This window comes from Micromonospora sp. NPDC007230, assembly GCF_042869115.1.
Lineage (GTDB): Bacteria > Actinomycetota > Actinomycetes > Mycobacteriales > Micromonosporaceae > Micromonospora.
Genome location: NZ_JBIAFE010000003.1, coordinates 55001 through 145448 on the forward strand (window position 1 = coordinate 55001; position 90448 = coordinate 145448).

The 90448-nt window shown below is 73.4% G+C and carries 78 protein-coding genes and 1 riboswitch (1 of these 79 only partly in view); of the genes, 10 read left to right on the forward strand and 68 right to left on the reverse strand.

The features are described 5' to 3' along the window. The 3 genes from ribD to rpe all read right to left on the reverse strand — a co-directional run. Positions 1-436, reverse strand: the start of a protein-coding gene (gene ribD, locus ACFYML_RS05480; protein ID WP_387419447.1) for a bifunctional diaminohydroxyphosphoribosylaminopyrimidine deaminase/5-amino-6-(5-phosphoribosylamino)uracil reductase RibD. The gene continues 626 nt to the left of window position 1, outside the view; the window shows 436 of its 1062 coding nt (coding positions 1-436); the start codon lies at positions 434-436; the stop codon falls past the left edge of the window. Positions 437-602: 166 nt separating this feature from the next. Further along, positions 603-774, reverse strand: a riboswitch (FMN riboswitch). 81 nt (positions 775-855) lie between these two features. Beyond that, entirely contained in the window at positions 856-1812 is a 957-nt protein-coding gene (locus ACFYML_RS05485) for a response regulator (RefSeq protein WP_387419448.1), read from the reverse strand. A gap of 1 nt (position 1813) precedes the next feature. Continuing rightward, entirely contained in the window at positions 1814-2494 is a 681-nt protein-coding gene (rpe, locus tag ACFYML_RS05490) for a ribulose-phosphate 3-epimerase (protein WP_387419449.1), read from the reverse strand. A gap of 335 nt (positions 2495-2829) precedes the next feature. Here rpe and ACFYML_RS05495 point away from each other — a divergent pair, with 335 nt between their 5' ends. Further along, positions 2830-3720 (forward strand): septum formation family protein, encoded by an 891-nt coding sequence (locus ACFYML_RS05495; RefSeq protein ID WP_387419450.1) that lies wholly within the window; start codon positions 2830-2832, stop codon positions 3718-3720. Between the two features lie 47 nt (positions 3721-3767). Here ACFYML_RS05495 and ACFYML_RS05500 read toward each other — a convergent pair whose 3' ends face one another. From ACFYML_RS05500 to pyrR, 19 genes are all read right to left on the reverse strand, one after another. Continuing rightward, on the reverse strand, positions 3768-5519 hold the full coding sequence (locus ACFYML_RS05500) for a M28 family peptidase (protein WP_387419451.1): 1752 nt from the start codon (positions 5517-5519) through the stop codon (positions 3768-3770). A gap of 540 nt (positions 5520-6059) precedes the next feature. After that, positions 6060-7739, reverse strand: a complete 1680-nt coding sequence (locus ACFYML_RS05505; RefSeq protein WP_387419452.1) for an RsmB/NOP family class I SAM-dependent RNA methyltransferase — start codon at positions 7737-7739, stop codon at positions 6060-6062. Beyond that, on the reverse strand, positions 7736-8662 hold the full coding sequence (fmt, locus tag ACFYML_RS05510; RefSeq protein WP_387419453.1) for a methionyl-tRNA formyltransferase: 927 nt from the start codon (positions 8660-8662) through the stop codon (positions 7736-7738). The genes ACFYML_RS05505 and fmt overlap by 4 nt, the downstream gene beginning before the upstream one ends. 4 nt (positions 8663-8666) lie before the next feature. Then, a complete protein-coding gene (gene def / locus ACFYML_RS05515) occupies positions 8667-9227 on the reverse strand; it encodes a peptide deformylase (RefSeq protein ID WP_073835274.1) in 561 nt (186 codons plus the stop codon). 202 nt (positions 9228-9429) lie between these two features. Further along, the gene (locus ACFYML_RS05520) at positions 9430-10413 is read right to left on the reverse strand and encodes an AAA family ATPase (RefSeq protein WP_357442671.1); all 984 of its coding nucleotides are present in this window, start codon (positions 10411-10413) and stop codon (positions 9430-9432) included. A 354-nt stretch (positions 10414-10767) separates the two neighbouring features. Continuing rightward, the gene (locus tag ACFYML_RS05525; RefSeq protein ID WP_387419722.1) at positions 10768-13131 is read right to left on the reverse strand and encodes a primosomal protein N'; all 2364 of its coding nucleotides are present in this window, start codon (positions 13129-13131) and stop codon (positions 10768-10770) included. Next, positions 13128-14333, reverse strand: a complete 1206-nt coding sequence (metK, locus tag ACFYML_RS05530; RefSeq protein WP_387419454.1) for a methionine adenosyltransferase — start codon at positions 14331-14333, stop codon at positions 13128-13130. The genes ACFYML_RS05525 and metK overlap by 4 nt, the downstream gene beginning before the upstream one ends. An 85-nt stretch (positions 14334-14418) precedes the next feature. Continuing rightward, positions 14419-15627, reverse strand: coding sequence for a bifunctional phosphopantothenoylcysteine decarboxylase/phosphopantothenate--cysteine ligase CoaBC (gene coaBC, locus ACFYML_RS05535; protein WP_387419455.1), 1209 nt, complete (start codon positions 15625-15627; stop codon positions 14419-14421). Between the two features lie 15 nt (positions 15628-15642). Further along, a complete protein-coding gene (rpoZ, locus tag ACFYML_RS05540; RefSeq protein ID WP_013285517.1) occupies positions 15643-15909 on the reverse strand; it encodes a DNA-directed RNA polymerase subunit omega in 267 nt (88 codons plus the stop codon). Between the two features lie 46 nt (positions 15910-15955). Then, entirely contained in the window at positions 15956-16489 is a 534-nt protein-coding gene (locus ACFYML_RS05545) for a guanylate kinase (protein ID WP_387419456.1), read from the reverse strand. A 26-nt stretch (positions 16490-16515) separates the two neighbouring features. Next, positions 16516-16833 (reverse strand): integration host factor, actinobacterial type, encoded by a 318-nt coding sequence (gene mihF / locus ACFYML_RS05550; protein ID WP_357442661.1) that lies wholly within the window; start codon positions 16831-16833, stop codon positions 16516-16518. Between the two features lie 179 nt (positions 16834-17012). Beyond that, positions 17013-17849, reverse strand: a complete 837-nt coding sequence (pyrF, locus tag ACFYML_RS05555; RefSeq protein ID WP_387419457.1) for an orotidine-5'-phosphate decarboxylase — start codon at positions 17847-17849, stop codon at positions 17013-17015. 193 nt (positions 17850-18042) lie between these two features. Next, on the reverse strand, positions 18043-19317 hold the full coding sequence (locus ACFYML_RS05560; RefSeq protein WP_387419458.1) for an adenosylmethionine--8-amino-7-oxononanoate transaminase: 1275 nt from the start codon (positions 19315-19317) through the stop codon (positions 18043-18045). A gap of 73 nt (positions 19318-19390) precedes the next feature. Then, positions 19391-20428 (reverse strand): quinone-dependent dihydroorotate dehydrogenase, encoded by a 1038-nt coding sequence (locus ACFYML_RS05565; RefSeq protein WP_387419459.1) that lies wholly within the window; start codon positions 20426-20428, stop codon positions 19391-19393. Between the two features lie 103 nt (positions 20429-20531). Beyond that, positions 20532-23924 (reverse strand): carbamoyl-phosphate synthase large subunit, encoded by a 3393-nt coding sequence (gene carB / locus ACFYML_RS05570; protein ID WP_387419460.1) that lies wholly within the window; start codon positions 23922-23924, stop codon positions 20532-20534. Continuing rightward, a complete protein-coding gene (gene carA / locus ACFYML_RS05575) occupies positions 23917-25092 on the reverse strand; it encodes a glutamine-hydrolyzing carbamoyl-phosphate synthase small subunit (RefSeq protein WP_387419461.1) in 1176 nt (391 codons plus the stop codon). Before carA ends, carB begins: the two co-directional genes overlap by 8 nt. A gap of 55 nt (positions 25093-25147) precedes the next feature. Next, on the reverse strand, positions 25148-26479 hold the full coding sequence (locus tag ACFYML_RS05580; protein ID WP_357442649.1) for a dihydroorotase: 1332 nt from the start codon (positions 26477-26479) through the stop codon (positions 25148-25150). Further along, entirely contained in the window at positions 26476-27402 is a 927-nt protein-coding gene (locus ACFYML_RS05585) for an aspartate carbamoyltransferase catalytic subunit (RefSeq protein WP_357442647.1), read from the reverse strand. Before ACFYML_RS05585 ends, ACFYML_RS05580 begins: the two co-directional genes overlap by 4 nt. Next, entirely contained in the window at positions 27399-27983 is a 585-nt protein-coding gene (pyrR, locus tag ACFYML_RS05590; RefSeq protein ID WP_387419462.1) for a bifunctional pyr operon transcriptional regulator/uracil phosphoribosyltransferase PyrR, read from the reverse strand. Before pyrR ends, ACFYML_RS05585 begins: the two co-directional genes overlap by 4 nt. 283 nt (positions 27984-28266) lie before the next feature. On the opposite strand from pyrR, the gene ACFYML_RS05595 reads away from it, so the two are divergent. Further along, a complete protein-coding gene (locus ACFYML_RS05595) occupies positions 28267-28755 on the forward strand; it encodes a transcriptional regulator (RefSeq protein WP_013285505.1) in 489 nt (162 codons plus the stop codon). 72 nt (positions 28756-28827) lie between these two features. On the opposite strand, the gene nusB is transcribed toward ACFYML_RS05595, so the two are convergent. The 26 genes from nusB to ACFYML_RS05725 form a co-directional block, all read right to left on the reverse strand. Further along, on the reverse strand, positions 28828-29238 hold the full coding sequence (nusB, locus tag ACFYML_RS05600; protein WP_187413655.1) for a transcription antitermination factor NusB: 411 nt from the start codon (positions 29236-29238) through the stop codon (positions 28828-28830). Between the two features lie 23 nt (positions 29239-29261). Beyond that, a complete protein-coding gene (gene efp, locus ACFYML_RS05605) occupies positions 29262-29819 on the reverse strand; it encodes an elongation factor P (protein ID WP_387419463.1) in 558 nt (185 codons plus the stop codon). A 474-nt stretch (positions 29820-30293) separates the two neighbouring features. Further along, positions 30294-30734 carry a type II 3-dehydroquinate dehydratase gene (aroQ, locus tag ACFYML_RS05610; RefSeq protein ID WP_387419464.1) on the reverse strand — a complete coding sequence of 147 codons (441 nt, stop codon included), beginning with the start codon at positions 30732-30734 and terminating at the stop codon, positions 30294-30296. After that, positions 30731-31810: a 3-dehydroquinate synthase gene (gene aroB, locus ACFYML_RS05615; RefSeq protein ID WP_387419465.1), complete on the reverse strand. Its 1080-nt coding sequence runs from the start codon at positions 31808-31810 to the stop codon at positions 30731-30733. The genes aroQ and aroB overlap by 4 nt, the downstream gene beginning before the upstream one ends. Next, the gene (locus ACFYML_RS05620; protein ID WP_387419723.1) at positions 31807-32328 is read right to left on the reverse strand and encodes a shikimate kinase; all 522 of its coding nucleotides are present in this window, start codon (positions 32326-32328) and stop codon (positions 31807-31809) included. The genes aroB and ACFYML_RS05620 overlap by 4 nt, the downstream gene beginning before the upstream one ends. Next, a complete protein-coding gene (gene aroC, locus ACFYML_RS05625; protein WP_387280681.1) occupies positions 32328-33506 on the reverse strand; it encodes a chorismate synthase in 1179 nt (392 codons plus the stop codon). Before aroC ends, ACFYML_RS05620 begins: the two co-directional genes overlap by 1 nt. 68 nt (positions 33507-33574) lie before the next feature. Next, on the reverse strand, positions 33575-34468 hold the full coding sequence (locus tag ACFYML_RS05630; RefSeq protein WP_387419466.1) for a sulfotransferase domain-containing protein: 894 nt from the start codon (positions 34466-34468) through the stop codon (positions 33575-33577). Between the two features lie 13 nt (positions 34469-34481). Further along, positions 34482-36020: a lipopolysaccharide biosynthesis protein gene (locus tag ACFYML_RS05635; protein WP_387419467.1), complete on the reverse strand. Its 1539-nt coding sequence runs from the start codon at positions 36018-36020 to the stop codon at positions 34482-34484. Continuing rightward, the gene (locus ACFYML_RS05640; RefSeq protein ID WP_387419468.1) at positions 36017-37606 is read right to left on the reverse strand and encodes an O-antigen ligase family protein; all 1590 of its coding nucleotides are present in this window, start codon (positions 37604-37606) and stop codon (positions 36017-36019) included. Before ACFYML_RS05640 ends, ACFYML_RS05635 begins: the two co-directional genes overlap by 4 nt. A gap of 25 nt (positions 37607-37631) precedes the next feature. Then, positions 37632-38579 (reverse strand): glycosyltransferase family 2 protein, encoded by a 948-nt coding sequence (locus ACFYML_RS05645; RefSeq protein ID WP_387419469.1) that lies wholly within the window; start codon positions 38577-38579, stop codon positions 37632-37634. Beyond that, entirely contained in the window at positions 38572-40200 is a 1629-nt protein-coding gene (locus tag ACFYML_RS05650; RefSeq protein ID WP_387419470.1) for a Wzz/FepE/Etk N-terminal domain-containing protein, read from the reverse strand. Before ACFYML_RS05650 ends, ACFYML_RS05645 begins: the two co-directional genes overlap by 8 nt. 166 nt (positions 40201-40366) lie before the next feature. After that, on the reverse strand, positions 40367-42262 hold the full coding sequence (locus ACFYML_RS05655) for a delta-60 repeat domain-containing protein (protein ID WP_387419724.1): 1896 nt from the start codon (positions 42260-42262) through the stop codon (positions 40367-40369). A gap of 238 nt (positions 42263-42500) precedes the next feature. Beyond that, positions 42501-43448: a glycosyltransferase gene (locus tag ACFYML_RS05660; protein WP_387419471.1), complete on the reverse strand. Its 948-nt coding sequence runs from the start codon at positions 43446-43448 to the stop codon at positions 42501-42503. Between the two features lie 85 nt (positions 43449-43533). Next, a complete protein-coding gene (locus ACFYML_RS05665; protein ID WP_387419472.1) occupies positions 43534-44367 on the reverse strand; it encodes a phosphatase PAP2 family protein in 834 nt (277 codons plus the stop codon). A gap of 299 nt (positions 44368-44666) precedes the next feature. After that, complete coding sequence (locus ACFYML_RS05670) at positions 44667-45902, reverse strand: hypothetical protein (protein WP_387419473.1); 1236 nt, start codon at positions 45900-45902, stop codon at positions 44667-44669. A 107-nt stretch (positions 45903-46009) separates the two neighbouring features. Beyond that, positions 46010-46909 (reverse strand): family 16 glycosylhydrolase, encoded by a 900-nt coding sequence (locus ACFYML_RS05675; RefSeq protein ID WP_387419474.1) that lies wholly within the window; start codon positions 46907-46909, stop codon positions 46010-46012. A gap of 87 nt (positions 46910-46996) precedes the next feature. Continuing rightward, positions 46997-47806, reverse strand: coding sequence for a shikimate dehydrogenase (locus ACFYML_RS05680; protein ID WP_387419475.1), 810 nt, complete (start codon positions 47804-47806; stop codon positions 46997-46999). After that, positions 47803-49026, reverse strand: coding sequence for an endolytic transglycosylase MltG (mltG, locus tag ACFYML_RS05685; protein WP_387419476.1), 1224 nt, complete (start codon positions 49024-49026; stop codon positions 47803-47805). The genes ACFYML_RS05680 and mltG overlap by 4 nt, the downstream gene beginning before the upstream one ends. Then, positions 49023-49484, reverse strand: coding sequence for a Holliday junction resolvase RuvX (gene ruvX, locus ACFYML_RS05690; protein ID WP_387419477.1), 462 nt, complete (start codon positions 49482-49484; stop codon positions 49023-49025). The genes mltG and ruvX overlap by 4 nt, the downstream gene beginning before the upstream one ends. 74 nt (positions 49485-49558) lie before the next feature. Further along, entirely contained in the window at positions 49559-52237 is a 2679-nt protein-coding gene (gene alaS / locus ACFYML_RS05695) for an alanine--tRNA ligase (protein ID WP_387419478.1), read from the reverse strand. Further along, entirely contained in the window at positions 52234-52539 is a 306-nt protein-coding gene (locus tag ACFYML_RS05700) for a hypothetical protein (RefSeq protein ID WP_073835241.1), read from the reverse strand. Before ACFYML_RS05700 ends, alaS begins: the two co-directional genes overlap by 4 nt. 24 nt (positions 52540-52563) lie before the next feature. Beyond that, entirely contained in the window at positions 52564-53025 is a 462-nt protein-coding gene (locus tag ACFYML_RS05705; RefSeq protein ID WP_073835240.1) for a DUF948 domain-containing protein, read from the reverse strand. Between the two features lie 147 nt (positions 53026-53172). Further along, on the reverse strand, positions 53173-53802 hold the full coding sequence (locus ACFYML_RS05710) for a hypothetical protein (RefSeq protein WP_387419725.1): 630 nt from the start codon (positions 53800-53802) through the stop codon (positions 53173-53175). Positions 53803-56312: 2510 nt separating this feature from the next. Continuing rightward, entirely contained in the window at positions 56313-57803 is a 1491-nt protein-coding gene (locus ACFYML_RS05715) for a replication-associated recombination protein A (protein ID WP_387419479.1), read from the reverse strand. Between the two features lie 75 nt (positions 57804-57878). Beyond that, positions 57879-58082 (reverse strand): hypothetical protein, encoded by a 204-nt coding sequence (locus ACFYML_RS05720; protein ID WP_387419480.1) that lies wholly within the window; start codon positions 58080-58082, stop codon positions 57879-57881. A 90-nt stretch (positions 58083-58172) separates the two neighbouring features. Next, positions 58173-58739, reverse strand: coding sequence for a GNAT family N-acetyltransferase (locus tag ACFYML_RS05725; RefSeq protein ID WP_387419481.1), 567 nt, complete (start codon positions 58737-58739; stop codon positions 58173-58175). Between the two features lie 26 nt (positions 58740-58765). Between ACFYML_RS05725 and ACFYML_RS05730 the strand changes: the two genes are divergently transcribed. Further along, the gene (locus ACFYML_RS05730; protein WP_387419482.1) at positions 58766-59506 is read left to right on the forward strand and encodes a GNAT family N-acetyltransferase; all 741 of its coding nucleotides are present in this window, start codon (positions 58766-58768) and stop codon (positions 59504-59506) included. 271 nt (positions 59507-59777) lie between these two features. On the opposite strand, the gene ACFYML_RS05735 is transcribed toward ACFYML_RS05730, so the two are convergent. From ACFYML_RS05735 to ACFYML_RS05755, 5 genes are all read right to left on the reverse strand, one after another. After that, positions 59778-61175, reverse strand: a complete 1398-nt coding sequence (locus ACFYML_RS05735) for an MFS transporter (protein ID WP_387419484.1) — start codon at positions 61173-61175, stop codon at positions 59778-59780. Beyond that, positions 61172-61792, reverse strand: coding sequence for an ArsR/SmtB family transcription factor (locus tag ACFYML_RS05740; protein WP_387419485.1), 621 nt, complete (start codon positions 61790-61792; stop codon positions 61172-61174). Before ACFYML_RS05740 ends, ACFYML_RS05735 begins: the two co-directional genes overlap by 4 nt. A gap of 86 nt (positions 61793-61878) precedes the next feature. Continuing rightward, positions 61879-62688: a sugar nucleotide-binding protein gene (locus ACFYML_RS05745; protein ID WP_387419486.1), complete on the reverse strand. Its 810-nt coding sequence runs from the start codon at positions 62686-62688 to the stop codon at positions 61879-61881. 98 nt (positions 62689-62786) lie between these two features. Continuing rightward, positions 62787-64592, reverse strand: a complete 1806-nt coding sequence (gene aspS / locus ACFYML_RS05750; protein WP_387419487.1) for an aspartate--tRNA ligase — start codon at positions 64590-64592, stop codon at positions 62787-62789. 201 nt (positions 64593-64793) lie between these two features. After that, on the reverse strand, positions 64794-65846 hold the full coding sequence (locus tag ACFYML_RS05755) for a S1 family peptidase (RefSeq protein ID WP_387419488.1): 1053 nt from the start codon (positions 65844-65846) through the stop codon (positions 64794-64796). 246 nt (positions 65847-66092) lie between these two features. On the opposite strand from ACFYML_RS05755, the gene ACFYML_RS05760 reads away from it, so the two are divergent. Then, positions 66093-66920 carry a GDSL-type esterase/lipase family protein gene (locus ACFYML_RS05760; protein WP_387419489.1) on the forward strand — a complete coding sequence of 276 codons (828 nt, stop codon included), beginning with the start codon at positions 66093-66095 and terminating at the stop codon, positions 66918-66920. Positions 66921-66976: 56 nt separating this feature from the next. Here ACFYML_RS05760 and ACFYML_RS05765 read toward each other — a convergent pair whose 3' ends face one another. Beyond that, positions 66977-67450, reverse strand: coding sequence for a winged helix-turn-helix transcriptional regulator (locus tag ACFYML_RS05765; RefSeq protein ID WP_387419490.1), 474 nt, complete (start codon positions 67448-67450; stop codon positions 66977-66979). A 56-nt stretch (positions 67451-67506) separates the two neighbouring features. Here ACFYML_RS05765 and ACFYML_RS05770 point away from each other — a divergent pair, with 56 nt between their 5' ends. After that, positions 67507-68016, forward strand: a complete 510-nt coding sequence (locus tag ACFYML_RS05770) for a PaaI family thioesterase (protein WP_387419491.1) — start codon at positions 67507-67509, stop codon at positions 68014-68016. A gap of 185 nt (positions 68017-68201) precedes the next feature. Here the strand turns inward: ACFYML_RS05770 and ACFYML_RS05775 are convergent, their stop codons facing one another. The 3 genes from ACFYML_RS05775 to ACFYML_RS05785 are packed head-to-tail and all read right to left on the reverse strand — an operon-like array spanning position 68202 to position 71306. Beyond that, positions 68202-69137, reverse strand: a complete 936-nt coding sequence (locus ACFYML_RS05775) for an acyl-ACP desaturase (RefSeq protein WP_387419492.1) — start codon at positions 69135-69137, stop codon at positions 68202-68204. Between the two features lie 51 nt (positions 69138-69188). After that, the gene (gene hisS / locus ACFYML_RS05780) at positions 69189-70529 is read right to left on the reverse strand and encodes a histidine--tRNA ligase (protein WP_387419493.1); all 1341 of its coding nucleotides are present in this window, start codon (positions 70527-70529) and stop codon (positions 69189-69191) included. 57 nt (positions 70530-70586) lie between these two features. Continuing rightward, a complete protein-coding gene (locus tag ACFYML_RS05785; protein WP_387419494.1) occupies positions 70587-71306 on the reverse strand; it encodes an MBL fold metallo-hydrolase in 720 nt (239 codons plus the stop codon). A 261-nt stretch (positions 71307-71567) separates the two neighbouring features. Between ACFYML_RS05785 and ACFYML_RS05790 the strand changes: the two genes are divergently transcribed. Then, entirely contained in the window at positions 71568-72419 is an 852-nt protein-coding gene (locus tag ACFYML_RS05790) for a peptidylprolyl isomerase (RefSeq protein WP_387419495.1), read from the forward strand. Positions 72420-72480: 61 nt separating this feature from the next. Then, positions 72481-73320 carry a peptidylprolyl isomerase gene (locus ACFYML_RS05795; protein WP_387419496.1) on the forward strand — a complete coding sequence of 280 codons (840 nt, stop codon included), beginning with the start codon at positions 72481-72483 and terminating at the stop codon, positions 73318-73320. Positions 73321-73386: 66 nt separating this feature from the next. Here the strand turns inward: ACFYML_RS05795 and ACFYML_RS05800 are convergent, their stop codons facing one another. The 9 genes from ACFYML_RS05800 to ACFYML_RS05840 form a co-directional block, all read right to left on the reverse strand. Beyond that, positions 73387-75840, reverse strand: coding sequence for a RelA/SpoT family protein (locus ACFYML_RS05800; protein WP_387419726.1), 2454 nt, complete (start codon positions 75838-75840; stop codon positions 73387-73389). A gap of 217 nt (positions 75841-76057) precedes the next feature. Continuing rightward, entirely contained in the window at positions 76058-76624 is a 567-nt protein-coding gene (locus ACFYML_RS05805; RefSeq protein WP_073835843.1) for an adenine phosphoribosyltransferase, read from the reverse strand. 141 nt (positions 76625-76765) lie between these two features. Further along, complete coding sequence (secF, locus tag ACFYML_RS05810) at positions 76766-77956, reverse strand: protein translocase subunit SecF (RefSeq protein ID WP_387419497.1); 1191 nt, start codon at positions 77954-77956, stop codon at positions 76766-76768. 1 nt (position 77957) lies between these two features. After that, on the reverse strand, positions 77958-79880 hold the full coding sequence (gene secD / locus ACFYML_RS05815) for a protein translocase subunit SecD (RefSeq protein ID WP_387419498.1): 1923 nt from the start codon (positions 79878-79880) through the stop codon (positions 77958-77960). 223 nt (positions 79881-80103) lie between these two features. Next, positions 80104-80451 (reverse strand): preprotein translocase subunit YajC, encoded by a 348-nt coding sequence (yajC, locus tag ACFYML_RS05820; RefSeq protein ID WP_357447685.1) that lies wholly within the window; start codon positions 80449-80451, stop codon positions 80104-80106. Positions 80452-80588: 137 nt separating this feature from the next. Next, the gene (gene ruvB / locus ACFYML_RS05825; protein WP_387419499.1) at positions 80589-81653 is read right to left on the reverse strand and encodes a Holliday junction branch migration DNA helicase RuvB; all 1065 of its coding nucleotides are present in this window, start codon (positions 81651-81653) and stop codon (positions 80589-80591) included. A 58-nt stretch (positions 81654-81711) separates the two neighbouring features. Further along, positions 81712-82314 (reverse strand): Holliday junction branch migration protein RuvA, encoded by a 603-nt coding sequence (gene ruvA / locus ACFYML_RS05830; RefSeq protein WP_073835740.1) that lies wholly within the window; start codon positions 82312-82314, stop codon positions 81712-81714. Then, a complete protein-coding gene (gene ruvC, locus ACFYML_RS05835; RefSeq protein ID WP_387419500.1) occupies positions 82311-82838 on the reverse strand; it encodes a crossover junction endodeoxyribonuclease RuvC in 528 nt (175 codons plus the stop codon). Before ruvC ends, ruvA begins: the two co-directional genes overlap by 4 nt. Positions 82839-82954: 116 nt before the next feature. Then, entirely contained in the window at positions 82955-83272 is a 318-nt protein-coding gene (locus ACFYML_RS05840) for a DUF1905 domain-containing protein (RefSeq protein WP_387419501.1), read from the reverse strand. A gap of 217 nt (positions 83273-83489) precedes the next feature. Here ACFYML_RS05840 and ACFYML_RS05845 point away from each other — a divergent pair, with 217 nt between their 5' ends. Both ACFYML_RS05845 and ACFYML_RS05850 read left to right on the forward strand, forming a co-directional pair. Further along, positions 83490-84272 (forward strand): 3-hydroxybutyrate dehydrogenase, encoded by a 783-nt coding sequence (locus tag ACFYML_RS05845; RefSeq protein ID WP_387419502.1) that lies wholly within the window; start codon positions 83490-83492, stop codon positions 84270-84272. A gap of 14 nt (positions 84273-84286) precedes the next feature. Beyond that, positions 84287-86206, forward strand: coding sequence for a helix-turn-helix domain-containing protein (locus ACFYML_RS05850; protein WP_387419503.1), 1920 nt, complete (start codon positions 84287-84289; stop codon positions 86204-86206). A gap of 115 nt (positions 86207-86321) precedes the next feature. On the opposite strand, the gene ACFYML_RS05855 is transcribed toward ACFYML_RS05850, so the two are convergent. Both ACFYML_RS05855 and ACFYML_RS05860 read right to left on the reverse strand, forming a co-directional pair. Next, positions 86322-86930: a TetR/AcrR family transcriptional regulator gene (locus tag ACFYML_RS05855; RefSeq protein WP_387280734.1), complete on the reverse strand. Its 609-nt coding sequence runs from the start codon at positions 86928-86930 to the stop codon at positions 86322-86324. Positions 86931-86941: 11 nt separating this feature from the next. Continuing rightward, positions 86942-88510 (reverse strand): MFS transporter, encoded by a 1569-nt coding sequence (locus ACFYML_RS05860; RefSeq protein WP_387419504.1) that lies wholly within the window; start codon positions 88508-88510, stop codon positions 86942-86944. 1019 nt (positions 88511-89529) lie between these two features. On the opposite strand from ACFYML_RS05860, the gene ACFYML_RS05865 reads away from it, so the two are divergent. Next, on the forward strand, positions 89530-90117 hold the full coding sequence (locus tag ACFYML_RS05865; protein WP_387419506.1) for a hypothetical protein: 588 nt from the start codon (positions 89530-89532) through the stop codon (positions 90115-90117). Positions 90118-90448 lie beyond the last annotated feature (331 nt).

Consider the following 90448-nt stretch of genomic DNA (forward strand, 5'->3'; position numbering starts at 1 on the left):
GCATCGAGGTGAGCCAGGCGACGTTGCCGGCCTCGGCCTCCTCGGCGCGTACCCCCAGCTCGACCTGGATCCCGGCGGCGCGCAGGGTGGCCGCGCCGCCGGAGGCGACCGGGTTGGGGTCCGGGACGGCGACCACCACCCGGGCGACCCCGGCGGCGATGAGCGCGTGGCTGCAGGGGCCGGTACGGCCGGTGTGGTCGCAGGGTTCCAGGGTGACCACGGCGGTGCCGCCGCGGGCCCGCGAGCCGGCCTGGGCGAGGGCGACGATCTCGGCGTGCGGGCCGCCCGCGTACGCGTGGAATCCCTCGCCGACGATCTCACCGGCCGCGTCGAGGAGCACGCAGCCGACCACCGGGTTGGGGCTGGTGGTGCCGAGACCGCGGGCGGCCAGCACGATCGCACGACGCATCGCCTCGTCGACGGAGACGCTCGCCATCGCCTGCCCCTGCCCTCTCGCTCGCCGGTCGCGCGCGGGCGGGGCTGGGAGTCGGCACGGATGCCGCGGACACGCGGCGGCGGAGACCCGGGGACGGCAGCGCCGACCCCGGGAAGCCCACGCGGCGGCTGAGGGTGTCAGCGGCCGGCAGGGGCCTCCCCGTCCCGCGCGCTGTCTCCCATCCGGACTGTCTGGGGGCGGACGAGCCGCGCCCCAACCGTCGGCCCCGGATTCTCACCAGGTCCACCGGGCGGCACAGCCGTCCGGGTCGCGGGCTTACCACGGTCGGACCGTGGATCACCGCCGGTTCGGAATTTCACCGAGCCCCGCCAGCGCGTGGTGGGTACATCGGAAGTCTTACACGCCGGGTGGGGGGCCGCGCCACATAGGCGAGGTACCTCACAGGGAAGACCGCACGATCACGTAACGCCGCGCCTGCGGTCGACCGCGACGTACGACCCGGGTTGGCTCTTGGCGACCGTCTTCATCTCGGAGGCGACGGCGATCGCCTCCAGGGGGTTGGTGAAGCGCTTCCCGGGATCGGAGACGGAGACCCCGATGGAGAGGGTGACCAGGGCGGCCCGGCGGATGTTGCCCCGCCGGTCCTTCAGCTCGACGAAGCCGCGCTCCCGGTCGATCGGGTCGTAGAGGGCGTCGGCGGCCTTCTCGAAGTCCTCCACCGCCCGGAAGGTCAGCGGGCGGACCTGCTCGGGGGTGCAGACGATGACGAAGTCGTCACCGCCGACGTGGCCGAGGAAGGCCGGCGGCAGGCCGATCGACACCACCGCCCGGTGCAGGCTGCGGGCCAGCGCCGAGATGAACTCGTCGCCGCGGACGAAGCCGTACCGGTCGTTGACGCTCTTGAACCGGTCGATGTCGATGTACCCGACGGCGTAGTCGGCGCCGTTGCGCACCCGGTCGCTGATCTCCCGCCGGATCCGGCTGTTGCCGGGCAGCCCGGTCAGCGGGGAGACCTCGCGGAACTCCTTGTTGCGGCGCAGCGTGGAGCTCACCCGGGCGACCAGTTCGGCGGTGTCGAAGGGTTTGACCAGGTAGTCGTCGGCGCCCGCGCTGAGGCCGTTGACCTTGTCGGAGGTCATCCCCTTGGCGGTCAGCATGATCACCGGGAGGGCCGAGGTCATCGGGTCGGCGCGTAGCCGCCGGGTCAGCTCCAGGCCGTCGATCCGGGGCATCATGAGATCCACCACGGCCAGGTCGGGCCGCTGCCGCTCGATGACGTCCAGGGCCTCCTGGCCGTCACTGGCGTGCAGCACCTCGAAACCGTGCAGGCGCAGGTTGAACTCGACGAAACGGGCGATGTCCTCGTCGTCGTCAACGACCAGGATGACGTCGGGTCGCTCGCCGGCCGGGTCCACGTCAGGCCCCGTGGGCCGCGCGTTCCGCCAGGGCGCGCAGGCGGCGTACCGCCTCCGCGGGATCGTCGGCGCCGTAGACCGCGGTGCCCGCGACGAAGGCGTCGGCACCCGCCGCGGCGGCCTGCTCGATGGTGTCGGCGGCGATCCCGCCGTCGACCTCGATCCGCAACTCCAGGTGGCCGCTGTCGATGTGCTCCCGGGCGGTGCGCACCTTGTCGAGCAGTTGCGGGATGAACCGCTGGCCGCCGAAGCCGGCCTTGATCGTCATGATCAGCAACGTGTCGAAGCTGGGCAGCAGCTCCAGGTACGGCTCGATCGGGGTGTCCCGGTCGATGGCCAGCCCCGCCTTCGCGCCGGCCGAGCGGAGGTCCTTGGCCAGCGCCACCGGGTCGTCGCACGCCTCCGCGTGGAAGGTGACGTTGTACGCGCCGGCGTCGGCGTACCCGGGGGCCCAGCGGCGCGGGTCCTCGATCATCAGGTGCACGTCGAAGGGCAGCTCGGTCACCGCGCGCAGGCTCTGCACCACCGGCAGTCCGATGGTCAGGTTCGGCACGAAGTGGTTGTCCATCACGTCCACGTGCAACCAGTCGGCGGCGTGCTCGACGGCGCGGACCTCGTCGGCGAGGCGGGCGAAATCGGCGGCCAGGATGCTGGGCGCGACGATCGGCGGCGGTACGGTCACCGGGCCAGTGTACGAACGCGGTCACCCGCCGTCCGCAGCGCGGCACCGACGGAGACTCCCTGTGATCCAGACGTGACCCCCGGTGCGGCACCAATCCGTCGAATGCCGGAACTTGGCACGAAAAGCCATCCGCCACTGGCCGGACGACCGGAAGACGGCAACACTCCAACAGGGACGGTCACGACAGCCGGCCCGGAGGGACACCCCGTAATCTGAGCGCCGGTGCCGTATGCTGCAGCGCCGTGGCAGTCGACCGTTCCGGGGTCGCGGCGCGGCGCGCGCCGAGCCGGAAACGGTCGAAAGCAGGCGGTCGGCGACGGGGAGGTCGGTGCGCGATGCGGCGATGGGGGACGGCGCTCGCCGTCGGCATGACGGTGGCGCTGGCGCTCGCCGGATGCGGCGCGCCGGCGGGGGTGGACCGGGACCTGACCGACGACTGGCCCGCAGTTCCGGCGGCCAAGGCCTTCCTGCCGGAGGCCGGGATCTGTCATCCCACGATCCAGGACATCGGCTACCTCAGCGGCTACAACCCGGTCGACTGCACCGCGTCGCACCGCAGCGAGACGCTGCACGTGGGCACGCTGACCGGCCCGGACGCCGACCGGGGGACGCCCCCGCGCGCCGGGTCCACCGGGATGCGGACCGCGCACGAGGAGTGTGACGGGCGGGTCAGCAAGGCGGTCGGGGCCGACTGGCGGTCGGGACGGCTGCAACTCTCCGTCGTCTTCCCGTCGCCGCCGGCCTGGGCCGGCGGGGCCCGCTGGTTCCGCTGCGACCTCTCCGAGGTGGCCAGCCTGGACGACCGCAGCGTGACCGCCCGGACCGCCAGCCTGCGCGGCGCCCTGGCGCCGGGATCCCCGCTGACCCTGGGCTGCTACAACCCGAAGCTCAAGAAGGACGACATCGAGCAGATGCAGCCGGTCGCCTGCACGGCCAAGCACCACGCCGAGTTCGTCGGGGTCTACCAGTTCCCCGACATCACGTACGCCGAGTTCAAGCGCACCTCGCTGCGGGCGCACAAGGCGTGCCAGGGGCTGATCGCGAAGTACGTCAAGGTGCCGAACAACAGCGACATGCAGTACCGGTCCGGCACGATCATCTACCACCCCTTCGAGGAGGAGTGGACGAACGGCGACCGGGGCGTGCAGTGCTTCCTCTGGGTGTCGGACCGCACGCTGACGAAATCGCTGAAGGGTGCCGGCAGCAAGGCCCTGCCGGTCCGCTGAGCCGCGCGGGGCGGGGCCGACCCCGTCGGCCCCGCCCCGTCGACCGGTCAGCCGACCTGCAGCGTCACGTCGTCCAGGACGAAGCTGGTCTGCAGGGAGGCGTCCTCCACACCGGTCCACTTCAGCGTCACCGTCTGACCGGCGTATCCGGCCAGGTTGACGGTGCGCTGCTGGTAGCCGGCGGCGGCGTTCAGGTTCGAGTATGTCGCCAGCGTGGTCGTGCCGACCTGCACGGTCAGCTTGTCGTACGCCGTGGTCGTGGTGGTCTCGGCGGTGTCGATGTGCAGCCAGAAGGCCAGCGTGTAGCTGGCGCAGCCGGTCGGGAGGGTCACCGACTGCGAGAGCGTGTCGGTGTGGCTGGTGCCGTACCCGTCCAGCCACGCCTTGTACGACCCGGTGCGGGCCGGCTGGTTCAACGAGCTGGTGATCACGCCCGAGCTGGCGGTCCACGGGGTGGTGCCGGACTCGAAGCTGCTGTTGCCGATGAGCTGCCCGCCGGCGCAGCCGCCGGTGCCGGTCACGGTGAGGGTGTAGCTGGTGCTGTGGGTGACCGATCCGGTGCCGGTCACCGTGATGGTCCAGGTGCCGGTGGCGGCGGTCGACGAGGCGGAGACGGTCATCGTGGCCGAGCCGCCCGAGGTGACCGAGGACGGGCTGAACGAGACGGTGACCCCGCTCGGGGCGCCGGTGGCGGAGAGGCTGACCGGCTGGGCGCTGCCGCTGGTGGTGGCGGTGCTGACGGTCGCGGTGGTGGTGCCGCCCCGGGCCACGCTGCCCGAGGTCGGGCTCACCGCGACGGAGAAGTCGTTGGTCGGGGTGCCGCCGACCGCGAGCTGCCAGATCGCGTACGCGACCCCGTCCGCGGCGCGGTTGAGGATGGTCGCGTTGATGTTGCTCGTGGTGTCGCAGGAGCGGTGATAGCAGCCGTCGTACGCCGCCCCCGCGGTGCCGCCCCACTTGCTGGCCTGCGCCGCGGTCTTGGTGTAGCTGGCACCCGCCGCGTAGCCGGAAGTGGGAATGCCGGCGTTGGCGAACGAGTAGTCGTCGGACCGGCCCTGCCCCTCGGTGTTCTCCTCCGGCTGGAGGTTGAGCGAGTCCCAGTACGCCTTCAGCGGGGCGGCCGTGGTGGAGGTGACCCGGTTGATGAAGTAGCCGCCGTTGGGCGAGGCGACCATGTCGAAGTTGTAGTAGCCCTTGATGTAGCCCCGCTGGGTGGTGGTCAGCTGGTTGACGTAGTGCTTCGAGCCCTGCAGGCCCTGCTCCTCGCCGTTCCACCAGGCGAACCGGACCCGCTTGGTCACGGTCGGGTTCTGCGCGGCGAGCACCAGCGCGTTCTCCAGCAGGGTCGCCGAGCCGGAGCCGTTGTCGTTGATCCCCGGGCCGGCGGAGACGCTGTCCAGGTGAGCGCCGAACATGACCACCTGGTCGGCGGGGCCCTGCGGCCACTCGGCGATCAGGTTGCTGCCGGGGTAGGTGCAGGTGGTGCAGGTCTGCTCGGTGACGGTGTAGCCGGCGGCCTGGAGCTTGCCCTTCACGTAGGCGACCGAGGCGGTGTAGCCGGCCGAGCCGGCCCGCCGGTTGCCCCCGTTGCTGGTGGCGATGGTGTTGAACTGGGTGAGGTGGGCCTGCACGTTGGTCACCGAGATGTCCGGGGCCGCGAGGGCGCGGGCCGGCACGGCGGCCACCGGCGCAGCGGCCACCGGCGCGGGGACGGCGGAGGCGGGGGCACCGGTCAGGGCCGCCGTCACGGCGGCGAAGAGGGCGAGCGTGAGGCCCGCGGTCGGGGTGCGGCGTCTCATGTGGACTCCTCGTGGGGGTCGGCGGGGCGGAGTGGAGCGGGAGTGGCACGACCGGTGGGCTCCGATGGGAGCCTCGACGTCGACTGACCGGCGACCGGAACAGTGACATACATCGATCTGGCAGTCAACGGGGTGTCACATCCCGCGTGCTTCGCCAGGGCGCGCCCCGCGCCCCGCGCCATAACCGAAGTCCGCCTGTGGAGCTGACATCACGAACGACTCACCGGCCGGGCCCTTCCCAGGCACCGGGCGAACCGGTTGAGCCGTTGGCGACATCAGCTCCAAAAGCCCGTCAAGGGTCTGCCGCCGGCGGCACGGCCAGCTGACGCCACAGTGCCGACGAACTTGATGACGCAGACGACTCAGGTCAGCCGCCAGCCCGCACCACGCCGCCCACCACGACCTGATTCGTTCACGTCGTCAAGTCCCGGGCGCAGAAGAGACACGCGACCCCCGGGCCGCGGAGGCTACCCGGGGGAAGGCGTGGGGCCCAGGAAAGGTCGGTCAGGGCCTGCTCCAGGCGGCACCGGACGTGGCTGTTCAACCCCTCCGCAGCACCGCCAGGAACATCGCGTCGGTGCCGTGCCGCTGCGGCCACAGCTGCACGGTCGGCCCGTCCCCGAGCCCCGGCATACCCGCTGGCAGCAGCGGCCGGGCGTCGACGAAGTCGACCGGGAACCCCGCCCGGCGGGACGCCTCGGTCACCGTCACGTGCGTCTCCACGATGTGCGGCGAGCAGGTCACGTACGCGACCAGCCCGCCCGGACGGACCGCGCGCAGCGCCGCGGTGAGCAGTTCCCGCTGCAGGCGGGTCAGCGGCGGCAGGTCGGACGGCTGCCGGCGCCAGCGGGACTCGGGCCGCCGGCGCAGCGAGCCGAGCCCGGTGCACGGGGCGTCGACCAGCACCCGGTCGAAGTGGTCCTCGGGCAGCTTCGGATCCGAGCCGACCGTCCGCCCGTCGGTGTTCAGCACGTTCACCGGCAGACCCCGGGTGGCCTGCACGACCAGCCGCGCCCGGTGCTCGGCCACTTCGACCGCGGTGAGCCGGGCGCCGCGCTGCGCGGCGAGGGCGCCGAGCAGGCCGGCCTTGCCGCCGGGCCCGGCGCACAGGTCCAGCCAGCGGCCGTCCGGGCCGTCCAGCGGCGCGACCGCCAGGGCGTTCGCCACCAGCTGGGAGCCCTCGTCCTGGACGTGGGCGCGTCCCTCGGCCACCGCCGGCAGCTCTCCCGGCGCACCGCCGGGCAGATAGACGGCGTACGGCGAGAAGGCACCCGGCGCCCCGCCGACCTCGTCGGCCAGCTCGATCGGGTCGACCAGGCCGGGCCGGGCGCACAGGTGCACCGGCGGGCGCTCGTTGTCCTCGATGAGCAGCCGCCTCGTCTCACCCAGGTCACCGCCGAGCGCCTCGGCGAAGGCCCGGACGATCCACTGCGGATGGCTGTACGCCAGTGCCAGGTGCCCGATCGGGTCGGTCTGCTCCGACGGGGCGAGCTTCGCCACCCAGCCGTCGAGGTCGCGGGTGGCCACCTCGCGGAGCACCGCGTTGGCGAAGCCGGTGGCGCCCGGGCCGACCGCCCGGACCAGGTCCACGGTCGAGGAGACCGCCGCGTGCGCCGGGACCCGGGTGTGCAGCAGCTGGTACGCCCCGAGCCGCAGCGCGTCCCGCACCGGCGGGTCGATCCGCTGCACGTCCCGGCCGGCGGCGTCGGTGATGATCGCGTCCAGGGTGCCGGTGTGCCGCAGCGTGCCGTAGGTCAGCTCGGTGGCGAAGGCGGCGTCCCGGCCGGTCAGCCCCTCGTCGCGCAGCATGGCCGGCAGCACCAGGTTGGCGTACGCGTCGTCCCGGTGCACCGCCGCGATCGCCTGGTACGCCACGTGCCGCGGCAGGTCGACGGCCGGCCGGCCGGGCCGGCGGCCGGCGCCGAAGCGCCCCTCGCGCGGCGACCGCTCCCCCGGCCGGGCCGGGCGCTCGGCCCGCTCGCCGCCGACGGGCCGGCGGCCCTCTCGGGAGCGCTCGGGACCGGCGTACCGCCCCGCGCCGCGCCCACCGCCGGAGCGGCCGGCGTCGTCGGGCGCGTACCGCGGACCGCGCTCGCCACCGCCGGAGCGCTCGGCGTCGCGGGGCCGTCCCGCGCGGTCACCGGCGGGCGGCCGGGCCGACCCGCCGCGCGGCCCGCCCGCGGAGAAGCGCTCGTCCCGGGGCTCGGAGGGCCCCGTCACGCGAACTCCTCGCCGGCGACGACCCGGGCGCCGCGCGCCCAGTCGCTCGCCGACATGGCCTTCTTGCCGGCCGCCCGCACCTCATCGAGCCGCACCGGGACGGTGGCCGTGCCGGCCAGCACGCGGGACTTCTCGACCAGCAGTTCGCCGGGCTTCAGCTCCGGGCCGCCGGCCACCGGGGTGACCGGGCCGAGCTTCACCCGCTCGCCGCGGAAGGTCGTCCACGGGCCAGGGGCCGGGGTGCAGGCGCGGATCCGCCGGTCCACGGCGAACGCCGGGTCGGCCCAGCGGACCCGGGCGTCCTCGACGGTCAGCTTCGGCGCGAGGGACACCCCGTCGGCGGGCTGCGGCTCGGCCCGGGCGGTCCCGTGCTCGAGCGCGTCGAGGACGGCCACCAGCAGGCCCGCGCCGGCGTGGGCGAGCCGCTCCAGCAGATCTCCGGAGGTGTCGGTGGGGCGGATCTCGTCGGTGAGCGTGCCGTACACCGGGCCGGTGTCCAGCCCCGCCTCCAACTGGAAGACGCTGGCGCCGGTCACCTCGTCGCCGTGCAGCACCGCGTGCTGCACGGGAGCCGCGCCCCGCCAGGCGGGGAGCAGCGAGAAGTGCAGGTTGATCCAGCCGTGCCGGGGGATCTCCAGCGCCACCGGCGGCACCAGCGCCCCGTACGCGACCACCGGCACGCAGTCCGGGGCCAGCTCGCGGAGCCGGTCCAGGAACTCGGGCTCGCGCGGCTTCGTCGGGGTGAGCACCTCGACGCCGTGCGCGTCGGCCCAGGCGCCGACCGGCGAGCGGACCAGGCCGCGGCCACGGCCGGCGGGCGCGTCGGGACGGGTCACCACGGCCAGCAGCTCGTGGCGGGACGCGGCGACGGCGTCCAGGGCGGGAACGGCGACGGCCGGCGTGCCGGCGAAGATCAGACGCACCCGGTCACCGCCCCAGGCCGAACGGGTTGCCGGCGGCATGCGGGCTGAGCTTGACGGTCGGCGGGGCGCCCGCGTCATACCACTCGGCCTGGCGGATCGCCTTCATGGCCGCCTTCCGGCCGGCCGGGTCGAGGCGGTCGACGAAGAGCACCCCGTCGAGGTGGTCGGTCTCGTGCTGCACGCACCGGGCCATCAGGCCGGTGCCGACGATCTGCAGCGGATCCCCGTAGCCGTTGAAGCCCTTGGCGATGACGTTCTGCCGGCGCTTCGTGTCGAAGTAGAGCCCGGGGATGGACAGGCAGCCCTCCGGGCCGTCCTGCTCCTCCTCGTCGGGGAACTCCAGCACCGGGTTCACCAGGTGCCCGAGGACGTCGTCGACGTCGAAGGTGAACACCCGCAGGCCCACCCCGAGCTGCGGCGCGGCCAGGCCGGCACCGTTCTGCTCGCGCATCGTGTCGGTCAGGTCGGCGATCAGCTTGCGCAGCTCGGCGTCGAAGTCGACGACCCGGTCGGCCGGCGTGCGCAGCACCGGATCCCCGAACAGACGGATGGGCTGAACGGTCACGCGGAGTGGCTCCTTGTCTGAAACGAGTGGTGCCGTACCAGTCTACGGAGTCGCCCCTGCCGCCTCGGCCGGCGTACCGCGATCGGCGCCCGGCGACCCGTCACCCTCGGTGACGCCGTCACCGAGGGTGACGGGCAGCGTGGCGTAGCCGCGCGAAGCCGGACCCGGCGCTCGGGCGGCCCGGCCAGGACGCCGCCCCTGCTCAGGCGCCGGCGCCCGGCTCCCCGGCCAACACCGCGTCCCCGCCGAGCAGGGCGTGCTCGGGCAGCGGCAGCGCGATCCCGTGGGCGGCCGCCCAGTCGTGGATCAGGCTGGGGTTGACCTGGGCGGCGAAGTAGTCGACCGCACTCATCCCGCCGACGACCGGCTCGTCGACCTCGGCGACCAGCTTGGCGGGCACCAGCGGAAAGCCGTTCTGCAGGGCGGCGCTGAGCCGGCGGTGTCCGTCGACCACGAAGAAGTACTCCCCGGTGTAGCCGATGGTGAGCGGCTCCAGGGCCTCGTCGCCGGCCTCGGCCACGTCACCGACGAACTCGGAGTCCCAGAGGCCCCGCAGGGTGGCGATGTCCTCGGTCGGGTAGACCCGGGCCGGGTCCAGCAGCAGCAACGGCTGGCCCTCACGCAGCACGTCCTCGCCGAGCCGTCCCTCGAACACGTCGATGACGTGCTGGATCACCTGCTCTGGGGTGGCCCGGGTGGTGTCGCAGATCAGGTCGTAGTTGCGCAGCCGCGCCTTGTCGACGCCGTACCGGACCAGGAACCGGCCGCGCTCGCTCTCGCTGCGCTCCCGGAGCTTGGCCCGGGCCTCCTCCAGCGAGGTATAGCTCTCGGCCGGGCCGGACGGGCGGGCCAGCACCCGCCGGGCCGCCTCGGTCGGCTCGGTGATCATGTGCACCTTGAGCGCGTCGGTGAAGAAGTGCCAGGCCAGCCGGGAGTCCATCACCAGGCGCTCGCCGGAGGCGGCGATGTCCCGCTGGAGCTGGTCGACGTACCCGTCGACGGCCTGGTCCAGCTCGGCGTGCAGGTTGAGCTGGAGGGCGGTCATCTGCCGCTCCTGGGCCATCTGCCGGTAGAGGTCACCGACGCTGACCCGGCGCAGCCCCAGCCGCTTGGCGATCTCGACGGAGACGGTGCTCTTGCCGCTGCCGAGGTCACCGTTGAAGACGATCGATTGACGGACGGTCACGACTGGTCCACCCCTGCTCACCGGCTGATTGACATCATCGATTTGGCGTCGCCCCCGACAACCCCAGCTCGGCGCGCCTGACGCCGCGCCACGACCTGGCGCCGTCGTCACCGCGCTCTCGCCTGCGTCGCGCCCCCGGGCATGACGGGCGATGCTATCACGCAGTCTCTACCCATTTGCCGGACGAGGTGTGCGGCACGCCTCTGCGGACCTGCCGAAACACCCGAAGATTCCCGGAAATCGTGGCCATCCGACGCCGGACGGCCACGCTTCCCGAGCGTGCCTCGGTCTGCCCTCGTGGCGAGCGGCGCGGCCGGCGGAGCGCGGGGCGGTGGGAGGCGGGGTGCGGGGTGATCAGAAGAGGCTGAGGGGGTCGACCTGGAGGCGGACCGGGTCGGCGGCCTTCCGGGCGCTGCGTTGTCCGGCCGCCTCGTGCAGCGCATCGGCGAGCGCGGCCGCCCGGGCCCGGGGCACCCGGACCAGCATCCGCTCCCGCCCCTCGTCGGCGGGGACCGGACCGAGCACCTCCGCGCCGTCCGGCAGCCGGGCCCCGGCGAGCAGGTCCGCCACCGCGTCCGCCACACCGGTGACGCTGGCCATCCGTACCGCCGGGGGGAAACCCAGCTCACGGCGCTCGGCCAGTTCCCGGACGGCGAACCAGGCCGCGTCCCAGCGCAGCAGGGCCTGCACCGGGGCGAGGGCGCCGTCGGCGACCACCACCACCCGGCCGCCCGTCGCGCCCGGTCGGGCCAGCGCGGCCGCGGCCAGCCAGCGGCGCAGCGCCTCCTCCCCGGCCCGCAGGTCGGCCCGGGTGAGCAGCGCCCACGAGTCGAGCAGCAGCACCGCCCCGTAGCCACCCTCGGCGACCGGCTCCGCGCCCGGCGTGGCGACCACCAGGCCCGCCCCGCCCGGCACCGTGCTCAGCACCTCCTCCCGCCCGGAGGTGCGGACCGGCACCCCCGGGAAGGCGCGCCCCAACTCCTCGGCGGTCCGCCGGGCGCCAGTGACCGCGGCGCGCAGCCGCCGTCCACCGCACTCCGGGCAGGCGTACGCGGCGGCGACCCGGCCGCACCAGCGGCAGGCGGGCACCCCGTCGGCGGCCGGCAACGCGAGCGGCCCGGCGCAGTGCGGGCAGCGGGCCGGCGTCCGGCAGTCGGCACAGGCGACCGAGGGCAGGTAGCCCCGGCGGGGCACCTGGACCAGCACCGGCAGGTCGGCGCGGAGCGCGTCCCGGGCGCTGGTCCAGGCCAGGCTGGGCAGCCGGGCGGAGGCCGCGCCGGGATCCCGGGCCAGCTGCGGGTCGTCCCCGGTCGGCGCGATCGCCGGCACCCGGGCCCGTACGGTCGCCCGGTCGGCGACCACCTCACGGGCCCAGCCGGTCTCCACCAGCAGCTGCGCCTCCGCGGTGCGCGCGTACCCGCCGACCAGCGCCGCCGCCGCGCCGAGCTGGGCCCGGGTGAGCAGCACCTCCCGGGCGTGCGGGTACGGCGCCCGGGGCTCGGCGTGCAGGTCGTCGCCGTCGTCCCAGATCGCCACGAGGCCGAGCCGCCCGGCCGGGGCGAACATCGCCGCCCGGGTGCCGATCACCACGGGCACGTCGCCCCGCAGGGCGGCGAGGAAGGCCCGGTAGCGCCGGGCCGGGCCGAGCGCGGCGGAGAGGCAGACGTGCCGTCCCGGCCCGAGGGTGCCGGTCAGGGCGGCGTCGAGGCGGTCCAGGTCCCGGGCGTCGGCCACCACGACCAGCGCGCCCCGGCCACCGGCCACGGTGGCGGCGACCGCGTCCGCGTACCGGGCCGCCCAGTCCTCCCCGGGCAGTGCGGACCAGACCGCGCGCGCCGCCCGCCCGTCGGTGAGCGCCCGCAGGAAGGCCGGCCCGGCCGGATAGTCCCGCCACCCGCGCGGGTCCACGCTGGTCCGGTCGCCGCCGGCCGGCGCGGACGGTCGGGCGACCGCCTGCGACGACGGCCCGGCGACCATCTCGGCGGCCGGCGGACCGGCCCCGGTCGCCGCCGCGGTGGCGCCTCCCGCGCCCGTACCGTCGGCGTCGCCGGTCGGTGCCGCGGCGGCCGGGTCGTCGGCATCGCCGGGCGGCGTAGCCACGGCGGACAGGTCGCCGGCATCGCCGGTCGTCACAGCCACGGCGGCCGGGTCGTCGGCATCGCCGGTCGTCGCAGCCACGGCGGACAGGTCGCCGGCATCACCGGTCGTCACAGCCACGGCGGACAGGTCGCCGGCATCGCCGGTCGTCGCAGCCACGGCGGCCGGGTCGTCGGCATCGCCGGTCGTCGCAGCCGCGGCGGACAGGTCGTCGGCGTCGCCGGGCGGCGCGGCTGCGGTGACGTCCTTCTCGACCCGGGCGTGCCGGGGCGGCACGGCGAGCCGGAGCACGTCGGCGAGGCTGCCGGCGTACCGGTCGGCGACCGCGCGGGCCAGCCGGGCGACCTCCGGCGCCAGCACCGGCACCGGCGAGACCACCTTCTCCAGGTACGCCAGCCGGGGGTGGTCGGACTCCGCCACCCGGTCCAGCAGCCAGCCGTTGACGAGCTGGCCGGCGAAGCGCACCTTCACCCGCACCCCGGGCCGCGCCTGGGCGTCCAGCTCGGCGGGGACCAGGTAGTCGAACGGCCGGTCGAGGTGGGCCAGGGGCAGGTCCACGCAGACGCGAGCGACCGGCGACCCGTCGGCGGGTCGCCGGTCGCTGCGCCTGGTCGCGGTCAGGCTCCCGCAGCCGACTTGAGGTCGGCGGCCCGGTCGGTGCTCTCCCAGGTCAGGTCTGGCAGCTCGCGGCCGAAGTGGCCGTACGCGGCGGTCTGCTGGTAGATCGGGCGGAGCAGGTTGAGGTCCCGGATGATCGCGGCCGGGCGCAGGTCGAACACCTCGGCGACGGCCTTCTCGATCGAGGCGACCGGCACGGTCTCGGTGCCGAAGGTCTCGATGAAGAGGCTGACCGGGTGGGCCTTGCCGATCGCGTACGCGACCTGCGCCTCGCAGCGCTCGGCGAGGCCGGCGGCGACCACGTTCTTGGCCACCCAGCGCATCGCGTACGCGGCCGAGCGGTCCACCTTGGACGGGTCCTTGCCGGAAAAGGCGCCGCCACCGTGCCGGGCGTAGCCGCCGTACGTGTCGACGATGATCTTGCGGCCGGTGAGGCCGGCGTCACCCATCGGGCCGCCGATCTCGAAGCGCCCGGTCGGGTTGACCAGCAGCCGGTAGCCGTCGATGTCGAGACCCAGGCCCTCCAGCTCGGGAGTGATCACGTGGTCCCGGATGTCCGGGGTGAGCAGCGAGTCGAGCGAGATGTCGGCCGCGTGCTGGCTGGAGACCACGACGGTGTCGAGCCGGACCGGGCGCAGCCCGTCGTACTCGATGGTCACCTGGGTCTTGCCGTCCGGCCGCAGGTACGGGATCGTGCCGTCCTTGCGCGCCGCGGCGAGGCGGCGGGCCAGCCGGTGGGCGAGCGCGATCGGCAGCGGCATCAGCTCGGGCGTCTCCGAGCAGGCGAAGCCGAACATCATGCCCTGGTCGCCGGCGCCCTGCGCGTCGAGCGCGCTCTCCGACGAGCCGGTACGCAGCTCGAACGCGTTGTCCACGCCCTGGGCGATGTCCGGCGACTGGGCGCCGATGGAGACGCTGACACCGCAGGAGGCGCCGTCGAAGCCCTTCTTCGACGAGTCGTACCCGATCTCCAGGATGGTGTCCCGGACGATGGTCGGGATGTCCGCGTACGCCTTGGTGGTCACCTCACCGGCGACGTGGACCTGACCCGTGGTGATCAGGGTCTCGACCGCGACCCGGCTGTGCGGGTCCTGGGCGAGCAGCGCGTCGAGGATGCCGTCACTGATCTGGTCGGCGATCTTGTCCGGGTGGCCTTCCGTGACCGATTCGGACGTGAAGAGACGTGTCACGGCACTCCTAAGCATGTGAAAAGTCTTTGAAAAGGTCGCTCGGCGGCAGTTTAGTCACCTGTCTCCCAGGGTGACCCCTGGAATGCGCGGTGACCAACCGTCAGGATTGCTCAAACAGCCGGGCGACCACGAGGTCCCAGACCGCGTCGGCCAGGTCCTCCTTGGGCTGCTCGGGCAGTCGGTGCACCGCACCGTCCGCCCCGATCACCGTGGCGGCGTTGGTCTCGGCGCCGAAGACCTTGTCCACGCCCACCTCGTTGATGACGATCAGGTCGGCCCGCTTGCGGGCGAGCTTGGCCCGGCCGTTCGCCTCGGCGTCGCCGGTCTCGGCGGCGAAGACGACCAGCACCTGCTCCGGCCGGCGGCGCCGGCCCAGCTCCGCCGCGATGTCGGGGTTGGTGACCAGCTCGATGGTGGGGGCGCTGCCGTCGTCCGCCTTCTTGATCTTTCCGGGCGCGTAGGTCGCCGGCCGGAAGTCGGCGGGCGCGGCGGCCATCACCACGGCGTCCGCGTCCGCGGCCGCCTCGAGGGTCGCCTTGCGCAGCTCCTCGGTGGTGCCGACCCGGACCAGGTCCACGCCGGCCGGCTCGGCGAGCGTGACGTTGGCGGAGACCAGGGTGACCCGGGCGCCCCGGGCGACGGCGGCGCGGGCGAACGCGTAGCCCTGCTTGCCGGAGGAGCGGTTGCCGAGGAAGCGGACCGGGTCGAGCGGCTCGCGGGTGCCGCCGGCGGTGACCACCACATGCCGGCCGGCCAGGTCGGCCGGGGCGGAGACGCCCCGGGCGAGGGCCCGCCGGGCGACCGCGAAAATCTCCGCCGGGTCGGGCAGCCGACCCTTGCCGGTGTCCTTGCCGGTCAGCCGGCCGACCGCCGGCTCGATCACCCGCACGCCCCGCGACCGCAGGGTCGCCACGTTGGCGACGGTGGCCGGGTGCTCCCACATCTCGGTGTGCATGGCCGGGGCGAGCACCACCGGGCAGCGGGCGGTCAGCAGGGTGTTGGTGAGCAGGTCGTCGGCGAGCCCGTGGGCGGCCTTGGCGAGCAGGTCGGCGGTGGCGGGAGCCACCACGACCAGATCGGCGTGCTGACCGAGGCGCACGTGCGGCACCTCGTGCACGTCCGACCAGACGTCGTCGGCGACCGGCTGGCCGGAGAGCGCGGCCCAGGTCGGCGCCCCGACGAACCGGAGCGCCGACGCGGTCGGCACGACGCGGACCCGGTGACCCGACTCGGTGAAGAGCCGGAGCAGCTCACACGCCTTGTAGGCGGCAATGCCGCCGCCGACCCCGAGGACGATCTCGGCGGACATCGACGCGGGCGGGTGCTACGGCTGGTCGGTCGGCTCGGCGGTGAGCAGACCCGCGTTGATCTCGCGCATGGCGATGGAGAGCGGCTTCTCCTGGGGGGTGGTCTCCACGAGCGGGCCGACGTACTCCAGCAGGCCCTCACCGAGCTGGCTGTAGTAGGCGTTGACCTGGCGCGCGCGCTTGGCGGCGAAGATCACCAGCGCGTACTTCGAGGTCGTCTTCTCGAGGAGCTCGTCGATCGGCGGGTTGGTGATGCCCTCGGGGTTGGTGGCGATGGATCCCACGAATAAACCTCTGCGTCTTGATGCACCGCCCGGAGGCGGTGGCCTCTCAACCGCTCGGGCGCGGTTGGGCCGGAGCCAGGAAGGAAGAACCGAGCAAGCCTACCAGCTCGTCCGCCGCACGCTCGGTCCGGTCGTGCGCCACGGCGTGTGTGAGGGCGGCGGCCACGGCCGGGTCCGGCCGGTGTCCGGGCGGGGCGAGGAGCACCAGCTGCGGGTCCGGCACGGCGGCCCGGACGGCGAGCGCACCGGGCAGGTCCAGCGGGAGCAGCACCGGCCGGCCCTCGGCGAGCCGGGACCGGACACCCTCCCGCGGCACGCCCCGCCGGTACGGCCCGATCCGGCTCCACTCCAGCAGCTCGTCCGCGGCGATCATCCGGTCGAACCGGGCGGGGTCGAGGAAGAGCCGGTCGACGCCGTCCACCTCACCGGGGCACGGGGGTCGGGTGGTGGCGACCACCGGCACCCACACCAACGGAAAGCGCGCCCGGACCTGCTCGACGACACTGCACCGCCCGGCCCCCGAAGGTCCGGTCAGGACAGTGAGCCGAGCCGCCGGGCGCGCCTCGTCATCCGTGCTCACCGCTTGTTTCTACACGCCTACGGCGTTCAGTTGGCGGCGAACTCTCCAAGCAGAGCCTTGCGCTGCTGCTCGCCGAGGCCGCGCAGGCGACGGCTGTCGGCGATCTTGAGCTTCTCCATGATCTGGGTGGCCCGGATCTTGCCGATGCCCGGCATCGCCTGGAGGACGGCCGACACCTTCAGCTTGCCGACGACGTCGTCAGCCTCGGCCTGCTCGAGGACGGTGGCAAGGCTGGTCTTGCCCTGCTTGAGGTCCTCCTTCAGCTTCGCACGGGCCTTGCGGATCTCCGCGGCCTTCTCCAGCGCGGCAGCGCGCTGCTCGGGGGTCAGTGACGGGAGCGGCACCAGTTCTCCTCAGGTCCCTAGCGCGACGGGCGGAGCGCACCGTCGCTTCTGTGAAACGTGGTGTCGCTGGCAACCAAAGGGGTCCGTGGTTCCCAGCGCGGGGAAAACTAGCGGGCAACGGAGTTTTCGGCAACGTGGACGCGCGAAGATCAACGTAAAGTGACCGAGCCGTCAGTCAGTCATGAAGTGGCGAGGGTCGTCCGGCACTCCGCCAGCACCCGCTCGGCGGCGGCCCGCAGGGCGGCCACCTCGGGCCCGGCGTGCAGCACCTCACGGGAGTACGACGGCAGCACCGACGGCAGGCTGGACCCGAACACGGTGCGCAGGTCGGCCGCCGTGGCACCCTGCGCGCCGAGCCCCGGGGCGAGCAGCGGACCGTGCACGGCGGAGAGGTCGTGACCGGTGTCCCCGATGGTCGCGCCGACCACCAGCCCGAGGCTGCCTAGCGGCTCGGCACCCCGGTTGAGCTGGGAAATCTCGTCGATCACGGTCTGCGCCACGGTGCGCCCGTCGGCCGCGACGGCCCGCTGCACGGCGGCGCCCTCGGGATTCGAGGTGAGCGCCAGGACGAAGACGCCGCCACCGTGCGCGGCGGCCAGCTCGAACATCGGCGCGAGTGACCCCACCCCCAGGTACGGGCTCGCCGTGACCGCATCGACATACATCGGGCTGGATGGATCGAGGTACGCCGCGGCGTACGCGCTGACCGTGGAACCGATGTCGCCCCGCTTGACGTCGAGGAGAACGAGCGCGCCCGCCTCCCGCAACTGTCGGATAGTTGACTCAAGCACGGCGATCCCGCGGGACCCGAAACGCTCGAAGAAGGCCGACTGCGGCTTAACCACCGCGACCCGGTCACCGATCGCCTCCACCACCGTCCGGCTGAACCGGTCGAGGCCCGCGACGTCGTCAGCCAGCCCCCAGCGGGCCAGCAGCCCGGGGTGCGGGTCGATACCCACGCAGAGCGGTCCCCGCTCCGCCACGGCCCGGTACAGGCGGGCGCCGAAGGTCTCCATCGCGTCTCTCCCTCTCCGTCGCGCGGCGTCGCGCCGCGGCGTGCGTCGGTGTCACCCTGTCGCCGCCCGTCCCCGGGTCGGCCGTCCGTGCTGTGCGCCGCCGCCGGCCGCCCACGCGTCCCGTCGAGGGCCGCCGCCGAGGTGTGCCGGCGCGGGTCCCTGGCGGGCCGCCGGGGGCGGCCAGCGGGCCGGCTCAGCCCGCCTTGACCGCCGCCTCGATGCCGGCCACGATCCGCGCCACGTCCGCGTCGTCGGTGACGTACGGCGGCATGGTGTAGACGAGGTCCCGGAACGGCCGCAGCCACACGCCCTGCGCCACCGCGGCGGCGGTCGCCCGGGGGAGGTCCACCTCGTGGTCGAGCTGGACCACGCCGATCGCGCCGAGCACCCGGACGTCGGCCACGCCCGGGGCGTCGCGCAGCGGCGCCAGGCCGGCCCGCAGCCCGGCGGAGATCCTCGCCACCTGCCCGGCCCAGTCCCCGGCCGCCAGCAGGCCCAGGGAGGCGTTGGCGACCGCGCAGGCGAGCGGGTTGCCCATGAAGGTCGGACCGTGCGCCAGCACCCCGTCGGCCGAGATGCCGTGGGCCACCTCGGCGGTGCAGAGCGCGGCGGCCAGGGTGAGGTAGCCGCCGGTGAGCGCCTTGCCGACGCAGAGCACGTCCGGGGCGACCCCGGCGTGCTCGGCGGCGAACGTCGTCCCGGTCCGGCCGAAGCCGGTGGCGATCTCGTCGAAGACCAGCAGGATGCCGTGCGCCCGGGTCACCTCGCGCAGCACCCGCAGGTAGTGCGGGTGGTGGAACCGCATCCCGCCGGCCCCCTGCACCACCGGCTCCACGATCACCGCGGCCAGCTCGTCGGCGTGGCGTTCCACCGCGTCGACCAGGGCCGCCTCGTACGCCGGGTCGGGCGGGGTGTCGAAGCCGCCCGGCGGCACCGGCGCGAAGACCTGCCGGGGCAGCACGTCCCCCCAGAGGTGGTGCATGCCGCCCTCCGGGTCGCAGACGCTCATCGGGTGGAATGTGTCGCCGTGGTAGCCGCCCCGCCAGGTGCCCAGCCGGCGGCGCTGCGGCCGCCCGGTGGCCCGCTGGTACTGGAGGCACATCTTCACCGCCACCTCCACGCTGACCGAGCCGGAATCGGCCAGGAAGACGTGCTCCAGGCCGTCCGGGGCCAGCTCGACCAGGGTCCGCGCGAGGCGTACCGCGGGCTCGTGGGTGAGGCCGCCGAACATCACGTGGCTCATCCGGCCGAGCTGGTCGGTGACGGCCGCGTCCAGCACCGGGTGCCGGTAGCCGTGGATCGCCGCCCACCAGGACGACATCCCGTCCACCAACTCCCGGCCGTCGGCCAGCCGCAGCCGTACGCCCCGGGCGCTCTCCACCACGTAGGGCGGGCTGGCCGGCGGCAGCGCCGCGTACGGGTGCCAGACGTGCCTGCGGTCGGTGGCGAGGATCTCCTCGGGCGTCATCGGGCTCTCCTTCGTCTCCTCGCGGCCGGGCCGCGCGTCGGGCCGGGCGCAGCTTCCCCGCCCGGCCCTCGCCTCACCGGTGGCCGGCCGGCACCGTCGCCGGCGCGGCTGCCCGGGCGACCGACCGGACCAGGGCCGGACCCCGGTAGATGAAACCGGTGTAGAGCTGGACCAGGCTCGCGCCGGCGTCGAACATCCGGGTCGCGTCGTCCGGGTCGAGGATGCCGCCGACCCCGATCACCGGCAGCCGGCCGCCGGTCTCCCGGTGCACGAAGGCGACCACCTCGCGGGCCCGCGCGGCCAGTGGCCGGCCGGACAGGCCGCCGGTCTCCGCACCCCGCGTCCGGTCGGCCGGGGCGAGCCCGTCGCGGGCCAGGGTGGTGTTGGTGGCGATCACCCCGGCCGCGCCCCGGTCGAGACAGACCGCCAGCAACTCGGCGATGGCCGGCTCGGTCAGGTCGGGCGCGATCTTCACCAGCACCGGCTTCTCCCCCACCAGCGCCGCCAGCAGCGCGTCCAGGTGGGACCGGTCCTGCAGGGACCGCAGGCCGGGGGTGTTCGGCGAGGACACGTTGACCGCGAAGTAGTCGCCGTGCTCCCGCAGCGCCCGGTAGGACGCCAGGTAGTCCTCGACCGCCTCGTCCAGCGGGGTCACCTTGGACTTCCCGAGCGAGATCCCCAGGGGTACGCCGATCGGGCGTGGCAGCGCCGTCAGCCGGGCCGCGAGGGCCTCCGCGCCGGCGTTGTTGAAGCCCATCCGGTTGACCACGGCCTCGCTGTCCCGCAGCCGGAACAGCCGGGGCCGGGGGTTGCCCGGCTGAGCGTGCGCGGTGACGGTGCCGACCTCGACGAAGCCGAAGCCGAGCGCCGGCCAGGCCGGCAACGCGACCCCGTTCTTGTCCATTCCGGCCGCGAGCCCGACCGGGTTCGGGAAGTCCACTCCGAACACGGTGCGCGGCGCGGACCAGAGGTAGCGGGCCCGCAGCGCCGCCAGCACGGCCGGCCGCCCCGACACGGAGGCCAGCCGGTCCAACGTCCACTCGTGCGCCCGCTCGGCGTCCCCACCCCCGATCCGGAACAACTGCGGCCGCACCACCCGCTCGAAGATCACCCCGCGCCTCCTCGGCCCCGGGCCCCGTCGATCATGAGGTGGACGACGATGTCGATCTCCTCGACCGCCGCCAACCTCATGATCACCGCGAGGGTGCCGGCGGTCACTGGGCGGCTCGCAGGGTGGCGTGGAGGTCCTGCAGGGGGCGGACGCGCATGTCGCCTCGGATGCGGGCCTCGATGCCCATCACCGCGGCCGCGGCGCCGGGGACCGTGGTGATGCAGGGGATGTCCGCGGTCACCGCGGCGCTGCGGATCTCGTACCCGTCGGAGCGGGCGCTCGCGCCCGAGCCCTGCGGGGTGTTCACCACCAGAGCCACGTCGCCGCCGAGGATCAGCGACACCGCATCCTCGCCCGCACCGGCCTCGAAATGCTTGCGGATCTGCTCGCAGGCGATCCCGTGCCGGCGCAGCACCTCGGCGGTGCCGGTGGTGGCGACGATCTCGAAGCCCAGGTCGGCCAGGCGCTTGATCGGAAAGACCATCCCGCGCTTGTCCCGGTTCGCCACCGAGACGAAGATCTTGCCGGCGGTCGGCAGCGACCCGTACGCGGCGGACTGCGACTTGGCGAAGGCGTGCCCGAAGTTGGTGTCGATGCCCATCACCTCCCCGGTGGACTTCATCTCCGGGCCGAGCAGCACGTCGATCCCCTTGCCGGCCGGCGTACGGAACCGCTTGAACGGCAGCACCGCCTCCTTGACCGCGATCGGGGCGTCGGCCGGCATGGTGCCCCCGTCCCCGGTCGGCGGGAGCATCCCCTCGGCGCGCAGCTCGGCGATGGTGGCGCCGAGCGCGATCCGGGCCGCCGCCTTGGCCAGCGGCACCGCGGTCGCCTTGGAGACGAACGGGACCGTCCGGGACGCCCGCGGGTTCGCCTCCAGCACGTAGAGCATGTCGCCCTGCAGGGCGTACTGGACGTTCAGCAGGCCGCGCACGCCGACCCCGCGGGCGATCGCCTCGGTGTAGCGGCGTACCTGGGCCAGGTGCGAGCCGGCCAGGGTGATCGGCGGCAGCGCGCAGGACGAGTCGCCGGAGTGGATGCCGGCCTCCTCGATGTGCTCCATCACGCCGCCCAGGTAGACCTCGCCGTCGGCGTCGCAGAGCGCGTCCACGTCGATCTCGATGGCGTCGTCGAGGAAGCGGTCCACCAGCACCGGGTGGTCGGGCGAGATGTCGGTGGCCCGGCCGATGTAGTCGCGCAGGGTGGCGTCGTCGTAGACGATCTCCATGCCCCGCCCGCCGAGCACGTACGACGGGCGGACCAGCACCGGATAGCCGATCTCGTCGGCGATCGCCTTCGCCTCGTCGTAGGAGGTGGCCGTGCCGTGCGCCGGAGCGCGCAGCCCGGCCCGGGCCAGCACCGCGCCGAACGCGCCCCGCTCCTCGGCCAGGTGGATCGACTCCGGCGAGGTGCCGACCACCGGGACCCCGGCGTTCTTGAGCCGCCGGGCCAGGCCGAGCGGGGTCTGCCCGCCGAGCTGCACGATCACGCCGACCACGCCCGGGCCGCCGGCCGCCCGGCCGGAGGAGTCCTCGGCGTGCCAGACCTCCAGGACGTCCTCGAAGGTCAGCGGCTCGAAGTAGAGCCGGTCGGCGGTGTCGTAGTCGGTGGAGACGGTCTCCGGGTTGCAGTTGACCATCACGGTCTCGTAGCCGGCGCCTTCGGCGCCGGAACCGGATGCGGGGGCGGTGCCGATGGGCGCGCTGCGCAGCGCCTGGACGGCGTGCACGCAGGAGTAGTCGAACTCGATGCCCTGCCCGATCCGGTTCGGCCCGGAGCCCAGGATGATCACCTTGGGCCGGTCCGAGGGCGCGACCTCGGTCTCCTGGTCGTACGTCGAGTAGTGGTAGGGCGTGGTCGCCTCGAACTCGGCGGCGCAGGTGTCGACCGTCTTGTAGACCGGGCGTACCCCCAGCCGGTGGCGCAGGGCCCGGACGCCGTCCTCGCCGGCCAGCTCGGGGCGGAGCGCGGCGAGCTGCCGGTCGGACAGCCCGGCCCGCTTGGCCCGGCGCAGCAGGTCGGCGTCGAGCACCGGGGTGTCGACGATCTCGGCGCGCAGCTCGACCAGCGCCGCGATCTGGTCCAGGAACCAGGGGTCCATCCCGCCGGACGCCTCGGCGACCTCCGCGATCGAGGCGCCGAGCCGCAGCGCCCGCTCCACCGTGTAGAGCCGGCCGTCGTGCGGCATGCGCAGCGCGGCGAGGGTGTTCTCCTTCGTCGCGCCCTCGGGGTCCGGCCGGGTCCAGAACCCGCCGGCCTTGGTCTCCATCGAGCGCATCGCCTTGTTCAGCGCCTCGGTGAAGTTGCGGCCAAGGCTCATCGCCTCGCCGACCGACTTCATGGTGGTGGTCAGCTCCTGGTCCGCGCCGGGGAACTTCTCGAACGCGAACCGGGGGATCTTCACCACCACGTAGTCCAGCGTCGGCTCGAACGCCGCCGGGGTCTTCAGGGTGATGTCGTTGGGGATCTCGTCCAGGGTGTAGCCGATGGCCAGCTTCGCCGCGATCTTGGCGATCGGGAAGCCGGTGGCCTTCGAGGCCAGCGCCGAGGAGCGGGACACCCGGGGGTTCATCTCGATCACGACGATCCGGCCGTCGGCCGGGTTCACCGCGAACTGGATGTTGCAGCCGCCGGTGTCCACCCCGACCTCGCGCAGCACCGCGATGCCGAGGTCGCGCAGCCGCTGGTACTCCCGGTCGGTCAGGGTCATCGCCGGGGCCACGGTGACGCTGTCGCCGGTGTGCACACCCATCGGGTCGACGTTCTCGATCGAGCAGACCACCACCACGTTGTCGTGACGGTCGCGCATCAGCTCGAGCTCGTACTCCTTCCAGCCGAGCACGCTCTCCTCGATGAGCACCTCGTGCACCGGGCTGGCGGCCAGGCCGGCCCCGGCGATCCGCCGGAGGTCCTCGTCGGTGTGCGCCATGCCGGAGCCGAGGCCGCCCATGGTGAACGACGGCCGGATCACCACCGGCAGGCCCAGCTCGGCGGCGGTCTCCTCGACCTCGGCCATCGAGTGGCAGACCCGGGAACGGGGCACCAGCGAGGACGGGTCGTCGAGGCCGATCCGGACGCCGGCCTTGGCGACGATGTCCTTGAACAGCTGCCGGTCCTCACCGCGCCGGATCGCCTCGATGTCGGCGCCGATCAGCTCGACGCCGTACTTCTCCAGGACCCCGGCCTCGTGCAGGGCGACCGCGGTGTTCAGCGCGGTCTGGCCGCCCAGGGTGGGCAGCAGCGCGTCGGGACGCTCCTTGGCGATGACCAGCTCGACGAACTCCGGGGTGATCGGCTCGACGTATGTGGCGTCGGCGAACTCGGGGTCCGTCATGATCGTCGCCGGGTTGGAGTTGACCAGGCTGACCCGGATCCCCTCGCTGCGCAGCACCTGGCAGGCCTGGGTGCCGGAGTAGTCGAACTCGCAGGCCTGCCCGATCACGATCGGCCCGGAGCCGATCACCAGGACGTGCTTGAGGTCGGTCCGCTTAGGCATTCTTTCCGCCTTCACTGTGATTCAGGTCGAGGCCGCGGCCCTCGATCAGCTCGGCGAAGCGGTCGAAGAGGTAGTCCGCGTCGTGCGGGCCGGCCGCCGCCTCCGGGTGGTACTGGACGGTGAAGGCGGGCACATCCTTGGCCCGCAGCCCCTCGACCACGTTGTCATTGAGGCAGACGTGCGACACCTGGACGCCGCCGAACGCGGTGTCGATCACCTGGTCGGGGACCACCGCCCCGGCCTGCGCACCGGGCACCTCCACGGCGAAGCCGTGGTTGTGGCTGGTCACCTCGACCTTGCCGGTGGCCCGGTCGAGCACCGGCTGGTTGATGCCGCGGTGCCCGTAGCCCAGCTTGTAGGTGCCGAAGCCGAGTGCCCGACCCAGGATCTGGCTGCCGAAGCAGATGCCGAAGAGCGGGATCCGCCGGGTCAGCACCTCCCGGGCCAGCGCCACCGGACCGTCGGCGGTGGCCGGGTCGCCCGGGCCCGGCGAGAAGAACACCGCGTCCGCCCCGGTGGCGAGCAGGTCCTCGATGCTGGCGGTGGCGGGCAGCACGTGGGTGGTCACCCCGCGCGCCGCCAGCCGGCGGGGCACGTTGCGCTTGATGCCCAGGTCCAGCGCGGCGACGGTGAACCGGTGCGGGCCCTGCGCCTCGATCACGTACGGCTCGACGGTGGTCACCTCGGCGGAGAGGTCCGCGCCGACCATCTGCGGCGACCGGCGCACCCGGTCGAGGAGGGCGGCCGGGTCGTCGTCGACGCTGGAGATGCCCACCCGCATGGCACCCCGCTCGCGCAGGTGCCGGGTGAGCGCCCGGGTGTCCACGCCGCTGATGCCGACCACGCCCTCGGCGGCGAGCCGGTCCTCCAGGCCACCGGTGGCCCGCCAGTTGGAGCCGATCCGAGCCGGATCCCGCACCACGTACCCGGCGACCCAGATCCGGCCGGACTCGTCGTCCTCGTCGTTGACGCCGGTGTTACCGATGTGCGGCGCGGTCTGCACCACCACCTGCCGGTGGTACGAGGGGTCGGTCAGGGTCTCCTGATAGCCGGTCATGCCGGTGTTGAAGACCGCCTCACCGAAGGTCTCCCCGACGCTGCCGTACGCCTCGCCGTGGAAGGTGCGCCCGTCCTCGAGGACGAGGATCGCGGGCCTGCGCTTGGTCACTGTGCCGGCCTTTCGTTCGCGACTGCGGGACTCCGCTTCGCTGCATTCCTCGCGCTCACTTGACTGCCTTTCCGTCCAGGACCGTCGGCTCGCCGCGCAGGAAGGTCGCCACGATGCGACCTGGCAGCGTCATGCGGGCGTACGGGGTGTTGCGACTGCGACTGGCCAGCTCCGCCGGTTCGATGACGCGGCGGACGGCCGGGTCGACCAGGGTCAGGTTGGCCGGCACGCCGGGGGCCGGGTCGAGGCCGTGCCCGTCCAGCCCGGCGATCCGGGCCGGGGCGCGGGACATCCGCTCGGCGATCAGGTCCCACTGCGGGCCGACCACGTCGAGGGCGATCGACAGCGCCGTCTCCAGGCCGAGCATGCCCGGCCGGGCGTACGCCCACTCGCACTCCTTGTCCTCCACCGCGTGCGGGGCGTGGTCGGTGGCGATGATGTCGATCACGCCCTCGGCCAGCGCGGCCCGCAGCGCGGCGACGTCGGCCGCGGTCCGCAGCGGCGGGTTGACCTTGTAGACCGGGTCGTAGGGAGCCACCGGGCTCCAGTTGTTCGCGAGTGCGGGGCTCGCAAGCTCACTCCGCCCGCTCACGACCTCGTCGGTGAGCAGCAGGTGGTGCGGGGTCACCTCGGCGGTCACCTTCACCCCGCGCGCCTTGGCGTGCCGCAGCACCTCCACGCTGCCGGCCGTGGAGACGTGGCAGACGTGCAGCCGGCTGCCGACGTGCTCGGCCAGCAGCACGTCCCGGGCGATGATCGCCTCCTCGGCGACCGCGGGCCAGCCGGTCAGCCCGAGCCGGGTGGAGACCTCGCCCTCGTGCATCTGCGCGCCCTCGGTGAGCCGCGGCTCCTCGGCGTGCTGGGCGATCACCCCGTCGAACGCCTTGACGTACTCCAGGGCCCGGCGCATCAGCTTCGGGTCGGCGACGCAGTGCCCGTCGTCGGAGAAGATCCGCACCCGGGCCGCCGAGTCGGCCATCGCGCCCAGCTCGGCCAGGCGCTCGCCGGCCAGGCCGACGGTGACCGCGCCGATCGGCTGCACGTCGACCAGACCGGCCTCCCGGCCGAGCCGCCAGACCTGCTCGACCACGCCGGCCGTGTCGGCGACCGGCGAGGTGTTGGCCATCGCGCAGACCGCGGTGTAGCCGCCGAGGGCCGCGGCCCGGGAGCCGGACTCGACGGTCTCGGCGTCCTCCCGGCCGGGCTCGCGCAGGTGGGTGTGCAGGTCGACCAGGCCGGGCAGGGCGACCAGGCCGGTGGCGTCGACCACCGTGGCGTCCGGCGCGGTCAGCCCCGCGCCGGTCTCCGCCACGACGCCATCGCGGATCAGCAGGTCGGTCGGCGCGCCGCCGACCACACTCACGTTCCGGATCAGGTACGCGGTCACCGGTTGTTCCCTCCGAGCAGCAGGTAGAGGACGGCCATCCGCACGGAGACCCCGTTGGCGACCTGTTCGACGATGGTGGAGCGGGGTGAGTCGGCGACCTCGGGCGTGATCTCCATGCCCCGGTTCATCGGGCCGGGGTGCATGACGATCGCGTGCTCGGGCAGCCGGCGCAGGCGCGGCCCGTCGAGCCCGTAACGGCGGGCGTACTCGCGGGCCGAGGGGAAGTAGGAGTCGTTCATCCGCTCCCGCTGCACCCGCAGCATCATCACCACGTCCACACCGGGTAGAACGGCGTCGAGGTCGTAGGAGACGTCGGTGCCCGGCGCGAGTGCCGGCGAGATGTCGACCGGGATGAGGGTGGGCGGGCCGACCAGGGTGACCTTGGCGCCGAGGGTGGAGAGCAGCAGCACGTTGGAGCGGGCCACCCGGGAGTGCAGCACGTCGCCGACGATCGCCACGTGCAGGCCGGCGAGCCGGCCCAGCCGGGCGCGCATCGTGTACGCGTCGAGCAGCGCCTGGGTGGGGTGCTCGTGGGTCCCGTCGCCGGCGTTGACCACCGACCCGTCCACCCAGTTCGCCAGCCGGTGCGGGGCGCCGGAGGCCGGGTGCCGGACGACCACCGCGTCGGCCCCCATGGCCTGCAGGGTGAGGGCGGTGTCCTTCAGGCTCTCGCCCTTGGTGACGCTGGAACCCTTCGCGGAAAAGTTGATCACATCGGCGCTGAGCCGCTTGGCGGCCGCCTCGAACGAGATCCGGGTCCGGGTGGAGTCCTCGTAGAAGAGGTTCACCACGGTCCGGCCGCGCAGCGCGGGCAGCTTCTTGACCTCGCGACCGGCGACGGTGGCCATCTCGGCCGCGGTGTCCAGGATCTGGGTGGCGGTGGCCGCGTCCAGGTCGCCGCCGGAGAGCAGGTGGCGGATCATGACGGGTTACCCCCGTAGAGCTTGACCTCGTCGGCGCCGTCGGTCTCGGCGAGGGTGACCTTGACGCTCTCGGCGAGCGCGGTCGGGATGTTCTTGCCGACGTAGTCGGCGCGGATGGGTAGTTGCCGGTGGCCGCGGTCGACCAGGACGGCGAGCTGCACGGAGGCCGGGCGGCCGACGTCGCTCAGCGCGTCGAGGGCGGCCCGCACGGTACGGCCGGAGAAGAGCACGTCGTCGACGAGGATCACCCGCCTGCCGTCGATCCCGCCCGGGGGCAGGTCGGTCGGGCCGACCGCGCGGGTGGCATGCCGGCGCAGGTCGTCGCGGTAGAGCGTGATGTCGAGCACGCCGACCGGAACGGTCACGTCCTCGAAGGTGCTGATCCGGGCGGCGAGGCGCCTCGCCAGCGGGACGCCGCGGGTGGGAATGCCGAGCAGCACGGTCTCGGCGGCGCCCTGGGTCTTCTCGAGGATCTGGTGGGCGATGCGGTCGACCACCCGCGACACGTCGGCGGCGGTGAGGATGACCTTCACCGAGGGTTGTCGTGGCGGCGACGTACGGGCAGCCGGTGGGTAGGCCACGGCGGACCTCCTTCCCCGCCTCACGGGACGGGTCGTTAAAGGATGTCTGGTCTTCCGGCGGGCCGCAGGCGGCCCGGACCGGGGCTTCACGCCACGTTACCAGCGGTCACCGGGCCGACCGTCGGCGGTACTGACCCCCGGGTCAGGTCGGCGAAACCGGGACAAGTCCCCCGCCTGCCCCAACGGTAACGTCACGAGCACTTGACCCGGTGTCCCAATCCCCGTACCGTCACGCTCCGTAGCGATAGCTGGGAGAACCCCGAGCAGCACTGGGAGTGTCCGAATGCCCTCTGAATACGCCAAGTCGCTGGGCGCCCGCCTGCGCTCCATCCGCCAGCAGCAGGGTCTGTCCCTGCAGGGGGTGGAGGAGAAGTCGAACGGGCGGTGGAAGGCTGTGGTGGTCGGCTCGTACGAGCGTGGCGACCGGGCCGTCACCGTGTCCCGCCTGGCGGAGCTGGCCGACTTCTACCGCGTTCCCGTCTCGGAGCTGCTGCCCGACGGCAGCGGGGTGCGCCACGAACCCACCAGCAAGATCGTCCTGGACCTGGAGCGGCTCTACGACGAGGCCTCCGAGGACCTCGCGTATGTCGCCCGGTACGCCCGCGCCATCCAGCAGCAGCGCGGCGACTACAACGGCCGGGTGCTCTCCATCCGCGCCGACGACCTGCGGGCCCTGGCGATCGTCTACGACGCCTCGCCGTCGGGTCTGATCGAGCGGCTGACCGAGCACGGCGTGCTGGTCGCCGACCCGCGCGCGTTCTTCGCGTCCTGACCCGCTGTCGCCACGACGAGGGCCCGTGCCGGACGGCACGGGCCCTTTCGTCGTCGGTGGCGGCGCCGCCGGTCAGCGGGTGGCGTACTCGGCGATCCGGCCGAGGATGCCGTTGAGGAAGCGCGGCGAGTCGTCAGTCGACATCTGCCGGGCCAGCTCGACGGCCTCGCTGATCGCCACCGCGTCGTCGATCTCGTCGACGTAGAGCAGCTCGTAGACCGCGATCCGGGCCAGGTTACGGTCGACCACCGGCATCCGGTCGAGCGTCCAGCCCTCGGCGTAGCTGGCGATCAGCTCGTCGATCCGGTCGAGGTGCGCCGCGACGCCCTCGACCAGGCCCACCGCGTAGCCCAGGTGCTCGGGGCGGGGCTTCTCGATCCGCTCGATGTACCCGGCCAGCACCTCGACCGGCGGACGGTCCCGCAGGTCGGCCTCGAAGAGCACGTCCAGCGCCCGCTTGCGCGCCTTGCGGCGCGCCGGCATCTGCTGCTTGGGAGCCTCAGCCATCAGGCGCGGCCGAGGTAACGGCCGTCGCGGGTGTCGACCTTGATCTTCTCGCCGGTGGTGATGAAGAGCGGCACCTGGACGGTCGCGCCGGTCTCGACGGTGGCCGGCTTGTTGCCGCCGGTCGACCGGTCGCCCTGCAGACCCGGCTCGGTGTAGGTGACCTCGAGCACGACCGAGGTCGGCAGCTCGATGTACAGCGGCACACCCTCGTGGGTGGCGACGGTCGCCTCGGCCTCGGGGAGGAGGTAGTTGGCGGCCTCGCCGACGGTGCCGCCGGGGACGCTGATCTGGTCGAACGTCTCCAGGTCCATGAAGACGTAGTCCTCGCCGTCGGCGTACAGGTACTGCATGGTGCGCTTGTCGACGGTGGCGGTGTCGACCTTGGTGCCCGCGTTGAAGGTCTTGTCGACCACCTTGCCGGACAGCACGTTCTTCAGCGTGGTACGCACGAACGCACCGCCCTTACCGGGCTTGACGTGCTGGAACTCGACGACGGCCCACAGCTCGCCGTCGAGGTTGAGTACCAGGCCGTTCTTGAGGTCGTTGGTGGTGGCCATTTCCTGCCTTGATCATCAATTGGCGGACAGACCCAAGAAGTCTACAAGCTGTGTCGAACCGGGTCCGCCGCGCTGCGCGCGGGGCCGGCCGGGTGCCCGCCCGACGGCCGGCCGAACGTGCCGGACATCACCCAGAGCGACAGTCGTGTCCACCGGAGGCACCGACCGCACCCGCCTTTGCTCTGCAGCCATCGGCGCAACACACACGCTCCGTGACGAACCCGGGCGACGATCCGGGCGGGGCCGGAGCCGGTCGTTGCAGCTCAACCGAGTGATGCGTGGATGGCTGCAGAGCAAAGGACGGTGACCACCCCGCAGCGGTGCGGCAGACCCGGCAACGGAACGTGACGAAGATGACGAACACGGAGAGCCACTGCCGGCGGCACGGGTGCGGGGCCGATCGTGCTCGGGGCGGGCGGACCGCGCGGACGGGCGAGCCGGCGCGGGCGGCAGGGGGCGAGCCGCCGGGACGGGTCAGGCGTCGCCGGCCAGCCGGGCGGCCAGGTGGCGCAGGGCGAGCCGGTAGCCGTCCACGCCCAGGCCGCAGATCACCCCGGTCGCCACCGCGGAGACCACCGAGTGGTGCCGGAACTCCTCGCGGGCGTGGATGTTGGAGATGTGCACCTCGACCAGAGGGCCGCGGAGCATGGCGCAGGCGTCCCGGACCGCGATGGAGTAGTGCGACCAGGCGGCCGGGTTGAGCACCACCGCCGCCCCCTCGTCGGCCGCCGCGTGCAGCCAGCCCAGCAGCTCGTGCTCGGCGTCGGTCTGCCGGACGACCACGTCCAGCCCCAACTCCCGGCCGGTGTCCACGCACAGGGCCACCAGGTCGGCGTAGCTGGTGACGCCGTACACGTCGACCTGACGGGTGCCGAGCCGCCCCAGGTTCGGCCCGTTGAGCACGTACACCCTCATGAGCTGATCTCCCGGTAGGCGGCGTGCAGCAGCTCGTCGTCCGGGCCCTCCAGGATCGCCGGGCGGGCCAGCCCGTCCAGCACCACGAAGCGCAGCGTGTTCCCGCGGGCCTTCTTGTCCACCCGCATGGTGGCCAGCAGGCGCTGCCAGGCGTCGGCCCGGTAGCTGGTGGGCAGGCCGAGCAGGCCCAGCACCACGCGGTGCCGCTCGGCGGTGGCCGGGTCCAGCCGGCCGGCGAGCCGGGCCAGGGTGGCCGCGTAGACCAGGCCCACCGCGACGGCGTGACCGTGCCGCCAGCGGTAGCCCTCGACCTTCTCGATCGCGTGGGCCAGGGTGTGCCCGTAGTTGAGCACCTCGCGTACCCCGGACTCGCGCAGGTCCCCGGAGACCACGTCGGCCTTGACCCGGATCGCCCGTTCGATCAGCTCACGGGCCACCGGTCCGGCCGGGTCGACGGCGGCGGCCGGGTCCCGCTCGACCAGGTCGAGGATCACCGGGTCGGCGATGAAACCGCACTTGACCACCTCGGCCATCCCGGCGGCCAGGTCGACCGGGGGCAGGGTGTCCAGGGTCGCCAGATCGCAGATCACCCCGGCGGGCGGATGGAAGGCGCCGACCAGATTCTTGCCGGCCGCGGTGTTGATCCCGGTCTTGCCGCCCACCGCGGCGTCGACCATGCCCAGCAGCGAGGTCGCCACGGGCACCCAGCGCACCCCGCGCAGCCAGCAGGCCGCCACGAAACCGGCCAGGTCGGTGACGGCGCCGCCGCCCACCCCCACCACGGCGTCGGTACGGGTGAAGCCGGCCGCGCCGAGCCGGTCCCAGCAGGCGGCGGCCACGTCGATGTGCTTGCCCGCCTCGGCGTCCGGCACCTCGATCAGCAGCGGCGCGACGCCAGCCGCCCGCACCTGTTCCGCGATCCCCTCGGCCAGGCCCTTCAACGCCGGCGCGTGCAGGAAGGCCACCCGTTCCGCGCCGGGCAGCAGCCGCGGCGGCGGGGTGAGCAGGTCACGACCCACGAGCACCTCGTACGGCCGCTCGCCGCCGACCGGGATCCGGGTCACCTCGTCGGTCATCGCGCCGCCCGCTTGTCGGCCGTGAGCAGGGCGGCGATTTCGCCGGCGAGCTCCTCCGGGGTGCGCCCGTCGGTGACCACGGTGGCGGTCGCCACCTCGGCGTAGAGCGGCCGGCGCTGCTCCATCAGGTGCTTCAGGGTGGCCCGGGGGTTGAGCGCCAGCAGTGGCCGGCCGGCGCCCAGGCCGACCCGCTTCACCGCGTCGGGCAGCTCCACCGACAGGTGCACGACGGTGTGACCGATCAGCGCGGCGCGGTTTTCCTCGGCGAGGACCGCGCCCCCGCCGAGGGCGAGCACCCCGGGGTGCGACGCCAGCGCCGCCGCCACCGCCGCCCGTTCGAGGGTACGGAAGTGGTCCTCCCCCTCGTCGACGAAGATCTCCGGGATCGGCTTGCCGGCGAGCTGCTCGATGTCGGTGTCGGTGTCCCGGAACGCCACGCCGAGCGCGGCGGCGAGCGCCAGCCCCACCGTGGTCTTGCCGGACCCGGGCGCCCCGACCAGCACGCAGACCGGCCGGATCACCGGATCACCAGGGCGTCGAGGTAGCCGGCCAGGTTGCGGCGCATCTCGGCGACCGAGTCGCCGCCGAACTTCTCCACCGCGGCCTCGGCGAGCACCAGGGCCACCATCGCCTCGGCCACCACCGCCGCGGCCGGCACCGCGCAGACGTCGGAGCGCTGGTTGATCGCGGTGGCCGGCTCCCCGGTGGCGACATCGACCGTGGACAGGGCCCGGTTCAGCGAGGAGATCGGCTTCATCGCGGCCTTCACCCGCAGCGGTTCACCGGTGGTGATGCCGCCCTCCAGGCCGCCGGCCCGGTCGGTCACCCGGCGCACCCCGGCGGCCGTGGGCAGGATCTCGTCGTGCGCCTCCGAGCCGCGCGAGCGGGCCTGCTGCCAGCCGTCGCCGATCTCCACGCCCTTGATGGCCTGGATGGACATCAGCGCGGTGGCCAGCCGGGCGTCGAGCTTCCGGTCCCACTGCACGTGGCTACCCAGGCCCGGCGGCACCCCGTACGCGAGCACCTCGACCACGCCGCCCAGGGTGTCGGCGTCCTTCTTCGCGGCGTCGACCTCGGCGACCATCCGGGCGCTGGCCTCCGGGTCGAGGCAGCGCAGCGGGTCGGCGTCGATCCGCGCGGCATCCTCCGGGGCCGGACGCAGGCCGGGCTTCACGGCGACCGGGCCGAGCTCCACCACGTGGGAGACGATCTCCACGCCGAGCGCCTGCTTCACCAGGGCCTTGGCGACCGTGCCCACGGCGACCCGGGCGGCGGTCTCCCGGGCGCTGGCCCGCTCCAGGATCGGCCGGGCGTCGACGTGGCCGTACTTCTGCATCCCGGCCAGGTCGGCGTGGCCCGGTCGGGGACGGGTGAGCGGAGCGTTGCGGGCCTGCCCGGCGAGCTCCACCGGGTCCACCGGGTCGGCGGCCATCACGGTGCGCCATTTCGGCCACTCGGAGTTGCCGACCCGGATCGCCACCGGGCTACCCAGCGTCACGCCGTGCCGCAGGCCGCCGATGATCTCGACCTCGTCCTGCTCGAACGACATCCGGGCGCCCCGGCCATAGCCGAGCCGGCGGCGGGCCAGCTCACCGGAGATCTCCGCGGTGGTCAGCTCGACGCCGGCGGGCACCCCGTCCAGCATCGCGACAAGGGCGGGTCCGTGCGATTCACCTGCAGTCAGCCAGCGCAACACAGCGGTCAGTCTGTCACGCCCGGTGTCCGCCCCGATGCTCCGCCCACCGTGTCCCGCCCTGCGGACGGTCAGCCTCCCCAGTCGAAGGTCAGGCCCAGGCGGTCGGCGAGGGCCGCGTTGTACGGCGCGTAGTACCGGGTCAATTCGTCGCGCACCGCCGCGTCCATGGCGCTGCTGCGCCGGTCGTTGAACACCTCGTACCGGTCGAGCTGGTACGGCGGCAGCCCGAGGACGTCCAGCACCCGCGCGTACGCGGCGGCCGGCTCCCGGTAGAACGTCTCGCTGGGCAGGATGAGCAACTGCTCCCGGTCGAACCGGTCCAGCCACGGCTCCAGGTGCTCCAGGTACCGGCCCCGGGCCCGATAGCTGTACCAGTCGTAGGCGTTGCTGACGTACGTCGGGTCGGCGATCAGCTTCTCCCGCTCCCCCGCCGTGCGCTCCTCCTCGGCCGCGAGGGCTTCGGCGAAGCCGAGCGGCTCCACGCCCTCGGTGCGCCGCTCCTTCCAGTGCGAGTACGCCCGCTCCACCGGGTCACGCAGGAGCACGATGAGCTTCACCGCCGGGATCAGCTCGGCCACCCGGGCCGGAGCGAGGGGGTGGAACATGTACAGCGGCGCGGCCTCCCCCACCCGGGTCGGCCCGCCGTGCCGGCGTTCCAGGGCCCGTCGCTGCCGCTCCGTCGGGAAGTGCGAGCGGTACCAGGCCTCGCCCCGGGAGTGGGTGTCCTCGAAGTAGTGCGAGGTCTTGGTGTTCCAGGCCGGGAAGAGGCGTGGCACCAGGGGGTGCTCCAACAGGTACCGCCAGAGCGACGTCGTCCCGCCGCGCTTGGTGCCGATGACCAGGAAGTCCGGCAGCGGCCTCCGGTCGCTGGTCCGTTCCCCGTAGCGCACCAGCGAGCTGCGCACCCCGCTCAGCACCGGGGCGGGCACCAGCGTCTTCACCCGGTCCCGCAGCGTCGTCATCCTGTCCTCCTCGTCATCGGGGTGGCCGCCCCAACAGGGTGGGCACGGTGGTGCGCATCCGCCGGCGTACCTTGGGGTGCAGCAGCAGCGCGACGGCGAGCAGCGCCACCACCCCGAGGGTGAGGAACAGGCCGGCCACGCCCCGACCGGCGACCGCCGCCCCCGTCCCGGCCACGACGGCGGTGCCCGGCGCGGCGGCGACCGCCGCGCGCAGCACCTCCCGCGTGATCAGCGGCTCACCGACCACCCGGCGGGCGGCCGCCGTGGCGATCACGTTCTCCACCACGATGCCGGCCGTCCAGGCCGCCGCCGCGCCGAGCGCACCGTAGGGCGGAATCAGCACCAGGGCCAGCCCGACGTTGAACACCAGGCCGGTCGCAGCGGCGAGCAGGTGCCGCCGGCTGCTGCCGCTCATCAGCAGCAGGGTCTGCACGATGCCGGTGCCGGAGTTGACCATCATGGCGCCCGCGAGGACCGCCATGGCGGACGCGCCGGCGGTGAACTCCGCGCCGAACAGCCACAGGAAACCCGGGGCGAATATCGCCAGCAGCAGGTACCCCGGCCAGGACAACGCGATGATCCAGCTGGTGATCCGCCGGTAGACCAGGACCGCCTCGACCCGGCGGCCCTGCCCGAGCAACCGGGACAGCTGCGGCGCGACGGCCACCCGCAGGCCCTGCATGACGAGCAGCCCGGCGAGGGCGTACCGGCCGACCGCGCCGATCACGCCGGCCTCGGCCTGGTCGGCGAGGGCGGCGGTGAGCAGCACGGTGAGCCACATGCTGCTGGCGTCGATGGCCGCCGACGCAGCCCGGGGCAGGGCGAAGCCCCAGAGCGTGCGCCAGTCCTCGCCGACCGGGCGCAGCGCCGCACCGGCAGCGAGGCCGAGCGGGCGGACCAGCAGCGCCGCGCCGACCAGCCCGGCCAGCAGCACCGGGGCGAGCCAGCCGGCGAAGACGGCGGTCACCCCCGCCCCGGCGGCGACCGCGGCGAGCACCAGCGCGGGGCGGGCCGCGGGCAGCAGGACGTACTGCACGGCGACCAGGGCCGTGACCGGGCGGACCGCGCGGACGGCGGCGAGCAGCAGGGTCATCGCCACCACGAACGGCAGACCGGCGAAGGCCAGCCGGAGCAACTCCTCGCCCCCGGTCGTGCCGGGATCGAAGAACACCGGCGCGAGCAGCCCGGACAGGGCGGCGCCGGCGGCCGCCACACCGACGGTGAACAGCAGCGCCGGCGACAGCGCGACCGGCAACAGGCGGGCCGCGTCGCCGGTTCGGCCCGCCGTGCGCCGGGGCAGGGCCCAGACCAGCGCCGTGTCCGCGCCCGCGCAGCAGAGCGCACCCAGGACGGTGACGACGCCGATCGCGGTGAACATCGCGCCGGAGCCGGCGGGTCCGAGTCCGCGGACGATCACCACGGTCAGCACGAAACCGAGCAGGCCGTTGACGGCCGCCCCGGCCAGTCCGACCATCCCGCTGCGCGTGCTGCGGCGGACCTCCCGCTCGCCGGCGGTCGCGGGCGCGCCCGGCACGGCCGTCGTACCGGTCACGGCGTCCCTCCCTGCCGTGGCGCCTCGGGCGCCGGACGATCCATGACGGCGTCGGGCGGTGGCGAAACGACCGGGTCGGCCGGCGCCCGGGGCTCCGGCACGACCGGCGACGGTGCGCGTGCGGCCACCGGGTCGGGCGCGCCGGTTGCCGGGCCGGGCACCGGGGCGGCGGTACGCAGCGGCACCGCGGCCACCCCGGCCCGCGCGGACGGCTTCCGCCGGCCTGGCACCGCCGCCCGGCCGAAGCCCCTGGTCCGCCACGACCGCAACGGCGCCGGGCGGGACATGGCGGACGGGCCGAGCGCGGCCCGGTTGACCGGCCCGGCGACCGCGGCCAGCCCGGCGCCGACGGCGAAGAAGATCACTGACAGGTTCGGGTCGATGTACGCGTACACCGGAATGACCACCAGGGCGATCACCGGGACCGTGCTCAGCCAGAAGCCGGCCGGCGACACCGCGGCGGCCAGCCGCCGGGCGGCCAGCAGCAGCCAGGACAGGAAGACGAACAACGCCGGGATGCCGTGGCTGTAGAGGATCTGCCAGATCAGCCCCTGGGTGCCGAGTGGCTCCTCGGCCAGCGTGGTGTCGACGCTCTTCGGCGCGCCGTAGCCGAGCAGCGGCGAACGCTCGACCGCCTGCCAGGTACGCAGGTACAGGTCCATCCGGTCGACGTTGGTGTCGGTGGTGCTGACCCGTGCGTTGATCATGTCCTGGACCGGGACCACGAGGCTGACGATCCAGACCAGCAACACCAGCCCGGCGATGGAGAGAATGAGCCGGGCGTTGCCCCGGAGCAGCGCGCGCAGGGCGAGGTAGAGCAGGCCGGCGCCGAGGCCGAGGAACATGCCGCGGTTGAGCGTCAGGAACGCCGGAACCACCGACAGCGGCAGCGAGAGCCAGAGCGCCCGCCGGAACCGGCCGGTGCGCACCGAGGTCAGGTACGCCAGCACGCACGGCACCAGCAGGGCGTACGCGGTGCCCCAGTTGTTCGTGTACGGGTACGGCGCGGCCGTGCGGTAGATCGGTGCCCGGGAGACCGGGTTGAACTCGTTGAGCCGCACGTGGGTCAGCGCCTGGATGTACCGCTGCCCGCTGACGCCGTGCGGCAGCGCCAGCTCCACCGGGGTGGTCAGCGCGAAGGTGGGGGCGAGCACGGCCAGCCAGCCCAGCGCCACGATGCCGAGCCAGTACCAGCCCAGCGGGCGCAGCACCCGCTCCCAGGCGGTGCCCTCCCGCACCAGGGTGTGCACGTACACGCCGACGATCAGGGCGGTCACCAGGAAGCCGAAGCGCAGCCCGAAGGTGAGGTAGGCGGTGGCCCGGTCCAGCCGGCTGGCGCTGAGCAGCACCAGGGCGAGGAACAGCAGCCAGCAGGCGCTGCCGGCGGGCAGCGGGACGCGACCGCGCGCGACGAGCAGGGCGAGCAGCACCACGCCGAACACCGACCAGCCGAGGTAGAACGCTCCGAGCGCCCACCACAGCGGCATCAGGGCGAACATCAGGGTCAGCGGCCAGACCGGCAGCGGCGCGGCAGGCAGCGGCCGCAGCCCGGACGCGCCGCCGCCCGCCGGTCGCGAGGCGCTCACCGGCGGGAGGGTCCCGGCCGCCCGGTCAGACACCCCGTCCCGTCCGCTGGGCCAGCCGAAGGACCCGCTCCCCGGACAGCAGACCGAGCACCACGGGCACGGTCACCAGGACTCGCTTCTCGCGCGGGTTGAGCCGGAGCACCCGGCCCAACTCCCGGACCGCCTCCCGGCGGCACCGCCCGGAGGCGAGGGCGAAGGCGATCTGCCCGTGCAGCCGGGCCAGCCCGGTCCGGCTGCGGGCCAGTTCGGGGTGCTTGTCGATGAGGTATCGGGTCGCCTCGACGATCATCGCCCAGCGGCCGAAGAAGAACGAACTCCCATGCCAGTCCACCACCACCAGGACCTCAGGCACGATGACCACCGGACCGTGCGCGGCGATTCGCAACAGCCACTCGTAGTCCTCGCCGTAGCCGCCGGGCAGGTCCTCGTCGACGGGGCCGACGGCGTCCCAGGTGGAGCGTGGCAGCAGGATGGTGCTGGAGTGCACCTCCATGATCCGGTCCTCGACGAAGTCGGACAGGGTCACCTCGGTGGCGTCGAGCCGCCGTTCCTTGGCGATGCCCGGGCCCTCCAGCCGGATGCCGCAGCTGACCGCGGCGGCGTCCGGCCGGACGGCCAGCAGCTCCGCCTGGCGGCGCAGCTTGCCCGGCAGCCAGTGGTCGTCGTCGTCGCAGAAGGCCAGCAGGTCGTGCGCCGCCTCCTCCGCGCCGGTGTTGCGGCCACCCGGCAGGCCCCGCGAGTGGGTGTTGTTGACGTAGCGAAGTGCCCGGCCGTCCGGCACCGGCAGGTCCAGCGGGCGGATGTCGGTGTGGTCGTAGACGACCAGGCATTCCACCGGCCCGGGATAGTCCTGTTCGAGCACCGCGCCCACGGCTCGCTCCAACAGCCCCGGGCGGTCCCGGGTGGCCACCACCACGGTCACCGGCGGGTACGCCCCGCCCGCCGGAACGGCCGGCTGGTCGTGGTCAGTCACGTCCATCTCCCGTCAGCACGAACCCGAACGGCTCCACGCCCACCGCACGCAGCCGCTCGACCAGGCGGACCAGCTCGGCGATGCGGGTCCGGTCCCGGGCCGCCACCACCACCGCGCGGCCCTCCCGGGCGGCCCGCACGCCCCGCTCGTCGTGCAGCGCGGGCGGTGCGTCGAGCACCGTGAGGCCGTCCCCGGGCAGGGCGTGCAGCTCGACCAGCCGGACCGTGCCGGAGCCGATCCGCAGCTCCTGCCCGTCGGTCCGGCTGCCCGCACCGGCCGCCGCGGGCCGGCTGGCGGGGATGGCCTGGGTCTGCTCCTCGTTGGTGGCGGACCGATACACCCCGCCGTTCGGCCCGTCCGCGGTCGGGTAGGGGCGCGGCTTCCGCACGGCGGGGATGACGGCCGTCTCTTCGGATCCGGCGGTGCCGCCGGCAGCCGCCGCCGGTGCGGTCGCCGGCTGCCGCTGCCGGATGACGCGCGCCGGCTCCACCGGCGGGTTGCGGCGCTGCGCGTCCAGCATCAACGGCCGGATCCGGTCCAGACTCTCCGGCGTGACCCCGAGCTGCACCTCGTGACCGGCGCCGGCGAGCGTGGCGGCCAGCCCACCGGTCAGCTGCTCGCGTCCGTCGTTCGCCGACGAGGACAGCAGCACCAGCGGGCCGCGGTGCGGGCCGTCCACCCAGCGGGCCAGCGCGAGCGCGAGGTACCGCAGATCCGACTCGTCGGGGTGCCCGCCGCGGTTGCGGCGGACCGTGCCCAGCAGCGGCGCGCCGATCGCCGCCACCGCCTCGGCCGTGGTGCGCAGCCGTCGGTCCAGGGATTCCCGCGCGAAGGCCACCAGCGCGCCGAGCAGCAAGCCGCCGAGCAGGCCCGCGACGAGGATCACCGGCGCGGCGTCCCGGCTGGACGGGATCGGCTCGCGGGCCGCGCTCGTGATCGACCCGGGGCTGAGGTCCGCGGAGGCGATCTTGGACCGCTGCTCGGCGAGCGTGGCGAGCTGGTCGTTCAGCGCCCGCAGCTGGTCCAGCAGCGCGCTGGTGCGCGGCGACGGGCTGTCCGCGGCCTGGCTCGGCAGGGATCGCTGGGTGGTGGTGCGCTGCGCCGTGACCACCGCGATCGTGTCGTCGTACGACTTCAGCACCGCCGCGCGCTGGTTCTCGTAGATGCCCCGGCGCAGGTCCAGGTACGCCTGGCCCGCCCCGTTGGCACCCTGGACCGCCTCCCGCTCGCTGTGCGCGGCGTAGTTGAAGCGCATCACCTGGCCGCCGACCGGGGTCTCCACCTCCAGCGCATCGGCCACCTCCTTGGTCTCCCGACCGGTGATGGCGGCGACCTTGTCGATGACGTCGTTGCTGGTCGCGATGCCGCTCTCGGCCGTCATGTTCACCGCGCGGTCGGCGCCACCGGAGGGCACCGAGAACGGGTCGGTGACCACCGGGCGGATCACCACGGCCGTCGTCGCGGTGTACGTCGCCGGCAGCACGAACAGGTAGACCAGCACGGCCAGCAGCACCGCCGCCGCCACGCCGAGCACGGTCCGCCACCGGCGGAGCGGAACCCGGGCCAGCTCGACGAGGCCGACCGGGTTCTGTCGGGCGGGGGCGACGTCGGTCACGTCCATCAGTCAGGTCCTTGCGCGATGAGGAATGGGTAACCGCCTCGGGCCGGAGCGGGACCACCCGGGGTGACCGTCTCATTGTCACCGGCCGGGTGCCGGTTGCGGCAGTGCGACCCGAGCCGTCCCGGGCGGTCCCACGAGGGCGGGACCGCCCGGTCGGATCGGACCGTCAGGAGGTGGCGAAAAAGAGCGTCCTGCTCGACCAGTTCACGCCGCCGCCCGCCGCCGCGAGCTGGACCGAGGCGGCGCCGTCGACGGCCGTCCCGTCGAACGGCACCGCGCGCAGCGAGCCGTCCCGATTGCCGTAGACGAGCTTGCCGCTGACCCAGGCCAGGCCGCGCACCCCACCCCAGGCGAGGCCGGTACTGGGCAGGGTGAACTCGGTGCAGCCGACGATGTAGCCGTCCGGCTCCAGATACCGGTAGAACAGCCGGTTCGTACCGGACTTGGTGTAGTACATCCGGCCGTCGAGATAGAACGCCCCGGTCATCGTCGCCGCGTTGAACCAGTCGTTGTAGCCGCTGCTCACCCAGGGCGCGCCCACCGAACCGCCCGAGAAGATCGACACCTCGAGGTAGCTGCCGCTCGGCGCGCTCGCATCGGTCTTCGACCAGTAGACCTTGTTGCCGATCGAGAAGGACGCGCCGGCAGCGGTGAGGTTCGGCTGGCTGGTGCTGACCGGGGTGCCGAGCGTGGTGCCGTCGAACGGGACCTTGGTCGCCTGCCCGTTGGCGGAGGAGACGTAGAGGAAGCCCGACGCGGCGGACGGGGCGTTGACCGCCGCCACCGTACGCCCGCCGGCCAGCGGGAACAGGCCCATCCGGCCGTGGTACTCGTTGCCGACGCCGTCGGAGTCGAAGCCGGCGTACAGGCCGGTGCTGCCGCGCCACAGCTCCCACATGATCGGGCCCCAGGTGGTGGTGCCCGCCGGGGCGCCCGAGCGGCCCGGGTTCCAGACCAGCGGCATGCCGTTGATCGGGTCCAGCGCGCCCAGGCCGAACCGGTTGATCGCGCCGGCACCGGCCGAGTCGTTGCCGTTGGCGTTGCTCAGCCAGCGGAAGTGCCCGCCCACGTAGACCACGTTGTCGGTGACCTCGACCGAGGTCACCGAGTCGGTGCCGGTGTAGTTGACCCAGGTGGCGTCGATGCCGGCACCCCGGTCCACGGTCTCGAACCGGGCGATCGCGTCGCAGTACGCCCCGTCGCCCCGTCCGCCGTCGGCGATGATGACGAAGTACGTGCCGTCGTCGGAGAAGTCGACGTCCCGGGCGTAGAACGGGAACGACCAGTCGTAGCAGGGCGCCACGTACCGCTGGGTGCTCCAGTCCGCCACGGCCGGGGTGCCGGCCAGGTCGACCACCACGACCTGGTTACGGGCCTGCCCGTTGACCTGGGTGAAGTTGCCGACCGCCACCAGGGTCCGGCCGTCCGGCGACACCGCCAGGCCCCAGACCAGCTCGCTGCTGGCCCGGGCCACGCTGGCGTCGATCTGGAAGGTCGGGTCGATCGCGCCGGTGGTGGCGTCCAGTCGGGCGAGCAGCGAGTGCTGGGTGCCGTTGACCCAGTGGAACGCGCCGGCGATGTAGAGCTTGGTGCCGACCACAATGGTGCGCCGGACGAGACCGCCGTCGCTGCGCCCGGCCCAGCTGGCCACGGTCGCGCCGGTGGTCGGGTCCAGCTCGACCAGGTTCTTGCGGCTTACCCCGTTCACGTTCACGAAGGCGCCGCCGACGATGAGCTTGCCGTCGGGGCTGACCGCCAGGGCGTGCACGGCGCCGTCCAGCACCGGGTTGAAGCCGGTCTTCAGCGCGCCCGTGGTGCGGTCGTACGCGAAGAGGTAGTTGCGGGTGGTCCACGTGCCGCCCGCCGCCTTCACGGAGGTGAACGATCCGCCGACGTACACCGTGGTGCCGATCTCGGCGAACGCCTTGGTGTCGCCGTTCTGGGCGTGCGGGGTTTCGTCCGCCGGATTCGCCGACGTGAGCGTGCTGGTGACCGGCGTGAGGCCCGCCGCGCGGGCCGGCGCGGCGAGCAGCCCGACGGCGAGCACCGGCGCGGCGAGCACGGCGAGCCACCGCCACACCGGTCGAGACGTTCTGTGAAGCACTGGCGCCCCCAATGAGGTAGTGAGAACACGACTAGCTTGCTGGAAACGGACATACGGCACCATCAACCGACCGGTCCGCCCGGTCACCGGCTCGGTCCGGTCCCGACGTACGAGTCGCGTCCCGGGCCTCCGGTGTGGACGTGGCTCCGTTGTCGACCGGCGGAGGCGGGCACGAGGTGGTCCGGCCGAAGTGGCCTCACGCCGGGTCCGTCCACTGGAACGGCGCGACGGCACCGCTCGCCTCGACCGTCCACGATGCCGCCTCCGTCAGGTCCTCGAACGTCACGGCGTCGGCTTCCCGGGCCAGGACCAGCCCGCGGCGGTCCAGATCCGAGGCCAGCTCGACCTGATGATCGTCGACGTGCTCGTCGTGGCAGCGCCGGCGCGGCACGTAGACGGCCCGGCGGCCGGCCCGCATCGCGGCCAGCGCCGAGCCCACCCCAGCGTGGGTCACCACCACGTCGGCCTCCCGCATCGCCTGCTGCATCTCCGCGTACGGGACCTGCGGGCGCGCGCCGGCCGGCAGCTGAGGGATCCGGGTGGACCCGACCTGCCACAACACCTCCACCTCCGGCGGCAGCACCTCGACCAGTCGGGCCAGTAGCCGGGGGAAGCCGAAGTGCTGGTGGGTGCCGAGGGCGACGACCACCCGGGACACCGGCCGCGGGGTGGCGAGGCGACTGGCGCGGTAGCCGTCGAAGACGGTGCCGCCGTACCGCCACCGCTCGTCCGCCCAGCCCGGGTACTGGGTGTAGAGCCGGGTGCGGGGCACCCAGGCGACCAACCGGCCGGTGAGCGAGGGGCCTTCCGTGCGGGTCGCGCTCTCGATGTAGTGGCACGCGAGCCCGCGCCGGCTGGCGGGCACGAAGAACGACATGGCCACGCTGGCGCCGGTGCTGACCACCCGGGTGAACCGGCCGCCGCGCAGCACCCGGCGGGCGGCCAGCAGGTTACGCGCCGCCCCCATGGCGTCCCGGGTGGTCGCGGGCGGGATGTGGATGACCTCCTGACCCTCCAGGAGGGAACGGCTCTGCGGCGAGTCGAAGGTCGCCCAGACGCAGTCCTCCCGCAGGCCCAGCCTCGGCCACAGGTCGTAGAGCTCGGCGAGATGCCCACCGGTGGAGGCGACGAGAAGGGTGGTCACGTCTTGCCCAACTTCCGTTCGAAGGGTCGCGGCAGGGCGGTTCCGGGCCACCGCGGGAGGAGGTCACGGGCGGCCCGGGCTCGGGTCAGGTGCCGATCGTGACGTCGTCGCGCGGGGCCGGGGCGGTGGACCGCTCCGGGGACCGGACCCGCCCTTCCGCCACCAGGACGGCGAGCACCATCACGCCGGTGAGCAGGGAGCCGAAGATCCAGCCGCCGACGACGTCCGTGAGCCAGTGCTTCTCGGCGTAGACGCGGGTGTAGCCCTCCACGGTGACCAGCATCGCCAGCGCGGTGACCAGGGTGACGCGGACCCGGCGGGGCATCCGCCAGGTGAGCGCGGCCAGCACCAGGATCGTGCCGAAGGTCATCAGCACCCGCGCGCAGCCGCCGGACGGATAGGTGCCCAGGTCGGTCGGCGGGTGGCCCCGGTCGACCACCAGCTTGAGGATCTCCTGGGTGTACTGCTCCACGACGAACTGGAGCGGCAGCGCGACAAGCGGGATCCACCAGCGCCGGCGCCGCCAGGCGACGGCGAGGACGAGGGCGGCGACCACCGTCACCCACTTGAGCGGGTACCGGTCACCGATCGCGGTGACGAACGAGTTGACCTCGGCCCACCCGTCGACCCGCCGAGCGTGCACGTACTCGAACACCGGATGGTCGACGTGGGGATCGAGCCGGGACAGGGCCTCGCCCAGCGGCCAGCAGACGGCGACGACCGCGGCCGAGCCGGCGAGCAGCACGACCATGGCGGCGCCGAGCCGGCCGAAGGCGGCGGTGAGACCGGCGACGGCGACGCGCAGCCGCCCGGCCGCCCGGCTTCCCGCCACGGCCGGGGCCCAGCGGCTGGCCAGCCACGGAACGAGGATCGCCGGCACGAGTACGGCGAGCACGCCGCAGACGTAGATCAGGATCACCGGCGGTCACCGCCGTCGGGCCGCCGGGCGGGCGAGCCGGCGCCCGTCCCGGGCCGCGCGACGCGCGCCCGCCGCCGCACGCCCTCTGCCATGCCAGCCACCGGCCGGACCTCCCCGTGCCCACGGCCCGGCGGCGCCCCACGCCACCCGGGCCGGATCGAACCCGCCACCACGTGACAGGTGGTGATCGAGTGGTGACACCCTAGTGGAGCTTCCTCGCCGGCGGTAGCGAGGGCGGCGGCTCTGCGGTGTTTTTTCCCGTATTCCAGTCGCCTCTCCGACAACGGGCACCGACCGGCTCAGTCTCGCGGCAGCCCCAACCGGTCGGCGAGCAGGTGCAGCAGGGTGGGGTGCAGTTTGCTGCTCCAGCCGCCGCCCCCGGCGGCGAGTTCCGCGGTACGTAGCCACAACTCGACGAGGTAGGCGTCGGCGACCAGGCGACGGCGCGTCGGGTCGAGACCAAAGGCGGCGCCGTACCGTTCCAGCACCGCCGTCATCTCGCCCGCCGCCTCGGCCACCCGCCGGCCACGCAGCGACAGGGCACTCTGGAACGCCTGGTGGGCGAGGTCGAAGCCGACCGGCCGCCCGGTGCCGCTGTTCTCCCAGTCCCAGGCGAAGAGGCGGCCCCGGTGGGTGCCGAGGTTCCAGGGCACCCAGTCGCCGTGCCAGTGGCCGAACTCCAATGTGGTCGTCCCGTCCCGGTCGGCGAGGGCCGCCAGCGCCGGGACGACCGGCCCGCCGGCGCGTCCGGCACGGGCCGTGAGGTCGGCCAGGAACGGCGAGTCGGCCAGCGGCCGGGGCACGGCCGGCGGGCCGCCGCGCCGGGCGACCGCGAGCATCGCGGCCACCTCCGGCCGCTCCGGGCGGGCCAGCCGGCGCACGCCGGCGGGCATCGGCTCGACCAGGGTCACCGCCAGGTCGCCCCAGGCGAGCTCCCGCAGCAGCCGGGGCACCTCGGGAAACTCACCGGCGCCCCGCGGCAACTCCCGCAGCGCGTCGGCCTCCGCGCGGACCATCGCCCGGGTCGCCTCGTTCCAGCCGACCTTCGCGTACGCCCGCGCGGTGCCCCGGTCGTCGAAGAGCTGCAGCGTCGGCTTGTGGTGCGGATCGGGTGGGCGGATGCCGATCGCGGCGTGCAGGGGGCGGCCCTCGATCCGGGTGAGGTACGCGGTGAGCAGCAGCTCGGCGGGATCGGCGGTGGCCGGGACGGCGACGGTCAGCACCGGCATCCGGGCCAGCCGGGTGGCCCCGAGACCGGCCAGCACGCCGACGGCGAACCGGTTGACGCGGACCCGGGGCGGCCGCAGTGCGTTGTACGCCAGCGTCGACGCCGCCCCGACCCGGCGGGACGGCAACGGCAGCAGGAACTTGGCCCGCTCCATCGAGGGCACCACGGCGTACCGGGCGACGACCCGGTGTCCTGGCGGCGGCGCGGCGGAGCCGGGGCCGACCCCGAGCCACAGCCGCGCCTCCCCGAAGATCGCCCGGCTCACCCAGCCCAGGCCGTCCTGGCGGATCCGTGGGTCCTCCACCACGTCATGTCCTCCCCTGTGCCAGCCCTGCGCCCCGGCACGCTGGCGGTCACGATATTGGCGACGGGCAACGGTCCGGCCGACGGGCGGGGCGGCGCCGGTGTTGAGGGTCAGCGCTGCCAGACGCGCACGTAGTCGACCCGGAAGTCGGCCGGAAAACGGGTGGCCGCGTCGGGACGCCCGAGCCAGCCCCCGACCTGGAAGTTCAGCCGCAGGTTGAACGGCTTGTCGAAGGCCTCGTCGAACCACGGCGTGGTGCCGCGGTCCCGCTGCCAGACCTGCCGGCCGTCGATGTACCAGCGGATCACCCCGGGCTCCCACTCCGTGGTGTAGGTGTGGAAGCCATCGCCCGGGTGCCCGCTCGGGAACTCCCAGCGCTGGTCCTGCTTGACCGGGGTGTAGTCGTAGAAGATGGCCTGGGTGGCGGCCCGGTGGTATGCCGCACCGCCGGGCAGCTCGACCACATCGATCTCACCCTTGCCGCCGTCGTCCGGCCGCAGCCAGAACGCCGGCCACAGCCCCTGCGAGTCGGCCGGCCCGTTCGGGGACTCGGCGCGCACCTCGAAGCGGCCGTAGCGGAACGAGGCCTTGCCGATGGTGTCCAGGTAGCCCTCGGTGTACTGCCGGAGCTGCGAGCCGCACACCGTGGTCTTCCGCTGCGCCCGAAGGGTCAGCACGCCGCCCGAGACGATCACGTTCTCCGCGTCGTCGACGTTGCAGCCGAGGTCGATGTCGCGCGCCTCGCCGTTTCGGACGTTCCACCTGGCCCGGTCGACCGTCGACCCGTCGAACTCGTCCGACCAGACCAGCTGCCAGCCCGGTACGTCCCCAGGGCGGTGGGCCGGGTCCGGCGCGGACGGACGGGCCGCCGGCATCACCTCGGCGGCGACCCGGGGCAGCGCCAGGGCGACGAGGCCGGCGACCAGGGCGGCACCGAGGACGCCGAGCAGCACGGGCCGGCGGGATCCGCGAACGGCCGGACGGTCGTGCTGGGGCGGGTGCCCGGTCACAAGCACTCCCTGGTTCGGCGAAGGGTTGCCGCAGCAGCGTATCGACCTGTCGCACTCCGGTCGTGCCGGTCGGGCGCCGGGCCGGAATCAGACGCGTGCCGCAGCCAGCGCCGCACGCATCGCGTCGACCGGCGCTTCGACGCCGGTGAACTGCACGAACTGGTCGACCGCCTGGGCCAGCAACAGGTCCAGCCCGGAGACCACCCGGCAGCCGGCGGCGAGCGCGGCCGTGGCGAGCGGGGTGGGCCAGGGATCGTAGAGCGCGTCGAAGAAGACGGACCCCGGCCGCCAGTCGAAATGCCCGGCGAGCGGATCGGCCACCCCCTTCGGCACAGTCGAGATCACCAGATCGGCGCGGGCGTGCGCCGGGGCGCCGTCCCAGTCGGCGCCGGCCAGGGGAACCCCGACCGCGCGGGCCACCGGACGCAGCTCGTCGATCGCCTCCGGCCGCCGGGCCACCACCGTCACGTCGGCCGCGCCGATCCGGGCCGCCGCCGCGATCGCCGCTCGGGCGGTGCCGCCCGCGCCGAGCACGGTCACCGTGGCGCCTGCCACGCAGCCGGCCGCGCTGAGCAGGTCGACCATCCCGGTGACGTCGGTGTTGTCCGCGTACCAGGTGCCGCCGGGGCGGCGTACCAGGGTGTTGGCGGCACCCACGGCGGCGGCGACCGGGGAGGCCTCGTCGGCCACCGCCAGCGCCGCCTCCTTGCCCGGCATGGTCACCGACAGCCCGGCCCACTCCGGGCCCAGGCCCGCGACCAGGCCGGCCAGCTCGTCGGCCGCGCACTCGATCCGGGTGTACGACCACCCGGTGAGCCCGGCCGCGGCGTACCCGGCGTTGTGGATCACCGGGGAGAGCGAGTGGGCGATCGGCTTGCCGACGACAGCGGCCCTCAAAATCGGCAGTTCTCCCCGGTCAGCACCTTGTTCTGGCACATCGTCTTCTTGAGCTGCACATACTCGGCGTCGTTGGAGCCGTAGCCCATCGTGCCCTTCTTGTCGATCGTCATGAAGTAGATCCAGTCCCCGTTCGGCGGCTCCAACGCGCCCTTGAGTGCCGCCTCTCCCGGGTTGCTGATCGGGGTGATCGGCAGGCCGGCCACGTCGTGCGTGTTGTACGGGTTCTTCGGGTCGTTGATCTCGCTCTGCAGCAGTTTGTCCGAGTCCTTCGGGTCCTTGCCCTGCAGGCGGAACCAGTAGTTGATGCCGCTGTCGATGCCAAGGCACTTGCAGCCGATCTTGCCGCGGTAGACCCGGTTGTAGATCACCTGGGAGACCTTGGCCAGATCCTTCGGATCGACCGCCTCGGCCTGGGCGATCGAGGCGGTGATCAGCGCCTCGTACGGAGAAATCTGCCGCTCCTTCTGCACCCGATCGACGAAGTCGAGCTGCTGGGTGACCCTGAGGAACTCGTCCACCATCATCTTCAGGATCTGCTCGGCGGTGGCCTTCGGCGGGATCTCGTAGGTGGACGGGTAGAGGAAGCCCTCGATGCTCTTCTGGACCTTCTTGCCGTCCTCGCGCTTGAACCAGAAGGCCGGCACGCCCAGCTTCTCCGGGTCCGCCGCGGCCTTCTTGAACTCGGCGACCGGGATCTTGGTCTCCTTGGAGAGGATCGCGTAGATGTTCAGGGTGATGGTGCCCTCGGGGATGGTCACCCCGTTTACCACCCGGCTCTTCGGGTCGAGCAGCAGGGTGACCACGTCGGCGGCCTTCATCTGCTTGCGGACCTTGTAGCTGCCGACCTGGATGTTCTTGCTGCGCGAGTTCGCCTCGGCGGCCTCGATGAACGCCTTGGTGCTCTTCACGACCCCGGCGTCGTAAAGGGTGTTGCCGATGTCGGTGAGGGTGTCGCCGGCCTTGACCTGCACCAGCACCTCGCCGGAGCCCGGGCCGTCGTAGTCGGGGGTGACGAGGTAGCTGCGGATCCGGTCGAAACCGACGTAGGCGCCGCCGCCGATGCCGCCCAGCAGTACGAGCGCCATCAGGAGGGCGAAGACGGTCTTGCCCCGGCCGCCGCGCGAGCCGCCGTTGCGCTTCCGTACCGCGCTGCGCCGGTGCCGGCCCTTCTCCCCCCTCTCCTGCTCGTCGAACACCACGTCAAGGTCGTCGATCATTGCGTCCGCCTCCGCTGTGCGTCCAGCCAGCTCTGCAGAATCTCCACCGCGGCGGCCTGATCGACCACCGCCCGTTGGCGCTTTCCCCGGACGCCCCGTTCGGCCAGCCTACGACTCGCGACCACGGTCGACATCCTCTCGTCCGTCAGCGTCACCGGAATCGACCCCATTACATCGGCCAAACGGGCAGCGTACGCCGATACGTTCAGCGCCGCCGGGCCATGCTTTCCGGCGAGGTTGACCGGCAGCCCGACGACGATCTCGACCGCCTCGTGCTCCGCGGCGAGCCGGACCAGCTCGGCCATGTCGGTCGGCACCGCGTCCGGCGCCGCGGTCAGGTCACGGGCGAGGGTGACCAGCGGGGTGGCCAGGATGCCGTGCGGATCCGACCGGGCCACCCCCACCCGGACCTGCCCGACATCCACCCCAAGTCGAACCCCGCGGGTCGGTTCAGCCATCTACCGGACACCTTCCCACCGGTACGGGTCAGGGCGGACCGTTCGGTCCGCCCTGACCTCGAACGATGCGACCATCACGCCTCGGCGATCGCCTTCTCCACCGTCTGGAGCAGGTTCGGCGCCTCCGCGGCGGGCAGGCCACCGCCCTGGGCCAGCTCGTCGCTGCCGCCGCCCCGACCGGAGAAGGCGGCCTTCACCAGGTCCTTCGCGCTCAGGCCCCGCGCCCGGGCGGCCTGGTTGACTGCCACCACCAGGGACGCCTTGCCGTTCGCCCGGGCGGCCACGGCGACCACCGCCGGCCGGGCCGGGTCGATCCGGCCCCGGACCTCCTGGGCCAGGGTCCGCACGTCGTTGGCCGCCGCGCCCTCGGGCGCCTCGGTCCCGACGTACGCGACGCCCCGCACGTCCCGGGCCTGCGCGGCCAGTGCCGCCGCCCCGCCCAGCACCAGCTGGGCGCGGAGCTTCTCCAACTCCTTCTCCGCGTCGCGGAGCTGGGTGACGGTCTGCTCCACCCGGTCGGCGACCTGGTCGCCAGGGACCCGGAACAGCTCGGCCAGCCGGGAGACCAGCAGGTGCTCGCGGGCCAGGAAGCCGAACGCGTCCATGCCCACGAGGGCCTCGATCCGGCGCACACCGGAACCGACCGACGCCTCGGAGAGGATCTTGACCAGGCCGAGCTGGGCCGAGCGGGCCACGTGGGTGCCGCCGCACAGCTCCCGGGCGTAGTCGCCCACCTCGACGACCCGGACCCGCTCGCCGTACTTCTCGCCGAACAGCGCCATCGCGCCGATCCGGCGCGCCTCCTCCTGCGTGGTGATGAAGGCGTGCACCTCCAGGTCGGCCAGGAGCACCTCGTTGACCTGCTGCTCGACGTCGTGCAGCACGCTCGGCGCCACCCCGGTCGGGGTGTTGAAGTCGAACCGCAGCCGGCCCGGCGCGTTCAGCGAACCCGCCTGGGTGGCCGACTCGCCGAGGAAGTTGCGCATGGTCTGGTGCACCAGGTGGGTGGCCGTGTGCGAGCGGGAGATCGCCCGCCGGCGGGACACGTCGATCTCGGCGTACCCGGTCTCCCCGGCGCGCACCTCGCCCCGGACCACCTTGGCCCGGTGCACGATCAACCCCGGCACCGGCTGCTGCACGTCGAAGACCTCGAGCTGGCCGCCGCCGACCGTGATGAGACCCTGGTCGGGCTGCTGGCCGCCGCCCTCGGCGTAGAACGGGGTGGTGTCGAGCACCAGCTCGACGGTGTCGCCCTCGACCGCCGCGGCCACCTCGGCACCGCCGGCGAGCACGGCGCGTACCCGGGACTCCCGGTTCAGCTCGGTGTAGCCGGTGAACTCCACCGGGCCGCCGCCGTCGAGCACCGACCGGTACGCCGACACGTCGGTGTGGCCGGTCTTTCGCGCCTGCGCGTCCGCCTTGGCCCGGTTGCGCTGGTCGGCCATCAGCCGGCGGAAGCCCTCCGCGTCGACCTGCAGGCCCTGCTCGGCCGCGATCTCCAGGGTCAGGTCGATCGGGAAGCCGTACGTGTCGTGCAGCTGGAATGCCTTGTCACCGGAGATCGAGGTCTGCCCGGCGGACTTGGTATCCGCGATCGCGGTGTCCAGGATGGTGGTGCCGGCACGCAGCGTGGCGAGGAAGGCGTCCTCCTCCGCGTACGCGTACTGGGAAATCCGGCCGAACTCCGCGTCCAGCTCCGGGTAGGACGGGGCCATGCAGTCCCGGGCCACCGGTAGCAGCTCCGGCAGCGCCCGGTCCTGGTAGCCGAGGAGGCGGACGGCGCGGATGGCCCGGCGCATGATCCGCCGCAGCACGTAGCCGCGCCCCTCGTTGGACGGGGTCACCCCGTCGCCGATCAGCATCAGCGCGGTGCGCACGTGGTCCGCGATCACCCGCAGCCGGACGTCGTCCGGGTGCGACTCGCTGGCCGCGTGGCCGGAGCGGGCGCCGTACCGCTTGCCGGTCAGCTCGGCGGCCTTGTCCAGGATCGGCTTGACCTCGTCGATCTCGTAGAGGTTGTCCACGCCCTGGAGAATGGACGACATCCGCTCCAGGCCCATGCCGGTGTCGATGTTCTTCGCCGGCAGGTCGCCCAGGATCGGGAAGTCCTCCTTGCCGACGCCGGGACCCCGCTCGAACTGCATGAAGACGAGGTTCCAGAACTCCAGGTAGCGGTCCTCGTCGACCTCCGGGCCGCCCTCCCGCCCGTAGGCGGGGCCCCGGTCGTAGTAGAGCTCCGAGCAGGGGCCGCACGGGCCGGGGATGCCCATCGACCAGAAGTTGTCCGCCTTGCCGCGCCGCACGATCCGCTCGACCGGCACGCCGGTCCGCCGCCAGATCTCGTACGCCTCGTCGTCGTCCAGGTAGACCGTGGCCCAGATCCGCTCGGGGTCGAGCCCGAAGCCGCCCTGGTCGGCCGGCTTGGTGGCCAGGTCCCAGGCGAACGGGATCGCCCCCTCCTTGAAGTAGTCACCGAACGAGAAGTTGCCGTTCATCTGGAAGAACGTGCCGTGCCGGCTGGTCTTGCCGACCTCGTCGATGTCCGGCGTACGGATGCACTTCTGGACGCTGACCGCACGGGAGTACGGCGGGGTCTGCTGGCCCAGGAAGTAGGGGACGAACTGCACCATGCCGGCGTTGACGAACAGCAGGTTCGGGTCGCTGATGGCGGGCAGCGGAGCGGACGGCACCACGGCATGGCCGTTCGCCTCGAAGTGGGCGAGGTACCGCCGCTTGATCTCCGCCGTCTTCATCGCTGGTGTTCCTCCGGGAAAATCTCTCGGTCGCCGATCCGCGGGTCCTCCCGCAACTCGGCGAACTGGTCGTCGTACACCTCGCCGCGGGCGAAGGCCTCGTGGATCTCCTGCTCGCGCTCGGCCATCCCGATCCGGACGTCCTCGACGAAGCCGCGGACCGACTCGACGAGGCTGCCGGCGGATTCGGACAGGCCGCTGGCGATGCCGGCCGGCGTGTACGCCTGCGCGGTGCGGGTCGCCTTGCGGACCACCAGCACCCCCACGGCCAGCCCGATGCCGAGCCAGAACAACCGCTTCATGTCACAGCCCTCCCGCTCGCCGGGTCACCGGTTGGCGCGCTTCTCAGCGCGGCGCCGCTGCTTGATGATGTCCCGGGCCTCCCGCTCGTTCTCCGCGTGCCGGCGGGCGGCCGCGGCCCGGCGCACGCCGTAGCCGAAGGCGGCCACCTTGACCAGCGGGTTCGCGGCGGCGGCGGAGACCACGGCGGCGAGGTTCGCCACGTTGGCGGTGACGTTCTGCGCGTGGCTGGTCATGGTGTCCACCTTGGCGAGCTGGAGGTTGACCCCGTCGAGGGAGGTCTGCACCTGCTCGAGGGCGGTGTTGACGTTCTTCACCGTGGTGTTGACGTCACCCAGCAGCGGTGCGGAACGGTCGTTGAGGTCGTTGATCATCCGGGTGGCGGCGTCCACGGTGTGCCGCAGCCGCAGGATGGGCAGCGTCAGGATCAACACGAGCATCGCGAATGCGATTGCCGCGACCAGCGCCGCGACCTCCATAGGTTCCACGCCTGTCCTCCTCGACCAGGGTCCCGGGGCCCGACGCCCCGAGACGCGCGACCGTCCTGTCCACTCCGCCTCGGCCCGGCCCGTTCCGACCGACCGCACCGCCGGACCCGCCAGCCCCAGACCCTACCGTCCGTGATGGAGAGGTGCTCACGACGGTGAGGGTGTCAACTCGCCGAGTGGATCGTCGGTGAGCGTCGGGAAGGGATCCTCACCGGTGAGTGACGGATCAGTGCTCGGCTGCGGCCCGGTCCGCTCGTCGTCGATCGCGTTGCGGACCTTCACCGACACCAACGACCCGGTGCACGTCTGCGCTGCGGGCGAGGGGGCCGGAGACGGCGCGGGCGACCCGTCCACCGGCGGCGGCACACAGGCCGGCTCGCGTACCCAGAGGTCGAGGGTGAGCTCGTCCCGGCGCCAGCAGGTGTAGCTGCCCTTGGCCGGCTGGTCCGGGATCTGCTCCGGGCAACGGGCGACCTTCCAGCGCTGCCAACCGTCCTTGGCGAGGGCCTGCTCGTACGCCTGCGCGGTCTCCTTCGGCCCCTGCTGCGACTCGATGGTCCGTTCCCGCAGCCGGCAGTCCTGCAGGCACCAACGGCTGCCGCTGACGTTGTCGACGGTCTTCGCCGCCGCCCACGAGGGCACGTCCAGCCCGTCAAGGGTGTCGAAGACCGGGTCGTGACTGAGCGTGCGCACCCCGAAGTAGAGCGGGACCGCACCGAGCACCACCAGGCTGACCAGGACGAGGATGCCCAACCGCAGGCGCCGCCGTTCGCGCATCTGCCGGCGCAGCTCGGAGCGGGCGCCGCGCAGGCCGCTGGCGGCGGTGGCCGCCTCGGCCGGCTCCGCCTCGGCTCGCCGCAGCGCCGGTCCGGCCCCGTCTCCCGGTCCCGGTCGCGCGGGCTCCTGCGTCGGTACGACCGCGGCCGCCCGGGCCACCGCCGGCTCGCCGGGCCGCCCCGGCGGGGGCACGGCCGGACCGGGCCGGTGCGGCTCGGCCGAGGGCGGGGTCGCCCGCCCGGCCGGGCGCTCGTCCGGATCGGCGGGCCGGGCCACGGACGCGGCCGCCCGGGCCACCACCGGACCGCCGGGCGGGCCGGTACGCGGACCGGGCTCGCCGCCCGGCTGGGGCGCGCGCCCGTCATCGCCGGGCGTACGCGGCGGGACGGGACCGTCCGGCCCCGGTCGGGCCGCGCCCCGGGCCGGGCCGGCGATCCGGGCATCACCGGCGGCCGGCCCTGCTCCGGGCCGCCCGGCCTGGGCAGATACCGGGCCGGGCCGCCGCTCCGGATCGCCACCCGAGGGAATCCCGCCGGTCCGCGCCGGGTCACCGGCGACGGGAAAACCGCCGGTCCGACCGGGATCGTTGGTCGGCAGGCCGCCGGTGCGGCCGGGGTCCGGGGTGCGGCCGGCGTCCGGGCCGGCGGGTCGGCCGGCCGGCGCGGCGGGACGCGCGGATCCCCGGGCGGCCCCGGACTGGTCCGGCTTGACCGGAGGCACGGCAGCCGCGCCGGCCCGTCCGGTCGCCGCACGGTCGGGGCCGGCGGGGGTGATCCCCCGGCCCGCCGTCGGCTCGTCCATCGGGGCGGCGGGGCGGCCCGCCGCCGGCATGGCGGCGTCGCTGTGCTGGGCGCGGCCGGCCTGCCGGAGCCAGTCGGCGGATCGGTCGGGACGCTGCGGCCGCGGTTCGTCGGTGTCCTCCCGGGCCGCACGGCGTGGACCCGTACGCGGTCCGTCCACGGCGGACCGGCGTCCGCCCGGCGTCTCCGGAGCGGCCCGGCGACCGGCCGCGGTGGGTTCGTCGTCCGGCACGGCCCGATGCCCCGACGGCGGCACCCCGTCGTCGGAGGGAGCCGCCCGGCGGCCGGCGGCCGACCCCGCGTCTGTGGGAGCGGCGCGGCCCGCCGTCGGCGTCGACGGATCCACGGCAGCCGCGCGGCGACCGGTCGAGGTCACGGCATCGCCGGGCGCGGCCCGCCGTCCGGCCGGCATGTCTGCGTCATCGGGCGCGGCGCGGCGACCGGCCGACGGGGCGGCGCTCTCGGGCGCGGCGCGGCGACCGGCCGGCATCGCTCCGTCGTCGGGCGCGGCGCGGCGACCGGTCGGGGCGCCCGGGTCCTGCGGCCGTCGCCCGGCGGGGGGCACGTCGGACGGGACGTTCGGTACCGGCGGGGCGTTCCCGCTGCGCGGTACCACCACCGGCTGGTCCGGTTCGGCGCGGCGCCGGCCGCCGGCCCGCCCGTCGCCCGGCTCGATGGGGGCGTCCACCCGCGACGTGCCGGCGGTCGGGTCGGGCGCCGCCGGGCCCCGGCGGCGCCGCGGCTCGGGGGCGCCCGGCAGCGGAGCGCCGGTCACCGGGTCGACGGCGGGGCGGCCGGCACCGGGGGCGGCCGTGGCACGGGCCGAGGCCACGCCGGGCCGCCCGGCGTCGGGCTCGGTGCCCTCGGGCAGGGCGCGACGGCCCCCGCCGGACACGGGTCGGACCGCCGGATCGACGCCACCGGCCCGGCCGGGGGACGGGGCGGCGCTCGGTCCGCCGGGCCCGTCGGACCCGTGCCGGCCACGCGGCGTGGGTGGGACAGCGGCCCGTGCCCCCTCCGCTGCCGGGGGCTGCCAGCCGGGACCCGGGGGCGGGGCGGCGGGGGTCCGATCCGGGCCGGGGCCCTGCCCGGCCCGGTTCGGGACGGACCCGCCCGACGGCGCCGTGCGCTGGTCGGGCGGGCCGCTCGTCTGGCCGGGGGCCGGGGGCACCGGTCCCTGCTGGCCGGTCGGCTCGTCTCCGCCACGGCGCGGCGGCCGGGACGGCTCGGCCGGGTGCCGGGTGGGCTCCGGTGCGCCGGGCCAGGGGCCCTCGACGGGGCGGCGTCCGGCGGCGGGGCCGCCGGGGCGGACCGGGGGCGTGGCGGGTCCGGCGCCGGCCGCGCCATGCCGGGCGGGCGGACCGTCGGGCCCGGGCCGGCCGGCGCCGGGCGGCGGCACCGCACCGGGACGGGGACCGTGGGTCGGCTCGGGCGACGGCCCGCTGGGCCGAGGGCCGGGGGCCGCCGGCGGCATCCCGCCGCGCGGGGGCGGCGCGGCGCCGGGGCGGGCACCGGGATCGTCCCCGCCCGGGCCGAGGTCGGCCCGCTGCTGCTTCGCCGTACGCAGGTCGTCGATCCAGCCGAACTCCTCGCCAGCGGTCGCCGCGTCCGGCTCGGCGTCGGCCTTGCCACGCCCCCACCGGCGGCCCTTGGCACGAGGGTCGCGCCGCTCGTCGGGGCCGTCCTCCGGCCGCTCCGGACCACGCGCCATCACTGCTGACCCTCTCCGACGGCGTCACTGCCGCCCTCATTCGCCGCGTTGACCTGCTCGGCGCCGGGCGGGCGACCACCGTTGACGGCGGCCTCCACCCGCGCCGCCGGCGCCGGCAGCCCGCGGACGATCCGGCGGAGCAGCGGCAGCCGGCCGGCCACCGCGCGCTCCGCACCGTGCCCGCTGGGCCGGTAGTAGTCGGTCCCGACGAGATCGTCCGGAGCGTACTGCTGGGTGACCACCCCACGGTGGTCGTCGTGCGGATAGCGGTAGCCGGCGCCATGCCCGAGCCCCCGGGCACCGGAGTAGTGGGCGTCGCGCAGCCCGCGGGGCACCGGTCCACCACGGCCGGCGCGGACGTCGGCGATGGCCGCGCCGATCGCCGTGGTGGCCGAGTTGGACTTCGGTGCGGTGGCCAGATGGATCACCGCCTGAGCCAGGTTGAGCTGCGCCTCGGGCAGCCCGACGTACTCGACGGCGTGCGCCGCGGCGGTGGCGACGGTCAGCGCCGTGGGATCGGCCATGCCGACGTCCTCGCTGGCGAAGATGACCATCCGCCGGGCGATGAACCGGGCGTCCTCGCCGGCCACCAGCATCCGGGCCAGCCAGTGCAGCGCCGCGTCCACGTCCGAGCCGCGCATGCTCTTGATGAACGCGCTGGTCACGTCGTAGTGGGCGTCGCCGTCGCGGTCGTACCGGACGGCGGCGACGTCGACGGCCTGCTCGGCGGTGGCCAGGTCGATCCGCCCGGTGCCGAGCGCGGTGGCGGTGGCGGCCGCCGCCTCCAGCGCGGTGAGCGCCTTGCGTACGTCGCCGCCGGCGAGGCGGACCAGGTGGTCCTCGGCCTCGGTCTCCAGGGTGAGCGCGCCGGCCAGGCCGCGCTCGTCGGCGACCGCGCGGCGCAGCAGGCCACGCACGGCGTCGTCGTCCAACGGCTGCAGGGTCAGCAGGACGCAGCGGGACAGCAGCGGCGAGATGACCGAGAAGTACGGGTTTTCCGTGGTCGCCGCGAGCAGGGTGACCGTCCGGTCCTCCACCGCGGCGAGCAGCGAGTCCTGCTGGGTCTTGCTGAACCGGTGCACCTCGTCGATGAAGAGCACCGTCTGCGGCCCGCCGGAGCGGCGCTGCCGGCGGGCGGCCTCGATCACCGCGCGGACGTCCTTCACGCCGGCCGTCAGCGCGGACATGGCGACGAAGCGCCGGTCGGTGGCCCGGGCCACCAGATGGGCGATCGTGGTCTTGCCGCTGCCCGGCGGCCCCCAGAGGATCACCGACATCGGCGCCGCGCCCTCGACCAACTGGCGCAGCGGCGCGCCCGGGGCGAGCAGGTGGTCCTGCCCGACGAGCTCGTCGATGCTGGCCGGCCGCATCCGAACGGGCAGGGGGGAGTCCGCCCCGACGGTGGTGAACCCGTCGACGCCGCCGGAGCCCGCGGGGGCGCTGGGCGCTCCGGCGGGTTCGCCGAGGGTGAAGAGGGCGTCGGACTCCATCACGAGAACAGTACCGGGCCGGCCCGACGACGCTGGAATCGCGCCGCTGGCCCGGCCCGGGTTGATCGGTTCCGGTCAGCCGCGACCCGGGCGCCGGCCCCGGTACCAACGGCCGCCGCGCGCGCCGGAGCCCACCCCGGCCAGGTAGAGGGCGAGCAGCAGGAAGCCGATCAGGCTGAGGGTCTGCGCGTTGAACAGGTCGGGCGCGCCGAGGTTGGTGTTCAGGAAGTCGAGCAGCAACGCGAAGCCGAACACGACGGCCGCGATTATGGCGAGCATGGTCGTTCCTCCGGTGGGGGTCCCAGTAGGTCGACGACGGATGTACCCGATCGGTCTGTCCGTCAATCTCCACGCTGGACAGGGCTCCGCTCAGCCGACCGACCACGGGTCGGTGGCGAGGACGGCGTAGCGCACGGAGTCCCACCAGGCGCCCCGGACGAAGAAGTGGTCGCGGCTGATCCCCTCCTGCCGCATCCCGACCTTCTCCAGCACCCGCCACGAGGCGGCGTGGTCCGGGCGGGTGGTGGCCTCCACCCGGTGCAGGCCCACCTGCTCGAACGCGAGGCGCAGCAGCAGGCCGGCGACCTCCGTGCCGAGGCCCCGGCCCCAGTGATCCGGGTGGATCACGTACCCGATCTCCCCGCGCCGGTGCTCGGGGCTGGTGACGGTGAGGGTGCCCAGACCGACCACCCGGTCGGCCGAGGCGGCGGCCAGCCGGTACGACAGGCGCGGCGAATCCTGCGCGGCCCGGCGCCACGCCGGCAGGACCGCCTGGATCTCGTCCACCGACGGCGGCGACTCGTCCAGCACCCGCTCGACGACCCGCGGGTCGCTGTACAGCGCGTGCATGGCGACCAGATCGTCGTCGTCCCACTCACGCAGCAGGCAGCGGCGGCCGGGCAGGCGTACCGGGTGTGCGGAGCGAATGCCGGGCATGAGGTCTCCTCTCGTAGGCTGGTCGCATGATCAGTGCCGACCAGGTCCTGGTGGGTCGGGATGCCCTGCTCGCCGCCGCCGGCCACCACCCGTACGCCCGGCACGCCCTGTGGCGGGGCCACGAGGCACGCGGTTGGCGGCGGGACGGTGCGGTGGGCTGGCTGCTGCCGCCGGGCCGGGGCCCGGCCGCCGAGGCGCTCGGGGCGTTGGGTCCGGCGCTGGACGCCTGCGCCGGCCTGGTGGCGGACGGGACCCTGCAGGCCGGGCAGTGGCTGCACCTGCCCCGCACGTCACCGGAGGAGCTGGCCGGCCGGCTGTCCGTGGCCCGCCTCAACAACTGGGACTTCCTCTGGACCGCCACCCCGCCGCCCCGCCAGGCGGAGGAGGAACGGGTGGTCCGCCTCACCGAGGCCGACCACCCGGCCCTGGCTGCGCTGATCGAGGCGTCCTTCCCCACCACGACCACCCGTCCCGGCGACCCGCGGGTCGTCGACTGGTACGGCATCCGCGACGGTGATCGCCTGGTGGCCTGCGGTGCCGACCGCAGCCGGGGCGACATCGGCTTCCTGGCCGGGCTGACCGTGGCGGCCGACCGCCGGGGCCGTGGCCTCGGCGCGGCGCTCACCGCCGGGATGACCCGCGCCCTCTTCGCCCGGTACGACCACGTGGCGCTCGGCGTCTACACGGACAACGTCGCCGCGATCCGGCTCTACCGTCGCCTCGGCTACACCGGCGCTGAGCCCCGAAGCTCCGTCCACCTCGGCTGAGGACGGCCGCACGACCCGCCTGCGCGGGCGCCGCCACGCGCCGTCCCGGCCCCCCGGCACCGCCAGGTCGCCGACCCGGGGGCATCCCCACCCACTCGACACCGCCACCTCGCCGACCTGGCGTCCCGGCCCGCCCGACGCCGACAGATCGCCGAGTTGGCGTCCCGGCTCGCCCGACGCCCGCAGGTCGGCGAGTTGGCGGCGGTCCGGCACGCCGGACACCGCCAGGCCAGTGACCTGGCGGTGTCCGGACCGGGCGGCCTCGGGCACGTCAGCCCGCCCGGACCGGGCCGGCCGTCGGGGCGACCGGCGCGTCGCCGACGGGCGCCGCCGGCACCGGGCCGGCGCCCGGAAGGCCCGGGCCGGAGGCGGGATCGTCCGGGCCGGAGGCGAGATCGCCCGCGCCGGAGGCGGTCTCCTCCGCCACGCTGCGGGCGGACCGGCTGGCCCGCCAGGCCGGCAGGTACAGCGGGGCGGCCAGCGCCAGCACCACCGCGCCGACCAGCATGGCGAGGCTGACGCTGCTGCGGTCGGCCAGCGCGGTCAGGATGACCGCGCCGAGCGCGAAGCCCGGTTGGCCCATCATCGAGTTCAGCGAGATGACGCTGGTCCGGTACGGCCCGTCGACCTGGCGGTGCAGCAGACCCATGTGCAGCGGGTTGGACGCCCCGTGCACGGTGTAGCAGGCCAGGTAGGCGACGAGCACCCCGACCGGGCCGGCGAGCAGGCCCATCCCGACCACGGTCGCGCCCTGGAGCACCCGCATGAGGGCGGCAGCGGGGGCGGCGCCCAGCCGGCGCAGCAGGAACGGGGTGAGCGCGGCGCCGGCCGCGTTGGCCAGCCAGGCCGCCGAGCTGGCCGGGCCGAGCAGAACGGCCGCCCGGTCGGCGTTCCCGACCACCTCGGCGAGGCGGACCGGCAGCAGCGACTCGAAGGTGACCATGCCGAAGCTCCAGAACAGCTCGACGGCGACCAGGGCGAGCAGCACCCGGGACCGGCGCAGCAGGCCGATCGCCTGCCCGACCATCCGGGGCGCCTCGACCACCGAGGCGCGGAGCGCGGCAGCGCCCTTGGCCGGCCGGGTCTCCACCAGCAGGACCAGCAGCGCGACCAGCGACACGCCCTGCAGGACGAGGGCCACCAGCACGGGCACGGTCAGCGCGCTGACCGGGCCGACCGGGCCGAGCGCGATCAGGCCACCGCTGAGCAGCGCGCCGGCGCCGATGGCCAGGCCGCTGACGGTGCCGGCGTGACCGAGGCCGCGCTCGTACTCGGCGTCCGGGTCGGCGGCCAGGGCGGCGTCGACGTACCAGGACTCCAGGGGGCCGCTGTCCAGCGCCCGGTAGACGCCCTGCAACGCGCAGACCAGGAAGAGGAGCCAGAACGAGTCGCCCACGGCGAAGAGGGCCAGCGAGATCAGGCTGATCACCCAGGCGGTGACGAGCACCGGCTTGCGGCCGAGCGCGTCGGCGAACCCGCCGGTGGGCAGCTCCAGCGCGAGGACGACCAGGCCCTGCGCGGTGGCCGCCAGGCCGATCTGGGCGAGCGACAGGCCGCGCTCCTGCATCAGCAGGATCATCACGGGGATCAGCAGGCCGCTGGGCAGCCAGCGCAGCCCGTAGAGGGTGAGGTAGCGGAACCGGACCTGGCGTACGGACAGCGTGCTCATCGCTCCTCCTCGGACGGCGGGTCGGCGAGCCGCAGGTCCGCCAGCAGCGGCAGCGCGGCGAGGAAGATCTGCACCTGCTCGGCACCGGGCTCCGTGGGATCGGCCTCCGCGCGGTAGCGGTCGAGGATCTGCCACACCTCGGTCTGCAGCGCCGCAAGTCGTGTCGACGGGATGGTCATGAAGATGTCACCCATGCCGAACGCGTCCCGCCAGGCCGGGGACCACTCGTGCTGGACGGCGAGCCACTTCTCGGCGTGCTCGACGAAGTGCCGCACCTGGTTCCCCTGGATCCAGTCGATCGCGGCCCGGGCGTCCGGGTCGTCGTCGAAGTCGGTCGGCTCCCAGTTGGTGACGTCGTGCGCGGCCCGCCAGAACCGCTGCCGGCCGGTGCCGAGATCCGGGTCCTCGGCGACCAGCCCGACCTCGGCGAGCTGGCGCAGGTGGTAGCTGGTCGCCCCGGTGTTGGTGCCGAGCAGCTCGGCGAGGCGCGTGGCGGTGGCGGGTCCCTTCACCCGCAGCGCTCCGAGCAGTCGGGTCCGCAGCGGGTGCGCCAGGGCGCGTACCTGCCGGTGGTCGAGCCGCACCTCGCGAGGCGCCGGCCTTCTGTCGTTCCCCATGGATGCACAATATCTGTGCACACTTTCTATGCACAAGAGTTGTGCATAGAAAGTGTGCATGGTCCGACAGGGGCACCGGACAGGCGTCAGGCGAAGAGTTCGGTGACGCCGCGCAGGCGGGTACGGAGCAGGCCGGCGGCGCGGGAGGAGTCGAGGCGTACCTCGGTGGGGTGCTGCCGGCCGGTGGCGACGCTGGTCGTGGTCTTCAGGCCGGCCGGGTCGAGGCCGAGGTGCCGGGCGACCAGGAGGCCCAGCTCGGCGCGGCTGACCGGGTCCGGTCCGGCCACGTTGAGCAGGCCGGCGTACCCGGAGGGCAGCAGCTCCAGCACCGCGGCGGCGAGATCCACCACGTCCACCGGGCAGCGGAGCTCGTCGGTGAAGAGGGCGGCCCGGCCGGCGAGCGCGTCCCGGCAGAGCTGGATCTGCTTGCTCCCCTCCCCCACGATCAGCGAGGTACGCACCAGCACCGCACCCGGGTCGAGCGCCCGCACCGCGGTCTCCGCGGCCGCCTTCGCGGCCCCGTACGCGTTCACCGGGGTGGGCACGTCGTCGTCCCGGTACGGCGCCGGGCGCCCGCCGTGCGGCGCGTCGCTGGACAGGTGCACCAGGCGGGCGCCCACCTCGGCCGCAGCGGCCGCGACGTGGGCCGCCCCGTCGGCGGTCACCGTCCAGTCGTCGTAGCGGTAGGGGGTGGCGACGACGGCGTCGGGGCGTACCTCGGTCAGCAGCGCGCGGACGGCGGACCGGTCGGTGACATCGAGCCGGCGGGCGGCCACGCCCGGCACCGCGACGGCGGCCGAGTGCCAGGTGCCGACCACCCGCTGTCCCGCCGCCACCGCCTGCCGGCACACCTCCGCGCCGAGAAACCCGCTGGCCCCCACCACGAGCAGCGTCACGCCGTCCGCCTCTCCGACTCGTCGATCATGAGGCTAGCGGGGCGACACGCCGAAGCGGTGCCCGCCAACCTCATGATCAACGGCGCGAAGCATCAGGATCAGGTCGGGTCGGCGACCGGCGCCACCGGGCCGGCGGTGCCGGCGTGCGGGCCGGTGGCGGCCTTCGGCTTGGCGTCGACGCCCGCCTCGGCCCGCTGCTGCGCGGTGATCGGCGTGGGTGCGCCGGTCAGCGGGTCGAAGCCACCCCGGGTCTTCGGGAAGGCGATGACCTCGCGGATCGAGTCGGCGCCGGCCAGCAGCATGCAGATCCGGTCCCAGCCGAAGGCGATGCCGCCGTGCGGCGGCGGGCCGTACTTGAACGCCTCCAGCAGGAAGCCGAACTTGTCCTGCGCCTCCTCCGGGGAGATGCCGAGCAGGTCGAAGACCCGCTGCTGCACGTCGCCCCGGTGGATACGGACGGAGCCGCCGCCGATCTCGTTGCCGTTGCAGACGATGTCGTACGCGTAGGCCAGGGCCCGGTCGGGCGCCTCCTCGAACCGGTCCACCCAGTCGGCGTTGGGCGAGGTGAACGGGTGGTGCACGGCCGTCCAGCCGCCCTCGTCGGTGCGCTCGAACATCGGCGCGTCGACCACCCAGCAGAACGCCCAGGCGGTCTCGTCGATCAGGTTGGCCCGCTTGGCGATCTCAATCCGGGCGGCACCCAGCAGCTCCTGCGCCTCGCGGGTGTTGGTGCTGGCGGCGAAGAAGACGGCGTCGCCCGGCTTGGCGCCGACCGCGTCGGCCAGCCCGGCGAGGTGCGCCTCGGAGAGGTTCTTGGCCACCGGGCCGCGCGCCTCGCCGGTCTCCGCGTCGAGCACCACGTAGGCCAGGCCGCGGGCGCCGCGCGCCTTCGCCCAGTCCTGCCAGCCGTCCAGCTCCTTGCGGCTCTGCGCCGCGCCGCCCGGCATCACCACCGCGCCGACGTAGCCGCCCGCGTCGATGGCGCCGGCGAACACCCGGAACTCGGTGCCGCGCAGGTAGTCGGTCAGCTCGGTCAGCTCGACGCCGTAGCGCAGGTCCGGCTTGTCCGAGCCGTAGCGGGACATAGCGTCGTGCCAGGTGATCCGGGGGATGGGCCGGGCGATCTCATGGCCGGCCAGGTCCGACCAGAGCGCCGAGACGATCGACTCACCGAGCTCGATGACGTCGTCCTCGGTGACGAAGGACATCTCGATGTCGAGCTGGGTGAATTCCGGCTGCCGGTCGGCGCGGAAGTCCTCGTCCCGATAGCAGCGGGCGATCTGGTAGTACCGCTCCATCCCGCCGACCATGAGCAGCTGCTTGAACAGCTGCGGCGACTGCGGCAGCGCGTACCAGCTGCCGGGCTGGAGGCGGACGGGGACCAGGAAGTCGCGGGCGCCCTCGGGGGTGGAGCGGGTCAGGGTGGGGGTCTCGATCTCCAGGAAGTCCCGCTCGTTCAGCACGGTGCGGGCGAGCTGGTTGGCCCGCGAGCGCAGCCGCATCGCCTTGGCCGGGCCGCTGCGGCGCAGGTCCAGGTAGCGGTACTTGAGCCGGATGTCGTCGCCGGCCTCGATCTGGTCGTCCACCGGCAGCGGCAGCGGCGCGGCCTCGGAGAGCACCTCCAGCTCGCTCGCGGTCACCTCGACCTCGCCGGTGGGCAGGTCCGGGTTCTCGTTGCCCGCGGGGCGGCGGGTCACCTCGCCGGTGACCTTCACGCAGAACTCGTTGCGCAGCGCGTGCGCGTCCTCCTCCCGGAAGACCACCTGGACCACGCCGGAGCCGTCGCGCAGGTCGACGAAGATGACACCGCCGTGGTCGCGCCGGCGGGCCACCCACCCGGCGAGCGTCACCGTCGAGCCGGCGTCCGCGGCGCGCAGGCTTCCGGCGTTGTGGGTACGGATCACGGCTTGCGTCTCCTCATCTGCGGTACACGTCTGCTCCCCGCATTCTGTCAGGGTGGCCCGGTCCCCACCGCCACCGGGCGCGGTTGCGGACCGGGGAAGGTCCTTTCCTGACGCAGGCGTCCTGCCCCGCACGCCCGGCCCAAGACACGGAGAGCGGGCCGCCGGAGGCCGGCGACCCGCTCTGCGCGGTGTCGATCAGGGTCAGATGATGCTGACGCCGTAGACGCTCATCGGCTCAGTGACCGGCTGGAAGTAGGTCGTGCCGCCGGTGCGGCAGTTGCCGCTGCCACCGGAGGTGAGGCCGACGGCGCTGCTGCCGCTGAACAGCGAGCCGCCGCTGTCGCCGGGCTCGGCGCAGACGTTGGTGCGGATCAGGCCGGAGACGCTGCCCTCGGCGTAGTTGACGGTGGCGTTGGTCGCCTGGACGCTGCCGCCCCACAGGCCGGTGGTGCTGCCGGAGCGGGTCACGCTCATGCCGACGTACGCGTTGGCGGCGCCGGTGACGTCCCGGTAGGTGCCGTTCCACAGGTAGACGTTGCCGGTCGCGTTGGCGGAGTTGCTGTGCCGGACGATGCCGTAGTCGTTGCCCGGGAAGCTGGTGCCCGCGCGGGTGCCGAGGACGCTGGTCTGGCCGGAGTTCGAGTACCAGGTCGAGGCGATGTTGGTGCAGTGGCCGGCGGTCAGGAAGTAGGTGGTGCCGGAGCTGCTGCGGACGTTGAAGCCGAGGGAGCAGCGGCCGCCGCCGGCGGCGTAGATCGCCTGGCCGCCGGAGATCCGGGTGCTCAGCACGCCGGGCTCGGCCTCGATCCGGACCGTCCCGCCGGTGCGCGCGGCGGCAGCCTTGACCCGCTCCAGCTTGGCGCCGGTGACGGTGCTGTCGACCGAGACCACGACCTGGTTGGTGGCCGCGTCGACCCACCAGGCGGTGCCCGGGATCTTGGCGGACCGCTCCAGCTCGTCGGTGGCCGCCTTGAGCTTGTTCGCCCCGCGGGTGACGAGCTTCGGGGTGGCGCCGGCGGCGCGGACCTGGCGGGCGGCCGCGGCGTCGGTCACCGCGACGACCATCTTGCCGCCGTCGGCGTACGTGCCGGCGGCGCGGTCGCCCAGCTTGGCGACGAGCGCGGCGGCGGCGTCCGGGGACGCGGGCGAGGCGGGGGCCGCCTGGGCGGGTGCGCCGAGCAGCGAGCCCGTGACCAGGGTGCCGGCCACGGCGACAGCAGCGGCGCGAAGGAGCGAGGACCTCGTGGGTCGCATGTAACAACCTCCAAGGAGGGGGTGACGGGCGCCGTCATACGGACGCGCCCGAGGACAACCCGGCCGACCTGGGGGAACCGGCCGAGTGACCAAAGTATTCACATATTTAAGATCCTGCGCAAGGCGTCATTTTGCCCGAATTGGCCTCGCCCGAAAAGCAAACAGTACGCAACATTGTGGACACAGGGCGTCGTCTATACCATCAGGCCACCGCAGCACGCCGGCACCCGTGATCCGGAGGCCACCATGACCCTCGTCCGACGCGCGCTGGCCACCCTCGCCAGCGCCACCGCCCTCGTCCTGCTCGCCGCCACCCCCGCGGTCGCCGCCGGCCCGCCGCCGAACTCGATGGCCAGCCTGGGCGACTCGATCACCCGTGGCTTCAACGCCTGCGGCTGGTATGTCGACTGCACCGCACGGTCGTTCAGCACCGGCGACGACGCCGGCGTGAACAGCCACTACCTGCGGATTCGCGCGGTCAACCCGGGCATCCAGGGCCGCAACCACAACGACGCGAAGACCGGCGCCAAGTCCGCCGACATGTACGGCCAGGCGGGCACCGCGGTCAGCCAGGGCGTCGAGTACGTCACCATGCTCATCGGCGCCAACGACGCCTGCACCAGCTCGGAGTCCACGATGACCCCGGTGGCCACCTTCCGGGCCAACATCGACAGCGCCCTCACCCGGATCAAGGCCGGCCTGCCGAACGCCCGGGTCGCCATGATCAGCATTCCGGACATCCACCGGCTCTGGTACGTCGGCAAGGACAGCGGCAGCGCCCGCAGCGCCTGGTCGGCCTTCGGGATCTGCCAGTCCATGCTGGCCAACCCGACCTCGACCGCGCAGGCGGACGTGGACCGGCGGGCCCGGGTCCGGCAGCGGGTGATCGACTACAACACCCAGCTCGCCCAGGCCTGCGCCGGGTACGGGGCGAACTGCGACTTCGACGACAACGCGGTGTTCAGCTACCCGTTCGTGTTGAGCCAGGTCTCCGGCTGGGACTACTTCCACCCGAACACCAGCGGGCAGGCGGTGCTCGCCAGCGTCTCGTACGCCAACGGCTTCGGCTGGTAGTCCCTCCCCCGCCCGGCGCGCGGCCCCGTCCGGTGGTCCGCGCGCCGGGTCACGCCTCAGCTCCGGCGGCGCGCCCCCGGCCCGGGGCGGGGTAACACGTCACGCGGTTCGGTCACCTCGTGCCCCTCGGCGCAACGCAGCGCGACCCGGACCTCGGCCCCGCAGCCCCGGTGGGTCACCGTCAGCGGCGAACCGTCCGGATCGGCCAGGTAGCGGTCGCCCCAGCCGAGCACCGCCACCAGCACCGGCCACAGGTCGAGCCCCTTGTCGGTGAGCCGATACTCGTGCCGCATCCGGCTGCCCGGCTCCCGGTACGGCACGCGGCGCAGGACACCCTGCTCGACCAGCATGGCGAGCCGGTTGGTGAGCACCTGCCGGGGAATGCCGGTGCGGACCCGCATGTCGTCGAAGCGGCGTACGCCGTTGAAGACCTCGCGGAGCACGACCAGCGTCCACCGCTCGCCGAGGATGGCCATCGCGCGGGCGATGGTGCAGTTCTCCACCGACCAGTCCAGTGCCGCGGGTCTCATGCCGACCAGGCTAGGTCTGATTGACAGACTCAGCAACGCGCTGCGAGGCTGGGTCCATGACACAGACGCAGGACCGCAGCCGCACCTTCTCCTGGTCCGACCCGCTGGCCGGAGCTGCGCACGTCGGTCGGCGCAGCGGCCTGGAACTGCTGCGGGCGATGATCGCCGGGGAGCTGGCCGCGCCGCCGATCATGCACCTGATCGACATGGCCCGGATGGCGGCGGACGAGGGCCGGGTCACCGTCGAGCTGGTGCCGCAGGAGTTCCACTACAACCCGCTCGGCACGGTGCACGGTGGAGTGATCTCCACCCTCCTCGACACCGCCGCCGGGTGCGCCGTCCACAGCACGTTGCCGGCCGGCGTCGGCTACACCTCGCTCGACCTGAACGTGAAGTTCCTCCGGCCGGTCACGGTCGACAGCGGCCGGCTGCGCTGCGCGGGCACCGTGCTCCAGCGCGGCCGGCGTACCGCCCTGGCCGAGGCGCGCCTGACCGACACGAAGGACCGCCTCATCGCCCACGCCACGTCGTCCTGCCTGCTCTTCCCGCTCGACGCCCCCGGCTGACCCGGCGGGCACACCCATCCGCGCCGCCTCGCCCCGCCCGCGCCGCCGCCATGGCCACTCTTTCCGGAAAGGGTGGCCATGGCCCTCGGCATGAGCCCCTCTTTCCCGGAAACTGCGCCCTCGTTGAGGCGAGGCGGGTGCGGCAGGGCGAGGCGGGCGGGGAAGGGGCAGCGGGCGGGAGCGGGTCAGCGGGCGAGGGTGAGACGGGCGGCGCGGGCGGCGCGCTTCTCCTCGAAGCGGGCCGCCTGGGCCTCCAGGGTGTCGAGGTGGGCGGCGATCTGGTCGCGGGCGGCCTCGCCGTCGGCGTCCAGCCCGGTCGCCTCGAAGAGGTTCCACTGCCGCAACACCGGAACGACCACCTCGTCCCGGTGCTGGCGCAGGTCGTAGATGCCGGCCAAGGCGATGGCCACCGACTTGCGGGCGAAGCCCTCGATGCCGACGCCCGGCATCTGGAAGTCGGCCAGCACGTCGGCGACCGCCCGCATGGCCTGGCTCGGCGCCAGCTCGAAGGCCGCGCCGAGCAGGTTGCGGTAGAAGACCATGTGCAGGTTCTCGTCGGCCGCCACCCGGGCCAGCAGCGCCTCGCAGGTCGGGTCACCGGTGGCCCGACCGGTGTTGCGGTGCGAGATGCGGGTGGCCAACTCCTGGAACGAGACGTACGCCAGCGAGTGCAGCACCTCGTCGCCGTGCGTGTTGTGGTAACCCGCCGACATGTGCACCATCCGGGCCCGCTCCAGCGCCACCGGATCGACCGCCCGGGTCACGGTGAGGTAGTCGCGGATGGCGGTGCCGTGCCGCCCCTCCTCGGCGGTCCACCGGTGCACCCAGGTGCCCCACGCGCCGTCCCGCCCGAAGAGGGTGGCGATCTCGTGGTGGTACGAGGGCAGGTTGTCCTCGGTGAGCAGGTTGACGATCAGCGCGGTCCGGGCCACCTCAGGCAGCGTGGAGTCCGTCTCCGCCCACGGTTCCCCGCCGAGCGGGCCGTCGAAGGTACGCCCCTCGCTCCACGGCACGTACTCGTGCGGGAACCACTCCTTCGCCAGCGACAGGTGGCGGTCGAGGTTCTTCTCGACCACGGATTCGAGTTCGTGGAGGAGGGCGGTCTGGCTGAGCACGGTCACGACGTTCTCCCTACGGTGGCGTAACTTACGCCACCGTAGGTCCAATCGTCGTCAGGCGCCAGTCGAGGCGGGTCCCACCAGCGGCTTCAGGTCCGCCCGCGGCGGCATCCACTCGCCCGCCGCCGCGGCCACCTGCTCGCCCGAGCGGATGTCCTTCACCTGGTCGCCCTCGGCGCCGGGGAACCAGACGTACGGGATGCCGCGCCGCTCGGCGTACCGGATCTGCTTGCCGAACTTGGCGGCGCTCGGCGACACCTCGGTGGGGACGCCCCGGGAGCGCAGCGCCTCGGCGACCTGGTTGCTCGCCGGCCGCTCGTCCTCGGCGGTGACCGCGACCAGCACGCAGGTCGGCACGCTGCGGGAGACCGACAGCGCCTCGGCGCCGAAGAGCAGGCCGAGCAGGCGGGTCACCCCGATCGAGATGCCCACCCCGGGGAAGCGGACGGTGCCGGAGCTGGCCAGGTTGTCGTACCGGCCGCCGGAGCAGATCGAGCCGAACCGCTCGTAGCCGATCATCTGCGTCTCGTAGACCGTGCCGGTGTAGTAGTCCAGGCCGCGGGCGATGCGCAGGTCGGCGACGCAGAGGCCGGGCGAGTGCGCGGCGGCGGTCTCCACCACGGCGACCAGCTCCGCGATGCCCTCGTCCAGCAGTGGGTCGCTCACCCCGAGGGCGCGCACCGCGTCGGCGAAGGAGGCGTCCGGCGCGGAGATCTCGGCCAGGGCCAGGCACGCCTTGGCCTGCGCCTCGCTCGCCCCGGCGGTCTGCGCCAGCAACTCGGCCACCCGGGTCGGGCCGATCTTGTCGAGCTTGTCGACCGCGCGCAGCGCCGCCTCCGGGTCGGTCAGCCCGATGCCCCGGTAGAAGCCCTCGCAGATCTTGCGGTTGTTGACCTGGATCCGCACCGGCGGGATCGGCAGCGAGCGCAGCGCGTCACCGATCACCAGCGGCATCTCGGCTTCGTAGTGGGCCGGCAGGGTGTCCCGGTCGACGATGTCGATGTCGGCCTGGAGGAACTCGCGGTAGCGCCCCTCCTGCGGCCGCTCCCCCCGCCACACCTTCTGGATCTGGTAGCGGCGGAACGGGAACTGCAGCTTGCCGGCGTTCTCCAGCACGTAGCGGGCGAACGGCACGGTCAGGTCGAAGTGCAGGCCGAGCGCGTCGTCGCCGGTCGCCCCCTCCGGGTCGGCCTGGAGCCGGCGCAGCACGTAGACCTCCTTGGAGGTCTCCCCCTTGCGCAGGAGCTGGTCCAGCGGCTCGACCGAGCGGGTCTCCAGCGGGGCGAAGCCGTACAGCTCGAAGGTGGCCCGGATCCGGTCGAGGACGAACTGCTCGATCATCCGCTGGGCTGGCGTCCACTCCGGGAAGCCGGAGATGGGCGTGGGCTTGCTCATGGCGTACTCCTTGAATCCGCGCCGGCGGCGCGGTGCGGGCGTGGGCCGCGGCCGGGGCTACAGGCCGCGGGTGGGCGCGGCCGGGCGCGCGCCGCCGGTCCCCGCCACCTCGATGAGGTACGGGTTGCTCGCGCGCTCGCGGCCGATGGTGGTCGCGGGGCCGTGGCCGGGCAGGACGACGGTGTCGTCGGCCAGCGGGAGGACCTTCTCCCGGAGGCTGGCCAGCATGCTGGGCATGCTGCCGCCCGGCAGGTCGGTGCGGCCGATCGAGCCGGCGAAGAGCACGTCACCGGAGAGGCAGATCTGCTCGGCCTCCCAGGGCGAGCCGGCGCCGGGCAGCCGGAACAGCACCGACCCGCCGGTATGGCCGGGCGCGTGGTCGACGGTGATCTCCAGGCCGGCGAGGCTGAGCGTGGCGCCGTCGGTCAGCTCGGCCACGTCCTCCGGCTCGGCGTACGGCAGCCGACCGCCGAAGAGCTGGGTGAGGTCCATGGAGAGCGCCTTCGCCGGGTCGGCGAGCAACTCCCGGTCGTCCGGGTGGACGTAGGCGGGGATGCCCCGCGCGCCGCAGACCGGCGCCACGGAGAAGGTGTGGTCGAGGTGGCCGTGGGTGAGCAGCACGGCGGCCGGGTGCAGGCGGTGCTCGGCGAGCACGGCGTCGAGCCGGTCGAGCACCCCGATGCCGGGGTCGACCACCACGCACTGCTCCCCCGGCGCGGTCGCCACCACGTAGCAGTTGGTGCCGAAGGCGTCCGCGGGAAAGCCGGCCACGAGCACGTCCGCTCCCCTTCCGTTCGAGTCGTCGTCCCCGTCAGCAGCCTAGTCGCCCCGGCCACCGGGTTCCGTCGACCCACTCGTCCCACCGGCCCCGCCGGACCCACCGACAAACGTCCGATAGACCCCTGCCCCGACCTCGTACACCACTTTCCCAGCCGGTACCCGTACACTCTGGCGGGCGTGTGGCGTGGCGCACCTTCCGCCGGACGGCCGGACGGCGCCCCCGCGGGCGAGGACCAGGGTAGAGGAAGGGGAGCACGGGTGGCTTCCAGCAGGGACCGGCAGCGCAAACTGGCGCGGGCCAAGCTCGACCGGCAGCTCGCCCGGCGGGCCGCCGCCGCGAAGCGCCGCCGGCAGATCCAGGCCGGCGTCGGCACCGCGATCGTGCTCGCGCTGATCGTGGTCGGTTCGGCCTGGGCGCTCGGCGCGTTCGACTCGAAGCCGGAGCCGAAGGCCGCCGAGGACGTCTGCGCCTGGACCCCGCAGGACGCCGGTGCCAACACCAACCTCAAGGACGTCGGCACGCCGGCCACCACCGGGCTGCCGACCGCCGGCACGCGCAGCATGACGGTCACCACCAACCAGGGTGCCCCGGTCACCGCCGAGCTCGACCTCACCGCGGCGCCGTGCGCGGCGGCGAGCATCTCGTTCCTGGCCGGCAAGGCGTTCTACGACAACACCAAGTGCCACGAGATCACCGCCGAGGGCGCGCTGCGCTGCGGCGACCCGAGCGGCACCGGCATCGGCGGCCCGACGTACTCGTTCTACGACGAGAACGTCCCGGCCGCCCCGGAGCCGAGCCCGTCCGCCTCGCCGGCCCCGAACGAGCCCCCGGCGTACCCGAAGGGCACGGTCGCCATGATCGCCAGCCCGCCGGGCGCCAACGGCAGCCAGTTCCTGATCTTCTTCAAGGACTTCAACCCGGACAAGCCGGCCTACCCGGTCATCGGCAAGGTCACCGGTGGGCTCGACGTGGTGGAGAAGATCGGTGCCCTGGAGACCGTGGACAATGGGAGTGGGGCCAAGGTCAAGCCCAAGACGGACGTGGTGATCCAGAGCCTCACCGTCGGCGAGCCGAACGCCGCGCCGGCGGCGAGCCCCAGCGCCGGCTGACCCGGCGCCCCACCCGAACAGCAGCGGCAGCGCCGCACGAAGAGCACCGTAAGGAGTGACCGTGACGTCCACGAGGGAGCGGCAGCGCGCGGCGGCGCGGGCCCGACTCGAGCGGGAGATGGCCGAACGCGCCGGCAGGGCCCGCAAGCGCCGGCAGACGCAGGCCATCGTCGGCGCCGCGGCCGTGCTGGTGCTCGTGGTCGCCGGCACCGTCTGGCTGGCCACCTCGCTCGGCGGCGACAAGAAGCAGAACACGGCTGCCAACACCGAGGGCTACGCCCAGTGCGCCTACACCGAGGTGCCCAAGGATGCCCGGTCCAAGCAGATCAAGGATGTCGGGCTGCCCGCGAACCAGCAGGACAACAAGGGCACCCAGACGATGACGATCGACACCAACCTGGGTGCGATCACCGCCAAGATCGACCGGAGCAAGGTGCCCTGCACCGCCGGCAGCTTCACCCACCTGGCCAGCAAGGGCTTCTTCGACAAGACCAAGTGCCACCGGCTGGTGACCCAGGGCATCCAGGTGCTGCAGTGCGGCGACCCGAGCGCGACCGGCAACGGTTGGCGGGAGACCGACGGCACCGGCGGCCCGAGCTACAACCTGGCCGAGGAGAACCTGCCCACCGACAAGCGGCCGCCGTACCCGGAGGGCGTCATCGCGATGGCCAACTCGGGCCAGCCGGGCAGCACCGGTAGCCAGTTCTTCATCGTCTACGGCGACTCCCAGCTCGACCCGAACTACACCGTGCTGGGCACCATCACCGGCGGCATGGACGTGGTCAAGCAGGTCGCGGCGGCCGGCGACGACGGCGCCTTCGCCCAGCAGGCCGGTGGCGGCCACCCCAAGAAGGAGGTCGTCATCAACAAGCTGGCGATGAGCGACATCCAGGGCGGCTGACCCCGTACGACGCACACGAAAGCGCCCGCCGGCTGACGCCGGCGGGCGCTTTCGTGTGTCGGTGTCTCAGGCCCCCGACGTCACCCGGTAGGCGTCGAAGACCCCGTCGACCTTGCGGACTGCGGCCAGCAGGTGCCCGAGGTGCTTCGGGTCGGCCATCTCGAAGCTGAACCGACTCACCGCCACCCGGTCCCGGGTGGTGGTGACGGTGGCGGAGAGGATGTTGACCCGCTCGTCGGAGAGCACCCGGGTGACGTCGGCCAGCAGCTTGTGCCGGTCCAGCGCCTCCACCTGGATGGCGACCAGGAACGTCGAGGCGGAGGTGAGCTTCCAGTTCACCTCGACCACCCGCTCGCTCTGGGCCTTGAGGTCCTCGGCGTTGGCGCAGTCGTCGCGGTGCACGCTCACCCCGCCGGAGCGGGTGACGAAGCCGAACACGGCGTCCGGCGGCACCGGCGTGCAGCAACGGGCCAGCTTGATCCATACGTCGCTGACGCCCCGGACCACCACGCCCGGGTCGTGACTGCTGGACCGGCTGCGCGGCGGCCGGGTGGCGACGGCCGTCTCGGCGATGTCCTCGGCCGCGCCCTCCTCGCCGCCGTACGTGGCCATCAGCTTCTGCACCACCGACTGGGCGGAGACCTGGCTGTCGCCGACCGCGGCGTAGAGCGAGGCGACGTCGGCCAGGTGCAGGTCCCGGGCGATCGCCATCAGGTTGTCGGAGGTGAGCATCCGCTGCAACGGCATGCCCTGCTTGCGCATCGCCTTGACGATCGAGTCCTTGCCGGCCTCAATCGCCTCCTCGCGCCGCTCCTTGTTGAAGTACTGGCGGATCTTGGTGCGGGCGCGCGGGCTCTTGACGAAGCCGAGCCAGTCCTGGGTCGGGCCGGCCGTGTCAGACTTCGAAGTGAAGATCTCGATCACGTCGCCGTTGGACAGCGTCGACTCCAGCGGCACCAGCTTGCCGTTGACCCGGGCGCCGATGCACTTGTGCCCGACCTCGGTGTGCACCGCGTACGCGAAGTCCACCGGCGTGGACCCGGTCGGCAGCGGGATGACGTCGCCCTTCGGGGTGAAGACGTACACCTCCTGGCTGGACAGGTCGAACCGGAGCGCGTCGAGGAACTCGCTCGGGTCGGCCGCCTCCCGCTGCCAGTCGAGCAGCTGGCGCAGCCAGGTCATCTCGTCGATGTGCGCCGGCGGGCCGACGATCTGGGTGCCCTTGTGCTCCTTGTACTTCCAGTGCGCGGCGATGCCGAACTCGGCGGTCCGGTGCATCGCGTACGTGCGGATCTGCATCTCCACCGGCTTGCCGGTAGGCCCGATGACCGTCGTGTGCAACGACTGGTACATGTTGAACTTGGGCATGGCGATGTAGTCCTTGAACCGGCCCGGCACCGGCTGCCAGTTGGCGTGGATGACCCCCAGCGCCGCGTAGCAGTCCCGCACCGTGTCGACCAGGATCCGCACGCCGACCAGGTCGTAGATGTCGTTGAAGTCGCGACCCCGCACGATCATCTTCTGGTAGATCGAGTAGAGGTGCTTCGGCCGCCCGGTGACCTCCGCCTTGATCTTGGCGGCCTTCAGGTCGGTGCCGACCTTCTGGGTCACCTGGCGCAGCAGCGCCTCCCGCTGCGGCTGGTGCTCCCCGATGAGGCGGTTGATCTCCTCGTACCGCTTCGGGAACAGCGTGCCGAAGGCGAGATCCTCCAGCTCCCACTTGATGGTGTTCATACCGAGGCGGTGCGCCAGGGGGGCCAGGATCTCCAGCGTCTCCTTCGCCTTCTGCTCCTGCTTGGGCCGGGGCAGGAAGGTGAGGGTACGCATGTTGTGCAGCCGGTCGGCCAGCTTGATCACCAGGACCCGGGGGTCCTTGGCCATGGCGACGACCATCTTGCGGATCGTCTCCGCCTTGGCCGCGTCGCCGAGCTTGACCTTGTCGAGCTTGGTCACGCCGTCGACCAACAGGGTGACCTCGGGACCGAAGTCGGCGCGCATCTGGTCGAGGGTGTATTCCGTGTCCTCGATCGTGTCGTGCAGCAGTGCCGCCACCAGGGTGGTGGTGTCCATCCCGAGGTTGGCCAGGATGGTCGCCACCGCCAGGGGATGGGTGATGTACGGGTCGCCGGACTTGCGGTACTGACCCGAGTGCCAGCGCGCGGCGGTGTCGAACGCCCGCTGGAGCAGCCGGGCGTCGGCCTTCGGGTGATTCTCCCGGTGGGTGGCGATCAGCGGCTCGAGCACCTCGCTGACCTGCGAGGTCTGCCACGGCGCGTTGAACCGGGCCAGCCGGGCACGCACCCGGCGGCCGGTCGGGGCGTTGGAGAGCGCGAAGCCGCCGCCGGGGGACGGATCACCCGCGTCGGTCCGCAACGGCACCACGACCGCCCCGGACGACGCACCGCCGTCCGTCCTGGCGTCAGGCCCGCCGCCGGGGCCGGTCACCCGGGCCGGCGGGTTGCCGCTCCGCTCGGTCACCGAGCCGTCCGCGTCGCCTGTCGGGTGCACCGTGCCCTCCACCGGAGGGACGACATCGTGGGACACCGGCCTCCTCACCGCTCGCCGGGATGCGCCGACCGTCCGGCCGACGTCCTGTACAACCGGCCCGGGGGCCGGCGTTGTTCCGCGCCGACCCGCCACCCCGCCCGGTCGGCAAAGGGCAATGCTACCCGTACGCAGGGTCCCCCGCCCCTCCGCCGGACGGACCGCGCCGGGGCGGCCCGACCGGTCCTGCGGGTCAAACGGTCAGCAGGGCATGGACCGGACGCGGCGCGAGCCGCTCCCGGCCCTTGAGGAACCCCAGCTCCAGCAGCACGGTGAAGCCGGCGACCGTGCCGCCGGCCCGCTCGACCAGGTCGAGGGTGGCCTCGGCGGTCCCGCCGGTGGCGAGCACGTCGTCCACCACCAGAACCCGGTGGCCGGCGGTGAAGGCGTCCTGGTGCACCTCCAGGGTCGCCTCGCCGTACTCCAGCGCGTACGAGGCGGCGTGCGTCGCGCGGGGCAGCTTGCCGGCCTTGCGCACCGGCACCACGCCCACCCCGGACGCGTACGCGATGGCCGCGGCGAGCACGAACCCACGCGCCTCGATGCCGGCCACGGAGTCGAACGAGTCCCGCCCGTGGTACGCGATGATCCCGTCGATCACCTCGCGGAAGACGGCACCGTCGGCGAAGAGCGGCATCAGGTCCTTGAACATGACCCCGGGCTGGGGGAAGTCCGGTACGTCCAGCACCCGGCTGGCGACCAGCTGGGCGACCTCGGGGCCGCTGTCTCCCCGTACCCCGGTGGTGTGGGTCTCCGTCACGGTACGTCCCATGTCCCTTCGAAACGACGACGGCGTCCGTCATGCTGCTCGCACAGCATGACGGACGCCGTCCGGTCGATTCCTACCGGGTGTCCCCGGGCAGGTCGGCGACGCGGGCGCGCCGCCGGAAGGTTGCCCCGGTCAGCGGCGCTTGGCGCCGCCCGGCCGGTTGCCCCCGCCCCCGGGGCGGCCGCCGCGGGCACCGGTGGGACGCTTGCCCGCCGGCCGGGCGCCCACCTTCGGCGCGGCGCCGGCGAGGGCCGCCGCCTCCGGGTCGATGGCGTCGCCGTCGCCGGCCGCCACGGCCCGCGGCGCGCCCTTCGGGGCGACCTCGCCCCGGGCGATCGCGCCGCGCCGGGCCAGCACCCGCTTGTTGTGCGCGCTGATCCGCAGATCCTGGTTCTTCATCAGCACCAGCAGCGGGGTGGCCAGCAGGATCGAGGTCAGGAAGGCGACGGCCATACCGACGAAGAGCACCAGACCGAGGTCCTTGAGCGTGCCGGCGCCGAGCAGACCCGCCCCGATGAACAGCAGACCACCGACCGGCAGCAGGGCGACCACCGAGGTGTTCAGCGACCGCATGAGGCTCTGGTTGAGCGCCAGGTTGGACGCCTCGCCGTAGGTCATGTTGTTGTTCGCGGTGATGCCGCGGGTGTTCTCCTGGACCTTGTCGAAGACCACCACCACGTCGTAGAGCGCGAAGCCCAGGATGGTGAGGAAACCGATGATCGTCGACGGGGTGACCTCGAAGCCGACCAGCGAGTAGATGCCGGCGGTGAGGACCAGGTTGGTCAGCAGCGAGGCGATCGCCGCGGCCGCCATCCGCCACTCGAAGCGCAGGACCAGGTAGACCGCCACCACCGCGATGAAGATCAGCAGACCGAGCAGCGCCCGCGAGGTGACCTGGCTGCCCCAGGCCTCGGAGACCTGGCTGCCGCTGATCTGGTCGGCGTTGATGCCGAACTCCTGGGCCATCTCGGTCTTGACCGCGTTGGCCTGGTCGGCGCTGAGCTGCGAAGTGCGCATCTCGTAGTACTCGCCGCTGGTGCTGCCGACCTTCTGCGCGGTGACCACCTCGACGCCGCCGCCCTTGGCCGCCAGCGCCGCGTTGACCTTCTGCTCGGCCTGGTCCAGGGTGCCGACGCTCGCCGGCACCTGGAACGAGTTGCCACCGGCGAACTCGATGCCGAGTTTGAAGCCCTGGATGGCGAAGCTGAGCACGGCGACCAGCACCAGCACACCGGCGACGCCGAACCACAGCTTGCGCCGGCCGACGATGTTGAGATCGGCCTCGCCCCGGTAGAGCCGGGACGCCAGACCAGTCTTAGCCATCTCAGGCCTCCTTGACGCGCGGGTTGCGGGCGGTGGCCTGCTCGGCCGACCGGGCCGGCAGGGCCCGGCCGAGACCGCTGACCCGCGGGGACAGGAACGCCCGGGTCCGGGCGAACATCGTCATGATCGGGTGACGGAAGAGGAAGACGACGACCAGGTCGAGGACGGTCGCCAGGCCGAGCGCGAAGGCGAAGCCCTTCACCGCGCCGACCGAGACGAGGTAGAGCACCACGGCCGACATCAGGGTGATGGCGTTCGCCGAGATGATCGTCCGACGGGCCCGGATCCACGCCCGCGGCACCGCGCTGCGTGGGCTACGTCCCTCCCGGATCTCGTCCTTGAGCCGCTCGAAGTAGATGACGAACGAGTCCGCCGCCACACCGAGCGAGACGATCATGCCGGCGATGCCGGCGAGGGTGAGGGTGAACCCGATCGACCGGCCGAGTACCACCAGCGCGCCGAAGACCAGCAGCGCCGAGAGCACCAGGCTCAGGAAGATGACCGAGCCGAGCAGCCGGTAGTAGAAGAACGAGTAGATGATGACCAGCAGCATGCCGATGCCGGCCGCGAGCAGGCCCGCCTTGAGGTGGCTGTCGCCCAGGGTCGCGGTGACGTTCTGCGCTTCAGCCTGGTTGAAGGTCACCGGCAGCGCGCCGTAGCGCAGCTGGCTGGCCAGCTGGTTGGCGGTCTTGCTGTCGAAGCTGCCGCTGATCTGGGAGTCGCCGGTCAGCACGCCCTGGATCTCCGGGGACGAAATGATCTCGTTGTCCAGCACCACGGCGACCCGGCACTTGCCGTCCTGGCCGAGCGCGGTCTGGTCGCAGGCCTGGCCCTCGTTGGTGAACGACTCACGGGTCAGCGCGGTCCACTTCTCCTGGCCCTTGCCGGTGAAGTTCAGGCTCACCACCCAGGAGCTGGTCTGGTCGAGCTGCGCGGACGCGTTCTTGACGTCGGTGCCGACCACCTTGGCCTTGTCCAGCAGGTACTTGGCGCCGGCCTCGCAGGCGACCGCCTGCTGGTTCTCGTCCTTGATCGACGCCGGCGGCCGCTTGTCGAGCTGGGCGCAGGTGATGGTCGGCACGTTGTACTGCATGTCGACCGGCAGCACCGCGATCTCCTGCGGGGCGAGGGTGCCGAACGGCTTGAGCTTCTCGGCGAGCGACGGATCCGCCGTGACATCGGCCGGGGCCTTCAGGCCGGTGGCGGCGGACCACGCGGCCGCGCCGACCTTCTGCTCGACGGCCTTGCGCTGCTCCTCGATGCTCTGCGGCACCGGGGCGGCGCTGGCGCTCGGGCTCGGCGCGGCGGCGCTCGGCGAGGCCGACGGGGTCGGCGCGGCGGCGCTGGCGCTCGGCGTCGGGACCATGCCGCCCTGCCCACCGGCGCTCGGCGACGCGGTCGCCTGCGGCGCGGCGCTGCCCGACGGCGCCGGGGCGGCGCTACCCGACGGGGCGGGGGTGGCGCTGCCCGACGGGGCCGGGGTGGCGCTGGCGCTCGGGGCCGGCGCGACGGTGGCGCCGCTGCCGTCGGTGGCCTTGAGGACCTTGCGGAAGCGCAGCTCGGCGGCGCTGCCGACATCGGTCAGGTCCCGGTTCTGGCCGGGCAGGGAGATGACGATGTTGCGGTTACCCTCGGTGACCACCTCGGCCTCGGCCACGCCGTACGCGTTGACCCGGTTCTCGATGATCTGGCGCGCCTCCTCGAGGTTGGCGGCCGTCGGGGGCTTGCCGTCCACGCTGTTGGTGGCCTCCAGCGTCACCCGGGTGCCGCCGATCAGGTCCAAGCCGAGCCGAGGCTCCAGCCGGTCCTTCCAGCCACCGCTGGCGCCGCCCGAGAAGAACACCAAAAGATAGAGGACGACGAAGACGAGCCCGAGCACGGCGAGCTGCCGTCCGGGGCGCATCTGTCCCTGAGGTGGTGCCACGGCTGTCCTGTCTCCCTGTACGGTCGCGCCGCTGAGCAGCGGCGACGAATGTCGGGCCGGGGGTGTCCGCCCGACGGCTCTGACGGGTCGACGCCGCCGGCCGACACGCCACCCGGTTACGACGCGGCGGCGCCGGCCGGAATTCCCGTGCGTGTCGGCGCCGGGCGCCGACCCAACTATCCACTTGTGCGGGTGAATCCGCTGCCCCGTCCGGGGCCGGCGGTCACTCCTTGACGGTCTCCACGTCCTCGGCGGCCGGCTCGATCGTCTCGGGGCGCTCGGCCTGCTTGACCACTCGGGCGACGGCCGGGCGCGCATACCGGGTCTGCACGCCCGGGGCGATCTCCAGCAGGACCGTCTCGTCCTCGACGGCGGTGACCGTGCCGTGGAGCCCACCGATGGTGACGACCTCGTCGCCCGGGCCGAGCGCGGACTGCATCTGCTCAGCCTCGCGGCGCCGCTTCTGCTGGGGGCGGATCATCATGAAGTACATGACCCCGAAAAGCAGAGCGATCATGAGGATCGGCGTCAGACTGCCGGCTCCCCCGCCACTCGCTGCTGCGTAAAGCACGGTTGTTGACCTTCCCATTGGCCTCCCGACCGGCACAAGGGGCGCCGGAGCGGAGGCGGATTCTCACGTCCTGTAGACCGCGCGAAGTCTAGTCCCTGCACCTGGGAACACCGAATGCGACCCAGATCACGTTCGGATCACGGCGTTTCAGGCTGCGCGGAGAACAGATCGGGCACGGGCGGGGCGTCGGTGCCAAATGTACCATTCGGCGGCGTACGCCCCAGATGGTGCCAGGCAGCCTCGGTGGCGACCCGACCCCGCGGCGTACGCGCCAGCAGCCCCGCGCGCACCAGGAACGGCTCGCAGACCTCCTCGACCGTGTCGGGCTGCTCCCCCACCGCCACGGCGAGGGTGGAGAGCCCCACCGGTCCGCCCCGGAACGAGTCGACCAGCGCGATGAGCACCGCCCGGTCCAGCCGGTCCAGCCCGAGCGCGTCGACGTCGTACACGGTCAGGGCGGCCTGGGCGGTCTCCCGGGTGACCACGCCGTCGGCCCGGACCTCGGCGAAGTCGCGGACCCGGCGCAGCAGCCGGTTGGCGATCCGGGGCGTCCCCCGCGACCGGCCGGCGATCTCGGCGGCGCCCTCGTCGGTGATCGGCACGCCGAGAATGCGCGCCGAGCGGCGCAGCAGGGACTCCAGGTCGGCCGGGGCGTAGAAGTCGAGGTGGGCGACGAAGCCGAACCGGTCCCGCATCGGCCCGGTGAGCAGGCCGGAACGGGTGGTCGCGCCGACCAGGGTGAACGGCTCCACGTCCAGCGGGATCGCGGTCGCGCCGGGGCCCTTGCCGACCACCACGTCGACCCGGAAGTCCTCCATCGCGCTGTAGAGCAGCTCCTCAGCCGGCTTGGCGATCCGGTGGATCTCGTCGATGAACAGCACGTCGCCCTCGGCGAGGCTGGTCAGGATGGCGGCCAGGTCGCCGGAGCGCTCGATGGCCGGCCCGCTGGTCACCCGGATCCCCGAACCCAGCTCGGCCGCCACGATATTGGCCAGGGTGGTCTTACCCAAGCCGGGCGGCCCCGACAAGAGGATGTGGTCGGGCGGGGAGCCGCGCCGCATCGCGCCCTTGAGCAGCAGGTCGAGCTGGTCGCGGACCCGGTGCTGGGCGATGAACTCGTCGAGCCGCTTAGGCCGGACGCTGGCTTCCGCGTCCAGTTCCGCGTCGCTGACGAAGGCCGAGACCAGGTTCTCCCCCGTCATGAGTTGATCTTCATTCGCGACTGCGGGGCTCGCAACCCCGGCTCACTCCTCGCGCTCATCATCGGGTGCGGCCCAGGAGGCGGATGGCCTGCTTGAGCAGGACCGGCACCGGCGGGGTGGCTCCGTCGACGGTCTCGGCGACCGCGGCGACGGCCTGCTCGGCCTGGGCGGCCGTCCAACCGAGCCCGACCAGGGCCTGGCGCACCTGCTCCGGCCAGGCGCCCGCGGTCACCCCGGCCGCGCCGTCCGGACCGACCGGCACCGGGCCGATCCGGTCGCGCAGTTCGAGGACGAGGCGCTCCGCGCCCTTCTTGCCGATGCCCGGCACCCGGGTCAGCGCGGCGGTGTCGGCGTTGGCGATGGCCTTGCGGACCGCGTCCGGGGTGTGCACGGCGAGCACCGCCTGGGCCAGCCGGGGGCCCACCCCGCTGGCGGTCTGCAGCAGCTCGAAGAGCTGCTTGGCGTCGTCGTCGGCGAAGCCGTAGAGGGTGAGCGAGTCCTCCCGGACGACCAGGCTGGTGGCGAGCCGGGCCGGCTGGCCGACCCGCAGCTCGGCGAGGGTGCCGGGGGCGCACTGCACCGCCAGGCCGATGCCGCCCACCTCCACCACGGCGTGGTCCGGACCGGTCGCGGTCACCGTGCCGCGCACGCTGGCGATCATCGGGTTCCTCCTCGTCGTGCCCGCTCGGCCGCGGCGGCCAGCTTGGATCGGGTCCCGCCGCGCCAGATGTGGCAGATGGCCAGGGCCAGGGCGTCGGCGGCGTCAGCGGGCCGGGGCGGCTCGGGCAGCCGCAGCAGCCGGGTGACCATCGCGGTCATCTGTGCCTTGTCGGCCTGACCGGAACCGGTCACCGCCGCCTTGACCTCACTGGGGGTGTAGGTCTGCACGGGCAGCCCGACGCGCGCGCCGGCGAGCACGGCGATCCCGCTCGCCTGGGCGGTGCCCATCACGGTGCGGACGTTGTGCTGGCTGAACACCCGCTCCACGGCGACCGCGTCCGGCCGGTGCTCGGCGATCAGGTCGGCGAGCGAGCGGTCCAGGTGCAGCAGGCGCAGCGGCAGCTCGTCCTCCGGATCGGTGTAGACGACGTAGTAGGCGACCAGCGTGCAGGGCCGCCCCGGCACGCCCTCGACCACGCCGATCCCGCACCGGGTCAGCCCCGGGTCGACGCCGAGCACCCGCACGCCGCCTCCTCCCCGAACGCCAGCAGTACGTGTGTTCGACACCCTACCGATCCACTCCGACGCCCGCCGGGGCGGACACGCCGTCGGGGGCGAACCGCCGGGCGACGCACCACCCGCTACATCCGCGCGTGGTCGATCGCGACGGACACCCGGACCACGTCGCCGTCGTCCTTGCCGGCCCGGATCCGCGCCGGCACGGGCAGCAGCCAGCCGTGCCGCCGATCCCGCCAGACGCTGGTCGACCAGGTGCGGCCGTCCACGGTGGCGACGACCGGCACCCGGCCGAACGGTCCGGCCGCGAACGGGGCGTACGCGTCCGGCACCGGGGCGAAGACCCACCCGCCCGCGCCCGACCACCGGAACAGGCTGGCCGGGAAGCTGACCGCCGGCTCGGAGCCGTCCGCCCGTCCGGCGCCTGCTCGGGTCTCCGTCACGTCCCACCCTCCGTCGCGCTCCGCACCCGCTGCCGGTGCCTGCGACCGGTCACTCTGCCAGGCGCCTCCGACACAGCCGGCGAACGAGCCGGGCGACGGCGCCGCCCGCCAGGGCCAGCCGGGGCGACGCGGTCGCGCCCACCCACACACCCCTTGGGCGGAGTATGTGTCCGCACGCCATGTGCGCCCGGCCACACAGCTCGTAACTTCTTGCGCCATGACGGCAGAACCCGTGGCGGTCCCCCACGTCGTACGCGTCGACCTCTCCGGTCGCAGCGCCCTGGTGACCGGTGGTGGCAGCGGCATCGGACGGGCCTGCGCCCTGCGCCTGGCGGCGGCCGGCGCGGCGGTGCTGGTGGTCGACCGCAACGTGGAGGCAGCCAAGGCGGTGGCCGCCGAGGCCGGCGGCCGCGCCGAGGGGATCGACCTGGCCGACCCGGCCGCGGTGGACCGGCTGGACGTCGACGTGGACATCGTGGTCAACAACGCCGGCCTGCAGCACGTCGCACCGCTGCAGGACTTCCCCGTCGAGCGCTTCGAGTACATCCAGCGGGTGATGGTGGAGGCGCCGTTCCGGCTGATCCGGCGGGCGCTGCCGCACATGTACGCCAACGGCTGGGGACGGATCGTCAACATCTCCTCGGTGCACGGGCTGCGCGCCTCGCCGTACAAGGCGGCGTACGTCTCGGCCAAGCACGCCCTGGAGGGGTTGTCGAAGGTGGTCGCCCTGGAGGGCGCCGCGCACGGGGTGACCGCCAACTGCATCAACCCGGCGTACGTGCGGACGGCGCTGGTGGAGAGCCAGATCGCCGACCAGGCGGCCACCCACGGCATCGGCGAGGACGAGGTGGTCGAGAAGATCATGCTGGCCCGGGCGGCGATCAAGCGGCTGATCGAGCCGGAGGAGGTGGCGGAACTGGTGGCGTACCTGTGCTCCCCGCCGGCCTCGTTCATCACCGGCGCCTCGATCGCCCTCGACGGGGGCTGGACGGCGAACTAGTGGCGCCCCGCACAATGTCGGTCATGTCGTCGCCGGTTGAGTTTCTCGAGCTGCTGGCCCGGGAGGCCGCCGCAGTGGAGTTCGAAGGGCCGCTGGTCGCGGCCCGGGCCGCCGGCCTGCCGGCCGAGCGGCTCGCCGAGTTGGAGCAGGCGAAGGTGGTGGCGCTGCGGGTCCGCGCGCTGCTGGAGCGCCGGCGCCGCCGGGAGATCGAGCTCTCCGGCCTGTACGACACGGCCAGCGACCTGGCCGGGCTGCGCGACCTGGACGACGTCCTGCGGGCGATCGTGCACCGGGCCCGGAACCTGCTCGGCACCGACGTGGCGTACATGACGCTCAACGACGAGGAGCGCGGCGACACGTACATGCGGGTCACCGACGGCTCGATCTCGGCCCGGTTCCAGCGGCTGCGGCTCCCGATGGGCGCCGGCCTGGGCGGGCTGGTGGCGCAGACCGGCACGCCGTACGTGACGGCCAACTATCCGGAGGACGAGCGGTTCCACCACACCGGGGAGATCGACGCCGGGGTCGGCGAGGAGGGCCTGGTGGCGATCCTCGGGGTGCCGCTGCGGCTCGGGTCGAGCGTGATCGGCGTGCTGTACGCGGCCAACCGGTCGGCCCGGCCGTTCGCCCGGGAGGAGGTGTCGCTGCTGGTCTCCCTCGCGGCGCACGCGGCGGTGGCGATCGACACCGCCCGGCTGCTCGCGGAGACCCGCTCGGCACTGGAGGAACTGTCGGCGGCGAACAGCACCATCCGGGCGCACAGCAGCTCGGTGGAGCGGGCCGCGGCCGCACACGACCGGATGACCGCCCTCGTGGTGCGCGGCGGCGGGATCGAGGACGTGGCGGCGGCGGTCGCCGAGGTGCTCGGCGGGGCGCTGCTGGCGCTGGACGCCGAGGGGCGGCGGTTGGCCCGGGTGGGCGAGATCGACGAGCCGGACCGGGCCGACATCGTGGAGGCGGTGGCCGCGTCCCGGACCGAGGGGCGCAGCGTACGCCGGGGCCCGCTCTGGTACGCCGCGGTGGTGGCCGGCGCGGAGAACCTGGGCGCGCTGGTGCTGCGCCCGGACGAGGAGCTGGTCGACGCGGACCAGCGGATCCTGGAGCGGGCGGCGCTGGTGACCGCGCTGCTGCTGCTGTTCCGGCGGACCGTGGCCGAGGCCGAGGGCCGGGTCCGGGGCGAACTGCTGGACGACCTGATCGCCCGGCCGCTGCGGGACACCGACGCGCTGCGCAGCCGGGCCCGCCGCCTCGGGGTGGACCTCGACGCCCCGCACGTGCTGGTGGCCGTGGGCGACGACGCGATCGCCGCGACCGGCTCGGCCCGGCAGCGGGTGCTCTCCTGGGCCACCACGTACGCCTCGACCCGGGGCGGGCTGGCCGCGGCGCGGGACGGCCGGGTGGTGCTGATGCTGCCCGGCAAGGACGCCGGCGGCGCGGCGCGCGCGGTGGCCCGGGACCTGTCCCGGGTGACCGGCCGGCCGGTGACCGCCGGGGCGAGCGGGCCGTCCACCGGGCCGGCGTCGCTGGCCACGACGTTCGCCGAGGCGGAACGGTGCCTGACCGCGCTGGGCGCGCTGGGCCGCGCCGGGCAGGGCGCGAGCACGGCCGAGCTGGGGTTCGTCGGGCTGCTGCTGGGCGCGGTCGGGGACGCGGGCGACCGGGACGTGGCCCGGTTCCTGACCGCGACCGTGGGGCCGGTGGTGGACTACGACGCCCGGCGGGGCACCGCGCTGGTCAAGACGCTGGAGGCGTACTTCGGGGTGGGCGGCAGCCTGGCCCGGGCGGCGGAGCTGCTGCACGTGCACGTCAACACGGTCACCCAGCGGCTGGAGCGGGTCGGGCAGCTGCTCGGCGCGGACTGGCAGAAGCCGGAGCGCGCCCTGGAGGTGCAGTTGGCGCTCCGCCTGCACCGGCTGCGTACCCCCGCCGGCTGAGCCGCCGGGCGGGCGGTGCGGCGGATGCCCCACCGGCTCGCCGATCCGGCGGTGTCCGGGTGGCCCGGACACCGCCGCGGCGCCGGTGCCGGGTGATGCGGCGGAGGGGACCCGGTCAGCGGGCGCGGAGGCCGTCCAGGACGGCGTCGACGATCCGCTCCGGCAGGATCCGGTCGTCCAGTTCCGGCTGCCAGCGCAGCATCCGCTGCATCAGCATCGGCCCGCTAAGCAACGCCATGGCCAACTCGACGTCCAGGTCGGCGCGGAGTTCCCCGCTGCGTACGCCGCGCTCGAGCACCTGGCGCATCAGCTTCCGGCGCGGCTCGACCATGGTCTGGTAGAGCCGGTAGTGGGCCGGGCTGCGGTTCACCTCGGGCACCAGGCAGGGCATGATCTTCGCGGCCCGGGGATCGACGTTGTGCCCGATCGCGCCGACCAGGAGCACCAGGTCGTCCCGGACGGAGTGGCCGGCCGGCTGGGGCGGGGTGCCCTTGAGGGTGCGCAGCGCGTCGAGCAGCAGGGCGTCCTTGCCGGGCCACCGGCGGTAGATGGTGGCCTTGCCGACCCCGGCGCGGGCGGCGATCGCCTCGATGGAGAGCGTCTCGATCGTGTTGCCCTCGGCGAGCAGGTCCAGGGTCGCCTGCACGATCGCCTCGTCCGCGCGGATGCTCCGCGGTCGCCCGGGCGACCGCGGAGCATCGGCGGTGGAACTCATGTCAGACATTGTCGCCGAACCTACGCGGTCCCAGCCAACTCCGGTTCGGCGGCCGCTCGGGCGTCGGCCGGAGCGAGCACCGGGCGGCCCGGCATCCAGCGGAGCACGATGACGATGCCGAGCGCGGCAACCAGCGCGGAGAGCCCCGCCGCCCAGTGCATCGCCGACACGAACGAGTCGTTGGCCGCGGCGATCAGCCGCGGCGCGGCAGGCCCGAGCTGCGCCGCCGCCGCGTACGCGCCGGAGATGGACTCCTCGGCCGCCGCCCGGGCCGGGGCGGGCAGGCCGTCGAGCGCCGTGGCGACGTCGCCCCGGTAGACCGCGGAGAGCACCGAGCCGAGCACCGCCACGCCGAGCGCACCGGCCACCTGGCGAATCGTGTTGCTGACCGCGGAACCGACGCCGGCCTTCTCCCGGGGCAGCGCCGACATGATCGACTCCGTGGCCGGGGGCATGATGTTGGCCATGCCGGTGCCCTGGACGAAGGTCAGGACCAGGATGACCCAGATCGGCGTGACCGCGTCGACGAAGACGAAGGCGCCGAGCGCCACCGCGGTCAACGCGAGGCCGACCAGCGCGACGGCCCGACCACCGAAGCGGCGGACCATCGCCGCGCTGCGCGGCGCGAAGAACAGCTGCGCCGCGGCGAACGGCAGGAAGAGCAGACCGGTCTCCAGCGGGCTGTATCCGCGGACCAGCTGGAGGTAGAACGCGTTGAAGAACATCACGCCCATCGCGGCGAAGAACACCAGCCCGACCAGCGCCACCGGGGCGGCGAACCGGGGCACCCGGAACAGCCGGACGTCCAGCGACGGGTGGTCGCTGCGCAGCTCGTGAGCGACGAACCAGGCCAGCACCGCCAGCCCGCCGACGACGGCGGCCCAGACCGGCAGTCGGTCGAAGCCGTGCTCGCCGCCGTCGATGATGCCGTAGGTGAGCGCGACCAGGCCGACCACGGACAGCAGCACGCCGAACAGGTCCACCCGGCCCGGGTTCGGGTCGCGGGACTCCGGCACCAGCAGCGCGACCAGCACCACGCCGAGCACCACCACCGGCACGTTGATCAGGAAGACCGAGCCCCACCAGTAGTGCTCCAGCAGGACGCCGCCGAGGACCGGACCGATCGCCACGGCGAGGCCGACCGCGCCGGCCCAGACACCGATCGCCCGGGCCCGTTCCCGGGGGTCGAAGACGTTGGAGATGATCGACAGCGTCACCGGCATGATGGCCGCGCCACCGACACCCATCAGGGCGCGGGCGCCGATCAGCTGCGCCGGGTCCTGGGCGTACGCCGACAGCAGCGACGCCAGTCCGAACAGCGCCAGGCCGACCAGCAGGAAACGCTTGCGGCCGAGGCGGTCGCCCAGGACGCCGAAGGTGAAGAGCAGACCGGCGAAGACCAGCGTGTAGGAGTTGATGGCCCACTCCAGCTCGCCCTGACTGGCGCCGAGGCCGTGCACCGGGTCGGCCAGGGTACGCAGGGCGACGTTGAGAATCGTGTTGTCGAGGACGACCACGAGGAGGCTGATCACCAGCACCCCCAGGATCGCCCACCTCCTCGGGTGTCCGGTGTTCTCGTGCGGTTCCATCCCGGTTCTCCCCCCGGTTCACCCGCGTCGAAATACGATACGGGGCAGACTCGTAACGGCCCGAGCGTAAGCGAGCGAGTTTCGATACGGAACCGGTTCGTATCGTTTGTGCGCCAGGTCACGTGCCCGGTCAGGCTTGATCCCTCCGCCCGTCACGGCGTGCCACACCCCCGTCGTGGTCCAGCGCCGTCCGAATGTCCACCCTCCGCGGCTCGCGCCCCGCGTACGGGGCCGGCACCCCGCCCCGACCGGCCCGCCCTCGTCCCGCACCCGTGCGCCCAGGGCCGCACTTTCGCGGAAAGTGACGCCTTCCGGCAGCCCGAGGGGCCACTTTCCCCGAAAGTGTCGCCTCGTTCGTTGCGCCCGGGGCGGTGATCGACTCCGTGTGCGGCATGTGGTGGTGTCACGAGTGCCGGATACCGCCTCGTGCGGTACCTGGAGTGGATCTACGGGGGTTGGCGGCCGCCCGCCCGGACGTTGTGGTCGGCGATGTCCGGTTTGCGGTGACGGTCGGCATCCTCTGCCTGGAATCTCTGGCGGCCTGGGGTCGTTGAACACGGGTGCACGGCCGAGGTAGGCGCCCGCGAGCCGGGTCGCCGGGGCCCGGGTCGGAATGACGATGGGCCGCCGGTCGTTTCAGATGGCCACGCGGCCGATGTCCGGTGAGGCGGGGTCGGCGAGGCCCGGAATGTTGGTGGGCTGCCGGTCGTTGCACACGAACCCGCGACCGATGCCCCGCCAGCCGGGGTCGGCCAGGCCGGAATGTTGGCGGGCCGCCGGTCGTTGCAGATGAATCCGCGACCGAATCCCCCGTGCGGTGGGGTGGCCGGCCCGGAATGTTGGCGGGCCGCCGGTCGTTGGATATGGTCCCGGCGCCGCGAAGAGGCGAACCCCCCTCGCCCCGCGAGCCGCTGGTCGACAGACTTTTCCCCCCTTTTTTGAGCGCCTGACGGTGCTTGCGCACGCTGTCCGACCCCCATCGGGCTGTGGTGCGCCAACCCCCGAATGGAGCTTTGATCATGAACACGATCCTGCGTAAGAGCATTCTTGGTGTCGCTGGTCTGGCTTTCACCGGTGGCGTGTTCGCCGGCCCCATCGCCGCCCACGCCGATGCCCCGGCCACGGCTGCCAAGCCCGTCGCCGCGGTGCAGGCTGACAAGCCGGACATGGGCAAGCTGATCCCGCATGGTGTGCAGGGCGCCCAGTCGAAGATCACCCTGAACGACGAGCAGACCGCCAACGCGAAGGCGATCATCGCCGCCACCAAGAAGGCCGGCCTGCCGGAGCGGGCCGCGGTGATCTCGATCGCCACCAGCCTGCAGGAGTCGAAGCTGGAGAACCTCGGCCACCTCGGCGACGCCAACGACCACGACTCGCTGGGCCTGTTCCAGCAGCGCCCCTCCAGCGGTTGGGGCACGCCGGAGCAGATCACGAACCCCGAGTACGCCACCCTGGCGTTCGAGAAGGGCCTGAAGCAGATCGACGGCTGGCAGGACATGCCGCTGACCAAGGCCGCCCAGACCGTGCAGGTGTCGGCCTACCCGGACGCCTACGCCCAGTGGGAACAGCAGGCCGCCGACCTCGTCGCCCAGCACTGGAACAGCTGACCCAAACAGCCAAGCACCACAGCCGACAACCGAACAAGCAACAACACCGCTGGCCGGCACCCCAAACGCGGGTGCCGGCCAGCAGCCGCTTCCGAATCCTGGACAGCCGCCGTCACCGCTGACCGGAAACTATCCAAGGTCCCGAAGCGCTCACTGGCGCAGAAGGCCCGACGGCCAACCCGGCAGCGGGTCGTACCAGAGGAAGACCGCAACGCACGGGCGGCGAAGGCCCACGACGGGGCTGGGGGGGGGGGGGGGCCGCGCCGGGGGGAAAACCGGACCCCCCCGGCCCGGGCCCCCCCCCCCCCCCCCCCCACCACCAACACCCCAC

Bases quoted from the DNA above. Each gene is read 5' to 3' on its own strand.
- ACFYML_RS05495 (WP_387419450.1), top strand. From the start codon at position 2,830: ATGCGGCGATGGGGGACGGCGCTCGCCGTCGGCATGACGGTGGCGCTG.
- ACFYML_RS05500 (WP_387419451.1), bottom strand. From the start codon at position 5,519: ATGAGACGCCGCACCCCGACCGCGGGCCTCACGCTCGCCCTCTTCGCC.
- metK (WP_387419454.1), bottom strand. From the start codon at position 14,333: ATGCTTAGGAGTGCCGTGACACGTCTCTTCACGTCCGAATCGGTCACG.
- coaBC (WP_387419455.1), bottom strand. From the start codon at position 15,627: ATGTCCGCCGAGATCGTCCTCGGGGTCGGCGGCGGCATTGCCGCCTAC.
- pyrF (WP_387419457.1), bottom strand. From the start codon at position 17,849: ATGGAGACCTTCGGCGCCCGCCTGTACCGGGCCGTGGCGGAGCGGGGA.
- ACFYML_RS05560 (WP_387419458.1), bottom strand. From the start codon at position 19,317: ATGACGCCCGAGGAGATCCTCGCCACCGACCGCAGGCACGTCTGGCAC.
- carB (WP_387419460.1), bottom strand. From the start codon at position 23,924: ATGCCTAAGCGGACCGACCTCAAGCACGTCCTGGTGATCGGCTCCGGG.
- ACFYML_RS05585 (WP_357442647.1), bottom strand. From the start codon at position 27,402: ATGATCCGCCACCTGCTCTCCGGCGGCGACCTGGACGCGGCCACCGCC.
- ACFYML_RS05595 (WP_013285505.1), top strand. From the start codon at position 28,267: ATGCCCTCTGAATACGCCAAGTCGCTGGGCGCCCGCCTGCGCTCCATC.
- nusB (WP_187413655.1), bottom strand. From the start codon at position 29,238: ATGCCGGCGCGCCGCAAGGCGCGCAAGCGGGCGCTGGACGTGCTCTTC.
- efp (WP_387419463.1), bottom strand. From the start codon at position 29,819: ATGGCCACCACCAACGACCTCAAGAACGGCCTGGTACTCAACCTCGAC.
- aroQ (WP_387419464.1), bottom strand. From the start codon at position 30,734: ATGAGGGTGTACGTGCTCAACGGGCCGAACCTGGGGCGGCTCGGCACC.
- aroB (WP_387419465.1), bottom strand. From the start codon at position 31,810: ATGACCGACGAGGTGACCCGGATCCCGGTCGGCGGCGAGCGGCCGTAC.
- ACFYML_RS05630 (WP_387419466.1), bottom strand. From the start codon at position 34,468: ATGACGACGCTGCGGGACCGGGTGAAGACGCTGGTGCCCGCCCCGGTG.
- ACFYML_RS05650 (WP_387419470.1), bottom strand. From the start codon at position 40,200: ATGGACGTGACCGACGTCGCCCCCGCCCGACAGAACCCGGTCGGCCTC.
- mltG (WP_387419476.1), bottom strand. From the start codon at position 49,026: ATGATCGACGACCTTGACGTGGTGTTCGACGAGCAGGAGAGGGGGGAG.
- ruvX (WP_387419477.1), bottom strand. From the start codon at position 49,484: ATGGCTGAACCGACCCGCGGGGTTCGACTTGGGGTGGATGTCGGGCAG.
- alaS (WP_387419478.1), bottom strand. From the start codon at position 52,237: ATGAAGACGGCGGAGATCAAGCGGCGGTACCTCGCCCACTTCGAGGCG.
- ACFYML_RS05700 (WP_073835241.1), bottom strand. From the start codon at position 52,539: ATGAAGCGGTTGTTCTGGCTCGGCATCGGGCTGGCCGTGGGGGTGCTG.
- ACFYML_RS05710 (WP_387419725.1), bottom strand. From the start codon at position 53,802: ATGCGCGAACGGCGGCGCCTGCGGTTGGGCATCCTCGTCCTGGTCAGC.
- ACFYML_RS05715 (WP_387419479.1), bottom strand. From the start codon at position 57,803: ATGGAGTCCGACGCCCTCTTCACCCTCGGCGAACCCGCCGGAGCGCCC.
- ACFYML_RS05720 (WP_387419480.1), bottom strand. From the start codon at position 58,082: ATGCTCGCCATAATCGCGGCCGTCGTGTTCGGCTTCGCGTTGCTGCTC.
- ACFYML_RS05725 (WP_387419481.1), bottom strand. From the start codon at position 58,739: ATGCCCGGCATTCGCTCCGCACACCCGGTACGCCTGCCCGGCCGCCGC.
- ACFYML_RS05730 (WP_387419482.1), top strand. From the start codon at position 58,766: ATGATCAGTGCCGACCAGGTCCTGGTGGGTCGGGATGCCCTGCTCGCC.
- ACFYML_RS05735 (WP_387419484.1), bottom strand. From the start codon at position 61,175: ATGAGCACGCTGTCCGTACGCCAGGTCCGGTTCCGCTACCTCACCCTC.
- ACFYML_RS05740 (WP_387419485.1), bottom strand. From the start codon at position 61,792: ATGGGGAACGACAGAAGGCCGGCGCCTCGCGAGGTGCGGCTCGACCAC.
- ACFYML_RS05755 (WP_387419488.1), bottom strand. From the start codon at position 65,846: ATGCGACCCACGAGGTCCTCGCTCCTTCGCGCCGCTGCTGTCGCCGTG.
- ACFYML_RS05760 (WP_387419489.1), top strand. From the start codon at position 66,093: ATGACCCTCGTCCGACGCGCGCTGGCCACCCTCGCCAGCGCCACCGCC.
- ACFYML_RS05765 (WP_387419490.1), bottom strand. From the start codon at position 67,450: ATGAGACCCGCGGCACTGGACTGGTCGGTGGAGAACTGCACCATCGCC.
- ACFYML_RS05770 (WP_387419491.1), top strand. From the start codon at position 67,507: ATGACACAGACGCAGGACCGCAGCCGCACCTTCTCCTGGTCCGACCCG.
- hisS (WP_387419493.1), bottom strand. From the start codon at position 70,529: ATGAGCAAGCCCACGCCCATCTCCGGCTTCCCGGAGTGGACGCCAGCC.
- secF (WP_387419497.1), bottom strand. From the start codon at position 77,956: ATGGCTAAGACTGGTCTGGCGTCCCGGCTCTACCGGGGCGAGGCCGAT.
- ruvB (WP_387419499.1), bottom strand. From the start codon at position 81,653: ATGACGGGGGAGAACCTGGTCTCGGCCTTCGTCAGCGACGCGGAACTG.
- ruvA (WP_073835740.1), bottom strand. From the start codon at position 82,314: ATGATCGCCAGCGTGCGCGGCACGGTGACCGCGACCGGTCCGGACCAC.
- ACFYML_RS05845 (WP_387419502.1), top strand. From the start codon at position 83,490: ATGACGGCAGAACCCGTGGCGGTCCCCCACGTCGTACGCGTCGACCTC.
- ACFYML_RS05850 (WP_387419503.1), top strand. From the start codon at position 84,287: ATGTCGGTCATGTCGTCGCCGGTTGAGTTTCTCGAGCTGCTGGCCCGG.
- ACFYML_RS05855 (WP_387280734.1), bottom strand. From the start codon at position 86,930: ATGTCTGACATGAGTTCCACCGCCGATGCTCCGCGGTCGCCCGGGCGA.
- ACFYML_RS05860 (WP_387419504.1), bottom strand. From the start codon at position 88,510: ATGGAACCGCACGAGAACACCGGACACCCGAGGAGGTGGGCGATCCTG.
- ACFYML_RS05865 (WP_387419506.1), top strand. From the start codon at position 89,530: ATGAACACGATCCTGCGTAAGAGCATTCTTGGTGTCGCTGGTCTGGCT.